The organism is Streptomyces sp. NPDC086766, from assembly GCF_044746005.1.
In the GTDB taxonomy this organism is placed as follows: Bacteria; Actinomycetota; Actinomycetes; order Streptomycetales; family Streptomycetaceae; genus Streptomyces.
The window spans coordinates 11,541-124,029 of record NZ_JBIVBI010000017.1 but is presented as its reverse complement, the minus strand read 5'-3'; the positions used below and the strand labels follow the sequence as shown (position 1 = coordinate 124,029).

Genomic DNA, 112,489 nt, shown 5'->3' with positions numbered 1-112,489 from the left:
GGAGCGGTTCAAGTCGCCTGAACGATTTTCGAACTCGTCTTTGCCAACTCATTGCTGGCCGGCGAAGCGGGGGATAGTTTCGCCTGGCACCACCCGTCATGTACCTGCCCGAGCACCACCTGTGTCTCGGGCGGTTCTGCTCCCGGATGATGTGGAGACCCCATGGCTCATCTGCGTTCCAGACGCCGGCTCGCCCTCGCCGTACCGGTCGTGCTGTCGCTGACCGCCTCGCTCGGCTTCCTTCCCTCGGCGGCGTCGGCGGCGCCCCGCGCGGAGTCCGCCGCGCAGACCGCGGACGCGCCCACCCTGGCGTACGTCGTCAACACCCGGCTCGACCACCGCACCATCGCCTCGGTGCAGAAGGCGATCGCCGAGGCCGGCGGCACCGTCGTCGTGACCTACGACCGGATCGGCGTCATCGTCGTCCACTCCGCGAACCCCGACTTCGGCCGGCAGATGCGCGCGGTGCCGGGGGTTCAGTCGGCGGGTGCCACGCGCACCGCGCCGCTGAGCCCGTCCGGTACGACGGACGAGGGCGCGGCGCAGTACCTCTCCCGGGCGGAGGCCGTGAAGGCCGAGCAGGCGTCGGCCGGCGACAGCGAGCCGCTCGAGGCCGACCAGTGGGACCTGCGGGCCATCGGCGCGGACCAGGCCGCGAAGATCAACCCGGGCAGCCGGAACGTGACCGTCGGCGTGATCGACACCGGCGTCGACGACACCCACCCCGACATCGCCCCGAACTTCTCCCCGTCGCAGTCCGCGAACTGCGTCAGCGGCAAGGCGGACACCACCTACGGCTCCTGGCGGCCGGTGGACGCCGACCACTACCACGGCACGCACGTCGCGGGCGAGATAGCCGCGGCCCGCAACGGCATCGGCGTCGCGGGTGTCGCGCCCGGCGTCAAGGTCGCCGGCATCACGGTCGCCCAGCCGGACGCGGGCCAGCTGTTCTACCCGGAGAGCGTCGTCTGCGCCTTCGTGTTCGCCGCCGACCACGGCGTGGAGATCACCAACAACAGCTACTACGTGGACCCGTGGCTCTACAACTGCCTCGACGACCCCGACCAGAGGGCCATCGTCGACGCGGTCAACCGGGCCCAGCTCTACGCGCAGGGCAAGGGCACCCTGAACGTGGCCGCGGCGGGCAACTCCAACGACGACCTGGACTCCGACGCGATCGTCGACGACTCCAGCCCCGACGACGGCACCGCGGTGACCCGGACGATCGACCCGCACAAGTGCTTCGACGTCCCGACCCAGTTGCCCGGCGTCGTCACGGTCAGCGCGGTCGGCGTCAAGGGCGCCAAGTCGTACTACTCCAGCTACGGCGACGGTGTCATCGACGTCGCCGCTCCGGGCGGCGACAAGTACCAGATCCCGGACACGCCGTCGAAGAACGGCCGCATCCTGTCCACGATGCCCAACAACCAGTACGCCTTCCTGCAGGGCACCTCGATGGCGACCCCGCACGTCGCGGCCGTGGCCGCGCTGCTGAAGTCCGCCCACCCGCAGGCGACCCCGGCCCAGCTGCAGGCGCTGCTCAAGGCCGAGGCGGACAACCCGGGCTGCCCGGCGGAGCCGTACGACGGCAACGGCGACGGCGTGGTGGACGCCACCTGCGCCGGCGGCAAGCGTGTCAACGGCTTCTACGGGTTCGGCGTCGTCAACGCGCTGCGCGCGGTCAAGTAGCCCGGCGCAGGCGGCCTTTCCGCACGGCACGCCCGCACTCGCGAACGAACTGGAGACACCATCACATGACAGCGCCTCACCCGCGCTTCCGGCGTGCCGTGGCCCTGCCTCTCGGCATGGCCATGGCGTCGGCACTCGCGTTCCTGCCGAACGTCACGGCGTCCGCGGCCCCCGCCGCGGACGCCGCGCCGGCGGCCGACGCGACCTCGCTCAGCTATGTCGTCAACGTCCGTCCCGGACACGGCGTGTCCGCCTCCGTGCGGGAGGCGATCGCACAGGCCGGCGGCACCGTCGTGACGTCGTACGACCGGATCGGCGTGATCGTCGTCCACTCCTCGAACCCGGACTTCGCCAAGGTCGTCCGCGCCGCGCGCGGGGTCGACTCGGCGGGTGCCACGCGCACCGCGCCGCTGCCCGCGCAGTCGGCCGCCGACGGCGGCACGCCCAAGGTGCTCAGCGCCGCGCAGATGGCGTCGGCCCGGGCCGGGGCGGCCGCCGGGCAGGACCCGCTGGAGCCGCTCCAGTGGGACCTGCCCGCCATCAAGGCGGACAAGGCGCACGAGAAGTCGCTCGGCAGTCCGGACGTCACCGTCGGCGTGATCGACACCGGCGTCGACGACACCCACCCCGACATCGCGCCGAACTTCGACCGGAACGCTTCGGTCGACTGTGTGTCGGGCAAGCCGGACACGGCCGACGGCGCCTGGCGTCCCAGCGCCTCGGAGAGCCCGCACGGCACCCATGTGGCCGGTGAGATCGCGGCCGCCAGGAACGGCGTCGGCGTCACCGGAGTGGCCCCGGGCGTGAAGGTGGCCGGCATCAAGGTCGGCAACCCGGACGGGTTCTTCTACACCGAGGCCGTGGTGTGCGGCTTCGTGTGGGCGGCCGAGCACGGCGTCGACGTGACCAACAACAGCTATTACACCGACCCCTGGTACTTCAACTGCACCGACGACCCGGACCAGAAGGCGCTGGTGGACGCCGTCACCCGGGCCTCGCGGTACGCGGAGAGGAAGGGCACGGTCAACGTCGCGGCGGCGGGCAACGAGAACTACGACCTCGCGTCCCGCTCGATCACCGACCCGGCCTCCCCGAACGACTCCACGCCCGGGGACCGGGTGATCGACCCGCACAAGTGCTTCGACATACCGACCCAGTTGCCGGGCGTCGTCACGGTCGCGGCGACCGGGGCCAAGGGCCTGAAGTCGTCGTTCTCCAACTACGGTCTCGGCGTCGTCGACATGGCGGCCCCGGGCGGCGACTCGACGGCGTACCAGCGGCCCGAGCCCCCGGCGACCAGCGGCCTGATCCTGGGCCCGCTGCCGGGCAACAGGTGGGGCTACATGGCCGGTACGTCGATGGCGTCCCCGCACGTCGCGGGTGTCGCCGCGCTGATCAAGTCGACGCACCCGCACGCGCCGGCCGCCGTCGTGAAGGCGCTGCTGTACGCGGAGGCGGACGCGGCGCCCTGCACGGACCCGTACGACATCAACGGCGACGGCAAGGTCGACGCGGTGTGCGAGGGCCCGAAGAACCGCAACGGCTTCTACGGCTGGGGCATCACGGACGCGCTGGCGGCGGTGACGAAGTAGGCGAGCGTCCGACGTCGTAGCGGTATGTGTGGACCCGGGTCGCAACGGCCCGGGTCCACATGTTGATTCAGTACCTACTGCATAGTACGGTCATGACTCACATCAAGTTCGCGTGGTCCGCGCTGGGCGGTGACCCCGCCCTCGCGTCCCGGGTGTCGACCGTCGAACGCCCGGGCGCGCTCGAAGCCCGACTTCCCGTACGGGAGTTGGCGCGTGCCTGCGTGGGAGTGTGCGCGCTGGCCGCCGCCGCGCTGGGCGCGCTGCGGGCCGGGCTCGCCGGGGTACCGGCGGTGCGGGTGGACGACGGGGCCGTGGCGACGGCGTTCGTCAGTGAGCGGCATCTGCTGATCGACGGGCGGGCCCCCGTCAATTTCGCGCCGCTGTCGCGGTTCTGGCGGACCGGCGACGGCTGGGTGCGCACCCACGCCAACTACCCGCACCACCGGGCGCGGCTGCTGGGCGCGCTGGGCCTGGGCGGGGACGCGTCGGTGGAGGACGTGGCGGCCCTCCTGGCCGAGCGGTCCGCACACGAGGTGGAGGACGTGGTGTACGGCGCGGGCGGCCTCGCGGTGGCGCTGCGCACGGCGCGGGAGTGGGCGGCGCACGCGCAGGGCGCGACGGTGGCCGCGCGGCCCCTCGTGGTGCGCGAGCGGCCGGACGCGGCACCGGCCCGTGTGCTCCCGCCGGTGCGGACGGCACGGACCGGGGCCGGGGCCGCGCCCATGCTGCCCGCCGCCGGACTGCGGGTGCTCGACCTGACGCGGGTCATCGCGGGGCCGGTCGCCACCCGCACGCTCGCCCTGCTCGGCGCGGAGGTACTGCGGGTGGACCCGCCGGGGCTGCCCGAACTCGCGGACCAGCACGCGGACACGGGCTTCGGGAAGCGGTCCGCCGCCGTGGACCTCGCGGCCGACCGGAAGACCTTCGAGGAACTGCTGGCCGCGGCGGACGTCGTCGTCACCGGGTACCGGCCGGGCGCCCTGGACCGGTTCGGCCTCTCCCCCGAGGCGCTGGCCGAGCGCCGGCCCGGTCTGGTCGTGGCGCAGTTGTCGGCGTGGGGCGGCGGGCCCTGGGGCGGGCGCCGGGGCTTCGACAGTCTGGTGCAGGTCGCCACCGGCATCGCCGCGATCGAGGGGTCGGACGAGCGGCCCGGCGCGCTGCCCGCGCAGGCCCTGGACCACGGCACGGGCTATCTGCTCGCGGCGGCGGTACTGCGGGCGCTGACCGAGCAGGCGCACGACGGCGGCTCCAGGGTCGTACGGCTGGCACTGGCCCGAACGGCCGCGTGGCTGACGGGCGTCGGCGCGGACGGGGCCGGAGGGGCCGGGGCGGTCACCGGCACGGGCGGCGCCGACGGGCCGGACGGAAGGGACGGGGCGGGTGCCGCGTACCGGCGTCCGGATGCCTGGCTCGGCGAGACGGACAGCGCGATCGGACGGCTCCGGTACGCCCGTTCCCCGGTCGCCTTCACCGGCGGCCCCACGGACTGGACGCGCCCACCGGGCCCCTGGGGCGCGGACGCGCCCCGCTGGCACCGGCCGAACGACTGACCACCGGAGACCGGCCCGGAGGGGCCCGGCGAGGCCCGGTCCGCCGGAGGCCTGCCCAGAGGGCCCCGGTCCGCCGGAGCCGGACCCGCCATCGGCTCCCGCCGGAGGCCGAACCCGCCAGAGCCGGCCCCCGCGGGGGCCGAGGGGGCTGACCGGCGGGAGCCAAGGCGGCGGAGGCCGAACGGCGGGAGCCGCCCTGACGGAAGCCGGCCGGGCGGAAAGCCCGATCCTCGTGGCCGCCGTCGCGCTGCTCGCCCTGTGGGCGCGCGTCCGGCTGGTCCGGTCGCCCGGCCCGCTGACCGCGTCCACCCCCGCGCGGGCGGAGGTCGCCGCCCTCGCGGCGGTGGCCGCGGTGTCGGGGCGGCCGACGGCGCTGCCGGTGCCGATCCACTGGTCCTGATCAGGCGCCGGGCACGGGCCGGTGGGCGCCGGGCGTGGACCGCTGGTGACTCAACCATGTTGAATCAACCGTTGGTCACTCAACCGGTGGTGAGCCGGCCGATGACGGCTCAGCCGTTGGTGACGAGCACCTTGAGCGCGGCGCGCTCGTCCATCGCCTTGTAGCCCTCCGGCACGCCGCCGAGGTCGACGGTCATGTCGAACACCGGCGACGGGTCGATCGTCCCGTCGAGGACGTCGGGCAGCAGCTCCGGGATGTAGGCGCGGACCGGCGCGACACCGCCGCGCAGCGCCACGTTCCGGTCGAACATGACGCCGAGGTCCACGCCGGTGCCGCTGCCGTGCGGCACGCCGACGAAGCCGACGGCGCCGCCGTCGCGGGCCACGCCGATGGCGGTGCGCATCGACTGCTCGGTGCCGACCGCCTCGACGACCGCGTGGGCGCCCTGGCCGCGGGTGAGCTCGCGGACGGCCGCCACGGCCTCGTCCCCGCGCGCGGCGACGACGTCGGTGGCGCCGAAGCGGCGCGCGATGTCGGTACGGGCCTGGTAGCGGCCGAGGGCGATGATCCGCTCGGCGCCCAGCCGCTTGGCGGCCAGCACCGCGCAGAGCCCGACGGCCCCGTCGCCGACGACGGCGACGGTGGCGCCCGGCCGGACGCCCGCGCCGAGGGCCGCGTGGTGGCCGGTGCCCAGGACGTCGGACAGCGTCAGCAGCGCCGACAGCAGGTGGTCGTCGGAGGCGGCCTCCTTCGGCAGCCGGACGAGGGTGCCGTCGGCGAAGGGCACGCGCACGGCCTCGCCCTGGCCGCCGTCGTAGCCGACGGAGCCCCAGAAGCCGCCGTGCTCGCAGGAGGTGGTCAGCCCGTCGCGGCAGTAGTCGCAGACGCCGTCGGACCACATGAAGGGCGCGACCACGAGGTCGCCGCGGCGGACGGTGCCGACGTCGCTGCCCGTGGCCTCCACCACGCCCAGGAACTCGTGCCCGATCCGCTGCCCCGGCTGCCGGGCCGCCTCGCCGCGGTACGCCCACAGGTCGCTGCCGCAGATGCAGGACCGCAGCACCCGCACCACGGCGTCGGTGGGCAGCTGCACCAGCGGCTCGGGCACCTCCTCCACCCGCATGTCGTAGGGGGCGTGGATGGTGGTGGCGCGCATGACGAAGGTCCTTCTGGTTCTCTGGCCGGGTCTCGGTCCGGGTCTCAGGCCGGGTCCCGGGCCGGGGGACTGCGCTCGGGGGATGGCCGAGCGCCCCCTCCACCGTACCTAGACCCCCGCAGCGCCCAGCAGAGCCCCCGCCGCGTACGTCACGCCCATCGCCAGGGCGCCGCCTCCCACGTTGCGCAGGACCGCGCGGCCCGGTCGCGCCGCGCCCATGCGGGCGCTGCTCCAGCCGGTGAGGACGAGGGCGGCGAGCACGGAGCCGACGGTGACGGCCAGCCGCCACGGCGCCGGGGGCAGGACGATCGCGAGCAGCGGGAGCAGGGCGCCGACGGTGAACGCCAGGAAGCTCGCCCCGGCCGCGTGCCAGGGGTTCGTCAGTTCGTCGGGGTCGATGCCGAGCTCCACGCGCGCGTGGGCGCGCAGCGCGTCCCGCGCGGTGAGCTGCTCGGCGGCCTCCGCGGCGACCTCGCGGGACAGTCCGCGCTCCTCCAACAGCCCGGTCAGCTCTTCCAGTTCCGCGTCGGGCCGCTCGCGCAGCTCGCGCTTCTCCATCGCCAGCGCGGCCCGCTCGGAGTCGCGTTGGGTCGACACCGAGACGTACTCCCCCGCGGCCATCGACATCGACCCGGCGAGCAGTCCGGCCAGACCGGCGGTCAGCAGGGCGGAGCGGGAGTCGGTCGCGCCCGCGACGCCGACCACGAGGCCCGCGGTGGACACGATGCCGTCGTTGGCGCCGAGGACCGCGGCCCGCAGCCAGTTGAGGCGGGAGCCGAGGGCGCCGTGCTCCTCTTCGTGCAGCGATTCCGTCACACGTACGAGCATCCCACCCCCGGCGTCACCGGGCCCGCACCGCCACCGGCTCGCAGCGCGAACTCTGCCCGTTTTCAGGTGATGTGCGGGCACCTGCGGGACGGGGCTGTCAGTCGGGGCCCTTATCCTCAGTGACCATGCTCGAAGACCGCACGACCGCAGCGTCCTCCCCCACATCGTGGCCGGCCGCGTATCCGCTGGGATACGCGGTCGTTGACGTGGAGACCACCGGCCTGGCCCGCGACGACCGCATCATCTCCGCGGCGGTGTACCGGCTGGACGCGCGCGGCGAGGTCGAGGACCACTGGTACACGCTGGTGAATCCGGAGCGCGACCCGGGCCCGGTGTGGATCCACGGTCTGACGAGCGAGGTGCTCGAGGGCGCGCCGCTCTTCGCGGACGTGGCCGAGGAGTTCGCCGCCCGGCTGGCGGGCCGGGTGCTCGTCGCGCACAACGCGGTCTTCGACTGGCAGATGATCGCCCGTGAGTACGCGCGGGCGCGGCGCGAGGCCCCGGTGCGGCAGCGGCTGTGCACGATCGCGCTGTCCAAGGAGCTCGGCCTGCCCCTGCCCAACCACAAGCTGGAGTCGCTGGCCGCGCACTTCGGCGTCGTACAGCAGCGTGCGCACCACGCGCTGGACGACGCGCGGGTGCTGGCGGAGGCGTTCCGGCCGAGTCTCAGGGCGGCGGCGGCAGGCGGCGTACGGCTGCCGCTGCTGGAGTGCCTGCCGCTGACGGAGTGGACGGACCGGCCCGTGCCGCGCCAGCAGACGGGCGGCTACGGCGGGTACCGGCCGGGCAGTTGGCGCGCCGCCCGCAGGAGGCCCGCCTGCCCCTACCCCAACCCGGGGCGGTACGAGGAGGGCGGGCGGCTCGTGCAGGGGATGCGGGTGGCGTTCTCCGGTGACACCTCGGTCGACCGCGAGCTGCTGGAGGACCGCGCGACCGAGGCCGGGCTGCACGTGGCGACCAGCCTGTCCCGGCTGACCAGCCTGCTCGTCACCAACGATCCGGACTCCGGGACGTCCAAGGCGGCCAGGGCCCGGCAGTACGGCACCCCGGTGGTGGACGAGGCGGCCTTCGGCCAGCTGCTGCGGGACGTCGAGCCCGCGGAGGGCGGCGGGGGCCGGCGAGGCGCGGACCGTACGGATGGGTGATTGCCGGGCGACTCGCCCGCCGCCCGCTCGCCCGCGCGGCGGTCGGCGCTCACGCTGTGCCCCATGGCGAGATGCGAAGTATGCGGCAATGACTACGGCATGACCTTCGAGGTGCACGCCCAGGGCGCGGTGCACGTCTTCGACTGCTTCTCCTGCGCGATCCACCGCATGGCACCGATCTGCGAGCACTGTCGTGTCCAGATCATCGGCCAGGGCGTCGAGGTCGAGGGCCACTTCTACTGCGGCGCCCACTGCGCCCGCGCCGAAGGGAGGGTCGGGATCGTCGACCACGCCTGAGCCCCCTCCGAGGGACACCCCTGCCGAAAACACCCCACGGCCCGAGAGGTACGGTCGTGGGGTGTACCGCTTCGTCCTGACCCGCCAGTGGGTGATCCTCACGATCGTCGCGATCGCGCTGATCCCGACGATGATCCGGCTGGGCTTCTGGCAGCTGCACCGCCACGAGCACAAGGTCGCGCTGAACCAGGTGATCGCCGACTCGCTGGCGTCCCGGCCCGTGCCGGCCGAGTCGCTGACCTCGCCCGGTGCCGAGGTGAAGCACTCGGACCTGTACCGCCGGGTCACCGCTAAGGGGCACTTCGACACCGCGGACGAAGAGGTCGTACGCCGTCGCACCAACGCGGACGGCGAGGTCGGCTACCACGTCCTGACCCCCTTCGTCCTCGACGACGGCCGGGTCCTCATGGTCAACCGGGGCTGGATCCCGGCGAACGGCGCACAGACCGCGTTCCCGAGCATCCCGGCGCCCGTGCGGGGCGAGACCACCGTCACCGGGCGTCTGATGCCGGACGAGACGACCGCGCAGAGCGGCATCAAGAACGTCAGGGGCCTGCCCGACCGCCAGGTGATGCTGATCAGCAGCGGGCAGCAGGCGCAGCGGCTCGGCAAGCAGGTCCTCGGCGGCTACGTCGAGCTGACCTCCCCCGCGCCCCGGAGCGGCGGCCCCGAACTGCTCCCCGACCCCGAGCACAACGACATCGGGCCGCACCTGGCCTACGCCATCCAGTGGTGGCTTTTCGCGGCGTGCGTCCCGGTCGGCTGGGTGATCCTGGCCCGGCGCGAGGCCAGGGAACGCGCGGAGGCGGCAGCGGAGGCCCAGCGGTCCGCCACGGACACGGAGGCGGCCGCGGTCTGACCGCCGCTTCCCCCGATCGCCACCGCGCTGATTGCCTTCTCCTCCGGCCGGGCATCCGGCATCCGTGCAGCCACGGATAGAGGACTACGCGATCGTCGGTGACGAGCAGACCGCCGCCCTGGTGGGCCGGGACGGTTCCGTCGACTGGCTCTGCCTGCCCCGCTTCGACTCCGGCGCCTGCTTCGCCAGGCTGCTCGGCGACGAGGACAACGGCCACTGGCGCATCGCCCCGAAGGGCGTCACCGGCCCCTGCACCCGCCGCGCCTACCGCGAGGACACGCTCGTCCTCGACACCGAGTGGGACACCCCGGAGGGGTCGGTCCGGGTCACCGACCTGATGCCGCAGCGCGACCGCGCCCCCGACCTGGTCCGCATCGTGGAGGGCCTCAGCGGCCGGGTGACCGTGCACAGCACGCTCCGGCTGCGCTTCGACTACGGCTCGATCGTGCCGTGGGTGCGCCGCACCGACGGCCACCGGGTCGCCGTCGCGGGACCGGACTCGGCGTGGCTGCGCAGCGAGCCGGAGGTGCCCACCTGGGGGGAGGGCTTCGGCACGCACGCGGAGTTCACCGTGGCCGCCGGGGAGAAGGTGGCGTTCGTGCTGACCTGGCACCCCTCGCACGAGCCGCGCCCGCCGCTGGTCGACCCCTTCGAGTCGCTCGCGCACAGCGTCGAGGACTGGCGGGCGTGGGCGGCCCACTGCCGCTACGACGGCCCGCACCGGGACCTGGTGGTCCGCTCCCTTATCACCCTCAAGGCCCTCACCTACAAGCCGACCGGCGGCGTGGTCGCCGCCGCCACCACCTCCCTGCCCGAGGAGGTGGGCGGGGTGCGCAACTGGGACTACCGCTACTGCTGGCTGCGCGACTCCACGCTCACGCTCGGCGCGCTGCTGTCGGCCGGATACCGGCAGGAGGCCGAGTCGTGGCGCGACTGGCTGCTGCGCGCGGTGGCGGGCGACCCGGCCGACCTCCAGATCATGTACGGGGTGGCGGGCGAGCGCCGGCTGCCGGAGTTCGAGCTGCCGTGGCTGTCCGGCTTCGCCGGGTCGACGCCCGTGCGGATCGGCAACGAGGCCGTGACCCAGCGCCAGCTCGACGTGTACGGCGAGGTCATGGACTCGCTGGCGCTGGCCCGGCACTCGGGCCTGTCCGCCAAGCCGGACGTGTGGTCCCTGCAGTGCGCGCTGCTCGAGTTCCTGCGCGAGGCGTGGCGGCAGCCCGACGAGGGGCTGTGGGAGGTGCGCGGCGGGCGGCGGCACTTCGTGCACTCGAAGGTCATGGTGTGGGTGGCCGCCGACCGCGCGGTGCGCGCGATGGAGGAGGACCCGGGGCTGCCGGGGGACCTGGACGGCTGGCGCGCCCTGCGGGACGAGGTGCACCGCGAGGTGTGCGCGAAGGGCTACGACCCCGACCGCAACACGTTCACCCAGTCCTACGGCTCCGCCGAGCTGGACGCCGCCCTGCTGCTGATCCCGCGGGTGGGCTTCCTGCCGCCGGACGACCCCCGGGTGATCGGCACCGTCGACGCGGTCCGCGCCGAGCTCGGCGAGAGGGACCTGGTGCGCCGCTACAGCGCCGACGCGACGGCCGTCGACGGGCTGCCGGGCGGTGAGGGCACCTTCCTGGTCTGCTCGTTCTGGCTGGCGGACGCGCTGCACCTGACCGGGCGCACGAAGGAGGCGCGGGAGCTGTTCGAACGGCTGACCGGCCTCGCCAACGACGTCGGCCTGCTGTCGGAGGAGTACGACCCCGTGGCCGGCCGTCAGCTCGGCAACTTCCCGCAGGCGTTCAGCCACATCGGCCTGGTGAACACCGCCCTCGCCCTGTACGGGAGTGAGGAGGCAGGATAGGAGCCATGGATCTTGGACTGAAGGACCGGGTGTACGTCGTCACCGGGGCCACGCGCGGACTGGGCAACGCGGCCGCCCGTGAGCTCGTCGCCGACGGGGCGAAGGTGGTCATCACGGGGCGGGACGAGCGGCGAGTCGCGGACGCGGCGGCCGAGCTGGGCGCGGGCGCCGTCGGAATGGCCGTGGACAACGCGGAACCGGAGGCCGCCGCCCGCCTGATCGCGGCGGCCCGGGAGCACTTCGGCGGCTTCGACGGCGTCCTCGTCAGCGTGGGCGGTCCGCCGCCCGGCTTCGTCGCCGACAACACCGACGAGCAGTGGCAGGCGGCGTTCGAGTCCGTGTTCCTGGGCGCGGTGCGGCTGGCCCGCGCGGCCGCCGCGGAGCTGGAGGCGGGCGGTGTCATCGGGTTCGTGCTGTCCGGTTCGGTGCACGAGCCGATCCCGGGGCTGACCATCTCCAACGGGCTGCGTCCCGGTCTCGCCGGGTTCGCCAAGTCGCTGGCGGACGAGCTGGGCCCGCGCGGCATCCGGGTCGTCGGCCTGCTTCCGGCCCGCATCGACACGGACCGGGTGCGCGAGCTGGACGGGCTGTCGGCGGACCCGGAGGCGACGCGGGCGGCGAACGAGGCGCGGATTCCGCTGCGCCGGTACGGGACGCCGGAGGAGTTCGGGCGGACGGCGGCGTTCCTGCTGTCCCCGGCCGCCTCGTATCTGACCGGCGTGATGCTCCCGGTGGACGGCGGGATGCGGCACGGGTTCTGAGCGCGGCGGGGACGCGTCCCACGGGCGGCCGCCTTCCCGGGGCGACGCTTCCCACGGGCGGCCACGTTCCCAGCGCGTTCCACGGCGGGGCGAGGGGTGCCGACGAGCGGCGGGCCCGGCACGGCGGGCCGTGAGAGGAAAACCGCGGGCAGGGGGAGGCAGAACGACGCGGGCGCGTGCCTCCCCGCCGCCGTCAGCTCACCCGCTCCGCGCGGTGCTTGACGCCCAGCAGCCGCACCTCGGCCGGCAGGGACGCGAGTTCCGCCGAGTCCCGCGCTCGGGCCAGCGCCCCGTCCGTCAGCTCGTACAGGGCCGTCCCCGGATCCACGTGGGGCTCCAGCAGGAGCCGTAGCCGGGCCGCGGGGGCGTCCCGGCGGCCGGTGAGGCGGACGTGGGCCCGTTCGACCCCGTCCATCGCCTCCGCGTCCGCGGCCAGGACGCCTTCCAGGGCCCGCCCCCGCAGCAGCGCGCCCTCGCCGTCGCCGGTGTCGACGAGGACCTCGGCGAGCCGGCGCCGGCGCAGCACCGCCGTCAGCCACCACAGGGCGAGCAGCACGAGCACGGCCAGCGCCGCGATGACGGTCGGCCACCACCAGCCGGTCTCCCGCCACCTGGTCCGTTCGGCGGTGCTCAGCAGCACGTCGTGCCGACCGCCGTGGATCCACCACGCGGGCGGACGCACTCCCAGCCCCACGGCGAGCACCGAGCCGCCGACCACGAGCAGCACCAGCCCGACGAGCCCGATCAGTACCCGGTTGACGACTCCGATCACGGTCCTCACCCCTTCCGTCCGGGCCGGGCGACGCGCACCGTCAGCGCCGGCGGCCGGGCCAGCCCCAGCCCCGCGACCGCCTCGGTGAGCACGGTGTCCAAATCGGCCCGTACGTCTTCGAGTTCGCGGAAGTGCGCGACCGCACGCACGTCGGCCCTGCGCCGGTGCAGCCGGACGCGGGCGGACTGCACGCCGGCGATCTCCATGGCCCGGTCGCGCAGCGCCATGGCGGCCGCCTGCCGGTGCAGCCCCGCGCGGACGTCGGCGTGCGTGCGCCGCATCGGCAGGAGCCGCCGCAGCCCCGGGGTGAGCGCCAGCACGATCAGCCACAGCCCGAGGACCGCGGCGACGCCGGCGCCGACCAGCACCCAGGTGTCGTCCAGGGGCCGCGCGGCGAGCTGCCGGGCCAGCTCGCGGCGCCAGCCCATGGCGGGACGGTGGGCGCGCACGGCGGCGATGTCGTACAGGGAAGCGGCGGCGACGATCAGCAGCAGCGCGGCGACGACGCCCGCGGGGATCCGGCGGGCCGACCAGAAGCGGCGGCCGCCTCCGTCCCGCCCGTCGAGGACCGGCCCGGGATCGTGCGCGTCCGGTGCCGCCGCCCCGCCCGGTCCGGCGTCCGCCGCCTTCTCCAGGACCGGCAGGGGCCTGGTGGTGTTCTCGGAGCCCCAGGGCTCGCTCATCGCGTCCTCCCCTGTACCGCGCCGTGCGCGGGCACCCGGTGCAGCCGCTCCACGCGGACGGCGACCTCCGGCACCCGCATTCCCACCAACGCGGCTACCCGCTCTTCCACTTGTCGACGCACCGCGCGGCACCGGCCGCCGACGTCGCACGGATAGGCGAGGTCGAGGTGGATGTGGATGTGCGCGGCGTCGTGGTGCACGGCCACCATGGCGTGCGGGGGCGCGACGTCCGGGGGCAGCGGGCCGAGCGCCTCGCGGGCGGCCTGCGCGGCGATCTTCGCGACGACCCGGTCGGCGATGCGGAGCGCGCCCCGCTCCCCCGGCGCGACGGAGCCCGGCGGCCCGGCGGCGGATCGGGGGGTGGGGGATCCGGCGGCCGGGGGTTCGCGCAGCTCACCCGCCCCGCCGCTCACGGAGTTCACCGCCGGCGGTTGTCACGGGAGCGGAAGAAGTCGCCGAGCTCCAGGTCCCCCTCCAGGAACCGGCCGACGACGAACCCGACGGCCCCCAGGGCCGCCACCAGCAGAAAGGCACCGAACCCGCCGAAGTACCCGGCGAAGCCCAATGCCAGGCCGGCGATCATGCCGACCACGGCCATGCTCATGGTGCGCTCCTCAGCTCCTCTGCCGTCGGGGGTCGTGCGTGCGTTCGGTGCGTTCCGGGGAGGCGTGCCTCCATCGGGGTGACACCGCAGCGGTCACCGGGGCCGTCACTGGATCCGCGGCTCCGGCTCCTCCTCCTCTTCCTCGGGAAGCTTCACATCGCTCACGGCGATGTTGACCTCGACCACCTCCAGGCCCGTCATGCGCTCCACGGCCGCGATCACGTTCTCCCGGACGTCGCGCGCCACGTCGGTGATCGACACGCCGTAGTCGACGACGATCTCCAGGTCGAGCGCGGTCTGCACCTCGCCGACCTCGGCCTTCACGCCCCGGGTCACCGACTTCGCGCCGCCCGGCACCCGGTCCCGCACGGCCCCGAAGGTCCGCGAGATACCGCTGCCCATGGCGTGCACGCCCAGCACGTCGCGCGCGGCGAGGCCGGCGATCTTCTCCACCACGCCGTCGGCGATGGTGGTGCGCCCCCGGCTGCCGGGGTCGCCCAAGCCGCGGCGCGTCGCCTGGCCCTTGCGGGCCGCACTCGTCTCCGGCACGTCCGTCCCGCCCTCGGCCGTGCGCGCCCGGTTCGGATCCGTCATATCGGTCATCGCCGTACGCCCCTTTCGGTCGTCCCCCCACCACCGTAAGTGGCCTTGCCGTGTCGCGCGCCCGCGATGCGGCAGGCTGGAGCAATGACGGCGGACGGATGGACGCGGACGGTTCGGCACCAGTTGGCGCTCGGCAGGATCCTGCCGCTGGGCGGCCCGAACGACGGCGCGTGGATCGTGGAGCGGGCGGCCGAGGCCGTACTGCGGCGGGCGGCCGGGCGCACACCGGGGGTACGCCTGGGAACCCTGCGCATCACCCTGGCCGACCCGGCGAGCGCCCGTGACCCGGCCGTCCCCGCTCCGCCGAGCGCGCTGCCCCCCGGCGACCTGCGCGTGTCCGCGGACTTCGCCGCGACGGCGGACGAGCCGCTGCCCACCACGGCGGCCCGCCTGCGGGAGACCCTGGCGACGGCCGCGGCACGGGCCCTGGGCCTGACGGTGACCGAGGTCGACCTGCGGGTGACGGCTCTGCTGACCGGGGACACCGGGGAGGCCGAGGGGACTGCGGGCTTCGAGGGGACCGAGCAGGTCCAGGGGGCCGGCGGCCCGGCCGCCACCGGCCGCGCGGCCGAGGGCGGCGGAGGGGCCGAAGGGATCCGCGGCGGCGGAGGTGCCGGAGAGGCGGGAGAGGCCGAAGGCACGGCAGAGGCCGGAGGTGCCGATAGCCCGGGGAGCGGCGAGGGTCCCGCGGGCACCGACGTGGCCCGGGTGTCCGGGGCCGTGCTGGCCGTCCCGGGTGTGTCGCGGCTGACCGGCGCGCTCGGCGGAACGGGCCGGCCGGTGCACATCGAGGAACGGCGGGCGGCGGCCGCGCTGCCGCACCGGCATGTGCGGGTGGAGGTGGCGCTCCGCGCCGATCAGCGGGCCGTGGAGGTGGCCCGGCAGGTCCGCGCGGCCGTCGCGGAGGCGCTGCCGGATCACCCGAGCGTGGCCGTACTGGTCACCGCGATCGACTGAGAAACCACCCGCGCGAGGGACACATGAGGGACACAGCTGACATGCCGGCCGGCAGCACGCCCGCGGTGGCCGTCGCCTCGCGCGGGCGGCGTTCAGCGCGAGGTCACTCGCCGGCGCCGGCCAGGTCCCGCAGCCTGCGGGCCTGGGAGGCGCGCTCGGCGGTGCGCTGTTCCTCGTACGTACGCTCCTGGGCGCCGCGCAGCAGCGTCTTGGTCTCGATCACCGCGTCCCGGGGCGCGGCGAGGAGCGCCGCGGCCAGGTCCCGTACCGTGCCGTCGAGCTGGTCGGCGGGCACGGCGAGGTTCGCCAGCCCGGTGTGCACCGCCTCCTCGGCGGTCACGAACCGGCCGGTCACGCAGATCTCCAGGGCACGGGCGTACCCGACGAGACCCACCAGCGGATGCGTGCCGGTGAGGTCCGGCACCAGCCCGAGGCTGGTCTCGCGCATGGCGAACTGCACGTCGTCGGCGACCACGCGCAGGTCACAGGCCAGCGCCAGCTGGAAGCCCGCGCCGATGGCGTGCCCCTGGACCGCCGCGACGGACACGATGTCGTTGCGCCGCCACCAGGTGAACGCCTCCTGGTACTCGGCGATGGTCGCGTCGAGCTCCGCGTCGCTGCCGCGCGCGAGGTCGATGAACGACGGCTCGCCGTCGAAGCCCTCCGGCGTGAACGCCTGCCGGTCCAGCCCGGCCGAGAACGACTTGCCCTCGGCCCGCAGCAGCACGACGCGGACGGAGCCCGGCAGCAGCCGCCCGGCCTCGGTGAGCGCCCGCCACAGAGCGGGGCTCTGCGCGTTGCGCTTGGCCGGGTTGGTCAGCGTCACCGTGGCGATCGCGTCGTCGACGGTGAGCCGTACGCCGTCCTTGTCGAGTACCGGATCGAGGTCGTGCTCGGGCGAAGCCATGGGGCGCCTCCGATGGGTGCGGTCAACGGGGATGCCGTGCGAGGCATCCTAAGTGACTGCACAGTAACCACCCGGCCGATCACGTGACCGACCGGGTGGCCACCATCGAAGCCGATGGGCCGCCCGAGGTCAGGCCGACGTGGCCTTCTTGCCCCGCGTCGCCCCGCCACGCCCACGGAGCGTGACGCCCGATTCGCTGAGCATCCGGTGGACGAAGCCATACGAGCGGCCGGTCTCCTCGGCCAACGCCCGAATGCTCGCACCGGCGTCGTACTTCTTCTTCAGGTCTGCCGCGAGCTTGTCGCGCGCGGCGCCGGTCACCCGGCTGCCCTTCTTCAGAGTCTCGGCCACCCGTGCCTCCTCATGGGAAGTGCGCTCTGGTCTCCTCATGATCACCCCTCCGGGGCGTGATGGCCACCCATTCGGCAAGGTCCGTGGGACAGGCTTGTGACGACGGGAGTGCGTCCCCACATACGGAATTGCCCATTCCGCACACGGCCGCGCGTACCGCCGAACGGGTTGTTCCGCGAAGTGCCAGGTCAGCGGCGCGCGGCGGCCGAACCCTTGGGAGATAAGGGCTCGGCCGGGAAATCGATGCAGGACACACCGCGGTACGAGGAGATCTCACACAGATGATGGATCACCGATGGGCCGAATGATCCACCGGCAGTGGATCAGCCCCGCGGGCGGGCTCAGGCGAGGGCCACGAGGTCCGCGTAGCCGGCGCCCCACAGGTCCTCGACGCCGTCGGGGAGCAGGATGATCCGCTCCGGCTGAAGCGCCTCCACGGCGCCCTCGTCGTGCGTGACGAGGACGACCGCGCCCTTGTAGGTGCGCAGCGCGCCGAGGATCTCCTCGCGGCTGGCGGGGTCGAGGTTGTTGGTGGGCTCGTCGAGCAGCAGCACGTTCGCCGAGGAGACGACGAGGGTGGCGAGGGCGAGGCGGGTCTTCTCGCCGCCGGAGAGGACGCCCGCCGGCTTGTCGACGTCGTCGCCGGAGAACAGGAAGGAGCCCAGCACCTTGCGGACCTCGACGAGGTCCATGTCGGGGGCGGCCGAGCGCATGTTCTCCAGGACCGTGCGCTCCGGGTCGAGGGTCTCGTGCTCCTGGGCGTAGTAGCCGAGCTTGAGGCCGTGGCCGGGGACGACCGCGCCGGTGTCGGGCTGCTCCACGCCGCCGAGCAGGCGCAGCAGGGTGGTCTTGCCGGCGCCGTTCAGACCGAGGATGACGACGCGGGAGCCCTTGTCGACGGCCAGGTCGACGTCGGTGAAGATCTCCAGGGAGCCGTACGACTTCGACAGGCCCTCGGCCATCAGCGGGGTCCGGCCGCAGGGCGCGGGCTCGGGGAAGCGGAGCTTGGCGACCTTGTCGCTCTGGCGCACGGCCTCCAGACCGGCGAGCAGCTTGTCCGCGCGGCGGGCCATGTTCTGCGCGGCGACCGTCTTGGTGGCCTTGGCGCGCATCTTGTCGGCCTGCGCGTTGAGCGCGGAGGCCTTCTTCTCGGCGTTGGCCCGCTCCCGCTTGCGGCGCTTCTCGTCGGCCTCGCGCTGCTGCTGGTAGAGCTTCCAGCCCATGTTGTAGACGTCGATCTGGGAGCGGTTGGCGTCCAGGTAGAACACCTTGTTGACGACCGTCTCGACCAGGTCGACGTCGTGGGAGATGACGATGAAGCCGCCGCGGTAGGTCTTCAGGTAGTCGCGCAGCCAGACGATCGAGTCCGCGTCGAGGTGGTTGGTCGGCTCGTCGAGCAGCAGGGTGTCCGCGTCGGAGAACAGGATTCGGGCCAGCTCGATACGGCGGCGCTGACCGCCGGAGAGGGTGTGCAGGGGCTGGCCGAGCACCCGGTCGGGCAGGTTGAGCGCGGCGGCGATGGTGGCGGCCTCGGCCTCGGCGGCGTATCCGCCCTTGGTGAGGAACTCCGTCTCCTGGCGCTCGTACTGCTTCATCGCCTTGTCGCGGGTGGCGCCCTTGCCGGTGGCGATGCGCTGCTCGTTGTCGCGCATCTTGCGGATCAGCACGTCGAGACCGCGCGCGGAGAGGATGCGGTCGCGGGCGAGCATGTCGAGGTCGCCGGTGCGCGGGTCCTGCGGGAGGTAGCCGACCTCGCCGGAGCGGGTGATCGTGCCGCCGGCCGGGAGGCCCTCGCCGGCCAGGCACTTGGTGAGGGTGGTCTTGCCGGCGCCGTTGCGGCCGACCAGGCCGATGCGGTCGCCCTTGGCGACGCGGAAGGTGGCGTTCTCGATGAGGATGCGGGCACCGGCGCGCAACTCGATACCGGAGGCGGTGATCACGGACATACTCCAGGGCGGACTGGGATTGGCGGGCGGTCGGCTGAGGGCGTTCCCGCCGTCTAATGCGCGAGGAGAATGGCCATGGGAAGCAGTCTAACGGGGCGGCGCAAGGGCTTTTCCGGGGTCTTCGGGTGCGCGCGTGCCCGTCCCGCGCGCCGGTGTCGGGGACGGGGCGGTGTCGGTGTCCGCTGCGAGACTGCGCCGTGGGCCGGAATTCCGCGGCCCGCACCGACGCACGAGGGAGTGATCGGCATGGCGGAAACGGTCGGCGGACGCCCGAGCATCTACCCGACGCTGCTCTACACGGATGCCGAGGCGGCCCTCAAGCAGCTCACGGACGCCTTCGGCTTCACGGCACTGACGGTGTACGAGGGCGAGGACGGCCTGATCCAGCACGCCGAGCTGGCGCTGGGCAACGGCGCGGTGACGCTCGGCTCGCGGGGCCGCGGAGGCCGCTTCGACGAGGCGATGCACGGCGCCGGACCGGCGGGGGTCTACATCGTCGTGGACGACGTGGACGCCCACCACCGGCGCGCGGTGGAGCACGGCGTGGAGATCCTCGTGCCCCCGACGGACCAGGACTACGGGTCGCGGGACTACATGGCCCGGGACGCCGAGGGCAACATCTGGAGCTTCGGCACGTACGCCCCGCGCCTGGGGGACTGAGCCGGGCCGGGTACCGGGCCCGGGAGCGTCCGGGCCCGGGACCCGCCGTGATGCCGGGCCCGGGTGCGCCGTCCCGGGGCGGAGTCCTCAGCTGCCCCAGGTGTGCACCTGGAAGGCGGCCCGGCGGACGGCCTTCGCCAGGGCCGGGTCCGGGTGGGCGGCGGCGAGGGCGACCAGCACCTGCACGGTGCGCGGATGGCCGACGGCGCGCACCTCGTCGAGCAGCGCGGGCACGGTGGGCTGGAGCGCGGACTCCAGGTGGCGGACCAGCATCGGGGCCTCGCCGTGGTCGGCGACGGCGGCGGCGGTGTCCACCCACAGCCAGGTGGCCTCCTCCCGGGTGAGCACCTCGTGGGCGTCCTCCGGGTCGACGCCGTCGTGCTCCGCCAGCCACAGCAGGGCGTACGGCCGCAGCGCCGGCTCGTCGAGCACGGCCCGGACGTCGGGCTCGGCCGGGCCGCCGACGACCCGCAGGGCCTCGAAGGCGAGGCCGCGCAGCAGGGCGTCCTCGCCGCGGGCGGCGTCGAGCAGTCCGGTGACGGCGCTGCCGACGGGGCGCGCGGCCAGCCAGGCGCGGTACTCCGCACGGGCCGCGTTCGGGCGCAGCTGGGCGCAGCCGCGCAGCATGTTCTCCGCGGACTGCTCGATGTTCCCGGCGGGGCTCTGGGCGGCGACGCAGATCTGCTCCAGCTTGACCCAGACGGCCCAGCTGCCGAGCGGGGTGAGCGTGGCCTGCCCGTCGCCGTAGGTGAGGGCGCCCACGGCGGCGAGGGCGCGCAGGGCCCAGTCCAGGAGCGGGGCGAGGAGGGCGTCCTCGGCCGGCTCCGCGGCGGCGGGCTCCGGGGCGTCCGGCGCCGCGGTGCCCACGGTCCCGGCGGGCACCGGCTGCGGTCCGAAGGGGATCTCGCAGCGCTCGGTGCGCAGTTCGGTGACCCGCTGCCGGAGCAGGTCCAGAAGCTGCTCGACGGGCACGGGCCCGGCGGAGAGCTGCAGGAGGGAGAGCACCTGCGGCATGGCCGAGACGACCTCCGCGACGGCGGCGGCCTCGTGGTCCCCGGGTTCCGGGCAGGCCAGCGACCAGGCGTCGAAGAAGGCCACCCAGCCGCGCAGGACGGCACTGTCGTCCCGGTCCCAGGCGCGCAGCCGCCAGCCGGGGCGGGCGCTGTCGCCGTGCACCTCGACCAGGCCGGCCAGGCGGGCGGTGTCCCACTCGGCGCGGACCTGAACCGCGGTCAGCCCCAGCTCGCGGGCCGCCCGTTCGGCGGTCGCGTCGGAGAGGGCGGCCCTGCCGTCCGTGGTGGCGCCGTCCCGGCCGGGGCCGAGGGCGGCGTCGGCCCAGCGGGCGACGCGGGCCGCTCCCGCCAGGCGGGAGCGTGCCATTCCGGCCAGCTCGGCGGGTGCCGGGGTGCCCTCCGGGGGGCGCGGTGCGGGGCGGCGCGTGCGCCGCTGGTTCACGGCTCGGGGGGCGGCGGCCAGGGGCCGCGGGCGGACGAGTCGAAGCCTTGAGTCGCGCGGGATACGGGACGTCACGGGTGCAGTCTTCCGGTTGACGGTCCGAAAACCCAAACGGAATGTCACCAGGGGCGACGGGGATGGCCAACGCACCCGGTCTCACCGGGCCCGACGAGGCGTGATCAAGCCAGCGGTACGCCCCGGAACGGAACCGCCGGGACCGCCGCGCGGACAGCCGCCGGGACGCCCCCGCGCGCCCCGCGTCCACACTCCGGGCACACCGTCCCCACTCGTCGTCCACGCCCGCGCAGCCGCCGGTGCACGGGCAGCGCGGCCCCCTGCGGGCGGGCGGGCCTCCGGCGGCCTCTCCCGCTCGCCGGCGCCTCTCCCGCTCGCCGAAGCCTCTCCCGTTCGCCGACCGCCTGCCCGTGCTCCTGACGCGTCCGCCGCTCCGCCGGACCGGGAACGCCCGGGCGGGAGTTGGTGGCCCATGTCACATGAGAAGAGGTCAGGACCTGTCACATGAGGGGCGTCAGGAAGCGCCGCAGCGCCTCCTCGTAGCCCTCCGGGTCGGCGTTCCACATGGCGCCGTGCGGGGCCTGGGAGACCGTCTGCAGGGTGACGAGGTCGGGGCGGCGGGCGGCGAGGCGGCGGGAGGGCTGCCAGGGGGCCACGGTGTCGTCCGGGCCGTGGAAGATCATCGTCGGCACCTCGAGCCGGGCCGGGTCGGTCACGTCGGCGCGGCGGTCGCCGGAGAGCCCGGTGCGCCCCTGGGCGGCGCGCACCGCGAGCGGCAGCAGCGCGGCCGGGGTGTGCCGCGCGGTGGCCAGGGCCCGCAGCGTCGCCTCCCAGTCGAGCACCGGCGAGTCCAGCACCAGCCCGGAGACGCGGTCGCGCAGGCCCGAGTGGGCCGCGGCGCGCAGGGCCATGGTGGCGCCGGTGGACCAGCCGTACAGGATGACGCGCTCGGCGCCGTACCGGACGGCGTAGCGGATCGCCGCGTCCAGGTCGCGCCACTCGGTCTCGCCGAGGTGGTTGAGGCCGTCCGGGGAGCGGGGCGCGCCGAGGTCGCCGCGGTAGGCGATGTCGAGCACCGGGAAGCGGCGGCGGTGCAGGAAGCCCATGAGGTTCATGGGGAGTTCGCGGGTGGCGCCCAGGCCGTGCACCGTGATGACCCAGGTGTCGCGGACGCCGGGCACGAACCACGCGGGGAGGGGGCCGAGTTCGCCGGGGACGTCGATGTCGGCGTGGTCGAGGCCGAGGGCGGAGTCCGGGTTGCCGACGTGCACGTTCGGGGTGAGCCAGACCTTGTCGTGGGTGCGCAGGGTGCCGTGGGTGACGCGTTCCAGGCGGCGCACGACGGCGTCGGCGCGGTGCGGTGCGGTCGGCAGCACCGGGCCGACGACGGCGTGCGAGCCGTCGCCGGACAGGCCGTAGATGCCGGGGCGCAGGGAGGCGAGGTCGCGGGTGAGGGTGATCCGGCCCGGCGCCGTGCCGTGCACGGTGAGCCGCGGCTCGGTGGGCAGCGGTCGGCCCGGGGGCGCCTTGAGCGCGGCGTCGCTGGCGAGCCGCCCGGCGGCGATGCCGGCCGCGCCGGCCGCCAGGGCCACGGTGACGGCCGCGGCCGTCGCTTTGACTGAGCGCACGGGTCCAGTGTCCTGGCGCGCCGGGCCACCGGCCAGCGGGAGGAAGGGTCGGGGTGACATGTCCTGCGGGTTCCAGGAAACAGCGGCTTTCATCCCTGCGAGGGCCTACCTCCGCTGTCCGTACCCCCGCAGCCGCTCCTGCGCCTGTGCCAGTTGCTCCGGTGACAGCAGGGAGGGGGCCAGTCCCGGCACGGAGGACGCGGTCAGCCACAGACGGCACATCCATTCCAGCTGGGCGGTGCGGTCGTAGGCCTGGTCGAGGGTGGCGCCGTGGGTGACGGTGCCGTGGTTCTGGAGCAGGCAGCCGGAACGGCCGTCGAGGGCGCGCAGCATGTTTTCGGCCAGTTCCTCGGTGCCGTAGGTCGCGTAGGGGGCGACCCGGACGGGGCCGCCGAGGGCGCCGGCCATGTAGTGGATCAGGGGCAGCTCGGTCACGAGCGTCGAGACGGCGGTGGCGTGCACGGCGTGGGTGTGGACGACCGCGCCCGCGTCGGTGGTGCGGTGGATCGCGAGGTGCAGGGGCAGTTCACTGGTCGGCACCAGGGTGCCGAGCACCTGCCGGCCGTCGAGGCCGACACCGGTCACGTCGTCCGGCGTGAGCCGGTCGTAGGGCACGCCCGACGGGGTGACCAGCACGGTGTCCCCGACGCGCACCGACACGTTGCCGGAGGTGCCGACGACCAGGCCCTCGGCCGCCGTGCGGCGGGCGGTGGCGACCAGCGCCTCCCAGGCGCGGGCCTCCTCGGCACGCACGCCCCTCCCCTTCCCCTGGTCCCGCTTCTGCTCAGCCATGACGCGATCCTGCCAGGCGGCGGCCCGCCCGGCCGGGATGGCCGGAATCCCCTCCCCGGCACGCGGCGTACGGTGGAGCGCGGACCCTCTTTTACGGACACCCTGAGGACCGTCTCAGTTCATCTTCCGTTCACCCTGGTTACGTACGTTCGACCAGCCAATGACCTCGAACGATTGCCTGGGTAAATGGAAAGCTTCTCGCTGATCCTCGCGATTGTGGTAATAACCGCACTCGCGTTCGATTTCACGAACGGTTTCCACGACACCGCCAACGCGATGGCCACGACCATCTCCACCGGTGCACTCAAGCCCAAGGTCGCGGTGGCTCTGTCCGCCGCGCTCAACCTGGTGGGCGCCTTCCTCTCCGTGGAGGTCGCGAACACGATCTCCAAGGGTCTCGTCGACGAGACCGGCATCCGTCCCGAGGTCATCTTCGCCGCCCTGGTCGGCGCGATCCTCTGGAACCTGGTGACCTGGCTCGTCGGTCTCCCGTCCAGTTCCTCGCACGCCCTGATGGGCGGCCTGATCGGCGCCGCCGTCGCCTCGGCCGGCCTCGGCGCGGTCCACGGCGACGTGCTCGTCACCAAGGTGCTGCTGCCCGCCGTCGCCGCCCCGGTGGTCGCCGGCCTCGCGGCGATGCTCTCGACCCGGCTGAGCTACGCGCTGGGCGGGAAGTCGAACGGCAAGGCCGCCGACAAGGGCCACCGCGCGGGCCAGATCGCCTCCGCGGGCCTGGTCTCGCTGGCCCACGGCACCAACGACGCGCAGAAGACGATGGGTGTCATCACCCTCGCCCTGATCGCCGGCGGTGCCATCGCCCCGGGTTCCAACCCTCCCACCTGGGTCATCCTGTCCGCGGGTCTCGCCATCGCGCTCGGCACCTACATCGGCGGCTGGCGCATCATCCGCACCATGGGCAAGGGCCTGACCGAGCTGGAGCCGCAGCAGGGCTTCGCCGCCCAGACCAGCGCGGCCACCGCCATCCTGGCCTCCTCCCACCTCGGCTTCTCCCTCTCCACCACCCACGTCGTCTCCGGCTCGGTGATGGGCGCGGGCCTCGGCCGCAAGGGCGGCGTCGTCCGCTGGTCGACCGCGACCCGGATGCTCGTGGCCTGGGTGCTGACCCTCCCGGCCGCGGCCCTCGTGGGCGCCGGCGCGGAGGCCGTCACCGGCCTCGGCGACTGGGGCACCGCCGTGGTGGCCGTCTTCCTGGTGGTCTCCAGCGCCGTGATCTGGAAGCTGTCGCGCCGTGAGGTCGTCGACCACACCAACGTCAACCACACCGACGAGCCGGCCGGCGTGGTGACCCAGGCGATGGCCGCCGTGACCCCGCCCCCGGTGGGCGCCGTGGCGACCGAGACCGGCGCCCTCGCGGCCTCCGTCCCGGCGCAGGCCTCCGCCTCCGCCGACCGGGCGAACCCGCCCGCCGCCGTCTGAGCCCCGAGCACCCGGTTACAGAAGGAACATCACCATGAAGATCGACTGGGCAGCCATCGGCTCCGTCATCGGCGTGAGCCTCTCGGTCACGGTGGGCCTGGTGGCCCTGTTCACCCTCGGCATCGCGGGCCTGTCCCGCCGCGAGCGGGCCGCCGCCGAGGGCAGCGGCGGCGGGGCGGTCGCCGCCACCGGCGCGTACGTCTGCTTCGCGGCGTGCGCCGCCGCCGTGGCCTACGGCATCTACCTGATCATGGCCAAGTCCTGACCCCAGGCCCGGCCATCGCCCGGCCTCGGGGCAGTTCGTCGCCCGCCCGGTCCGCACCGCCCTCCTCGGCGGCGCGGACCGGGCGGGCTTTTTCCGTGCCGCCGCAGGCCGATGTGGGCCTCATCTCAGTCCCCCGGTGCAGGTCAAAGGCGAGTTGACGGGTGTTCGCGGGGCGTGGTGGACTGCCCACGCCAAGTACGGCAGCAGGAGAGGAAGCCGGTGCGAATCCGGCGCGGTCCCGCCACTGTCACCGGGGAATGAACTTCCCGGAAGCCAGGAACTCTCGCCGCCGGTCTCGTCGAACCAGGGCGTGGACACCCTGAGTGAGGACATATCGCCATGCGCGGCTCCCATCCGAGGTTCACCAGCGACGTCCCGCCCGCCCCCGCGGTCGGCTGAGGCGATGGGTGCCGACCGCGTCTTCGCGTACGGCGCCGCCGCCGGCCTCCTCGGCGACCTGCTCCTCGGCGATCCGCGCCGCGGGCATCCGGTCGCCGCGTTCGGCCGCGCCGCCGCCGCCGTGGAATCCGTGCTGTGGCGTGACCACCGGGGCTGGGGGGCGCTGCACTCCGCCGTGTGCGTGGGCGGCACCGTGGCCTGCGCCGCGCTCGCCGCGTCCGCCGTACGCCGCTCCCCCACCGCCTCCACCGCCCTGACCGCCGCCGCCACCTGGTCCGTGCTCGGCGGGACCTCGCTCGCCCGGGAGGCGCGGGCCGTCGGGCGGGCCCTGGCGGCCGGGGACGTCGAGGCCGCCCGGACGCGGCTGCCCCATCTGTGCGGGCGGGACCCCGAGGCCCTGGACGCCGACGGGATCGCCCGCGCCGTCGTGGAGTCCGTCGCCGAGAACACCTCCGACGCCGTGGTGGGCGCCCTCACCTGGGGGGCTCTCGCCGGGGTGCCGGGGCTCCTCGGGTTCCGGGCCGTCAACACCCTGGACGCCATGGTCGGGCACAAGTCGCCGCGCCACGTGCGCTACGGCTGGGCCTCCGCGCGCCTGGACGACCTCGCCGGGTGGCCGGGGGCGCGGCTCACCGCCGTACTGGCGGCCGCGGCCGGGCCCGATCCGCGCGGCGCCGTCCGTGCCTGGCGGGCCGACGCCGGACGGCACCCGAGCCCCAACGCCGGCCCGGTCGAGGCCTCGTTCGCCGGGGCGCTCGGAGTGCGGCTCGGCGGCACCCTCGCGTACGGGGGGCGCGTTGAGCACCGGCCGGTGCTCAACGGACCGGGGCGCGCCGTCCGGGTGGGTGACATCGAACGGGCGGTACGGCTCTCCCGCCGGGTGGGCCTGCTCGCCCTGGGCGCCGGCGTGGCCGGACGGTTCGCGATGCGCGCCGTCCTCGCGAAGGGACGTGGGCGATGAACGGCGGGCTGCTCGTCGCCGGTACGACCTCCGACGCCGGGAAGAGCGTCGTCACCGCCGGGATCTGCCGGTGGCTGGTGCGGCAGGGGGTCAAGGTCGCGCCGTTCAAGGCGCAGAACATGTCCCTCAACTCGTTCGTGACGCGCGAGGGCGCCGAGATCGGGCGGGCGCAGGCCATGCAGGCCCAGGCGTGCCGGGTGGAGCCGACCGCGCTGATGAACCCCGTGCTGCTCAAGCCGGGCGGCGAGCAGAGCAGCCAGGTCGTGCTGCTCGGCAGGCCCGTCGGCGAGCTGAGCGCGCGCGGGTACCACGGCGGGCGGCAGCAGCGCCTGCTGGGCACGGTGCTGGACTGCCTCGCCGAACTGCGCGGCACGTACGACGCGGTGATCTGCGAGGGCGCCGGCAGCCCGGCCGAGATCAACCTGCGCCGCACCGACATCGTGAACATGGGCATCGCCCGCAACGCGCGGCTGCCCGTGCTCGTGGTCGGCGACATCGACCGCGGCGGCGTCTTCGCCTCCTTCTTCGGCACCGTCGCCCTGCTGTCGCCCGAGGACCAGGAGCTCGTCGCCGGGTTCCTGGTCAACAAGTTCCGCGGGGACGTCTCGCTGCTGGAGCCGGGCCTGGACATGCTGCACGGGCTGACCGGGCGGCGCAGTTACGGCGTGCTGCCGTTCCGGCACGGACTCGGCATCGACGAGGAGGACGGGATGGGGGTCCCCCCTGCTCGAACGCAGTTGAGAGCTTGGGGGAGGGTCTCCCTGCGGGGCGCGGTCCGGGAGTCCGCGGTGGCCCCTCCGCTCGGCGAGGACGTCCTGCGGGTCGCCGTCTGCGCCGTGCCGCTGATGTCCAACTTCACCGACGTGGACGCGCTGGCCGCCGAACCGGGCGTCGTGGTGCGGTTCGTGGACCGGCCCGAGGAACTCGCCGACGCGGACCTCGTCGTCGTCCCGGGCACCCGCGGCACGGTCCGCGCCCTGGAGTGGCTGCGCGAGCGGGGCCTGGCGGACGCGCTCGCCCGGCGCGCGGCCGAGGGCCGGCCGGTGCTCGGCGTCTGCGGCGGCTTCCAGCTCCTCGGCGAGCACATCGAGGACGAGGTCGAGAGCCGCCGCGGGCACGTCGACGGGCTCGGACTGCTGCCCGTGCGGGTGCGGTTCGCCCGCGAGAAGACCCTCGCCCGGCCCGTCGGCGAGGCGCTCGGCGAGCGGGTCGAGGGCTACGAGATCCACCACGGGGTCGCCGAGGTCACCGGCGGCGAACCCTTCCTGGACGGCTGCCGGGTGGGCGGCGTCTGGGGCACCCACTGGCACGGCTCGCTGGAGTCGGACGCCTTCCGGCGGGCCTTCCTGCGCGAGGTGGCGGCCGCCGCGGGCCGCCGCTTCGTCCCCGCCCCCGGCACCTCCTTCGCCGCGCTGCGCGAGGAGCAGCTCGACAAGCTCGGCGACCTGATCGAACAGCACGCGGACACGGACGCGCTGTGGCGGCTCATCGAGTCCGGCGCGCCGCAAGGACTGCCCTTCATCCCACCGGGAGCGCCCGCATGAGCACAGTGTTGTTGTTGTCGACCGCCGACACCGATCTGCTGGCGGCGCGGGCCTCCGGCGCCGCGTACCGGATCGGCAACCCGACCCGGGTCGACGTCGACACCGAACTGCCCGCCCTGCTCGACGGCGCGGACCTCGCCGTCGTACGCCTGCTCGGCGGCAGAAGGGCCTGGGAGGACGGACTCGACGCGCTGCGGGCGTCCGGCGTCCCGACCGTGCTGCTCGGCGGGGAGAGCGTGCCGGACGCGGAGCTGATGGCCGAGTCGTCGGCGCCGGCCGGAGTGGTCGCGGAAGCGCTGCGCTACCTCGTCGAGGGCGGGCCCGGCAACCTCGCCGAACTCGCCCGCTTCCTGTCCGACACGGTGCTGCTCACCGGGGAGGGCTTCGACGAGCCGCAGCGGATGCCCGAGTACGGCGTCCACGGCGACCGCCCCTCCGCCGCGGACCGCCCGACCGTGGGCGTGCTGTTCTACCGGGCCCACGAACTGAGCGGCAACACCGCCTTCGTGGACACCCTGTGCGACGCGATCGAGGCGCACGGCGCCAACGCCCTGCCGGTGTACTGCGGTTCGCTGCGCGGCGCTGACCCCGGGCTGTACGAGCTCCTCGGCCGCGCCGACGCCCTGGTCGCCACCGTGCTCGCCGCCGGCGGCACCCACGCCTCGCAGGCCTCCGCGGGCGGGGACGAGGAGTCCTGGGACGTCGGGGCACTGGCCGAGCTGGACGTGCCCGTGCTTCAGGGACTCTGCCTCACCTCCTCCCATGCCGCCTGGGAGGAGTCCGACGCCGCCCTGTCCCCCATGGACGCGGCGATGCAGGTCGCGATCCCCGAGTTCGACGGGCGCCTGATCACCGTGCCGTTCTCCTTCAAGGAGCAGGGCCCCGACGACGTCCCCGTGTACGTCGCCGACCCGGAGCGTGCCGCGCGCGTGGCCGGGATCGCCGTACGGCACGCGCGGCTGCGGCACAAGCCGAACGCGGAGAAGAGGCTCGCACTGGTCTTCACCGCCTACCCGACCAAGCACTCGCGCGTCGGCAACGCGGTCGGCCTCGACACCCCGGCCTCGGCGGTACGGGTCCTCGACGCCCTGCGGGACGCCGGGTACGCGCTCACCGACTACCCCGACAACGGCGACGAGCTGATCCACCGGCTCATCGAGGCGGGCGGCCACGACGTCGAGTGGCTGACGGAGGAGCAGCTCGCCGCCGCGCCCGCGCGCGTGCCGCTGGCCGGCTACCGCTCCTGGTTCGACGCGCTCGACCCGGAACTGCGGGCCGCGATGCTCGACGCGTGGGGCGAGCCGCCGGGCTCGCTGTACGTCGACGGCGACGACATCGTGCTCGCCTCCCTGCGGTTCGGGAACGTCGTCGTGATGATCCAGCCGCCCCGCGGCTTCGGGGAGAACCCCATCGCGATCTACCACGACCCCGACATGCCGCCGTCGCACCACTACATGGCGGCCTACCGCTGGCTGGAGAACTCCTTCGGCGCCGACGCGATCGTCCACATGGGCAAGCACGGCACGATGGAGTGGCTGCCGGGCAAGGGACTCGGGCTGAGCGGGGGCTGCGCGCCGGACGCCGTCCTCGGTGACCTGCCCCTGGTCTACCCCTTCATCGTCAACGACCCCGGCGAGGGCACCCAGGCCAAGCGGCGCGGCCACGCCACGGTCGTCGACCACCTCGTGCCGCCGATGGCCCGCGCGGACACCTACGGCGATCTCGCCAAGCTGGAGCAACTGCTCGACGAGTACGCGCTCGTGTCGGATCTGGACCCGGCGAAGGCCCCGGCCGTCCGGGCCCAGATCTGGACCCTGGTGAAGGCCGCCGAGCTGCACCACGACCTGCACGTCGACGAGCAGCCGGACGACGCGGCGTTCGACGAGTTCGTGATGCACATCGACGGCTACCTGTGCGAGATCAAGGACGTGCAGATCCGCGACGGACTGCACGTCCTGGGCGGCGGCCCGGTCGGCGAGGCGCGGGTGAACCTCGTGCTCGCCGTGCTGCGCGCCTCCCAGGTGTGGGGCGGGCGGGCGAACGCCCTGCCGGGCCTGCGGGCCTCGATCGCCGCCCACTTCGGGCTGGTGGAGAAGGAGCTGCTGGCCGAGCCCGGCGCCCCGGTGAAGGTGCCCGTGGAGCTGACGGACCTGGTCGACGGTCCCGGGCACACGGCCGCCGACGCGATCGACCTGCTGGAGCAGCTGTGCCGGCGGGTCGCGGAGGGGATGGAGGCCCGGGCGTGGGACGTCTCGGCGGCACCCGCCCTGGTCCGTGACGCCCTCGGCGCCGAAGTCCCGGACGCCGTGGCCGTGCTGGAGTTCGCCTGCACCGAGGTCGTCCCGCGGCTGGCGCGGACCACCGACGAGATCGGCCACATCCTCCGGGCGCTGAACGGCGGTTACGTTCCGGCGGGCCCGTCGGGCTCCCCCACGCGCGGTCTGGTCAACGTCCTGCCGACCGGCCGCAACTTCTACTCCGTCGACCCCAAGGCCATTCCCTCCAGGCTGAGTTGGGAGGTCGGGCAGTCGCTCGCCGACTCGCTGGTGCAGCGGTACCTGACCGACACCGGCGCGTACCCGACCTCGGTCGGCCTCACGGTCTGGGGCACGTCCGCGATGCGCACCCAGGGCGACGACATCGCCGAGATCCTCGCCCTGCTGGGCTGCCGCCCGGTGTGGGACGACGCCTCGCGCCGGGTGACCGGCTTCGAGGTCGTCCCGCTCGCGGAGCTGGGCCGGCCGCGCATCGACGTGACGGTCCGCATCTCCGGCTTCTTCCGGGACGCCTTCCCGCACGTGGTCGGGCTGATCGACGACGCGGTGCGGGCCGTGGCGGAGCTGGACGAGCCCGCCGAGTCCAACTTCGTACGGGCACACGTGGACGAGGACGCGGCGCGGCACGGCGACCGGCGGCGCGCCACGGCCCGGATCTTCGGCTCCAAGCCGGGGGCGTACGGCGCCGGGCTGCTGCCGCTGATCGACGCCCGCAACTGGCGCTCGGACGCCGACCTCGCCGAGGTGTACGCGGTGTGGGGCGGCTACGCGTACGGGCGGGGGCTCGACGGGCGGGCGGCGCGCGGGGACATGGAGACGGCGTTCCGGCGGATCGCGGTGGCGGCGAAGAACGTCGACACCCGCGAGCACGACCTCGTCGACGCCGACGACTACTTCCAGTACCACGGCGGCATGGTCGCCATGGTGCGCCATCTGACCGGCGCGAGCCCCGAGGCGTACGTCGGCGACTCCGCCGTGCCCGACCAGGTGAAGACGCGGACCCTGGGCGAGGAGACCCACCGCGTCTTCCGCGCCCGCGTGGTCAACCCGCGCTGGATGGCGGCGATGCGGCGGCACGGCTACAAGGGCGCCTTCGAGATGGCGGCGACCGTGGACTACCTCTTCGGGTACGACGCCACGGCCGGGGTGGTCGACGACTGGATGTACGAGAAGCTCAGCTCGGAGTACGTCTTCGACGCGGAGAACCGGGACTTCATGAAGAAGTCCAACCCGTGGGCGCTGCGCGGCATCACGGAACGGCTGCTGGAGGCCGCCGACCGCGGCCTGTGGGCCGAGCCGGACGCGGACACGCTGGAGCGGCTGCGCGCCACGTATCTGGAGCTGGAAGGCGACTTGGAGGGCGACGAGAAGTGAGTACCCCGTTCCCGTTCACGGCCGTCGTCGGCCAGGACGACCTGCGGCTCGCGCTGCTGCTGAACGCCGTGTCACCGGCGGTCGGCGGTGTGCTGGTGCGCGGCGAGAAGGGCACCGCCAAGTCCACGGCCGTGCGGGCGCTTTCGGCGCTGCTGCCGGAGGTGGACGTCGTCTCCGGGTGCCGGTTCTCCTGCGACCCCGCGGCGCCGGATCCGGCGTGCCCGGACGGGCCCCACGCGCCGGGGGCGTCCGCGTCCCGCCCGGCGCGGATGGTGGAGCTGCCGGTCGGCGCCTCCGAGGACCGGCTGGTGGGCGCCCTCGACATCGAGCGGGCGCTCGCCGAGGGCGTGAAGGCCTTCGAACCGGGCCTGCTCGCCGACGCGCACCGCGGCATCCTCTACGTCGACGAGGTCAACCTGCTCCACGACCATCTCGTGGACCTGCTGCTGGACGCGGCCGCGATGGGCGCCTCGTACGTCGAGCGCGAGGGCGTCTCCGTGCGGCACGCCGCGCGCTTCCTGCTGGTCGGCACCATGAACCCCGAGGAGGGCGAGCTGCGGCCGCAGCTGCTCGACCGGTTCGGGCTGACCGTGGAGGTCGCGGCCTCGCGCGAGCCCGACCAGCGGGTGGAGGTGGTGCGCCGGCGCCTCGCGTACGACGACGACCCGGCCGCCTTCACCGCGCGGTGGGCGGACGAGGAAGCCGCCGTACAGCAACGGATCGTGGCAGCACGCGAGTTGCTGCCGTCGGTGCGTCTCGGCGACGGGGCGCTGCGGCAGATCGCGGCGACCTGTGCCGCCTTCGAGGTGGACGGGATGCGCGCCGACATCGTGATGGCGCGTACGGCGACCGCGCTGGCCGCCTGGGCGGGCCGTACCGACGTGCTCGCCGAGGACGTACGGCAGGCCGCGCTGCTCGCGCTGCCGCACCGCAGGCGCCGGAACCCGTTCGACGCGCCGGGGCTGGACGAGGACAAGCTGGACGAGACGCTGGAGGAGTTCTCCGGCGAGGGCGGGGGCGAGCGCGAAGGCGGCGAGGGCGGGGGCGACGACGATCCCGGTCCGGACGGGCCGGGCGGGGGCGGCGGCCGGCCGGCGCCGGACGGCGGCCCGCAGGACGGTGACGCGTCGGCGCGGCCGGGGGCCGCGGAGGACCCGGAACCGCAGGCCTCCGGCGCGGGTTCCGGCGAGCAGGCACCGGCACGCGCCGCCGAGCCCTTCCGCGCGAAGGTGCTGAGCGTGCCCGGGATCGGCGAGGGCGCCGCCGGGCGGCGCTCGCGGGCGCGGACCGAGCACGGGAGGACGACCGGGGCCCGGCGGCCCCGGGGGGCGCTCTCGAAGCTGCACCTGGCGGCCACCGTCCTGGCCGCGGCCCCGCACCAGCGGGCGCGGGGCCGCTCCGGGCCGGGGCTGGTCGTGCGCCGGGACGATCTGCGGCAGGCGACCCGGGAGGGCCGCGAGGGCAACCTCGTGCTGTTCGTGGTGGACGCCTCCGGATCGATGGCGGCCCGGCAGCGGATGGGCGCCGTCAAGGGAGCGGTGCTGTCGCTGCTGCTGGACGCCTACCAGCGGCGGGACAAGGTGGGACTGGTGACCTTCCGCGGCACGGACGCGCAGGTCGCCCTGCCGCCCACGTCGTCCGTGGACGCGGCGGCGGCCCGGCTGGAGAAGCTGCCGACCGGGGGCCGTACGCCGCTGGCCGCCGGACTGCTCAAGGCGCACGAGGTGCTGCGGGTGGAACGGCTGCGGGACCCGGCGCGGCGGGCGCTCGTGGTGGTGGTGACCGACGGCCGGGCCACCGGCGGCCCGGAGCCGGTCGCCCTCGCGGGGCGCGCGGCCCGGTTGTTCGCGGCCGAGCGGGTCGCGTCGGTGGTCGTCGACTGCGAGTCGGGCCCGGTGCGGCTGGGCCTGGGCGGACAGCTCGCGGGAGAGCTGGGCGGTACGGCGGTGACGCTGGACGAGCTGCGGGCGGACAGCATCGCCGGCTTGGTGAGGGACGTGCAGGGGACCAGGAGGGCCGCGTAATGCCGCAGGGACAGCCGAGTACCGTGCCGGACGACGGCCTGACGACCCGTCAGCGCCGCAACCGGCCGCTGGTCGTCGTGCACACCGGGGTCGGAAAGGGCAAGTCGACGGCCGCCTTCGGGCTGGCGCTGCGCGCCTGGAACCAGGGCTGGCCGATCGGGGTGTTCCAGTTCGTCAAGTCGGCCAAGTGGAAGGTCGGCGAGGAGAACGCGCTCCGGGTGCTGGGCGCCTCCGGCGAGGGCGGCACGGTCGACTGGCACAAGATGGGCGAGGGCTGGTCGTGGGTCCAGCGGGACGCCCAGATGGACAACGAGCAGAAGGCCCGGGAGGGCTGGGAGCAGGTCAAGCGGGACCTGGCCGCCGAGACGTACCGGCTGTACGTGCTCGACGAGTTCGCGTACCCGATGCACTGGGGCTGGGTCGACACCGACGAGGTGGTCGAGGTGCTGCGCGGCCGGCCGGGCACCCAGCACGTGGTGATCACCGGGCGGAACGCGCCGGAGAAGCTGGTCGGTTTCGCGGACCTCGTCACCGACATGTCCAAGGTCAAGCACCCGATGGACGCGGGCCAGAAGGGCCAGAGAGGCATCGAGTGGTGAGGCCGTGCTGACGTCGTCCCCCTCGTCCGTGCCCCGGCTGGTCGTCGCCGCGCCCGCGTCGGGCAGCGGCAAGACCACCGTCGCCACGGGGCTGATGGCCGCGCTGACCGCGCGGGGGCTCGCCGTGTCCCCGCACAAGGTCGGGCCGGACTACATCGACCCCGGGTACCACGCGCTCGCCACCGGGCGGGTGGGGCGCAACCTCGACGCGTACCTGTGCGGGCCGGAACTCGTCGGGCCGCTGTTCGCGCACGGCGCGCGCGGGTGCGACGTGGCCGTCGTCGAAGGCGTGATGGGGCTGTACGACGGGGCCGCCGGGGAGGGCGAACTGGCGTCCACCGCCCAGGTGGCGAAGCTGCTGCGGGCGCCGGTGGTGCTGGTCGTGGACGCGTCGTCGCAGTCGCGGTCCGTGGCGGCGCTGGTGCACGGGTTCGCCTCCTTCGATCCGGAGGTGCGGGTCGCGGGCGTGATCCTGAACAAGGTCGCCTCGGACCGGCACGAGGAGCTGCTGCGGGAGGCGCTGGACTCCGTCGGGGTGCCGGTCTTCGGGGTGCTGCGGCGGGCGCCGCAGGTGGACACGCCGTCGCGGCATCTGGGGCTGGTGCCGGTCGCCGAGCGGCGGACGGACGCGGTGGCCGCGGTCGCGGCGATGGCGGCGCAGGTGTCCGGCGGATGCGACCTGGACGCCCTGATGGCGCTGGCGCGCGGGGCGGGGGCGTTGTCGTGTGCGGCGTGGGACGCGGCCGAGGCCCTGGCTTCCTCGCCCCCTCCGCCCCTTCCCGTCCCGTCCCCGGGGGCTGCCGCCCCCAGCCCCCCGCTTCGGCCCGAACGGCATCGTCCTCGAACTCCTTCGAGCTCCTCGGGCAGGGGGTACCCCCAGGACCTGAGGGTCGCTGTCGCCGGTGGTGCGGCCTTCACCTTCTCCTATGCCGAGCACACGGAACTCCTGACCGCCGCGGGCGCCGAGGTCGTCCCCTTCGACCCCCTGAGTGACGAGCAACTACCCGACGGGACGAGCGGGTTGGTCATCGGCGGCGGCTTCCCCGAGGTGTACGCGGCCGAGCTGTCCGCCAACGAGCCGCTGCGCGAGGCGGTCGCGGCCCTCGCCGAGTCCGGGGCTCCCGTGGCCGCCGAGTGCGCCGGGCTGCTCTACCTGTGCCGGGAGCTGGACGGGCTTCCGATGTGCGGGGTGCTCGACGCGTCCGCCCGGATGAGCGAGCGGCTCACCCTCGGCTACCGGGACGCCGTGGCCCTCGGCGACAGCGCGCTCGCCGCCGCCGGGGAGCGGATGCGGGGCCACGAGTTCCACCGGACCGTCGTCGAGCCCGGCTCGGGGGCGGACCCCGCCTGGGGCGTGCGCGCTCCTCGACGGCGGGTCGAAGGTTTCGTACAGCGCGGTGTGCACGCCAGTTATCTGCACACGCACTGGGCGTCCGCGCCCGGTGTCGCCCGTCGGTTCGTCGAGAGGTGCCGGACGTCATGAGCAGCAGGCTGATCGGGGTGGGGGTCGGGCCCGGCGACCCGGAGCTGGTGACCGTCAAGGGCGTGAACGCGCTGCGCGCGGCCGAGGTCGTCGTCGTCCCCGTGATGGACACCCTGGAGCGGGGGCGGGCCGAGGCGACCGTGCTGCACTACGTGCCCGCGGAGAAGGTGCTGCGGGTGGTGTTCGCGCTCAACGAGCGGACCGACCGGGCGCGGCGGGAGGCCGCCTGGGACGCCGCGGGCGAACGGGTCGCCGGGCTGCTGAGGGAGCGCGGCAGCGTCGCCTTCGCCACCATCGGCGATCCGAACGTGTACTCCACCTTCACCTATCTCGCGCACACCGTCGCCGCGCTGGTGCCGGGCACCGTGGTGGAGACCGTGCCCGGCATCACCGCGATGCAGGATCTTGCGGCGCGTTCGGGGGCCGTGCTGACCGAGGGCACCGAGCCGCTCACGCTCGTGCCCGTCACCGCCGGGTCCGCGGTGCTGAAGGACGCCCTCGCGGGGCCGGGCACGGTGGTCGCCTACAAATTCGGGCGGCAGGCGGGCGAGGTCGCCGAGGCGCTGCGGGAGACCGGGCGGATCGGCGACGCGGTGTGGGGGTCGGCGCTCGGGCTGCCGGAGGAGTCGATCCGGCCGGCCTCGGACCTCGACGGGGAGACGCTGCCGTATCTGTCGACGCTGATTGCGCCCGCGCGGCGCGACGGCGGGCGGGGCGGGAAGCTGTGAGCCGTCTCCGGGCCGGCTCAGCCCGCCAGGCCCACCACCAACCAGATGAAGGCCGCGCCCGCGATCGTGCACAACAGGGTCGAGCGTGCCGGGTGCTCGTGGTGCGCCTCGGGCAGGATCTCCGCCGCGGCGAGGTAGAGCAGGGCCCCGCCGAACAGGCCGAGATACCCGCCGAGCACCTTCTCGGGGATGGTGAGGAAGACGGCCAGGGCCGCGCCCACCACGGGTGCCACCGCGTCCGCGACGAGCATCCCGATCGCCTTGCGGCGTTCGTTGCCGTAGACGGTGGTGAGGGTGAAGGTGTTGAAGCCGTCCGCGAAGTCGTGGGCGATGACGGCCACCGCGACGGCGAGACCCATGCCGCCGCCCACGTGGAAGGCCGCGCCGATCGCCAGGCCGTCCATGGCGCTGTGCCCGACCATCGCCGCCGCCGCGGTCAGGCCCACCTCGGGCGCGCGGTGGACGTGCTCCTCGGCGCCGTGCGCCGCCCGGCGGCCGGCCAGCAGGCGCTCCACCAGGTGGGCGACGAGAAAGCCCGCCACGAACAGCAGCAGGGCCGCCGGTACGCCGAACACCTCGGCGTCCGCGGCACGCAAGGCCTCCGGCAGCAGGTCCAGGCCGACCACGCCCAGCATCAGCCCGCCGGCCAGCCCCAGGACCAGATGACGGCGGTCGGTCACCCGCTGCGCCGTCCAGCCCCCGGCCAGCGTCATCAGGAACGCGCCCAGCGCGACGAAGACCGCCATGTGCCCTTGCTATCGGATCAGGCCCCGGTTGCGCACATCCGGCCCCGCCCGACCCCGTACACACCATGACATTCCGCACGAGAGGACCCGATCCCATGGCCGATGCCCCCACCGGCAAGGTGACCTTCGTCGGTGCCGGCCCCGGCGCCGCCGACCTGCTGACGTTCCGCGCCGCCCGCGCGATCGCCGAGGCCGACATCGTGATCTGGGCGGCCAGCCTGGTGCAGGCGGAGGTGCTCGACCACGCGCGCGCGGACGCGGAGGTGCTGGACTCGGCGGCCCTGTCGCTGGAGGACGTCGTCGCGGTGTACGAGCGGGCGCACGCGGAGGGGCTGCGGGTCGCCCGTATCCACTCCGGCGACCCGGCGCTGTGGGGCGGCACCCAGGAGCAGCTCGACCGGTGCGCGGCGATCGGCCTGGCCACCGAGGTCGTGCCCGGGGTCTCCGCGTTCTCGGCCGTCGCCGCCCTCGCGCAGCGGGAGCTGACCGTTCCCGAGGTCGCGCAGTCGGTGGTCCTCACCCGGCTGGGCGGCGGCAAGACGCCGATGCCGCCCGGCGAGGAGGTGCGCGAGTTCGCCCGGCACGGGACCACCATGGCGATCTTCCTGTCGGCGGCCCGCAGCGGCCAGCTCGTGCGGGAGCTGCTGGAGGGCGGGTATCCCACGTCCACGCCGGTCGTCGTCGCGTACCAGGCGACCTGGCCGGAGGAGCTGGTCGTGCGGTGCACGGTCGGCACGCTGGAGGAGACCGTCAAGGAGCACCGGCTCTGGAAGCACACCCTGTTCCTGGTCGGTCCGGCGCTCGACGCCCACGGCACGCGCTCGCACCTGTACCACCCGGGCCACTTCCACGGCTTCCGCAAGGCCGACCCGGAGGCCCGCCGGGCCCTGCGCGCGCGGGGTGCGAGCACGTGATCACGGTCGTCGGCGCGGGCACCGGCGCGCTCCCGGACGGCGGGGTGCTGGCCGGGGCGGAGCTCGTGGTGGGCGGCCGGCGGCACCTGGACGCCGTACCGCTGCCGGAGACGGCCGAGCGGATCGTGCTGGGCCCGCTGGCCCCCGCCCTGGACACGATCGGGGAGTACGTCGCGAAGGACCGGCCCGTGGTGGTGCTGGCCTCCGGCGATCCCGGGTTCTTCGGGATCGTGCGGGCGCTGGCGGAGCGGTTCGGGGCCGGGCGGCTCGACGTGCGGCCCGGCGTCTCCTCCGTCGCCACCGCCTTCGCCCGGCTCGGGCTGCCGTGGGACGACGCGGTGGTGGTGAGCGCGCACGGACGGGATCTGCGGACGGCCGTCAACGCCTGCCGGGCGCACCCGAAGGTGGCCGTGCTGACCGGGCCCGGCGCCGGGCCGGCCGAGCTGGGCGCCGCGCTGGCCCCGGACCACGGCGACCGGGTGCTCGTCGTCGCCGCCGCGCTCGGCGACCCGGACGGCGAGCGGGTGCGCCGGGTCACGCCCGCCGAGGCCGCGGCCCACGACTGGGGTACGGCGGTGAGCGTGGTGCTGTGCCTGGACGAGACGCGTGTGCTCGGGGCCGCGCGGACGGTCGCCGGACCGCCCGCGGCACCGGCCGGCTGGGCGCTGGCGGAGGACGCGTTCGTGCACCGCGACTCGATGATCACCAAGTTCGAGGTGCGGGCGCTGGCCCTGGCCCGGCTCGGGCCGCGCCTGGGTGACCTGGTGTGGGACGTCGGCGCCGGGTCGGGCTCCGTCGCCGTGGAGTGCGCGCGGCTCGGCGCCGCCGTGGTCGCCCTGGAGAGGACGGCGGACGGGGTGGAGCGGATCCGCGCCAACGCCGCCGCGCACGGCGTCGGTGTGGCCGTGGTGCACGGCGCGGCGCCGGACGCGCTCTCCGGGCTGGGCGACGATCCCGACGCCGTGTTCGTCGGCGGCGGGGGCCGCGAACTGCCCGCCGTCGTCACCGCGTGCGCCCGCCGGGCCCGGCGCACCGTCGTGGTCGCGATGGCCGCGCTCGACCGGGTGCCCGCGGCCCGCGAGGCGCTCACCGCCGCCGGGTTCACCTGCGACGGCGTGCTGCTGCAGTCGTCGCGGCTCGCGCCGCTGCCGGGGGACGTGACCCGGCTGGCGGCGACCAATCCCGTGTTCCTGCTGTGGGGCGTGCGGCCCCCGGCGCATACCGGCGCCGGTACCGACCTCGGTACCGGCGCCGGCGTCGACATCGAAGGAGTTGCCCAGTGATCGGCCTCATTTCCGCCACCGCGGCGGGCACGGCCGCCCGTGACCGGCTGGCGGCCGCCTGGCCGGACCGTACCCGGGTGTACGACGGGCCCGTCGGGGACGCCGTACGGGCCGCCTTCGCCGAGTGCGAGCGGCTCGTGTGCTTCCTGGCCACGGGCGCGGTGGTCCGGCTGGTCGCGCCGCTGCTGGACGGCAAGACGTCCGACCCCGGTGTGGTGTGCGTCGACGAGGGCGGGCGGTTCGCCGTGTCGCTGATCGGCGGGCACGCCGGCGGGGCCAACGACCTCGCCCGGGAGGTGGGCGAGGTGCTGGGCGCCGCACCGGTGGTGACGACGGCGACGGACTCCGTCGGACTGCCCGGCCTCGACACCCTGGGGCTGCCGGTGGAGGGCGACGTCGCGGCCGTGTCGCGGGCGCTGCTGGACGGCGAGCCGGTGGCGCTGGCGGCCGAGGTGGCCTGGCCGCTGCCCCCGCTGCCGCTGGCCCGGGAGGGGGCGTACACGGTCCGGCTGACCGACCGGGCCGTCGCGCCCGGCGAGCGGGAGGTGCTGCTGCGCCCGCCGTCCCTCGTCGTCGGCGTCGGCGCCTCCCGGGGCGCCCCCGTCGAGGAGGTGCTCGGGCTGGTCGAGGACGCCCTGCGGGACGCCGGGCTCTGCGTCCGCTCCCTCGCCGAACTCGCCACCGTCGACGCCAAGGCCGGCGAGCCCGGCATCGTCCAGGCGGCCGAACGGCTCGGGGTGCCCCTGGTGACGTACACCGCCGGGGAGCTGGCGGCGGTCGAGGTGCCGAACCCGTCCGACGCGCCGCTCGCCGCGGTCGGCACCCCGTCGGTCGCGGAGGCCGCCGCCCTCGCCCGCGGCGGTGAACTCCTCGTCCCCAAACGGAAGTCGGAGCGCGCCGACGGGCAACCGGCGCGGGCGACCTGCGCCGTCGTGCGGCGGCCCGGACGCGGCCGGCTCGCCGTCGTCGGGCTGGGGCCCGGCGCACGGGACCTGCTGACCCCGCGGGCCAGGGCCGAACTCCGGCGCGCGCGTGTGCTGGTCGGGCTGGACCAGTACGTCGACCAGATCCGCGACCTGCTGCTTCCCGGCACCCGGATCCTTGAGTCGGGGCTCGGCGCGGAGGAGGAGCGGGCGCGCACCGCGGTCGCCGAGGCCCGTGCCGGGCACGCGGTCGCCCTCATCGGCAGCGGGGACGCCGGCGTCTACGCCATGGCCTCCCCCGCCCTCGCGGAGGCGTCCGACGACATCGACGTGGTCGGTGTGCCGGGCGTGACGGCGGCCCTCGCGGCCGGGGCGCTGCTCGGCGCGCCGCTCGGCCACGACCACGTCTCGATCAGCCTGTCCGACCTGCACACGCCGTGGGAGGTCATCGAGAGGCGGGTGCGGGCGGCGGCCGAGGCGGACCTCGTCGTGACCTTCTACAACCCGCGCTCGCGGGGCCGCGACTGGCAGTTGCCGAAGGCCCTCGCGATCCTCGCCGCCCACCGGGAGCCGGCGACCCCCGTCGGGGTCGTCCGCAACGCCTCGCGGCCGGACGAGTCCAGCCGGCTGACCAGCCTGGCCGAACTGGACCCGGCGTGGGTCGACATGATGACGGTCGTGACGGTGGGCAACACCGCGACCCGTGAGATCGCCGGCCGCATGGTCACCCCGCGCGGCTACCGCTGGCAGGACACCCGGCCCGGCGGCCGGCAGGAGGAGGCCCGGTGAACCGTGTGGTCCATCCCATCGAGCAGGAGTCGTTCCGGCGGCTGCGCGCCCGCCTGGACACCTCGCACCTCGCGCCCCTGACGCGGGCGGTGGTGGAGCGGGTGATCCACTCCAGCGCCGACCTCGCCTACGCCGACGACCTCGTCCTCGACGAGGAGGAGCTGGTCACGGCGCACGCCGCGCTGCACGCCGGGGCGCCCGTGGTCGTGGACGTGGAGATGGTGGCCGCGGGGATCACCCGGCGCGACACCGTCTGCCGGCTGAGGGACGCCCGCTCCGGCCCCGGGCTGACCCGCTCGGCGCACGCGATCCGGCTCGCCTACGAGGACGTCGGCCCCGGAGCGCTGTGGGTGATCGGCTGCGCGCCGACCGCCCTGGAGGAGCTGCTCACGCTGGACGCCGCGCCGGCGCTCGTCGTCGGGCTGCCCGTCGGTTTCGTCGGGGCGGCCGAGTCCAAGGCCGCGCTGCGGGAGAGCGGACTGCCCGCCGTGAGCAACGTGTCCGAGAAGGGCGGTTCGGCGGTCGCCGCCGCCGCGCTCAACGCCCTGCTGTACCACCCCACCGCGAAGGAGACCCCGTGACCACCCCGCCGCCCGCCCTGCTCATCGCCGGTCACGGCACCCGGGACGAAGCCGGAGCCGAGGCGTTCCGCGCCTTCGTGCGGGAGCTGGGCCGCCGCCACCCCGAACTGCCCGTCGCGGGCGGCTTCATCGAGCTGTCCCCGCCGCCGCTGGGCGAGGCGGTCACCGAACTCGTGGAGCGGGGCGTACGCCGGTTCGCCGCCGTGCCGCTGATGCTGGTGGCCGCCGGGCACGCCAAGGGCGACATCCCCGCGGCGCTGGCCCGGGAGCAGGAGCGGCACCCCGGGATCTCGTACACCTACGGCCGTCCGCTGGGCCCGCACCCCGCGCTGCTGAGCGTGCTGGAGCGGCGGCTGGACGAGGCGCTCGGCGGCCCCGCGCCCGAGGAGCGGGCGGAGGTGACGGTGCTGCTGGTCGGCCGCGGCTCGACGGACCCGGACGCCAACGCCGAGGTGTGCAAGGCGGCGCGGCTGCTGTGGGAGGGGCGCGGATACGCGGGCGTGGAGACGGCGTTCGTGTCGCTGGCGGCGCCGGACGTGCCGAGCGGGCTGGACCGGTGCGCCCGGCTCGGCGCCCGGCGGATCGTCGTGCTGCCGTACTTCCTGTTCACCGGCATCCTTCCCGACCGGGTGCGCAGGCAGGCCGAGGACTGGGCGGCGGCGCACCCGGAGGTGGAGGTGCGGTCGGCGGACGTCATCGGCCCGGAGCCGGAGCTGCTGGACCTGGTGATGGAGCGCTACCGGGAGGCCGTCGGGGGCGATCTGCGGATGAACTGCGACTCGTGCGTGTACCGGATCGCGCTGCCGGGCTTCGAGGACAAGGTGGGCATGCCCCAGCAGCCGCACTTCCACCCGGCCGACGACGGCCACCACCACGGACACGGGCACGGGCACCACCACGGCGGGCACTCCCCCTCCCATGCGCACTGAGGACACCGTAGGGGCGGCCGCCGGGGAGGGCCCCGACCTGCGGCACCACGGGGACGCCGAGGTGCGCGACGACGGCAAGGCACTGGTCGATCTCGCCGTGAACGTCCGCGCGGACACCCCGCCGGGGTGGCTGCGGGAGCGGATCGCCGCCTGTCTGGACGGCCTGGCCGCCTATCCGGACGGGCGGGCCGCGCGGGCCGCGGTGGCGGCACGGCACGGGCTGCCCGCGGAGCGGGTGCTGCTGACGGCGGGAGCCGCGGAGGCCTTCGTGCTGCTGGCCCGGGCCCTGAAGGTGCGTCAGCCGGTGGTGGTGCACCCGCAGTTCACGGAGCCGGAGGCGGCGCTGCGGGACGCGGGGCAGAGTGTCGGGCGGGTGCTGCTGCGGGCGGAGGACGGCTTCCGGCTCGACCCCGCGGTGGTGCCCGAGGGCGCGGATCTGGTGGTGGTCGGCAACCCGACCAACCCCACGTCGGTGCTGCACCCGGCGGCGGCCGTCGCCGCGCTGGCCCGCCCGGGGCGGACGCTCGTGGTGGACGAGGCCTTCATGGACGCGGTGCCGGGTGAGCGGGAGGCGCTGGCCGGGCGGACGGACGTGCCAGGCCTGGTGGTGCTGCGCAGCCTGACCAAGACGTGGGGCCTGGCCGGCCTGCGGATCGGGTACGTGCTGGCGGCCCCGGAGACCATCGCGGAGCTGGAGCGGGCGCAGCCGCTGTGGCCGGTGTCCACGCCGGCGCTCACGGCGGCGCAGGCGTGCGTGGAACCGCGCGCCCTCGCGGAGGCGGCCCGGGCGGCCGACCGCGTCGCCGCCGACCGGGCCCACCTGGTGGCGGGCCTGGGCGCGTTCGCGTCCCGCGGGGTGCGGGTGGCCGGACCGGCCGAGGGCCCCTTCGTCCTGGTCCGCGTACCGCAGGCGGCGACCGTACGACGGCGGCTGCGCGCCCTCGGGTACGCGGTGCGCCGCGGGGACACCTTCCCGGGCCTGGGCGAGGACTGGCTCCGCCTGGCGGTACGGGACCGGGCCACGGTGGACGGCTTCCTGCGCGCACTGGAGCGGGCGCTCGGCGCCACGACGGGGGCGTAGACCGGGCCCCGGGCGGCACCCCGGAACGCCGGCGGCGCCGGCCAGCCCCGCCCAACGACCCCGGCGGCCCCGGCGCGTCGCCCCGGCCGGTCCACCCGACCCGCCGGAGTCCCATCCGCCCCGGCACGCGGACCGCACCAGCCAGCCCCGCCCAACAGCCCCCGCCGCCCCCGCGCATCAGCCGCGCCCGGCGCCCCCGCGCGTCACCCCCGGCGGCGGCGGGCCAGGGCGAACGCTCCTCCGCCCGCCGTGAGGAGGGCGACGGAGCCGGCCGCCAGGTAGGGCGTCAGGGTGCTGCCGCCGGTCTCCGCCAGGTCCGACTTCGCGGGTGCCCCCTGGGTCCTGATGTCGGGCGCGGGGGACGCGGGCGCGGCCTGGGCCCCGGTGCCGGAGGCGGGGGGCGCGGACTGCGCGGGCGGCTCGGTCGGGGTGGATCCGGCCGGTGCCGACGGGGTGCGGCAGGTGGCCTCGGCGAGGGTCACGGTCCCCTCGACCTCGGCGACGTTCAGCTTCAACGGGTCGACCGAGACGCGGAGTCGCAGTGCCGTGGCCGCGGCCGTACGGGACGTGGTCTGCCGCTTCGACAGGTCCAGGCGCACCTCGCCGACGCCCGGCACCCGTACGTCGGTCGTGCCGCCCGCCGTGAGCGTCACCTTCTTTCCGAGCACGGTGACCGAGCCGAGCGCGTTCGCCGCGGCGACCGGTGCCTTCCCGGGGGCGCAGGTCGCCCTGGCGGTGACGTCCTCGACCTCGATGAGCGCCAGCAGGGGCAGTCCGGGGAGGTGGAGGCGGGCATGGGTGAGACGGACCGCGCCCTCGGCCCCGCTCCCGTCCGCGGTCGCCCTGGCCGAGGCCACGTCCGCGCGGAGCACGCTGAACGGCCTTCCGCCGTCGACGCCGTCCAGCCGGGCGGTCAGCGCGGTCCTGTCGGCGCTTTGCGGCGCCCGGACCTCGTTGAGCGAGACGGAGAGCGGGACGTTCACCGTCTTGTCGAGCAGGGAGACGTCGAGTCCGGTGCGCAGGACGACGGCGGTCGCGCGGCCATGGTCGGTGGCCGCGTGCGCGGCGCCCGCGCCGGTCAGCGTCAGCGGGCCCGCGGCCAGGGCGGTGACCGCGGCGACGGTGGCGCAACGGCGCGCGGGCAGGCGGAAGGTGGTGCCGTTCAAGGTGTGGGACCCCCAGTGAGACGTGCTTGGGACCCGGCAAGAATTACGCACTGAGAGTGAACAGGCGGAGATCCTGCGTGACTTCACCCCATCGTGGCGATTTCGGGAGTCTTTTCGAATCTCTGGGCACCTGTGTTCGCCGGCGTCACCCTCACATCCCGATCCCCGCGGAGGTGCGGGGCGACGACCGGCGCACACGACGGAGTGCACAACGCCCCGGCCGGGCCCCGGTCACGTCCCGTCAACCCGACACGGCCGGGCGGCCCCGGGACCGCACCGGCGTCCTAGCCGACGATCCGGCCGTTCAGCACCACGCGGCGGGGCGCCGCCAGGACCCGTACGTCCGCGCGCGGGTCCTCGGGGTACACCACCAGGTCCGCGGGCGCGCCCTCGTCCAGGCCGGGCCGCCCGAGCCAGCGGCGGGCGCCCCACGTGGTCGCCGAGAGGGCCTCGACGGGCGGGATGCCGGCCGTCACCAGCTCGGCGACCTCGCCCGCCACCAGTCCGTGCGGCAGCGTGCCCCCGGCGTCCGTGCCGACGTACACCGGGATTCCGGCGTCGTGGGCGGCGCGGACGGTGTCGTAGCGGCGGTCGTACAGCCGGCGCATGTGCGCCGACCAGCGCGGGAACCTCGACTCGCCGCCGTCGGCGAGCTTGGGGAAGAGGGCGATGTTCACCAGGGTCGGGACGATGGCGACGCCGCGCTCGGCGAACAGCGGGATCAGGTCCTCGGTCAGGCCCGTGGCGTGCTCGACGCAGTCGATCCCGGCCTCCACCAGGTCCCGCAGCGAGTCCTCGGCGAAGCAGTGCGCGGTGACGCGCGCGCCCAGGCGGTGGGCCTCCGCGATCGCCGCCTCGGCCGCCTCGCGCGGCCAGCAGGCCGACAGGTCGCCGAGGTCCCGGTCGATCCAGTCGCCGACCAGCTTGACCCAGCCGTCACCGCGCCGGGCCTCCCGGGCGACGTAGGCGACGAGGTCCTCGGGCTCCACCTCGTGGGCGTAGTTGCGGATGTAGCGGCGGGTGCGGGCGATGTGGCGGCCCGCCCGGATGATCTTCGGCAGGTCCTCGCGGTCGTCGATCCAGCGGGTGTCCGAGGGCGAACCGGCGTCCCGGATCAGGAGGGTGCCGGCGTCCCGGTCCGTCAGCGCCTGCTTCTCGGAGACGTCGTCGGCGACCGGGCCGTGCGCGTCGAGGCCGACGTGGCAGTGCGCGTCGACGAGACCGGGCAGCGCCCAGCCCTCGACGGTAGGGACGTCACGGGCGGCGGCGGGCCGCTCGTACGAGATCCGGCCGCCGACGACCCACACCTCGTCGCGGACCTCGTCCGGGCCGACCAGGACCCGTCCCCTCACCTGCAGCACGGCGTCATCGCTCATGCCCGCACCCTAGTCAGTCACGGCCGCTTCCCGCCCACCCGGTCGGAGGTCTCCTCCCCCACCTCGGCCATCGCCGGGTCGAGCAGGCGGGAGAGGAAGTGGCGGGTGCGCTCGTGGGCGGGGTTCCGGATCACCTGGTCCGGGGCGCCGTCCTCGACGACCACTCCGCCGTCCATGAAGACGACCCGGTCCGCGACCTCGCGGGCGAAGGTCATCTCGTGGGTGACCACCATCATGGTCATGCCCTCGTCGGCGAGCATCCGCATCACGGCGAGGACGTCCCCGACCAGTTCGGGGTCGAGCGCCGAGGTCGGCTCGTCGAAGAGCATCACCTCCGGGCCCATGGCGAGCGCGCGGGCGATGGCGACGCGCTGCTGCTGGCCGCCGGAGAGGGAGGAAGGGCAGGCGCCGGCCTTCTCCGACAGCCCGACGCGCTCCAGGTTCTCGGCGGCCACCCGGGCCGCCGTCGCCCGGTCCCGCCGCAGCACCCGGCGCTGCGGCAGCGTGAGGTTCTCGGTCACCGTCAGGTGCGGGAAGAGGTTGAACTGCTGGAAGACCATGCCGATCCGGCGGCGGGCCGCGTCGATGTCCACGTCGGGGTCGGTCAGTTCGGTGCCGCCGACGACGACCTGGCCCCGGGTGGGCTCCTCCAGCAGGTTCACGCAGCGCAGCAGGGTCGACTTGCCGGAGCCGGAGGGGCCGATGACGCAGACGACCTCGCCCCGGCCGATCTCCAGGTCGATGCCGCGCAGCACCTCGTTGCCGCCGAAGGACTTGTGCAGGTCGCGGATGAGGATCTCGGGGGTGCTCACTTGACGGCCTCCTGGGCCTTGGCCTCCATACGGCGGGCGACGAAGCCGAGCGGGATCGTGACCAGCAGGTAGCACAGGCCGGCGACCAGGATCGGCGTGGAGTTGGCGGTCGTGCTGGCCAGGTCGCGCCCGAACTTCGACAGTTCGCGCTCCTCCAGGGTGACACCGAGGAACAGCACCAGCGAGGAGTCCTTGAAGAGCTGGACGAGTTCGTTGGTGAGCGGCGGGAGGATGATCCGGAAGGCCTGCGGGACGACGATGGAGACCATGGCCCGCGCGGGCGAGAAGCCCAGCGAGCGCGCCGCCTCCGTCTGCCCCTTGGGGACGGCCTGGAGCCCGGCCCGGATCGTCTCCGCCATGTACGCGGCGGAGACCAGGCCGAGCGCCAGGGCGACCTTGCCGTACGTCCCGCCGACGACCTCCGTGCCGGGGAAGGCCAGCGGCACGGCCACGCCGACGAAGATGAAGATCAGCAGGGCGGGCAGGCCGCGGAAGACCTCGATGTAGAGGCCCGCGAGCCAGCGGTAGGGGCCGACGGACGACAGCCGCATCAGCGCGATCACCATGCCGAGCACCAGCCCGACGGCGAAGCCGGACAGGGTGTAGAGCACGGTGTTCTTCAGCGCCAGGGTGATGACGTCCGGGAACATCTGCTCGGCGATGCCGGGCTGCGCGAACTGGTTCCGCAGCCGTCCCCAGTCCGCCGTGACCGCGAGGGCGAGCACGGCGGCGACGAAGACGGCGTACTGGACCCCGCGGGACAGCCTGCGCCTCCGGCGCCGGGTGAGGCCCTTCCCGCGCGGGCGGACGGGGGACACGGGGGTGCCGGTGGCGTTCGTCATGAGGCGGAGGGCGAGGCCGCGGCGGCGTCGTACGGGCCGATCCACCGCTCGTACAGCTTCTTGTACGTGCCGTCGGCCTTGGCGTCCGCGATCGCCTTGTTGATCGCGGCGCGGAGCTTGGTGTTGCCCTTCTTCACCGTGAAGCCGTACTGCTCGCCGGTGTCGAGGTTGTCGACGACCTTGAAGGCGCCCGCGTTGGCCTTGTCCTTGAGCCAGCCCTGGACGACCGGGTAGTCGATGACGACGCCCTGGACCTGGCCGGTCCGCAGGCCGTTGAGGAGGGCGTCGGAGGACTCGAAGGAGATCGGGTCGAAGCCCCGCTTCTTCGCGTAGTCCTCGCCGGTGGTCTGCGCCTGCGCGCCGAGCTTCCTGCCCTTGGCCTTGAGGTCGGCGAAGGAGGCGGCGCCGCTCTTGCGGTCGACGAGGACGGCCTGGGTGGCGTTGAAGTACGGGTCGGAGAAGTCGACGTTCTTCTTGCGCTCGGGGGTGATCGTCATGCCGGCCGCGGCGAGGTCGCACCGGCCGGAGTTGAGGAAGGCGCCGGTCTTGAAGTTCTCGAAGGGGGTGTCGAGGATCTGCTGCTTCACCCCGAGGTCCTTGGCGACCAGGTCGACGAGTGCGACGTCGAAGCCCTGGACCCTGCCGTCGATCTCCGACTGGAAGGGCGGGTAGGGCAGGTGGGTGCAGGTGGTCAGCCGCCCCGCCTTGACGACGTCGACCCCGCCGGCGGACGTCTTGCCGCCGCTGCCGCTCGAGGTGCAGCCGGCCACGAGCACCAGCCCGGCCGTAGCGGTGGTGGCGGCCAGGATGCGGGCCCGGCGCCCGGAGAGCGTGATCACGGGGGCGACCTCTCTGTGGGGGGTGGAGGGGGGAAGGTGTGCCGCAGGGAAACTGCGGGTTCCAATAATAAGGAGATCTTGGGGTTTCTCAAACCAATCCCATGGTTACGGGGCCCCGTGACCTACGAAGTCGCCCATGGGAGCCGGGTGACGGCCGCCGGTTACGCTCGCTCTCGTCGACCTCGCGACCGAGAAGAGAGCATCGCCGTGACCCACCCCTTCCTGGACCTCGCCCCGCTGAGCGCCGCCCGCTTCGCCTCGATCGAGGACCGGGTGGCCCGGTTGCTCTCCACCGAGCAGGACGTCGTGATCATGCAGGGCGAGGCGCTGCTGCCGCTGGAGGGCGCGATCCGCGCCGCGGCCGGCCCCGGGACGACGGCACTGAACGTCGTGACCGGCCCGTACGGGCAGACCTTCGGCGACTGGCTCCGGGACTGCGGGGCGACGGTGGTCGACCTGGCGGTGCCTTTCCACACTGCGGTCACGGCGGCGCAGGTCCGGCAGGCCTTCGCCGAGCACCCGGAGATCGACTTCGTGTCGCTGGTGCACGCGGAGGCGGCGACCGGCAACACCAACCCGGTCGCGGAGATCGGCGCGGCGGTGCGGGAGCAGGGGGCGCTGTTCTATCTGGACGCCGTCGCCTCGGTCGCCGCGGAGCCGGTGCTGCCGGACGCCTGGGGCGTGGACCTGTGCGTGATCGGGGCGCAGAAGGCGATGGGCGGGCCGGCCGGGGTGTCGGCGGTGTCGGTGAGCGAGCGGGCGTGGGCGCGGATGGCGGCGAACCCGCGGGCGCCGCGCCGCTCGTACCTGTCGCTGCTCGACTGGAAGGAGCGCTGGGTCGACGGCGGCCGCACCGCGCTGCCGCACGCACCCGCACAACTGGAGATGCTCGCCCTGGAGGCGTGCGTGGAGCGCATCGAGACGGCCGGCCTGGACACCGTGACGGCCCGCCACCGCTGCGCCGCCGCGGCGACCCGGGCGGGCGCGCTCGCGCTGGGCGGGGGGCTGGAGCCGTACGTCCACGCGGCGGCCGAGGCGGCCCCGGTCGCCACGACGCTGCGCGCGCCCGCCGGTGTGACGGCGTCCGAGCTGGTCGCGGACGCCCTGGCGGCGGACCCGGCGCTCCCTCTGGCCGCGGGCGGCGGCGCCCTGGCCAAGGAGATGATCCGCGTCAACCACTACGGCGCCGACGCCACCCGCGCCTCGGTCGAGGCCTGCCTCGCGGCGCTGGGCGGGGCGCTGGCCCGCAAGGGCGCGTCGGTCGACGTGGGGGCGGCGCGCCTCGCGGCGGCCGAGGCCTGGCGCTAGGTCACACGGAACCCCTATATTCCTGGAATTAGAATTCAGCTGATTAGCCATTCTTCTCCTGCCCCGTCATTCGCTCCTCAAACGCGAAGATTCTGCGAACGTCGACACAGGTAATTCAGTGAGATCTCGTGCACATTACGTCACTGTGACACACTCCACAGACGCGCCCTTTTGTCCGGGAATCTCCAGGCAAACCGCCACATAAGGCGGCCCTCCGCGCGGACAGGCGCTCGCGCGATAACACAGGTGGCGGAGTTATGTAACCCCGAAAGGCGATGCATTTTTCAATTGCCCTCGGTAAGTTCAATTTGCATGACTGCCGCACAAGCAGACCTGCACGCCCCCCACACCGAATTGCCGGAGACCCCCCGCATCGAGCGTCCCGCCGTCGCGGACGGCGCCGCGCTCTGGCGGCTCGCGAAGGACTCCGGGACGCTGGACCTGAACTCCTCGTACAGCTATCTGCTGTGGTGCCGCGACTTCGCCGCCACATCGGCGGTGGCGCGCGGGGCCGACGGCGAGCCCGTCGGCTTCGTCACCGGGTACGTGCGGCCGGACCGCCCGGAGACCCTGCTCGTGTGGCAGGTGGCCGTCGACTCCGCGTACCGCGGGCAGGGCCTGGCCGCCCGGCTGCTGGACGCGCTCACCGCGCGGGTCGCGGCCGAGCGCGGGCTCACCTCCGTGGAGACCACGATCACCCCGGGCAACACCGCCTCCGAGCGGCTGTTCACCTCGTACGCCGCCCGCCACGGCGCCACCGTCGAGCGCGAGGTCCTGTTCGCGGCCGATCAGTTCCCCGACGGGCCGCACGACCCCGAGGTCCTCTACCGCATCGGCCCGCTCTCCTTCTGACCTGGCCGGCCCCCAGCATCTCCCCACCCCACCCCTCACGCACCGAGGAGCGATTCGCCGTGACCATCACCCAGCCCGACCTGAGCGTCTTCGAGACCGTGGAGTCCGAGGTGCGCAGCTACTGCCGCGGCTGGCCCACCGTCTTCGACCGCGCGCGCGGCAGCCGCATGTACGACGAGGACGGCCACGAGTACCTCGACTTCTTCGCGGGCGCCGGCTCCCTGAACTACGGCCACAACAACCCCGTCCTGAAACGGGCGCTGATCGACTACCTGGAGCGCGACGGCGTCACCCACGGGCTCGACATGTCGACCACCGCCAAGCGCACGTTCCTGCAGACCTTCCAGGACCTTGTGCTGCGGCCGCGGGACCTGCCGTACAAGGTGATGTTCCCGGGCCCGACCGGCACCAACGCGGTGGAGTCCGCGCTGAAGCTGGCGCGGAAGGTGAAGGGGCGCGAGGCGATCGTGTCGTTCACCAACGCGTTCCACGGCATGTCCCTGGGCTCGCTCGCCGTCACCGGCAACGCCTTCAAGCGGGCCGGCGCCGGCATACCGCTGGTGCACGGCACGCCGATGCCGTTCGACAACTACTTCGACGGCCAGGTGCCGGACTTCCTGTGGTTCGAGCGGCTGCTGGAGGACCAGGGCTCCGGTCTCAACAAGCCCGCCGCGGTGATCGTGGAGACCGTGCAGGGAGAGGGCGGCATCAACGTCGCCCGGCCCGAGTGGCTGCGCGCCCTCAAGGACCTCTGCGAGCGGCAGGACATGCTGCTGATCGTCGACGACATCCAGATGGGGTGCGGCCGCACCGGGGCCTTCTTCTCCTTCGAGGAGTCCGGGATCGTCCCCGACATCGTCACGGTCTCGAAGTCGATCAGCGGCTACGGCCTGCCGATGTCGCTGTGCCTGTTCAAGCCCGAGCTGGACGTCTGGGAGCCGGGCGAGCACAACGGCACCTTCCGCGGCAACAACCCCGCGTTCGTCACCGCCGCGGCGACCCTGGAGGCGTACTGGACCGACGGGGCCGCGATGGAGAAGCAGACCCGCGCGCGGGGCGAGCAGGTCGAGCAGTGGCTCATCGCGATCACCGAGGAGAACCTCGCCGACGTCAAGGAGTACCGCGGCCGCGGCCTGGTGTGGGGCCTGGAGTTCCACGACAAGGGCCGCGCGGAGCGGGTCGCGCGACGCGCCTTCGACCTCGGGCTGCTGGTCGAGACCTCCGGTCCGGAGAGCGAGGTCCTCAAGATGCTCCCCGCCCTCACCATCACCCCCGAGGAGCTGGACGAGGGCCTGAAGATCCTCGCCCGCGCCGTCCGCGAGACCGCGTGAGCCGCTGAGCAGGCCCACGCGGGTCCACGCACACACACCCCGATCAAGGAGGCACGCAACACCGTGATCGTCCGTTCGTTCAAGGACATCGAAGGCACCGACCGGCACGTGAAGGCGGCGTCCGGCACCTGGGAGAGCAAGCGCATCGTCCTGGCCAAGGAGAAAGTCGGTTTCTCCGTCCACGAGACGATCCTGTACGCGGGTACGGAGACGTCGATGTGGTACGCCAACCACATCGAGGCCGTGGTCTGCGTCGAGGGCGAGGCCGAACTGACCGACCGCGAGACCGGGAAGACGTACACGATCACCCCCGGGACCATGTACCTCCTGAACGGGCACGAGCGGCACACGCTGCGTGTCAAGGAGGACTTCCGCTGCATCTGCGTGTTCAACCCGCCTGTCACCGGACGGGAGGACCACGACGAGAACGGTGTCTACCCGCTGCTGACCGAGGAGGTGTGAGTTCACCGTGACCACCGCGACGACACAGACGAACCCGACCGCCGTCACCGACCTCTACCCCACCCGGGGCACCAAGGAGGTGGCCGTCCCCCGCCAGGACCCGGTCCTGTGGGGCTCGCCCGACACACCCGGCCCGATCTCGGCCGCCGACCTCCAGGGGTTCGAGCGCGACGGCTTCCTCGCCGTCGACCAGCTGATCACCCCCGACGAGGTCGACGTCTACCGGCGCGAGCTGGACCGGCTGGTCGCCGACCCGGCGGTGCGCGCCGACGAGCGCTCGATCGTCGAGCCGAAGTCGCAGGAGATCCGCTCGGTCTTCGAGGTGCACCGGCTCAGCGAGCTGTTCGAGGCCCTGGTGCGCGACGAGCGGGTCGTCGGCCGGGCCCGGCAGATCCTCGGCTCGGACGTCTACGTCCACCAGTCCCGGATCAACGTCAAGCCGGGCTTCGGGGCCAGTGGCTTCTACTGGCACTCGGACTTCGAGACCTGGCACGCGGAGGACGGTCTGCCCAACATGCGGACGGTGTCCGTCTCGATCGCGCTGACCGAGAACCTCGACACCAACGGCGGCCTGATGATCATGCCGGGGTCGCACAAGACGTTCCTCGGCTGCGCGGGTGAGACGCCGAAGGACAACTACAAGAAGTCGCTGCAGATGCAGGACGCGGGCACGCCGTCGGACGAGGCGCTGACCGCGCTGGCCGGCGAGCACGGCATCCGGCTGTTCACCGGCAAGGCCGGTTCCGCGACCTGGTTCGACTGCAACGCCATGCACGGCTCCGGCGACAACATCACGCCGTTCCCGCGCAGCAACGTCTTCATCGTGTTCAACAGCGTGGAGAACACGGCGGTGGAGCCGTTCGCGGCGCCGATCCGGCGACCGGAGTTCATCGGGGCGCGGGACTTCACGCCGATCCGGTGAGAGTCTGCCGGGGGTGCGGGGGTCGCCCCCCGGTGGACACAGCATCGGGGCGCGGGACTTCACGCCGATCCGGTGATCCGAGACGGCCCGGGACTTCACTCCGGTGAAGCGACCGCGGGCCGACAGACCGGCCGGGGCCTCCTCGTGTGGGACGGGAGGCCCCGGCCGGTCTGTGTTCACCCGGCCAGCACGTCCAGCAGCCGGTCCACGTCGGCGGGCGTGTTGTACAGGTGGAAGGCGGCCCGCAGACAGCCCGCGCGGTCGGACACCTCGATGCCCGCCGCGCTCAACCCGCCCTGCCGGTGGCCGAGTCCGGGCACGGAGACGATCGGCGAGCACGGCGCGGGCACGGGCTCGTGGCCGAGGGCCGTGAGACCGGCGCGGAACCGGTCGGCCAGGGCCAGGTCGTGGGCGCGTACGGCGTCCGGGCCCAGTTCCTCCAGGAGTTCCAGGGAGTGGCGGGCGCCGGCGTAGGAGAAGAGGGCGGGGCTCTCGTCGAACCGACGTGCCGAGTGGGCGAGTTCCTCGACCGGGCCGTAGCAGCTGTCCCAGGGGCGCTCGCCCGCGACCCAGCCGGCGAACAGCGGGCGCAGATCGCCGAGGTCGTCCGGGACGGTCAGGAAGGCCACGCCCCGCGGGCAGAGGAGCCACTTGAAGCCGACGGCGGAGACGTAGTCGTACGCGTCCGCGTCGAGGTCCAGCCAGCCCGCGGCCTGGGAGGCGTCGACGTACGTGCGCGCCCCGTGCTCGCGCGCGGCGGCGGTGATCGCGGGCAGGTCGGCGACGCGGCCGTCCGCGGACTGCGCGGCGCTCACCGCGACCAGCGCCGTGCCGGGCCGCACCGCTTCGGCGACCCGCTCCAGGGGCACCCCGCGCACCTTGAGGTCGCCGCGGACGTGGAAGGGGTTCACCACGGAGCTGAAGTCGCCCTCGGCGGTGACGACTTCGGCGCCCTCGGGCAGCGAGGCGGCGATCAGCCCGCTGTGGACGGCGACCGAGGCGCCGGCCGCCACCCGGCGGGCGGGGACCCCGGTCAGCCGGGCGAAGGAGGCGCGGGCCGCCTCGACGTCGGCGAACATGTCGGTCGGCTGCCCGGCGGCCGCCGCCTCCACGGCGGTGCGCAGGGCGGCGACGGTCCGCCGCGGCGGCAGCCCGGTGCTCGCGGTGTTCAGGTAGGTGTTCTTCGGGGCGAACTCGGCACGGACGAGGCTCTCGAAGGTCTCCATGGGACCACTGTGGGGCCGGTGGACGTCGTAGTCCATTGCCGATATGTGCGCGGTTCTGCCAAGGGCTGCTTATACGTCGGCCTTCACCTGCGGGTTCCGCACCGCGCCCGCGGCGTTCGGACGTGCGCGGACAGCGCCGAGCCGCGTCCCCCACCTCGTCGGCGCGGATGTCACTCCACAGCCACGGTGCGGCGCAGGACCAGATGGTGGTCGCCCGGGTCGGCCGGGACGTCCTGGTCCGGGGTCCAGCCCAGGGCGGCGTAGAACGCCTGGGCGCGCCGGTTGCCGACGTGCACCTCCAGCACCGCCGTCCGTCTGCCGTCGGCCCTCCACCGCTCCATGCAGGCGGTGTGCAGTGCGGTGCCGACACCCGTGCGCCAGTGGCCGGGGTCCACGTGGAACTGGAACAGCTTGACCGTTTCCGCCGGGGCGCCCTCGGGGGTTCGGAAGGATGCCACGCCGATCAGCCGGCCGTCACGCACCGCGCACAGCACCCGGCTGCCGGGGCGCTCGATGGCCTCGCGCCATCTGGCCGGCCAGTCGGCGTCGGCGTCCGGCATGCCGTCCGGGTAGTACGTGGACCGGGCGCGCACCATCAGCGCGGCCACGTCCTCCGCTTCGGCCGGCAGGGCAGTCCTGATCACCAGAGGCTCGCCGACACGAGGAGCATCGATCATGCCGCGTAAGACGTGCCGGGCGCCGCGGCGGTTCCGGGACGCCGGCTCAGCTGCCGTCCCGCAGGTCGGAGGGCCAGGCCGGGCGGAACTCGATGTGGTCGTAGGTGACCACGCAGCCCTCCCCCAGCGGCGACTGGGTCATGAAGCCGACCAGGGCCGCGCCCGACTCCTCCTCCCCGCCCAGGGTGAACAGGCGGACGAAGGTCCAGCGCGCGCCGTCGCGGGAGGCGTGGAAGGCGAAGGCGCGGCCGGTGCGGCTCACCCGCAGCCAGACCGAACTGCCCTCGACCGTGAAGGCGTTGGCGTCGTCGGAGTGCCCCCGGGTGACCACCGTGCAGACGGCGGCCACGTCCGGGGAGTACTCCAGGCACAGCTTGGCCCAGGCCCGCTCACCCACGTGGACGTAGAGGACACCGGCGTCGAAGGACGCGTTGAAGCCGACGGTGACCCGGGCGATCAGCTGGAAGTCGCCCTCCGGCGCCCCGAGCAGCCGGGGCGCGTCGGCGGCGGGGTCCAGGGCGTCGCCGGTGGGCGGCACGAACCGGTCCTGCCGGGGTCCGGCCCACCCGCTGAGGATCCCGTCCTCGAAGGACCAGTGGCCGTCGGGGCCGTAGGTGCGCAGGGGGAAGGGGAGTACGGGCAGCTCTACGTCCATGCGCAGAGTTTCCCAGCCTCCCCCGCGCCCCGCGGCCCCGGGGTGTTCAGTGCTCGCGGCGGCCGTTGAACCGGCGCGGCAGACCCAGCGGGTTGTCGTCCCGCAGCTCCGCCGGCAGCAGCGCCTCGGGCGCGTTCTGGTAGGCGACGGGGCGCAGCCAGCGCTCGACGGCCGTGCCGCCCACGGAGGTGGAGGTGGACGTCGTCGCCGGGTACGGGCCGCCGTGGTGCTGGGCCGGGGCGACGGCGACGCCCGTCGGCCAGCCGTTCACCACCACGCGTCCGGCGAGCGGCGTCAGCTCGGCGAGCAGTGCGGGACCCCGCCCCTCGCCCGCCGCCTCCTCGGCCGACAGCTGCACCGTCGCGGTGAGGTTGCCGGGCAGCCGGGACAGCACGGCCGCCGCCTCGCTCTCGTCCTCGTACCGGGCGAGGACGGTCACCGGTCCGAAGCACTCCTCCAGGAGCAGGTCGTGGGCGCCCTCGGCGGCCAGCCTGCTCGCCGGGACCGTCAGGAAGCCCGCACTGACCGAGTGCTCCCCGCCCGCGCTCGGGGTCACCGGCGACTCCACCTCGGGCAGCCCGGCCCGCTCGGCGGTCCCGGCGAGGAAGTTGTCGCGCATCCGGTGGTCGAGCAGGACCCCGGCCTCGGTGTCGCTGACGGCGTCCGTCAGGGACTTCAGCAGCCGGTCGCCCGCCGCGCCCGCCGGGGCCAGCACGAGCCCCGGCTTCACGCAGAACTGCCCGACACCCAGCGTCATCGACCCGGCCAGCCCGGCGCCGATGGCCTCCGCCCGCTCGGCGGCGGCGGCCTCGGTGACCAGGACCGGGTTCAGCGACCCCAGCTCACCGTGGAAGGGGATCGGCACCGGGCGTGCGGCGGCCGCGTCGAACAGGGCCCGCCCGCCCCGGACCGACCCCGTGAAGCCCGCGGCGGCGACCAGCGGATGCCGGATCAGCTCGAGGCCCGCCTCGAAGCCTTGCACGAGACCGAGGACTCCCGCCGGGAGTCCGTGCCGCGCCGCCGCGTCCCGCAGCACCCGGGCGACCAGCTCGGACAGCGCCGGGTGGTCGGGGTGCGCCTTGACGACGACCGGGCAGCCGGCGGCCAGCGCGCTCGCGGTGTCGCCGCCGGCGACCGAGAAGGCGAAGGGGAAGTTGGAGGCCGAGTAGACGGCGACGACGCCCAGCGGCACCTTGTAGCGGCGCAGGTCCGGGACTGGCGGGGTCGCGCTGTCGTCGGGGTGGTCGATGATCACGTCGAGGAAGGCGCCCTCCTCGACGAGGTCCGCGAAGGCGCGCAACTGGTAGCAGGTCCGGGCGAGTTCACCGGTGAGCCGGACCGGTCCGAGCGCCGTCTCGGCGTCGGCGGCCTCGACGAGGCGGTCCTTCGCGGCCTCGAGCCGGTCCGCGGCGGTGCGCAGGAAGGCCGAGCGGACGGCCCGGTCGGCGAGCGCGGCGCGCGCCTCGTGCGCGGCGCGGACGGCGGCGTCCACCTCCTGGGCCGTGGCCTCCACCGCAACCTGTTCACGCTGCTTCCCGGTACGGGGGTCGACACTCCAGACTGGGGCTGCTGCCACCGCGAGTCCCTCCACAAGTCGTGCCGCAGCACCCGGCCCGCAACTCCGGCCGCGTTCGGCGGTATTCGGGTCACCCACCAGAGGCGTTCGATATACTGAACGCCGTCTCTGATGATGAATACGTGGTCGGAGACTATTTCCCGTCGAACAAGGGGGTCAAGGTCGATGGCGGCAGCCGAGACAGGCGGCGGGGCGCAGGTCAAGTCCGCGGTGCGGACCGTGGAACTGCTCGAGTACTTCGCCGGCCGGCCCGGAATGCACTCCCTGGCGGCGGTCCAGCAGGCCGTCGGCTATCCCAAGTCCAGTCTCTACATGCTCCTTCGCACCCTGGTCGAACTGGGCTGGGTGGAGACCGACGCGACGGGCACGCGCTACGGCATCGGCGTCCGGGCGCTGCTGGTCGGCACCTCCTACATCGACGGGGACGAGGTGGTCGCGGCGGCCCGTCCGACGCTGGACCGGCTGTCGGACGACACCACCGAGACGATCCACCTGGCCCGCCTGGACGGCACCAACGTCGTCTACCTCGCCACCCGCCAGTCGCAGCACTACCTGCGCCCCTTCACCCGGGTCGGCCGGCGGCTGCCCGCGCACTCCACCTCGCTGGGCAAGGCGCTGCTGAGCACGTACACCGACGAGCAGGTCCGCGCGATGCTGCCGGAGACGCTGCCGGCGCTGACCGAGCACACGATCACCGACCGCGAGAGGCTCATCGAGGAGCTGCACCGGATCCGCGAGCAGGGCTTCGCCGTCGACCGCGAGGAGAACACCCTCGGGCTGCGCTGCTTCGGGGTGGCGGTCCCCTACCGCACCCCGGCCCGGGACGCGATCAGCTGCTCGATCCCGGTGGCGCGTCTGACCCCCGCGCACGAGCAGATGGTGAAGGATGCGCTCTTCGACGCCCGTGACCGCCTGACGCTCGCCACCCGGAGGCTCTGAGAGATGCAGATCGTGCTCCGCGAGGTCCACGACAGCGACCTGCCGGTGTTCTTCCGGCAGATGAACGACCCGGAGTCCGCCCGTATGGCCGCGTTCGGCCCGAAGGACCCGGCCGACCGGGACGCCTTCGACGCCCGCTGGAGGAGGATCCGCGCCTCGGCCGACGTGCCGCGCACGATCCTGGCCGACGGGGACGTGGTCGGCAGTGCGGCGGTGTACGGCGAGCCGGGCGAGCGCGAGGTCACCTACTGGGTGGACCGCGCGTACTGGGGCCGGGGCATCGCCACGGCCGCGCTGCGCGCCCTGCTGGCACAGGTCCCCGAACGCCCGCTGTACGCGCGGGCGGCCGCGGACAACGCCGGCTCGCTGCGGGTCCTGGAGAAGTGCGGGTTCCGCCGGGCCGCGCGGGCCAGGGGGTTCGCCCAGGCCCGCGGCGAGGAGATCGACGAGGTCGTGCTGGTCCTGAAGTAGGTGCGCGCGAGGGGCGGCCCGAAGGGACCGCCCCCCGGCTCGAAAGGGGCGCCCCACGGCCCGAAGGGACCGCCCCCACCACTCACTTCACGCCCAGCAACTGCTCCACCGGGTCGATCGCGAAGTACACCAGGAACAGCGCCGAGACGCCCCACAGCAGCCAGTTGACCTCCCTGGCCTTGCCGAGAACGGTCTTGATGACGACGTAGGACAGGAAGCCGGCGCCGATGCCGTCGGTGATGGAGTACGTGAACGGCATGGTGGCGATGGTGAGGAACGCCGGGATGGCGATCTCGTAGCGGTCCCACTCGATGTGCTTGACGTGGGTCATCATCAGGAACCCGACCGCGATCAGGGCGGGTGCGGCGGCCTGGAGCGGGACGATGGTCAGCAGCGGGGTGAGGAAGAGCGCGAGGCCGAACAGACCACCGGTGACCAGGTTGGCGAGACCGGTGCGGGCGCCCTCGCCGACGCCGGCCGCGGACTCGATGTAGGCGGTGTTCGAGGAGGCCGAGCCGACGCCGCCGGCGATCGCGGCCGCGCCGTCGATGAACAGCACACGGCCGATGCCCGGCACCTGCCCCTGCTCGTCGAGCAGGCCCGCCTCCGCGCTGATGCCGACGATGGTGCCCATCGCGTCGAAGAAGTCGGAGAGGATCAGGGTGAAGACCAGCAGGACGACGGTGAGCGCGCCGGTCTCGCCGAAGGCGCCGAACAGGCTGAAGTGACCGACGAGCCCGAAGTCGGGGCTGGCCACGATCGTGTCGGGCACCTTCGGGGTGGTCAGGCCCCAGCTCTTGACGTCCGCGAGGGCGTTGATGACGATCGCCACGACCGTCATCGTCACGATGCTGATCAGGATGGCGCCCTTCACCCTGCGGGCGACCAGCGCGATGGTCAGCAGCACGCCGAGACAGAAGACCAGCACGGGCCAGCCGGTGAGCCGGCCGACGGCGCCGAGCTGCACCGGGACGGTGGTGTTCGCCGCGTCGGGGATACGGCTGACGAACCCGGCGTCGACGAAGCCGATGAACGCGATGAACAGGCCGATGCCGACGCCGATGGCCTGCTTGAGCTGTTGCGGGATGGCGTTCATGATCGCCTCGCGCAGTCCGGTGAGCACCAGGACGCAGATGACGACGCCCTCGATGACGACGAGGCCCATCGCGTCGGCCCAGCTCATCAGCGGGGCCAGCTGGAAGGCGACGACCGCGTTCAGGCCGAGGCCGGCGGCGATGGCGAGCGGCAGATTGCCGCCGACGCCCATGATGACCGTCATCACGCAGGCCACCAGCGCGGTGGCGGTGACGAGTTGACCGGTGTCGAGCTGGTGGCCGAACTTGTCCTTGGCGCTGCCCAGGATGATCGGGTTCAGGACGAGGATGTAGGCCATGGTGAAGAACGTGGCGAGCCCGCCGCGTATCTCCCGGCCGAAACCGGACCCCCGTTCGGAGATTCTGAAATACCGGTCGAGGCCGCCAGCCGCGGGGGGCGTGGCACTTGGCCGGTCGGTCACCTTCTGTGTTTCAGACATGACGTTGCTCCTCGGTGCCTGAACGGTAGGTGTGCGGATGCTGGCTGGATTGTGCCCTCGCCAAACCTGTTTTCGGGCCTTCCGTGTGTTAACGAATCCAGCACACCCCGCCGGGCTCCCGGGGCCCCGGTGCCGCGTTACACGATCGCCCCCGCCGGTGACGACCGGCGGGGGCGATGGCGGAGTCGGCGGTCCCGGTGGGAACCGGCCGGCTAGCTGACGAAGTACGTCGGGTTGGGCAGCTTGTACGTCCGGTCGGCGTACCCGCCGTCGAGGTCCGAGTACTGGTCGCCGAAGTTGGCGACGATCTCGTAACCGAGGTCCTCGATGTGCTTGCGGGTGCCGGACTTGTACTGGACGGTGGTGCAGGTCCAGGTGCCCGGGGTGGCGCAGCCGCTCAGGTAGGCGGGCGGGTTGGCCTTGTCCTTGAGGAACATGTGGTCGGCGTCGAGGTTCACGTCGGCGCCGATCTTCTTCAGGTTCTCCACCGCGGCGGAGCGCTGCGCCTCGCTCAGGCCCGAGTTGTAGAAGACCTCGACGCCCTTCTTCTCGGCGTACTGCACGAGCTCGGGGCTGCCGAACACCGCGGGGCGGTCGGCCCTGTTCACGTAGTCGGCCCACGTGGTGGGGTTGTACGTGTAGTTGTACCGCTTCTCGTAGTCGAGGCTGAGGAGCAGCGTGTCGTCGATGTCGAACACGACGGCCGGCTTCTCGCCCCGGTGGTGGGCCCTGCGGGCCGCCTTGTCGATGTAGCTCCTGGCGTCGGCGTCGATGCGCGCGAGGTCCTGGGCGTACGGGCTGTCCGGGGACGCCTGGTACACGCCGTCGCTGTCGGCCGCCGTGCCGTAGTAGGTGTCGATGTCCTTGACCAGGAGCCCGATGTTGTAGGGCTCGTGGGTGGAGTTGGCCGTCGACTGACCGGCCGTGGCCGCACCGGCGCCGTAGAGGGCGGCACCGGCGACGGCACAACTGGCGGCGATCGCGGCCGCTCTGAGGGACTTCCGCATGGAATCTCCGGATCTGGATGATGAGTGATGCACCAGCTCACGCACTGTCTACGCGCATCACAAACCCAATGCGAGGGCAGTTATCCGATCGATACGCAAATCCGTCCGGTGTTCAACTGCCGTGCCCCTGACCAGGAACGGGCGTTCACGCCTCCCGCCGGCCGGCCCCGGCGGTCCGGCCCGCCGGGGCCGGCCCGGCCCGCGCAGCGGCCCGGCGCCCGGTTCACGGCTTCCAGCCCGGATCCCGCCCGCTGAGCCCCACAGTCCGGTCCAGCAGCGGGGCGTCCTCGGGAACGGCCACGACGGGACCGAACGGGCCGTCGCCGCGGTCCAGGCCGCCGGCCGCGGCACGCAGGAAGCCGTACGACGCCTCCACCGCGGCCGGGTCGGGCACGTACTCCTGGCCGGTGGCGCGGGCCAGGTCCCAGCCGTGGACCACCAGTTCGTCGGCGGCGACGGCACCGGCGACCGCGCCGGGGAGGTCGACGCCGCCCGCGCGGGTCGCGCCGGTCCAGGCCGCCGGGTCGCGCCAGGCCTCGGCGAGCGCGTCGAGCGCCTCGGGCAGTTCCTCCCGCCAGCCGGGCCCGACGTCCGGGACGGCGGCGTCCGGCCTGGTGTCCGTCGTCCCGCCCAGGTCCTTGCGGGCCGCGGCCCGGAAGGCGACCGCCAGTCCGAGCAGATGCCCCAGCAGATGGCGCACCGCGTAGTCCGGACACGGCGTCACGGCGGCGAGCTGCTCCTCACGCACCCCTTCCGCCAATCGGGCCACGATCCGTGCCTGCGGTCCGAGGTCGAGGACGGTGTCGGTCATGGGCTGTTCCTTGTCTCCCGGGTGACTGCCTTCCCGAAGTAGACCCACGGCCACGGCGGAACTCATCGGTGACGTGGCCGCGGGGGCACACCTGCGGCGTATTGCCGATCGGAGACGGCCGGCCGGTGCGGCGGCGGTGCGCGGAAATAGGGCATCCGGCCGATCCGCCGGGGCGGGACTCAGCACCACGGTCGTCGGGTATGACGACGTATTCCCGGTCCCTGGTGCGGGTGCTGCGCGATCGTGAGGCGGGACTGTGCCTGGCGGCGGTGGTGGTTTCCGGCTTCGGCACGTCGGCGCTGTCGCTGGCGTCGGCCGTGTGGGTCAAGGACCTCACCGGCTCCAACGCGCTCGCCGCGCTGTGCCCGCTCGCCCTGTGGGCCCCCGCGCTGGCCGGCCCGCCGCTCGGCACGCTCGCCGACCGCACCCGCCGCAGGCCCCTGCTGATCTCCGTGAACCTGCTGCCGGCGGTGCTCCTGCTCGTGCTGTGCGCCGCCGGCTCCCCGGGCCGCACCTGGCTGCTCCTCGCCGTCCTGTTCGGCTACGGCGCCGCCGGCACCGTGCACGACGCGGCGGAGTCGGCGCTGGTCGCCGCCGCGGTGGGACCCGCGCTGCTCGGCGACTTCAACGGGCTGCGGACGACCGCCACCGAGGGCATGAAACTGCTGGCCCCACTGGTCGGCGCGGGCCTGTACGCGGCGTACGGCGGGCCGGCCGTCGCCCTGGTGGACGCGGCCACGTTCGTGCTCGCCGCGGGCCTGTACGCGCTGCTGCGCGTCCACGAGGAGCGGCCCGGCGGACCCGCGTGCTCCTGGCGGGAGCGGACCGCCGAGGGCGCCCGCCGGCTGTGGGCCGCCCCGCGGCTGCGGCGGCTCGTCCTGGCCGGGGGCGCCACCATGTTCTGCGCCGGCCTGAACGGCGCGCTGCTCCAGGCCGTCGTGGACGGTCTCGGCCGGCCCGCGGCGTACGCCGGTGTGCTGTACGCGGTACAGGGGGCCGGGTCGGTCGCGGTCGGGCTCGTCTCCGGGGCCGCACTGCGCCGCCTGGGCGAGGTGGGGTTCGCGGTGTACGGCATCGCCCTGACCGGCGCCGGGGTGGCCGTGCGGGCGGTCCCGTACGACGCGGTGGCCCTGGCGGGCAGCGCGGCGGTCGGCGCGGGCCTGCCCTGCGCGCTGATCGCCGCGTTCACCGCCGTGCAGCGGGAGACGCCCGGCGAGCTGCTGGGCCGCGTGGCCGCCACGGCCCACACGATCGTCCTGGCGCCGACCGCGGCCGGGCTGGCGGTGGGGGCCGCGCTGGTCGAACACGTCGGCCGCGGAGCGCTGTTGCTCCTGACGGGTCTGGCGCTGCTGGTGACGGCGGCGGCGCTGCGTGAAAGTGCGGCGGCGCCCACGACTCCGCGGGACACTTGACGCGGTGCGGGGCCCCTTCACGGCGCGCCCGCGCACATGGATCTCGTTCATGCCCACGGCCCGAGGGCCGCCGACGACGCAAGGAGACCGAGGATGCCCGCTCCCCGCACCGTTCTGCTCACCGGAGCCGCCGGCGGGATCGGCACCCTGATGCGGGACTTGCTGCCCGACCACGGCCACGCGCTGCGCCTGCTGGACGTCCGGCCGATCGAGGACGAGCCGGACGCGATCAGCGCGGACCTCGCCGACCGGGACGCCCTGCGCGAGGCGGTCCGGGGCGTGGACGCGATCATCCACCTGGCGGGCATCCCCCTGGAAGCCCCGTTCGAGAAAATCCTCAGGGTCAACATCGAGGGCACCTACAACCTGTACGAGGCGGCCCGCGAGGAGGGGGTCCGGCGGATCGTGTTCGCCTCCTCCAACCACGCGGTGGGCTGCACCCCGCGCCCGGGGGACGGGGACCCGCTGATCCCGGTGGACACCCCGCACCGCCCGGACACCTTCTACGGTCTGTCGAAGTCCTTCGGCGAGGATCTCGCCCAGCTCTACTTGGACAAGCACGGCCTGGAGACCGTCTCGGTGCGGATCGGCTCCTGCTTCCCGGAGCCGACCGACGTCCGGATGCTCTCGATCTGGCTGAGCCCCGGCGACTGCGCCCGCCTCTTCCACGCGGCCCTGACGGCCGAGCACGTCGGCCACACCGTCGTCTACGGCTCCTCCGCCAACACCCGCCTGTGGTGGGACCTGTCGACCGCGCGGGCGCTGGGCTACGAGCCCCGGGACGACTCCGAACCGTACGCCGGGAAACTGGTCGCCGAGCAGGGCGAGCTGGACTCCGGGAACCCGGCCCACAACCGCCTCGGCGGCCATTTCGTGACCGACCCGCCGATGTGGCCGTACTGACGGCGCGGGAGGGCCGGCGCACGGGAAGCCCGGAGCGGCGCGCACGAGGCCCGGGCCGGCTCGCGAGGGGGCTCGGGGGGGGGCGGGCGCGGCGCGAAACGATCGTCCGCCGCGGCGGGCGGGCACCGAACGGGCCCGCCCGTCGCCGCATTCGGGCACCGCCGCTGCCCGATCCCACCCCGCGGGCGCACGGCCGCGCAGGTCCGAGACGGGCACGCCGCCCCGCGATCGGGCACGAACGGGCAGCATCGGGTCCGCAACAGGCCTGGTCCGTGCCGCACACCCGCTGTAGAACTTTCCCCCGAGGGCCCCACCGGGCCCGAACGGGCAGCACAGCAGGGAGAGCGGGTGTCGGCCGTGAGCGCGAGGACGGCGGAGGAGCGTCAGCGGGAGATCGTGCGGGTGGCCCGCGCCACCGGCGCGGTCGACGTCACCGCGCTCGCCGCCGCACTGGGCGTGGCCAAGGAGACCGTACGGCGCGACCTGCGCGCCCTGGAGGACCACGGACTGGTCCGCCGCACCCACGGCGGCGCCTATCCGGTGGAGAGCGCCGGCTTCGAGACGACGCTCGCCGTCCGCGCCACCAGCCACGTCCCCGAGAAGCGCCGGATCGCCGCCGCGGCGGCCGGGCTGCTCGGCGACGCGGAGACCGTCTTCGTCGACGAGGGCTTCACCCCGCGGCTGATCGCCGAGGCGCTGCCCAGGGACCGGCCGCTGACCGTGGTCACCGCGTCCCTGCCCGTCGCGGGCGCCCTCGCCGAGGCCGAGAACGTCTCGGTGCTGCTGCTCGGCGGCCGGGTCCGCGCGGGCACGCTGGCGACCGTCGACCACTGGACGACGAAGATGCTCGCCGGCTTCGTCCTCGACCTCGCCTACATCGGGGCCAACGGCATCTCCCGCGAGCACGGCCTGACCACGCCCGACCCCGCCGTCAGCGAGGTCAAGGCGCAGGCGATGCGCGCGGCGCGGCGGACCGTCTTCGCGGGGGTGCACACCAAGTTCGGCGCGGTCAGCTTCTGCCGGTTCGCGGAGGTCGGCGCGCTGGAGGCGATCGTGACGAGCACCCTGCTCCCGGCGGCCGAGGCCCATCGCCACACCCTGCTGGGCCCGCAGGTCATCCGGGTCTGACGTCTCGAACTCACCTGCCACGCAGGGGCCTTCCACGCCGAGGAGCGCCCCTTATCCACCTATTCGTCCAGGAGCGATCCATGCGAACCCAGAGCCGACGGCGGCCGCGAGCGACGCTCGCCCTGGCCGCCGCAGGGACGCTGCTCGCCCCGCTGCTCTCCGGCTGCTGGGCCGGAGCGGGCGGGACCGGGTCCGGCGGCGACTCGATCAACGTCCTGATGGTCAACAACCCGCAGATGCTGCAGTTGCAGAAGCTCACCGCCGCGCACTTCACCAGACAGACCGGCATCAGGGTGAACTTCACCGTGCTGCCGGAGAACGACGTCCGCGACAAGATCAGTCAGGACTTCGCCAACCAGGCCGGCCAGTACGACGTCGCCACCCTGTCCAACTACGAGATACCGATCTACGCCCGCAACGGCTGGCTGCACGAGCTGGACCCGTACGTGGCCCGGGACCCGGCCTTCGACCAGCAGGACATTCTGCAGCCGATGCGCGAGTCGCTCACCGCCGACGACGGCAGGCTCTACGGCGAGCCGTTCTACGGCGAGTCGTCGTTCCTCATGTACCGCAAGGACGTGTTCGCGGCGAAGGGCCTGCGGATGCCCGCCCGTCCCACCTGGCGCCAGGTGGCCGACCTCGCCGCGAAGGCGGACGGCGCCCGGCCCGGGATGCGGGGCATCTGCCTGCGCGGACTGCCCGGCTGGGGCGAGCTGGCGGCCCCGCTGACGACCGTGGTGAACACCTTCGGCGGCACCTGGTTCGACAAGGACTGGAAGGCGCGCCTGGACTCCCCCGGGTTCGAGAAGGCGACGAAGTTCTACGTCGGCCTGGTACGGGCGCACGGCGAGTCCGGCGCCGCCCAGTCCGGGTTCGCCGAGTGCCTCAACAACATGACCCAGGGCAAGGTCGCCATGTGGTACGACGCCACCTCGGCGGCCGGCTCCCTGGAGGCGGCGGGCTCCCCCGTCAAGGGCAGGATCGGCTACGCCCCCGCGCCGGTCGAGCGGACGTCGTCCTCGGGCTGGCTCTACACCTGGGCCTGGGGCATTCAGAAGGCGTCCCGCAACCCCGGCAACGCCTGGAAGTTCGTCTCCTGGGCCTCCGGCAAGGGCTACGAGCAGCTCGTCGGTGACCGCGTCGGCTGGTCCGACGTCCCGGCGGGCAAGCGCGCGTCGACGTACGCGAACCCCGCCTACCGCGAGGAGGCCGCCGCCTTCCAGGAGCGGACGAAGGACGCCATCGAGAGCGCCCGGCCCGGCGACCCGGGTGTGCAGCCGCGGCCCGCGCCCGGCATCCAGTTCGTCGGCATCCCCGAGTTCACCGATCTCGGCACCAAGGTCTCCCAGGAGATCAGCGCGGCCGTCGCCGGACGCCAGTCCGTCGAGGCGGCCCTGAGGAAGTCCCAGAAGCTCGCCGCGAAGATCTCCGAGGAGTACGAGGGACGATGACCGCCACGACCACCGCACCGGTAGCCGCCGCTGCCGCCCGCGCGCCGCGCCCGCCCTCGCCGCGGCTGCGTGCCTGGGCCACCCGGGCCCCGTTGCTGCCCGCGCTCGTCTTCATGATCGCCGTGACCCAACTCCCCTTCGTGGCCACGCTGGTGATCTCCTTCTTCGACTGGAACGCCCTCTATCCCAAAGCCCGCCGCTTCACCGGCGTCGGCAACTACCGCCAGGTGCTCACCGACCCCGGTCTGCGCCACTCGGTGTGGACGACCTTGCTGCTGACGGTCGCGGTGGTGCTGGCGAGCCTGGTGCTGGGGCTGCTGCTCGCCCTGCTCCTGGACCGGAGGTTCCCCGGCCGCGGGGCGGTCCGCACCCTGCTCATCGCGCCGTTCCTGGTGGTGCCGGTGGCCGCGGCGCTGCTGTGGAAGCACGTGCTCTACAACCCCGAATACGGCCTGCTCAACGGCCTGTTGCACTACGTCGGCGGGCCGCAGCCGGACTGGGTCTCGACCACCCCGCTGCTCGCCGTCGAGGCCTCGCTGGTGTGGCAGTGGACGCCGTTCATGATGCTGATCCTGCTGGCCGGGCTGCAGAGCCGGGACCAGCAGCAGACCGAGGCCGCGCGGGTGGACGGCGCGAGCGACTGGCAGATCTTCCGCCATCTGACGCTGCCGCACCTGCGCCGCTACCTCGAACTCGGTGCCCTGCTCGGCTCGATCTACATCGTGCAGAACTTCGACGCCGTCTTCACGCTCACCTCCGGCGGCCTGGGCACCGCCAACCTGCCCTACACCGTCTACCAGAGCTTCTACCAGGCCCACGAGAACGGCCTCGCGTCCGCCGCGGGCGTCCTGGTGGTCATCGGCTCGATCGTCATCGCGACCTTCGCCCTGCGCGTGGTGTCGTCCCTGTTCCGTGAGGAGGTGTCCCGCGCGTGAGTGCCCTCGCCCCACGTACCCGGAGCCGCCGTGGCCCGGTGCTCGGCCTGGCGGCGTGGCTGGCCGGCGTCGTCTTCTTCCTGCCCATCGCCTGGATGGCCCTGACCTCCTTCCACTCGGAGACCGACGCGGCGGCCAACCCGCCGTCCTTCGCGGCCGCGCTGACCCTGGACGGCTACCGCGAGTTCTTCGGCAGCGGCGGCGGGGCGAGCCCGTGGCCCGCGCTGGTCAACTCCACCGTGGCGTCCGTGGTGTCCACCGGCTGCGTCCTGCTGCTCGCCCTCCCGGCGGCGTACGCGCTGTCGATCCGGCCGGTGCGCAAGTGGACCGACGTGCTGTTCTTCTTCCTGTCCACCAAGATGATGCCGGCCGTGGCGGGCCTGCTGCCGATCTACCTCTTCGCCCGGAACGCCGGCATGCTGGACAACGTCTGGCTGCTGGTCGTGCTCCACACCGCGATGAACCTGCCGATCGCGGTGTGGATGATGCAGTCCTTCCTCGCCGAGGTGCCGGTGGCGGTGATCGAGGCCGCGCGGGTGGACGGAGCGCGCCTGCCGACCGTCCTGGCCCGCGTGGTCGCGCCCATCGCCCTGCCGGGCATCGCGGCGACCGCCCTGATCTGCTTCATCTTCAGCTGGAACGAACTGCTCTTCGCCCGGGTGCTCACCGGCGTGGTCGCCGAGACCGCGCCCGTCTTCCTGACCGGCTTCATCACCAGCCAGGGCCTGTTCCTGGCCAAGGTGTGCGCCGCGTCGCTGGTCATCTCCCTGCCGGTGCTCGCCGCGGGGTTCGCCGCCCAGGACAAACTGGTCCAGGGCCTGTCGTTGGGAGCCGTGAAATGAAGGCCGCCGTCATCGAGTCCGTGGGCCGCGCCGTCGTCACCGAGGTCCCGGACCCGGCGCCAGGGCCCCGCGAGGTGGTCGTGGAGGTGGCGGCCTGCGGACTGTGCGGCACGGATCTGCACATCCTGCAGGGCGAGTTCGCTCCCGAGCTGCCGATCGTGCCCGGCCACGAGTTCGCCGGCGAGGTGGTCGGCGTGGGCACCCGGGTCACGGAGGTGTCGGTCGGCGACCGGGTGGCGGTGGACCCCTCGCTGTACTGCTACGAGTGCCGGTACTGCCGGACCGGCCACAACAACCTGTGCGAGCGCTGGGCCGCGATCGGCGTGACCACCGCGGGCGGCGCCGCCCAGTACGCGGTGGCCCCCGTGGCGAACTGCGTGCGGCTGCCCGAGCACGTCCGCACCCAGGACGCGGCGCTGGTGGAACCGCTGTCCTGCGCGGTCCGCGGCTACGACGTGCTCCGCGCGCGCCTCGGCGCGCACGTCCTGATCTACGGCTCCGGGACCATGGGCCTGATGATGCTGGAGCTGGCCAAGCGGACGGGCGCGGCGAGCGTCGACGTCGTCGACGTGAACCCGGCGCGGCTGGAGACGGCCCGCCGGCTCGGCGTCTCGGCGTCCGCGGCGAACGCGGACGAGCTGGACCGGCCGCGCGGCTGGGACGTGGTGGTGGACGCGACCGGCAACGCGGCGGCGATCCAGGACGGACTGGACCGGGTCGCCAGGGCGGGCACGTTCCTCCAGTTCGGGGTGGCCGACTACGCGACCCGGGTGACGATCGACCCGTACCGGATCTACAACCAGGAGATCACGATCACCGGGTCGATGGCGGTGCTGCACAGCTTCGAACGGGCGGCCGAGCTGTTCGCGAACGGGGTGCTGGACCCGGAGGCCTTCATCAGCGACCGCGTTCCGCTGGAGCGGTACCCGCAGGCGCTGGAGCAGTTCGCGGCGGGGGTGGGCCGGAAGATCGTGGTCGTGCCGTAGGGGAGGCGGGGGACGCGGCCGGAGGGCGAGCCGCGCCGGACGGGCGCAGGGTAAGGGAACGGTAAAGGGGGTTCGTTCGTTCTCCCGGCATGACAGCTATGACCCCCGGCTCGAACATCCCTCTCTCCGCCGCCCGCGTGACGGTGGACGTCGCCGCCCCGGTGCGGCTCGACGTATCGGGCCTGCTGCTCACCGCCGACGGCAAGGTGCGCTCCGACGACGACTTCATCTTCTACAACCAGCCCACCGGGCCCGGTGTGACCTACCGCTCGGGCGGCGGCACGGCGCCCGACGCGATCACCGTGGACACCACCGCCGTCCCGCCGGGCATCGAGAAGATCGTCGTCACCGCCAGCCCGGACGCGGCGGGCCAGACCTTCCAGGGCATCGAGCCCACGGCCACCCTGCGCGACGCGGACGGCGGCGCCGTCCTGGCCACCTTCACGCCCCCGCGGCTCGGCACCGAGACGGCCCTGGTGGTCGTGGAGATCTACCTGCGGGGCGGCCAGTGGAAGGCCCGCGCCGTCGGCCAGGGGTACGCCGACGGGCTCGCCGGCATCGCGACCGACTTCGGCGTCACGGTGGAGGAACCGGCCGCGCCGGCCGCCCCCGCCGCCCAGGCGCCGACGCCCCCGCCGCCCGCCGCGCCGCCGCAGCCCGCCGCGCCGGTCACCGCTCCCCCGGCACCGGCCGCACCACCGGCCCCGCCCGCCGCCCCCGCTCCCGGCGCCGGGAAGGTCAACCTGGACAAGGGCCGGGTCAGCCTGCAGAAGAACCAGACAGTGTCCCTGGTCAAGGGCGGCCGCCCGCTGCTGTCCCAGGTCAAGATGGGCCTAGGCTGGGAGCCCGCGTTCCGCGGCGCGGACATCGACCTGGACGCCTCCGTCATCGCCTACGGCCCGCAGCGCGACCACCTCGACAGCTGCTACTTCGGCAAGCTGACCATCCTGAACGGCGCGGTCAAGCACTCCGGCGACAACCTCACCGGTGAGGGCGCGGGCGACGACGAGGTGATCGTGGTCGACCTAGGGCGCCTCCCGCAGGAGGTGACCGGCCTGGTCTTCACGGTGAACTCCTTCTCCGGGCAGAAGTTCACCGAGGTCGCCAAGGCGTACTGCCGTCTGATGGACGCGGCCACCGGCGAGGAGCTCGTCCGCTTCGACCTCACCCACGCCGAGGCGCAGACCGGGGTGATGATGGCCAAGCTCATCCGGCAGTTCTCCGGCGAGTGGGAGATGACCGCCCTGGGCGACTTCGTCAAGGCCCGCACCGTGCGCAACATGGTGAAGCCGGCGGCGCAGGCGCTGTAGGAGGGATACGCCGGCCCGGCGCGGCGGCGAGGGCGGCACGCACCCGAGGTGCGGGCACCGCCCTCGCCCGGCCGCCGATCAGCCGCGCTGCTGGCGCTTCCAGGGACCGGTGACGGCGACCATGATGCCCGGCTCCTGGATGTTGGCGAACAGCGTGCTCCCGTCGGGCGAGAAGGTGACGCCGGTGAACTCGCTGTACTCCGGCTCCTGTTCGGTGCCGATGTTCAGGTCGTTGCGGGCGATCGGGTAGGTACGCCCGCCGTCGGTGGCGCCGAACAGGTGCTGCACGCCCTCGCCGTCCTCCGCGATGACGAGACCGCCGTACGGGGAGACGGTGATGTTGTCCGGGCCGTCGAAGGCGCCGTCCTCGGCCGGGTCCGGGTTGACGCCGAAGAGGACCTTCAGGGTGAGCGTGCGGCGCTTGGGGTCGTAGAACCAGACCTGGCCGTCGTGCTGGACCGGGCTCTCCGCACGGGCGAAGGAGGAGACGATGTAGGCGCCGCCGTCGCCCCACCACATGCCCTCCAGCTTGCGGGCGCGGGTGATCTCGCCGTCGGTGAACTGCTTGCGCGTGGGGACCGTCCTCGCGTCGCGGTCGGGGACGTCGACCCAGTCGACCCCGTACACGGTGCCGGTCTTCGTGGCGCGGGAGAGGTCGTCGACGAACTTGCCGCCGGAGTCGAAGCACTTGAAGGCCTGGAGGCGGCCCGCGTCGTCGGCGAGGGTGCGCAGCTTGCCGCGGCCGTGCCGGAAGCCCTCCGGCGGGGTCCAGCGGTAGAGCAGGCCGTTGGGGCCGGAGGCGTCCTCGGTGAGGTAGAGGTGGCCCCGCTTGGGGTCCACCACCACGGCCTCGTGCGCGTACCGTCCCAGGGCCTTGACGGGCCGGGGGTCGCGGTTGGCGCGCCGGTCCTCGGGGTCCACCTCGAAGACGTACCCGTGGTCCTTGGTCATGCCGTTCTGGCCGGCCTTGTCCTCGGTTTCCTCGCAGGTCAGCCAGGTGCCCCAAGGCGTGCTGCCACCCGCGCAGTTGGTGGAGGTGCCGGCGATGCCGACCCACTCGGCGACCTGGTCGCGGCGCACCTCGACGACGGTGCAGCCGCCGGAGGCGGCCGGGTCGTAGACCAGGCCCTCGGTCAGCGGCACCGGGTACTTCCAGTTCGCGCGCGGGCCCTTGAGCTCGTGGTTGTTGACCAGGAGGGTCGCGCCGCGCGGGCCCTCGAAGGCGGCGGTGCCGTCGTGGTTGGAGGGCGTGGACTCGCCGGACTCCAGCTTGGTCTCGCCGGTCCGGGTGATGATCCGGTACGTGAAGCCGGCGGGCAGGGCCAGGATGCCCTTCGGGTCGGGGAGCAGCGGCCCGTAGCCGACGCCGCCGTGCGCCGCCGCCGTCTCCTCACCGGCGCCGCCCGTCTCGGCGGAGGCGAGGGCGTTCGGCGCGGTGGCGAGGGCGCCGACGCTGCCGGCCAGGGCGACTCCGGCGCCGGTGAGCGCGGAGTTCCTCGCGAAGTCCCTGCGGGTGAGCGACATGGTGTCTCCTGTGACGGTGTCAGTGCCGTGGAGGGGCGACGGCCTCGTTCCGGCGCAACCGTCCCGCCCGTCGCTGAACAGGAGTTGAACGCCACCCGACTTCACCGGGCTCCGTTCCATGAATCCGTATACAAGAACCCACGAGAGCCAAAAGCCCGGCCCCGGGCCAGGGTGCCGCGCCGACACGATCAGCGGCACGGGAGCCGCACCGTCGGGCGGGAGCCGGGCCGGCGGGGCGGGACCCGAGCCCCGCCGGGGCGGGGGCCGAGCCCGCCGGGGCGGGCGCCGGAACCCCGGCGCGGAAGCTGGGCCCGCCCGGGGCGGGAGTTGGAACCGCCGGGGAACCGGACCGCAGCGCGGGAGCTCGACCCGACGGCGCGGGAACCGGGTCGCCGGGGCCGGAAACAGGACCCGCCGAGGCGGGAACCGGACCGCTGGCGCACGCGGATACGCGCGCCCGCGCCGGACCTGCGCCGCGCCTGCGCCGGGCCCCCGCTGCGTCTTCGCCGCCCCCCTGTGCCGCGCTTTGCCGGGCCCAAGTCCTCGCCGGGCCTACACCTGCGCCGGTCCTGCGTCGCGCCCGCGCGGGGCCCGCGCGGGGCCCAAGCCGCGTCCTCGCCGGGCCCGCACCGCGCCCTCTCGCCGGAGAGGCCTCAACCCCCGTGCGCGGAGCGCGCCTTGAAGGCGGCCTTGCGGGCCTCCTTGGCCACCTTCTTGTCCGGGTGCAGCCGTCCCATCGCCTCCAGCACGTCCGCCGTGGCGGGATGGTTCACCCGCCAGGCCGCCGCGAAGAAGCCGCTGTGCTGCCGGGCCAGCCCCTCCACCAGCGCCTGGAGCTCGGCCGAGTTCCCCTCGGCCGCGAGCTGCGCGGCGAGCGTGTCGACGGTCAGCCAGAACACCATCTCCTCGGAGGGAGCCGGCACGTCGGCGGCGCCCTGCTCGGTCAGCCAGACCCGCGCCAGCCCGCCCAGCTCCGCGTCGCCGAGCACCTCCCGAAGCGCCGGCTCGGCCTGCGCTCCCACCAGGGACAGGGCCTGCTGGCAGCGCAGCCGCCGCAGCGGCGCCCCGGCGTCGCCACCGCGCGCCGCCGCGAGCAACTCCCGTGCCGCGCCCAGGGCTTCGCGGCGCGCGAGCCACTGCTCGGTCTCCGCCTGCGCGGCCGCGGGCGGGAAGTGGGCCGTGCCGTCGAGCAGCGCGTCGGCTCCCTTGTCCGCGAGGTCGCCGACCGCCGGGGCCTCGAACCCCGCCTCCAGGAGCCGGGACCGCAGCCCGTACCTCCCGAGGGGCGTCAGCCGCACCATGCCGTAGCGGGCGACGTCCATCTCGTCGTCCGGCGCCGAGGGCTCCTCCTCGGCGTCCGCCATGAGCTCCTCGTCCACCGGCCGGTACTCCACCAGGCCGACCGGTTCCAGCAGCCGGAACTGGTCGTCCAGCCGCATCATGGCGTCGGACACCTGCTCCAGTACGTCGTTCGTGGGCTCACCCATGTCGCTGGGCACGATCATGGAGGCGGCCAGCGCGGGAAGCGGCACCGGGCCGTCACCGGGCCCGTCCTCGCCGACCGTCAGCAAGTACAGGTTGCCGAGCACCCCGTCGAGGAACTCCGCCTCGCCCTCGGGGTCCCAGTCGAGTGACGAGAGGTCGACCGTGCCGCCCTCCTCCATGGCGTCGACGATGTCCTCCAGGTCCGGCACGCTCGCGTCGGCCAGCACCGTCTCCAGCGCCCCGCGCCAGACGGTGAGCACGTCGTGCGGCGAACCGGCGAGCAGGCCCAGCCCGTCCCCGGTGGTGACGGTGCCCGCCTCCTCGTCGGTGATCTCGACGAGGCCGGTGTCGAGGGCGACCCGCCATGCCTCGCTCGCCGAGGCCGCCGCGTCGTCCCCGCTCAGCCCGAGCGCCTCGGCCGCGGCGGGCAGCTGCTCGTCCACCAGCCCGCCGCCGGCGTCGACGCGGGTGGCGGGCCCTGCCCAGCGGGCGAGCTTCGCGGCCCGCGACAGCAGCGGGGTGGCGAGCGCGTCCCGGGCCAGCTCCGGTTCGGAACTCAGCCGCACCGGCGGCAACGGGGACCTGTCTGACATCGGCTGGTTCTCCTAGGGCGCCTTGAGGGCCGTACGACCGTCGGAACACCGTACGGCCACCCGCGGAGGGCGGCCTACGGCTCAACCGCTCAGCCTAGACGGATTTCCACCCATGCCGCCCGGTTCATCTCCCCGACGGCCTTCATACATGGCCGAAACCTTGACAACTACCGTGAACACACTGGAGATTGACGCGCGTAGAAATTCGGGGGACATCTGTTCACTGATCTCTGCGCGCGCCGCCTCCGCCCCACCGGTCGCGGCCCGCGGTCCCACGCTCCACCCTCGTCCCGGCGCTCACGAAACTCCCCGGAGGGATTCCGTTGCCGAGCAAGTCTTCCGCGCGCCTCGGCGCGCTGACCGTCGCCACCGTCTGTTCCGCGGCGGCCGCAGTTCAAATGATCGTCCTGCCCGTGGCGGCGCACGCCGACTCCGTGCGCATCCACGACATCCAGGGCACCACCCGGACCTCGCCGTACGCCGGCCAGAAGGTCACCGACGTGGCCGGAGTCGTCACCGGCGTGCGCACCTACGGCTCCTCCAAGGGCTTCTGGATGCAGGACCCGGCCGCGGACGACGACCCGGCCACCAGCGAGGGCGTCTTCGTCTTCACCGGTTCCGCCCCGAAGGTCGCCGTCGGCGACTCCGTGACGGTCACCGGCACGGTCTCGGAGTACGTGCCCGGCGGCACCTCCTCCGGCAACCAGTCGGTCACCGAGATCACCAAGCCCACCGTCACCGTCGTCTCCGGCGGCAACGCGGTCCCGGCCCCGGTCGTCGTCGGCGCCGACTCCGTGCCGGACGCGTACACCCCGGCCGGGGACCCCGCCGCGAACGGCTCGATCAACGGCCTGACGCTGCGACCCTCGACGTACGCCCTGGACTACTACGAGTCCCTGGAGGGCATGAACGTCCAGGTCGCCGACGCCCGCGTGGTCACCGCGACCGACCCGTACAGCGAGCTGTGGGTCACGGTGAAGCCGTACGAGCACCGCAACCGCCGCGGCGGCACGGTCTACGGCTCCTACGACTCCCAGAACACCGGCCGGATCCAGATACAGTCCCTGGGCCCGACCGCAGGCTTCCCCGTCGCGAACGTCGGCGACACCCTCGCCGGCACCACCACCGGCCCGCTGGACTTCAACCAGTACGGCGGCTACACCCTGGTCGCGAGCAGCCTCGGCACGCTCGAGCAGGGCGGCCTGGAGCGGGAGACGACCCGCAGGCAGTCCCACGGCGAGCTGGCGGTGGCCACGTACAACGTGGAGAACCTCGACCCGTCCGACGACACCTTCGCCGCCCACGCCTCCGCGATCGTGAACAACCTCCAGTCGCCGGACATCGTGTCCCTGGAGGAGATCCAGGACGACAACGGCGCCACCGACGACGGCACGGTCGACGCGTCCCAGACGGTCACCAAGCTGATCGACGCGATCGTCGCGGCGGGCGGCCCGAAGTACGACTGGCGCTCGATCGACCCGGTCAACGACCAGGACGGCGGCCAGCCGGGCGGCAACATCCGCCAGGTCTTCCTGTTCAACCCCGAGCGGGTGTCCTTCACCGACCGTCCGGGCGGCGACTCCACCACCGCCGTCGGCGTCACCGGTGAGCACGGACGGGCGGCTCTGACGGCCTCCCCCGGCCGGATCGACCCGGCGAGCGCCGCCTGGGAGGACAGCCGCAAGCCGCTGGCCGGCGAGTTCGTCTTCCGTGGCCGCACCGTCTTCGTGATCGCCAACCACTTCGCCTCCAAGGGCGGCGACCAGGGGCTGACCTCGCAGTACCAGCCGCCGGCGCGCAAGTCGGAGGTCCAGCGCCACCTGCAGGCCGCCGAGGTGAACGCTTTCGTCAAGGACATCCTGAAGGTGCAGCGGAACGCGGACGTCATCGCGCTCGGCGACATGAACGACTTCGAGTTCTCCGACACCGCCCGGATCCTCGAGGGTGACGGCGAGCTGTGGTCGGCGATCAAGTCGCTGCCCAAGAGCGAGCGGTACACCTACGACTACCAGGGCAACGAGCAGGTCCTGGACCAGATCCTGGTCAGCCCGTCGGTCAGGCGCGGCTGCGACTTCGAGTACGACAGCGTGCACATCAACTCGGAGTTCCACGACCAGATCAGCGACCACGACCCGCAGGTGCTGCGGTTCCACCCGTAGTCGCGGTCCCCGCGGCCCCGCGGCCCCTCCGGGGGTTCCCGCGGTCCCTCCGGGGGTTCCCGCGTTCCCGCGGAACGGCCGGAGGGGCCCCGCGCCCGAGCGCGGGGCCCCTCCGGCCACTGCGGCCACTCCTGCCGCTCATGCCGCTCCTGCGACCGGCCGCAACGGTGTGGAACCACCGTCGCCGCTGCCACCGACCCCTCTGCTCTGCCGCCGGGCGCGTACGGTGTCCGCCCGCGCCCTCAACGGCCGGCGTCAGTGGCGTCCGTGCCGCCGGGCCAGCACTCCGGCCGTGACGACGGCCGCGCCGACCGCACCGGCGATCATCACCGGGCGCGGATTGCGGCGGCAGGCCTCGACGGCGGCGCGCATCCGGCGCGGCACGGTCTGTCCTGCCGCGTGCCCGGTCTCCGCCGCCCTCTCCTGTGCCGCGTGCCCGACGTGGCTCGCCCTCTCCTGCACCCGGTGCCCGGCATGGCTCGCCTTCTCCTGCACCCGGTGCCCGGCCCGCGAGGCGGTGCTGCGCAGATGCACCGTCATCGCACCGGCCTTGTCCCGCAGATCGGCGGCACGGGCCTTGGCACGGCCCTTCACGTCGGCCTTGGCGGCCAACTCCTCCACGGTGTCGCCGAGCTGACTCCTCGTCTCCTCGATCTGCTGCCGCAGTTCGTCGGGGCCCTTCGCGCCGGCGGCCGGAGTGGATCCGCCGCCCGCCCCCTGCGTCCTGTCCGTCATCGGTGGTGCGCCCTTTCCTTTATCTCCTCGACGTCCGCCTTGACACTGCCGAGCGCCTCCTCGGGCGTGGGCGGCGTGGCCCGGCGCAACTGGGCGCGGCCCGTCGCGGCCAGCACGGCGGCCACCGCGAACAGCACGGCGGTCACGATGAGCGCCGCGGCCCACACGGGCAGCACCAGCGAGAGCGCGGCGGTACCCGTCCCGGCGAGCGCGATCAGGCCGACGTAGCCGACCGCGCCCGCGGCGCCGATCAGCCCGCCGCCGCGCCCGGCGCGCCGTCCCTTCTCGGTCAGCTCCTCCTTGGCGAGGGCCAGTTCCTGCCGCACGAGGCGGGAGACCTGTTCGGTGGCCTGCTGGACGAGTTCGCCCACCGAGTGCTCGCCCACCGGTTCTCCGCGCGCCGCGCGTTCACCGCCGGGGTGGGCACCCACGGCTTGCTCGGCCGTGGCGCGGTCGTCCGCCGGGCGGCGCTCGAAGAGCGCGGGCCTGGCGTTGGTGGTCCCGGTCACGGTGTTCCGCCTCCTCTCGGTCCGGAACACCCGGGTACCCCGGGTAGCCCCCGCTACCCCTGGCCCGCACCGCTGGAGCCGCGGTCGCCCGGCCGGGCGAGCGGGAGCTGGAACCGGTCCGGCCGGGCCCGCAACAGGGCCGCCTGCGCGAGGAGTTCGTGAAACCGGCCCGGGCGCCGCCCGGGACAGCTCCGGGCGGGCGACGGCGGTTTCGGGCATGGAGCCCCACACCGAGCATCGTGCAGCAGGGCTTATCGGTACCCGACAGCAGATTTAAGTGGAGCTTCACGATGGTCCCGCCGACACTACTCCCATGACGACTGCCACGCCGAGCGCGACGACGAGGACGAAGCCGGCCCCGACGTCCCGGACCCCGCCCTTCGGCCGCGCCCTCTGCGCGATGATCACGCCGTTCACCCCGTCGGGGGCGCTCGACACCGCCGGCGCCGGCCGGCTCGCCGACCGTCTGGTGTCCGAGGGCTGCGACGGCCTCGTCCTCAGCGGCACCACCGGGGAGTCACCGACCACCACGGACGCCGAGAAGGCCGCACTGGTCCGGGCCGTGCGCGAGGCGGTCGGGAACCGGGCCTCGATCGTCGCGGGCGTCGGCACCTCCGACACCCGGCACACCGTGGAACTGGCGCGCCAGGCCGAGAAGGCGGGCGCCGACGGGGTGCTGGTGGTCACGCCGTACTACAGCAGGCCCCCGCAGGACGCGGTGGAGGCGCACTTCCGCGAGATCGCGGACGCGAGCGGGCTGCCGGTGATGCTCTACGACATCCCGGGCCGCACCGGCACCCGCGTGGAGCCCGACACCCTGCTCCGCCTCGCCGAGCACCCTCGCGTCGTGGCGGTGAAGGACTGCTCCTACGACTTCCTCGGCGCCCAGCGGGTCCTGGCCAGGACCGACCTGGCGTACTACGCGGGCTGCGACGAGCACAACCTCGCCCTCTACGCGGTCGGCGGCGCGGGATACGTCAGCACGGTCGCGAACGCCGTCCCGCACCGGCTCCGCGCCGTACTGGACGCGTTCGACGCGGGCGACACGGCGGGGGCGGCCCGGCTCCAGCAGCAGGCCACCGGGCTCATCGCGCGGATGATGTCCGCCGACCTGCCCGGCGCGGTCACCGCCAAGGGGCTGCTCAACGCCCTGGGCCTGCCGGCCGGCCCGGTCCGCGCACCGCTGCGGCCCGCCGACCGGGAAACGACCGCCGGCCTCCTCGCCGAGTACGAACACCTCACGGCCCCCTGAGGCGGCCCGCCCGGCCGACTCGGCACGAAGCGTGGTCCGGATGTGTGCCGGCGGCCACAGCGGACGAGACACGTTCGGGCGCATACTGAGCCATGCCAAAGCCTGCTGCACCGAAGCGTCATCTGCCCACCAGCCCCTTCAAGGCCCCGGTCACGCCGACTCCCAAGCACTTCGCCCTGGGCGACCAGGTCACACATGACGTGTACGGCCTCGGCCGGGTGATCGGCATCGAGGACGGAATCGCGGCACTCGTTGATTTCGGCTCGGCGCAAAAGCGGATCTTGAGTCCCTATGCCAAGATGACCAAGCTGTAGGACCGCCGCGCCCGGTCACCGGCACACCAGGCCCCTTCAGGGACCTGCCACGAAAGAGAGACCTCTCATCGATCTGACCCCGCTGTTCTCCGCCCCGAGCGGGCGACTCCGCTGCTCCACCGCAGCAGCGCCGCGACCGACGGCGAACCCCTTCCAGACCCCTGACTTCGGGCAGGACGAGGCCCTGCCGCTCGATGACGCGCAGGAGCCCGCCTCGGGCATGCGTGCGGAGGGACCTTAGGCAGCCCGGCTCCCCGAAGGACGATCAGGCCGCGGGCCCACTTTCCCTACTTCATCAAGGCCCGCGCACGGCGCGGGCGCGCGCCGCCTCTGCGGCGTGGCCTGCCTCCTAATGGCGCGATAAGACGTCGGGCGGTGAGTCACGCCAGGCGCCTTGGCGGGCGGGCATGTGGTGATCCGTAGTCGCTCCTGAGGTCTGACCTCTCAAGACAGAGCCGACCCCACGTGCCTCCTTGCCCAGTGCAACATCGCGGGGGTGGCGGGGCCGGCCCGCGCTCCTGCCTTCGTCCCGCGCGGACCGGCCCCGCCACCCCCGCTCGCACATCCCCTACGACGAGCAGACCGCCTTCCCCAACACCGCTTGACTGATCAACCGCATCGGATGTCTGTCTTCGCCCCGGCTGGCCGCGCCCGGCGGCGCGCTGGCGGCAGCGGGCATTAGGTAAGGGACACCCTCTGTGGCTGGGGTGGTCGGCTCCACGGCTTTAGGCAGCCACCATGGGGCGAGCCTCGAAGATCATGGCCCCAACGTCGTGCTTTAACGGGCAGGTCCACACACTGCCCGACTCGCCATGAGCTTACGGGGCCATGATCACTCGCCCCATGGCAGCTCCCGCCCAAAGCCGCTACACCGACCACGTGGTTACACTGCCGCCGTCGCTCCCCGTTGGCCGTCGAGGACAAGCTTGTCGGCTCACTGCGGTGGGGTTTCCAGGACGAGTCGGATCTCCGTTATCTCATAGCCCGCGCGGTCGAAGGCGGCGGCCATCGGAACGTTGACGGTGTCCGTCGTAGCGGTAATGCGGTCAGCGCCCTCACTCGCGTGGAACCTGGTGATCTCGGCGAGGATTTCGTCGATCAGCCCCTGTCCGCGCTGCTCTGGGACGACACCCAGGTAGCCGACATTTCGGTGGTAGGGGGTCGCGGAGGGGATGGCCAGGCCCGCCAGAGTGCCGTCCGGGAGTTCGGCAAGGCGCCACCAGGAGCGCTCACCAGGACAGTCGCGGTAGAACTCGATGTCCTCGCGGGCCAATTGCTCGGCGTCCATCGAGCGGAGCTCGTTCTGCGTGTGCAGATCCAGGCTCCCAGCCGACAGCCGGATGAACGCGTCGAGGAACTCCTCGTCCGTACCCTCCCGGAAAACCAGCTTCCCCGCAGGCACAGGGACCTCGGCATCCGGTGTCCACTCGTACCGCAGACGCTCAAGCTCGCTGCTCAGCCCGGACCTGCGCGCCGCCTCCCTACGCCAGGCCACCGCATCGACCATCACCGGGCTGCTCCGCCAGTCGCGGGGCAGCGAGATGTTGTAAGCAGGAAGAGCCCCGAAGGCGGCATGGCCAGCGGTTAGCAGCCCGGAGGCGATGGCGACCGGGTCGACGACGCTGGAGCGTACCTGGAGGCAATCGAGCGCGATCGGCCGCGCGCTGTCAGCACGGCCCCACCACAGAGCACGAGCCAGGATCTCCCCGTTCTCGTCCTCAGCGAACCAGATCCACTCGGGGCGGAACTGGTTGCTCGCGAGCTCCTCTCGGATCCTTTCCGAGGTCAGGGCGGGGACGGGGCCATCGGCCGGATAGGCGGCCGCACGGTTGAGGTCTGCGGGGTCTGCGGTGGCAGCGCGAAAGAGCATCCGGTCATGATCACACCATGGGGCCAACGGGACCACGCCATTTTTCGACCAGAGCTACGGATCAAAAGGCGCCCGTGCCCCGGCCGCGCCCGATTGCCCTCCACCACTCGGCGTGTGCCATAGCTGTGCCACACCAGTCGGTCAACCACGGTCAACGACGGCTCGCGCAGTCAAGATCGTCGCCGACCTGGGTCGAACTCAGGTGCCAGTGACCTGCACGCCCTCGCCGCCTTCACTTCCGCCGTTACCAGGCAGCCGACGCCGACCGACAACGACAGACGCCCATGGCATCTGAGCTGGTCAGGGCCGTGGGCTTCTTCAGGCCCGCTGGTCAGCGGAACCGGTGATCAGTAGACCGGCTACTGATCACTCGACGGTGGGCTCACTCTCCAGCAGCGTGTAGACCGTCAGGGTTCCCGTCGACGTGCCGATCAGCCACTCCCCGAGAGTGATCCCCTGGGGCCAGAGCTCTCCTTGGTGGTTGCACCACATGGCGCCCCGAGGATCGCGGAAGTCGACCAGGGACCAGATGGTGCAGCCCCAGTCGTAGAGCAGCACCAGGCCGGCGGGGAAGCGGCCCGATGGGTCCGGGCCGTCCTGGTACAGCTCGGCGATGTCGTAGAAGTTGCCCTGCGGGTGGCCTCCGCGCACACCCAGGATGCCGTCCTCCGGGCCGAATCCTCCGTTGGCCACTTCGCCGTAGAGACGCCGCAGGAGTGGAGGCATCCGGAACCCGATGATCTGTTCGGCATCGGCGATGGCGTCCGGAGTCGCGGGTAGGGGCAAGATCCGTGCTCGGGCGGCATGGTGGACTGTCTCCACGACCTCGTCATCAGTCACAGGCTCATACTCTCGGCTCGGAGCGCTGGAGACCACGCCCTTGAGGCCGCGGGCCCGAGTGCTTCCTGGGCCGTCCCTGGGCCGTGCGAGGGCGCCCGAGGCCGACCAACGGCGACCGAGAGTGACAGTCGAGCCGTGGCGCCGAGCAGTGAAACCCCAGGTCACAGCCCCCCGGCCATACGGGTTTCCGCCTAGGGGTGGCGGTGCGGCAAGATGGGGTGTTTCTTCCGACGGCCCGGAACCGTGGTCCCTTCTACGCAGGTGACATGCTTGCCACGTGATCGATTCTCCGTGGACGGCGCTCACATCGGTTGAGCATGACCTGATGATCTGCGCGAGTGAAGCGTGGGGTGTTCTCGCCTACGCAACGAACGGCAAAGATGGGAACGGCCAACCCGTCGATCTTCCGCTGGTCGTCCTCGGCCTCGTTGAACGCGGCTGGGTACAGGTACACCGTCTGGAACCTTGGACGGCACCTGATGGGCAGGCGGGAGCGACATATGGCCCACCGATTCCCCGCTCAGAGATCCCCACGGTCCTAGGGGACCCGGCGACGTGGGACGACCCACAAGATCCGAGCTGGATCGGAGCTGTCACCCTGTCGGTCACCGAGGCATGGCGAGCGCTGAATCAGCGGACGAGCAAAGCTACCGAATAGGTCAACCGATGGTCGCACTTGGCGGCACTGACATCCATGAGTGACATCAACGACGCCGGACGATAGAGCCCTCAGGCGGTTTGGTACGAACGACCAGCGCGGCCAGGCGGCTCCCCACCAGCACCGAGCGTCGATCGAACTCCTAAAGCGAGTGTCGCAGGTTCGAATCCTGCCGGGGGCACAGAAGAAGGGGCCAGCTCAGGAGGGTTTGCCTCCCAGGCTGGCTTCGTCGTTCCAGGCGCCACCCAAAAGCCGCTACGACGACAAATCGATACAGTGCGGCACATATTTGGGGGGATCACGACACCTGAAAGGAAAGAGCGCGTCTGGCGCGAAGCCGTCGAAGCAGTGCGGAACGAAGATCTGGACAGGCTACGCGCGTGCGTCACCATGTGAGTCTTCCACACCAACCCGCTCGACCAGCGAGGCAGGCCACTCCTTCATCACGCCGGAAGCCGATATCGAAAGGGCTTGGTCCGAGCGCGACGGGCGAGCGCATGTGGACTGCACCGTGTACGAGGCGTGCATTGCCCGACTCGGTACGTGTTTCGTGTGGTGGCCTGCCGTTAGGGGGCGGGCTGGGTCGGGCGCGCCGGGTCGTCCTGGTTGCCGCGCTGCGATAGGAGCTGCTCAGCGAGCTCCCGCGCGGATAGGACTGGGTTGGTGTCGGGGCGGGTGGCTCCAGCTGCCAGGGCTCCGTCGATGAGCAGCAGGAGCTGGTCGGCGGCGTGGGCGGGTTGGGGGTGGCCGAGCCTGACGAGTTCGTCTGCAAAGAGCCGGCTCACGCGCTCACGGTATTGGCGGGTGATGGCGTGTCCCGGGTGGGCGGGGTCGGCCAGGGCCAGGTCGGCGGCGAGGTACCGACAGCCCCGGAAGTTGGGCTCGGTGACGACGGTGGCGAGCTTGTCGAAGATGGCCAGCAGGCGCTTGCGTGGATCGTCGCCGGCGGCCTGCATGGTCTGCTCGTAGCCGGCTTCGTCCTCGGCGGCGCTGCGGCGCAGAACCTCGGCGATCAGGCGGTCCTTTCCGCCGAAGTGTTCGTAGAGCGACCGGCGGGCCACATTCGCGCTCTTGAGCAGGGCGTCCACGCCGACGCCGACGCCATGGCGGTAGGTCAGCTCCTGCGCCGCCTCCAGGAGGCGCTCGCGTGGTCCTGGTTCCGTACGGATGCTCATGGGTGCCAGCCTGCCAGTGGTTGACCGGTAGATCAACCGTTCTATACAGTGATTTAGACCGACCGTTCTATCTATCCAGGGAGGGGCTATGCGGCCTCGTACGACTGCAGCTGTCATCGACCGCTTCAACTCCACATTCGTCCATCACGAGCCCGACGCGCTCGACGACCTGGTGGGCGAGGACTGCGTCATGGAGGCGATCCAGCCCGCGCCGGACGGTGATCGCTACGAAGGCCGGGAGGCGTGTCTCGCCTTCTGGCGGGTGCTCGCGGCCGACCTCACCACCCAGTTCCAGCCCGAGGACGTCGCCGTCGCGGGCGACCGGGCGACGATCCGCTGGCGCTACCGCTTCGGCGACGGGCCCACCGACTCCGTGCGCGGCGTCAACCTCATGCGCGTCGAGGACGGGCTGATCGTGGAGGCCCTCGGTTACAGCAAGACCGTCGGCGAAGTCCCGTTGGCCACCGACTCGGACGCCGACGAGTGAGCGGCAGCCGGGCAGGACACGAGAAAGGTGCACCGTTCCGTGCGTAGCTACCACGTCGACAGCGGCGCCGGGATCGACGGCCTGGCAATCCGTGAGCACGCAGACCCGGCTCCCGGCCCAGGACAGGTCCTGGTCGCCATACGCGCCGCCGCCTTGAGCTACCGCGACCTCATGGTGCTGCGCGGCGACTACGTACTCCCGGTGAAACCCGACGTGGTCCCGGTGGCCGACGGCGCCGGTGAAGTGGTGGCGGTCGGCCCCGATGTCACGGCGGTGCGGGTCGGAGAGCGGGTAGCCGGCACGGTCTTCCCAAGCTGGCAGGACGGCCCGTTCGGCATCCAGCACCTCCCGCAACTCGGCGGCTCGCTGGACGGCATGCTCACCGAACTCGCCGTGATCGACGAAACCGCCCTTGTGCCCGTGCCCGAGCACCTGTCCTTCGACGAGGCCGCGACACTGCCCTGCGCCGCGGTCACCGCCTGGAACGCCCTGACCGGTGACGGCGACGGCCTGCGGCCCGGGCAGACCCTGCTCACCCTCGGCTCCGGCGGAGTGTCCTTGTTCGCCCTCCAACTCGGCAAGGCCCTCGGGGCCCGCGTGATCGCCACCACCAGCAGCCCGGCCAAGGCGCGACGCCTGGCCGAACTCGGAGCGGACGAGGTGATCGACTACAGAACCATGCCCGACTGGCCGAGCAGAGTGCGCGAGCTGACAGACAACCAGCGCGCCGATCGCGTAGTCGACGTCGCAGGCCTGCTCGAACAATCACTCAAGGCGGTGAGGGTCGCGGGCCACGTCGCCTGTGTCGGCTTCCTCGCCGAGACCGCGCCGCCGATCGATCCCCGGGTGCTGTTCGGCTCCGGTGCCACCGTGCGCGCGCTCGCCGTCGGCAGCCGGACCCAGTTCCTGTCGATGAACCGGCTCGTCGAACAGAAGCGGATCCGTCCGGTGATCGACCGAGCCTTCCCGTTCGACAAGGCCCCGGAGGCATTCCACTACTACGCGTCAGGACCCTTCTTCGGCAAAGTGATCATCAGCAATCAGGTGTGACGCGGGCAGCCAGGCTTCAACCGCGATGACTGCAATACGGTGACGGCTTCTGTCCTCCAGGCCACGCAGCCAAGTGAACGGCGGCGTGGCCTGGGGGGCGGACCGCACAAGCGCCGCGGATCAGCGTCATCGGGCCGGAATCGGCTGGGTGAGGTTCACCGCGTTGCCGTCGGGGTCTTGGATGTGGGCGACGCGCTGTCCCCACGGCATGTCGTTGGGGCCGCTGCGGACCGAGCCGCCCAGCGCCTCCACCCGGCCGAGCGTTTCGTCGACGTCGTCGACGCCGATGCTGAGCAGGATCCGCGGTGCCGCCCCCGTCCCGGGGTTCGCCTTGGCCACCAGCCCGAGGTCGGTGTCGCCGATGCGCAAGCCGAGGTAGAAGGCCGGGCCGTCCGCTGGCACCCGGAAGATCTCCTCAGCGCCGAACAACTTCGTGTAGAAGCCGAGCAGGACGTCGTGGTCGGCAGTCAGGATCACGGGCTGGATGGTGGACATGGCACTCCTGTCGAGAATGGTCGTGTCGCTGGATAGACCGTTCGAGGACGGCGAACTCATCGGCTAAACCACCCCGCCGGACGGTCTACAACCCGGACTGCCGCCCACGACCAGCACGAGCACTCGAAACGAGGGCACACCAACCACTGCTCTCGTGTCGGGACCCGTCTCAGTTTCCGTCTCATTCAACGCCGTTCAGGGCCCTTCAGAGGGGACCGGACACCGTCCTCGTCTCACAGGCCAATCGTCCATGAACGCAGGTGAACGCCCTTACACATAGCCCCAGACGCCACCAACACAGTTGGAAAGCGTGCACCTGACCCGGCGTTCAGCGGTGGTTGAGGGGCGCGGCGATGAGTTTCGGTGCAGAGGGGAGTCTTCTTGGGCGGATGCGCTTGACACGGGGTGGCAGTGGGGCGCCACCCCGTCGCCGAATCGCGGGCGCGTACTCGACCAAGCCCGACGACCAGTAAGGAGACCCCCGGCGTGAGCGACGTTGTAGTCCACAAGATCGTTCGCCCTGAGCGCACACTATCGGGCTCGTGGCTGGAGGTGATCGCCTCGAATCTCGACTACCACCGGGCAACCTTCTTGTGGAAGTGCGAGGGCCTCTCGGACGTACAACTGTGGCAACAGCCTGTGGCCACTTCGAGGTTGACCCTGCTGGGGCTCATGCGCCATCTACAGGGGGTCGAGCGTCACTGGTTCCAGCGGACGCTGGCGGGCACAACGCCTCGATTCCCCCCTTACAGGACCTACGTCACCGCTGCCGGTGACGAGTGGTACGACGAGTCGGACCCCACGCCGGCCAGGGACGTCTGCGAGGACTACGTGAAGGCGTGCGAAGAGTCGCGGCAGGTGTTCGCGCGGGTGACCGACGACATCGCGCGCGCTGTGTCGAGCTCGGAGTTCGGCGACACCGATGTGCGGTTCGTCCTTGAGCACGTGATCGAGGAGTACGCCCGCCACATCGGGCACGCGGATCTCCTCCGCGAAGCCATCGACGGCGCCACGGGCGAGTAGTCCGCCCTCTCTGCCGGAAGTATCTCCGAGTCCGCAGCGCGGCTCCTGCGACCGTCCCTGACCACATGTCGAGGTCACACCACCGTGGTCAGACCGTTGTGGCCGGGTAGCCGGTCACGACTACCCGACCACAGCCGTCGGCAGCCGCGGCTGGCCGTCAGCCCTGCGGATGGGCTGTGGTGTTGCAGTACAGCAGCCAAGTACAGCAACCACCGCGACCGCAGCCGACCACTAATGGCCTTCACCCGGCTCATGACCAGCGTCCTGGACTTCAATGGCCTTGCAGCCAGTAGTTCGGGACGAAGAGGTCGTGCCAGAACCGTGCCAGATCGTGCAGGGAATCACGGGGAACGGCGGGGACCAGGGCGTCGGCCAGCCCAAGCCCTGCAGCCACTCCGCTGGCACTTCGAGCAGTCGCCTCACCCGGACCTAGACGCCGGGCGCCTGCTCTACGTCGGCATAGCCCCGCGGTACATGGCGAGCCGGCCCAGCACGCAGAATCTGCGCAAACGGGTGCGCAACCACTATCGGGGCAACGCGGCCGGCTCGACGCTGCGGTTCACCCTCGGTTGCCTGCTCGGACTTGAGCTGCGTCGCGTGGGCAGCGGTAAGAAGATGAACTTCGGCAAGGCTGGCGAAGTCGCGCTGAGCCAGTGGATGGCGGACAACGCGCGGGTGTGCTGGATCGAGCAGGACGAACCGTGGGCCCTGGAGTCACAGCTCATCTCCCAACTCGACCTCCCGCTGAACCTCGACCAGAACCGACACAACGCGTTCCACAGTCGACTGAAAGAGCTTAGGGCCGAAGCCCGCCAGCGGGCCCGTGAGTTGCCCATCAGCGCGTAGGCCCTGACGGCAGGTGCTGACGGCAACAAGGGCGTACGACGGGGCACGACGGCAGCAGTCAACGGACTGGACTCGCCCATGGGAGGGGCCTTACGGCAGGGCCTGTACCTGCGGGGAAGAACTCCTTTAAAGCGGATGTCGCTGCCCCACCCGGCCCGGCTCGTACGGGCTGGTCGCCGCTAGCAAGAAGGGCAGACTGGGCACATGCAGCTCCCCACCGCGGCCGTTGCGGCCACCGTGCTGATTGAGGTCGTGAGGGTCTCCGCCCTGCCGCCCAAGAAGGGTGCCCCCTACCCCGGCAGGGTGGTCGCCCACTGGACCGGGAGCGAGGCCGCCGAAGCCCTGACTTTGATCGAGAATCTGCCCGGCAGCGAACAGCACCGTTGCGGCTTCTCGCCAGGCTGGAGTGTCCGGGCGTACGAGGACTCTCTCGACCTGGCACTGTTCGAGGCGGCGTTCTGCTTTAGGTGCCACGAGGTCCGCATGCACGGAACGGCAGTGCCGGCCGCGCTGGCCACACAGTTCTTCGACGCGGCCACCCCCCCCAGCCCGGGCCCTCCTGGGCCTCTTCCGCGCGGCAACCACAAACCAGCTGGACGGATGAGCGAGCTACGCCGTGCACTCAGGGCGTGTAGCACCGAGCGCGCCGCACGGCAGCCACGGCTGACGGCCGCGCACGGCCAACCATGGAACGAGGAGCCAAGCAGTAGGGCGTGCCACACCCCTGCCAGAACAGGCGGGGACTCACGGGGAATCGGGATGCACGGGGGTACCTACCACCAACTTGGCACAAGGTAGCGACTCCACTGGTCACGCCAGCGGTGGCCCAACCTCGCTCCTAACGCGGCGGTTACACGGCAAGCAGGCCGATGGCCGTGACGGCAGCGCTGACGGCAACGACGGCGGACGACACCGGGACTCGGCGGTCCGGAACGGAAGCATCAAGGTGCCATCGGACCGCCCCGCCAGGGCTTGCCCGCATCTTCTAAGCGCCGGGCCATGGTGCAGTGACCCGTGGGCGCCCACGCCAGAAACGCGCCAGATCGAGTGGGGAACCACGGGGAATGACGGACCCAGCGGCGCCAGTTAACCAGCCCCCGCGCCCACTTGCAGGTGAGCAAGGCGTCCGGCAAGGGAGTGCCCGAACCTCCCAAGCTGATGGCTTCGAGAAGGCGGACTCTGAGGCCAGTCGGCGCAGCTTGCTCTGGTCAACGGCATGTCAGCGTGGCCGGGACCGGCGGGGGTGCAGCGAGGCACACGCGCGCCTGATCGGTCGACGCACCCGCCGCCGTGGCTGACTGTCGTCACCTGAGGCACAGACACCCCACCGAAGTGTCAGCTCACCTGACCGGCTCGACCGAGACCGCCGCCCCACGGCGCATCGTTGCTGCTGTGAGAGGGCCCGGATCATGCACCTAGACGCACCCTTGACAACTCAGCTATTAATTGAGTTATCTAATGCCTTATGGACTTCACTGTGATTGCGAACGCGGTAGAGGTGGACCACGGCATCAAGCGCCTCTCGATGCGCTTCATCAAGAAGTACGCCGCACCGGAGAGAGATCGGCTCAGCGCAGCGCTGCGCGAGCAGATCAGCAAGGAGCTTGACAGGCACGGCTTGATGACGCTACCGAAGACGCTTCCACCGTCCGAGAATGACTTCGTCTTCGTCATCCAGAAGGACAGCCCTCTAGGGCAGGTCGTGTCCCTGGCTGCCACGGTGGCAGGCATGGAGAAGCTCGGCATGACGTCGTTCCCCCCGGGCATGTTCGACAGCATCCCCGGGACCTTGAAGGACCTCACGTGACATCAACGCTGACGAACGCCGGCAGCCGCCGCCTATGGCCCTTGACAGCCAGTGAGTCCGTGCGGATCCACGGCATAGTTGGGCAGTGATCGAACTCCTAAAGCGGTGCTCACGCACGAGCGCCCTCCCGGGCCGTCCTGGGGCCGTGGAAGGGCGCTCAATGGAGACCAACGTCGACAGGTGCCGACGGCTCGGCAGCAGGTCAGAGCGTTGATCGGTTAGGCGGCCGCAGGTCACGGCCGCCGGTGGTCAGTTGTGGCTGTGCAGGATCTCGTTCAGGCCGCCCCAGACCGCGTTGTTCGGGCGGGCCTCGACCGTGCCGGTGACCGAGTTGCGGCGGAAGAGGATGTTGGAGGCGCCGGAGAGCTCGCGGGCCTTGACGATCTGGCCGTCGGGCATGGTGACGCGGGTGCCCGCGGTGATGTAGAGGCCGGCCTCGACGACGCACTCGTCGCCGAGCGCGATGCCGACGCCCGCCTCGGCGCCGATCAGGCAGCGCTCGCCGATGGAGATGATGACGTTGCCGCCGCCGGACAGGGTGCCCATGGTGGAGGCGCCGCCGCCGATGTCCGAGCCGTCGCCGACGACCACACCGGCCGAGACGCGGCCCTCGACCATGGACGTGCCGAGCGTGCCCGCGTTGAAGTTCACGAAGCCCTCGTGCATGACCGTGGTGCCCTCGGCGAGGTGCGCGCCGAGGCGGACGCGGTCGGCGTCGGCGATGCGGACGCCCTTGGGGGCGACGTAGTCCGTCATGCGCGGGAACTTGTCGATGGACGTGACCTGGAGGTGCAGGCCCTCGGCGCGGGCGTTCAGGCGCACCTTCTCGACGTCGTCGACGGCGACCGGGCCGAGCGAGGTCCAGGCGACGTTGGCGAGATGGCCGAACATGCCGTCCAGGCTCTGGCCGTGCGGCTTGACCAGACGGTGGGAGAGCAGGTGCAGGCGCAGGTAGACGTCGTGCGCGTCGGTCGGCTTCTCGTCGAGCGAGGCGATGACCGTGCGGACCGCGACCACCTCGACGCCCCGGCGGGCGTCCGGGCCGATCGCCGCGGTGGCGCCGCCGCCCAGCAGCTCCGCCGCCTGCTCGGCGGTCAGCCGCTCGGTGCCGGCGGGGCCCGGCTGCTCGACCAGTTCGGGTGCGGGGAACCAGGTGTCGAGAACGGTGCCGTCGGAGGCGATCGTGGCGAGGCCGGCGGCCACGGCGCCGGTGGTGCGAGGAGCAGTCGTGTCGGTCATGAGGGCAACCTAACCGGCCGGGGGGCGTGGAGGCGAACCCGCCCGGCACCGTCTCAGGTGACGGGCGGCCCGGACTCCGGCCGGTCACGGGGACGCGGCGGGACGATCCGGGCGAGCACCTCGCGCGCGTACCGCTCGTCGTACGCCGCGCCGGTCAGCAGCACCTGCAGACAGATGCCGTCCATCAGCGCCACCAGCGCCCTCGCCGTCACGGGGTCGGTGCGGCGGGCGAGGAGGGACGCCAGGCCGTCGGCCCACTCGGCGGCCACGGGACGCAGGGCGGGGCGGCGCAGGGCGGCGAGGTAGAGCTCGTACTCCAGCTCGACCCCGGTCCGGTCGCCCGCGAGCCACTCCCCCATCAGGGCCGCCAGTTCCCCGGCCAGGTCGTTCCGCGCGTCCTCCAGGCCGCCGCGTGCGGCGATCGCCTTGGCGAAGCCCTCGCTGGCCTGCCGCAGCGCGGCGACCAGCAGCTCGTCGAGGGTGCGGAAGTGGTATGTGGTGGAGCCGAGCGGCACATCGGCCTCCGCGGCGGCGGAGCGGTGACTCAGGCCCGCGATGCCCTTGGCGCCGACCACCCGGATCGCCGCGTCGATGATCCGCTGCCGCCGCTCGGGGTCGTGCCGCCGGGCCATCAGTGGGCCCCGCCCAGGTTCAGCACCACCACTCCGCCGATGATCAGCACGATCCCGGCGACCTTGGCGGTGCTCAGCCCCTCGCCGAAGAGCACCAGCCCGAGCGCCGCGACGGTCGCGGTGCCGACCCCCGACCAGATGGCGTAGGCCGTGCCGATGGACAGGGACTCGAGGGTCCGGGCGAGCAGCAGGAAGGAGACCACGTACCCGAGGACGGTCACCAGCGAGGGACCGAGCCTGCTGAAGCCGTCGCTGTACTTCATCGCGGTGGTGGCGGCGACTTCGGCGGCGATGGCGCCGGCGAGCATCACGTATCCCATACGGGAAGCGTAACGCTCGATGTGTACGGCCGTACACATCGAGGCCGCACAGCGGTGACGGGCAGGAAAAGGCACCGGTCGGGAAAACGAGAGCGGCGACGCCGATCGGCGTCGCCGCTTCGCCGGCCGCTAACGGGCCGGGGGGAACTCAGACGTTGAAGCCGAGCGCGCGCAGCTGCTCGCGCCCGTCGTCCGTGATCTTGTCGGGGCCCCACGGCGGCATCCAGACCCAGTTGATGCGCAGCTCGTTCACGAGGCCGTCCGTGGCGGACTTGGCCTGGTCCTCGATGACGTCCGTCAGCGGGCACGCCGCCGACGTCAGGGTCATGTCGACGGTGGCGATGTTCGCGTCGTCGACGTGGATGCCGTAGATCAGGCCGAGGTTGACGACGTCGATGCCCAGTTCGGGGTCGACGACGTCCATCAGGGCCTCACGGAGCTCCTCCTCCGAGGCCGGCTTCATCTCCGCGGTCTCGCTCATGCCGTCTTCCTTTCGGCGTCGGCTCCGTCCAGCGCCTGGGCCGTCGCGTCCTTCCACGCCATCCAGCTCAGGAGGGCGCACTTCACTCGTGCGGGGTACTTGGAGACACCGGCGAACGCGACGGCGTCCTCCAGGACCTCCTCCATCGCGTCGTCCGGCTCGATCCGGCCCTTGGACTGCATCAGCTCCAGGAAGGTCTCCTGGATCTGCTGCGCCTGGGCCAGCTCCTTGCCGACGAGCAGCTCGTTCAGCACGGAGGCCGAGGCCTGGCTGATGGAGCAGCCCTGACCCTCGTACGAGACGTCCGCGATGGTGGTGCCGTCGTACTTCACGCGCAGCGTGATCTCGTCGCCGCAGGTCGGGTTGACGTGGTGCACCTCGGCGTCGCCATCCCGCAAGCCCCGCCCGTGCGGGTTCTTGTAGTGGTCCAGGATGACTTCCTGGTACATCGAGTCCAGCTTCACGGTCTCAGCTCACGCCCTTCAGCCGAAGAAGTTCCGTACGTGCTCCAGGCCGTCGACCAGTGCGTCGATCTCGGCCGGCGTGGAGTACAGATAGAACGACGCTCGCGTGGTCGCGGGAATTCCGTACCGCAGGCAGACGGGCCGCGCGCAGTGGTGGCCCACGCGCACCGCGATGCCCTGCTCGTCGAGGACCTGGCCCACGTCGTGCGGGTGGATGTCACCGAGCGTGAAGGAGATCGCGGCGCCCCGGTCCTCGGCCGTGGTCGGGCCGATGATCCTCAGGTCGGGCACCTCGGCCAGCCGCCGCACCGCGTAGTCGGTGAGCGCGTGCTCGTGGGCGAGGATCTTGTCCATCCCGATCGAGTTCAGGTAGTCGATCGCCGCGCCGAGCCCGACCGCCTGAGCGATCGGGGGCGTGCCCGCCTCGAACTTGTGCGGGGCGGGAGCGTACGTCGACGAGTGCATCGACACCGTCTCGATCATCTCGCCGCCGCCGAGGAACGGAGGCAGGTCCTCGAGGAGCTCCTGGCGGCCCCAGAGCACGCCGATGCCGGTCGGGCCGCACATCTTGTGGCCGGTGAAGGCCACGAAGTCGGCCTGCAGGGCCTGCACGTCCAGCGGCATGTGCGGGGCGGCCTGCGAGGCGTCGATGCAGACGAGCGCACCGACCTCCTGGGCGCGGCGGACTATCGCCTCGACCGGGTTCAGGGTGCCGAGGATGTTGGACACCAGCACGAAGGAGACGATCTTCGTCTTCTCCGTGATGATCTCGTCGATGTTGGAGAGGTCGAGGCGGCCGTCGTCGGTCAGCCCGAACCACTTCAGCTTCGCGCCCGTGCGCTGCGCGAGCAGCTGCCACGGGACGATGTTGGAGTGGTGCTCCATCTCCGTGATGACGATCTCGGTCTCGTGGTCCACCCGGTAGGGCTCGTCGGCCCAGCCGAGCATGTTCGCCACGAGGTTGAGCGACTCGGAGGCGTTCTTGGTGAAGATCACCTCGTCGCGGCTCGGCGCGTTGACGAACGCGGCGACCTTGTCGCGCGCTCCCTCGTACAGCGCCGTGGCCTCCTCGGCGAGCACATGCACACCGCGGTGGACGTTGGCGTTGTAGCGCTCGTAGTACTCGCTCACGGCGTCCAGCACCTGGCGCGGCTTCTGCGAGGTCGCCGCGTTGTCCAGGTACACGAGCTTCCTGCCGTCGTGGACCACGCGGTCCAGGATGGGGAAGTCCTTGCGGATCGCCTCGGTGTCGAGGAGGCCCGGCAGCTGTGTCACTCGGATGCGCCACCCTTCACGTAAGCCTCGTAGCCCTCGTTCTCCAGCTTGTCGGCGAGCTCGGCGCCGCCGGACTCGACGATGCGGCCGCCCGAGAAGACGTGGACGTAGTCGGGCTTGATGTAGCGCAGGATGCGCGTGTAGTGCGTGATCAGCAGGGTGCCGACCTCGCCGGACTCGCGGACGCGGTTGACGCCCTCGGACACCACGCGCAGCGCGTCGACGTCCAGGCCGGAGTCGGTCTCGTCGAGGATCGCGACCTTCGGCTTGAGCAGTTCCAGCTGGAGGATCTCGTGGCGCTTCTTCTCACCGCCGGAGAAGCCCTCGTTGACGTTGCGCTCGGCGAAGGAGGGGTCCATGTGGAGACGCTCCATGGCCTCCTTGACCTCCTTCACCCAGGTGCGCAGCTTGGGCGCCTCGCCGCGGACGGCGGTGGCGGAGGTGCGCAGGAAGTTGGAGACCGAGACGCCGGGGACCTCGACCGGGTACTGCATCGCCAGGAACAGGCCGGCGCGGGCGCGCTCGTCGACGGACATCTCCAGGACGTCCTCGCCGTCGAGGGTGACGGTGCCGCTGGTGATCGTGTACTTCGGGTGACCCGCGAGGGAGTAGGCGAGGGTCGACTTGCCCGAGCCGTTGGGGCCCATGATGGCGTGCGTCTCGCCCTGCTTCACGGTGAGGTCGACGCCCTTGAGGATCTCCTTCGTGGCGTTGTCTGCCTCGACGGTGACGTGCAGGTCTCGGATTTCAAGCGTTGCCATGGGTGCCTCAGGACTCCTGGGTGAGGGAGACGAGCACGTCGTCCCCTTCGATCTTTACGGGGTATACGGGGACGGGGCGCGTCGCGGGAAGGCCGGACGGCTTGCCGGTGCGGAGGTCGAAGCTGGAGCCGTGCAGCCAGCACTCGATCTGGCAGTCCTCCACCTCGCCCTCGGAGAGCGAGACGTTCGCGTGCGAGCAGATGTCGTGGATCGCGAACACCTCGCCCTCGGTCTTGACGACCGAGACGGGGGTGCCGTCGAGTTCCACCCGCTTCGGGGTGCCGTCCTCCAGCTCGCTCAGCGCACAGGCGCGGACGAAGGCGCTCATGCGACCGATGCCTCCAGCTCTTCCTCGATCTTGGCGAGCAGACGCTCCTCGATGTCCTCGAGGCCGATCTGCTGGACCAGCTCGGCGAAGAATCCGCGGACCACCAGGCGGCGGGCCTCGTGCTCCGGGATGCCGCGGGCCATCAGGTAGAAGAGCTGCTCGTCGTCGAAGCGGCCGGTGGCCGAGGCGTGACCGGCGCCGACGATCTCGCCGGTCTCGATCTCCAGGTTCGGCACCGAGTCGACCCGCGCGCCGTCCGTGAGGACGAGGTTGCGGTTCATCTCGTAGGTGTCGGTGCCCTCGGCCTTCGCCTCGATGAGCACGTCGCCGATCCACACCGCGTGGGCGCTGTCGCCCTGGAGCGCGCCCTTGTAGACGACGTTGGACTTGCAGTGCGGGGTGTTGTGGTCGACCAGGAGGCGGTGCTCCTGGTGCTGGCCCTGGTCGGTGAAGTACAGGCCGAACAGCTCGGCCTCGCCGCCGGGGCCGGCGTACGTCACGCGCGGGTGCAGCCGGACCACGTCGCCGCCGAAGGTGACGACCACGGACTTGAAGGAGGCGTCCCGGCCGACGAGGGCGTTGTGCTGGGCCACGTGGACGGCCTTGTCGTCCCAGTCCTGCACCGAGACGACGGTCAGCTTGGCGCCGTCGCCCAGGAGGTAGTCGACGTTGGCGGCGAGCACCGCGTCACCGGTGTGGTCGATGACGACGACGGCCTCGGCGAAGGCGCCGAGCTCCACGATCTGGTGGCCGAAGGCCGTGCCGCCCTGGCCGTGCACCGCGATGCGGATCGGCTCGGTGAGGACGGTCTCCTTCGGCACGGTCACGACCGAGGCCTTCTCGAAGGCGGAGTAGGCCTGCGCGGCGACGCGGTCCACCGGGGTGCCCGCCCTGCCGAGCCGGGCGTCGTCACGGCCGACGGCCTCGACGGTGACGCCCTCGGGGGCCTGCACCTCGACCTTCACGCCCTCGCCGGTGGCGGCCGCGGTGCCGTCGTGCAGGCCGCGCAGCCGCTCCAGCGGGGTGAAGCGCCACTCCTCCTCACGGCCGTGCGGGACCGGGAAGTCCGCCACGTCGAAGGAGGGCGGGGCACTCATGCGCGTGGCGACGGTCGACTCGGCGGCGACCGCGATCGAGCCGGCGGTGGTCGAACCCACCGGGATGTTCTGGGCCTCAGCCATGGCTGTCGTAATGCTCGCTTTCTTGCGGTAAGTGGCTTGACGGGGACGGCGGGCCGGCGGAGGCCGGCCCGGGCCGGTGACTAACCGACCGCGCCCTCCATCTGCAGCTCGATCAGCCGGTTGAGCTCCAGCGCGTACTCCATGGGCAGCTCCTTGGCGATCGGCTCGACGAAGCCGCGCACGATCATCGCCATCGCCTCGTCCTCGGACAGACCGCGGCTCATCAGGTAGAAGAGCTGGTCCTCGGAGACCTTGGAGACGGTGGCCTCGTGGCCCATGGACACGTCGTCCTCGCGGACGTCGACGTAGGGGTAGGTGTCCGAGCGGGAGATGGTGTCGACCAGCAGCGCGTCGCACAGCACGTTCGACTTGGCGCCCGGGGCGCCCTCGCCGATCTCGATCAGCCCGCGGTAGGAGGTACGGCCGCCACCGCGCGCCACCGACTTGGAGACGATGTTGGACGAGGTGTTCGGGGCCATGTGGACCATCTTGGCGCCCGCGTCCTGGTGCTGGCCCTCGCCCGCGAAGGCGATGGACAGAGTCTCGCCCTTGGCGTGCTCGCCCATCAGGTAGACGGCCGGGTACTTCATCGTCACCTTGGAGCCGATGTTGCCGTCGACCCACTCCATGGTCGCGCCCTCGTAGGCCACGGCGCGCTTGGTGACCAGGTTGTAGACGTTGTTCGACCAGTTCTGGATGGTCGTGTAGCGGCAGCGGGCGTTCTTCTTGACGATGATCTCGACGACCGCGGAGTGCAGCGAGTCCGACTTGTAGATCGGGGCGGTGCAGCCCTCGACGTAGTGCACGTAGGCACCCTCGTCGACGATGATCAGGGTCCGCTCGAACTGGCCCATGTTCTCCGTGTTGATGCGGAAGTAGGCCTGGAGCGGGATCTCCACGTGCACGCCCTTCGGCACGTAGATGAAGGAGCCGCCGGACCACACGGCGGTGTTCAGCGCGGCGAACTTGTTGTCACCGGCCGGGATGACGGTGCCGAAGTACTCCTTGAAGAGCTCCGGGTGCTCCTTCAGCGCGGTGTCGGTGTCCAGGAAGATGACGCCCTGCTCCTCCAGGTCCTCGCGGATCTGGTGGTAGACGACCTCCGACTCGTACTGGGCCGCGACACCGGCGACGAGGCGCTGCTTCTCCGCCTCGGGGATGCCGAGCTTGTCGTACGTGTTCTTGATGTCCTCGGGCAGGTCCTCCCAGGACTCCGCCTGCTTCTCCGTGGAGCGCACGAAGTACTTGATGTTGTCGAAGTCGATCCCCGACAGGTCCGAGCCCCAGTTCGGCATGGGCTTCTTCTCGAAGAGCCTCAGGCCCTTCAGACGCAGCTTGGTCATCCACTCCGGCTCGGACTTCTTGTCCGAGATGTCGCGGACGACCTCCTCGTTCAGGCCGCGCCTGGCGGAGGCGCCGGCCGTGTCGGAGTCGGCCCAGCCGTATTCGTACTTGCCCAGGCCCTCGAGTTCGGGGTGAGCAGTCTCCGTGGGGAGAGTCATGCGGGGTTCCTCCCGGCCGTGCTAGCGGATGCGTCGTGTGATGCGTCGTCGGAAATCTTGGGGATGAACGTCGTGCAGACGCCGTCGCCGTGGGCGATGGTGGCCAGTCGCTGGACGTGCGTTCCGAGCAGCTCGGCGAAGATCTCCGTCTCCGCCTCGCACAGCTGGGGGAACTGTTCCGCGACGTGGGCCACCGGGCAGTGGTGCTGGCAGAGCTGCTCGCCGACCGGTGCGCTGCGCGCCGTAGCAGCGTAGCCGTCCGCGCTCAGCGCCTTCGCCAGCGCCTCGGCGCGCCGGTCGGGGGCCACGCTCTCGATCGCCCTGCGGTAGGCGCGGGCCTGGGCGGCGATCCGGGCCCGGGCGAAGGCGGCGACCGCCTCCTGCCCGCCCTCGCGCTCGGCGATCCAGCGCAGCGCGTCCGCGGCCAGCTTGTCGTACGACTGGTCGAAGGCGTCCCGGCCGCAGTCGGTGAGCGCGAACACCTTGGCGGGGCGGCCGCGCGTGCGCGCTCCGTACACGCGCTGCTCACGCGCCTCCACGACGTCGTCGGCGACCAGCGCGTCCAGGTGCCGCCGTACGGCCGCGGGGGTGAGCCCCAGACGTCCGGCCAGCTCGGTGACGGTCGACGGGCCGTGGTCCAGGATGGACCGCGCGACGCGGTTGCGCGTCGAGCGCTCACCGGTCGCGAGCTCCTCGTGAGGGGCCCCCGTGGGGGTCTCCCGGGCCTCGCCGACGTTTTTCACAACGCCATTGTTGCGTAATTCCTCGGAGACTGACAAGCGCCGCCCGAACGACCCGGCGGTGCCCTGCATCACTTAGGTGAACCTAATCCCACCTGCGCAAACGATCTTTGATCATGCGCCGAACGCCCCGTACGGAGGGTTTCCGCACCCGCCCGCCCGCAGCGCCGGGCGCCTACCTAGACTCTGGACCCATGCGAAGTGAGCCCGTGGTCCAGGTACAGGGCCTGGTGAAGCGGTACGGCACGAAGACCGCCGTGGACGGCCTCGACCTGGTGGCCCGGCCGGGCGTGACCGCCGTACTCGGCCCCAACGGTGCGGGCAAGACGACGACCGTCGAGACCTGCGAGGGGTACCGGAAGCCGGACTCCGGCACGGTGCGCGTCCTGGGCCTCGACCCGGTGACGCAGTCCGCGCGGCTGCGTCCCCGGATCGGCGTGATGCTCCAGTCGGGGGGCGTCTACTCCGGCGCCCGCGCGGACGAGATGCTGCGCCACGTCGCCCGGCTGCACGCGCACCCCCTGGACGTGGACGCCCTGATCGAGCGGCTCGGGCTCGGCGGCTGCGGGCGGACGGCGTACCGCCGCCTCTCCGGCGGCCAGCAGCAGCGGCTCGCGCTGGCGATGGCCGTGGTGGGCCGCCCGGAGCTGGTGTTCCTGGACGAGCCGACCGCCGGACTGGACCCGCAGGCCCGCCGGGCCACCTGGGACCTCGTGCGCGACCTGCGCGCCGACGGGGTGTCGGTCATCCTCACCACGCACCACATGGACGAGGCCGAGCAGCTCGCCGACGACGTCGCGATCATCGACGCGGGCCGGGTCATAGCCCAGGGCACCCCCGAGGAGCTGTGCCGCGGCGGCGCCGAGAACACCCTGCGCTTCACCGGCCGTCCGGGCCTCGACGTCGGCTCGCTGCTCAAGGCGCTGCCCGCCGACTGCACCGCGGCCGAGCTGACGCCGGGGGGCTACCGGGTCGTCGCCGGCAAGGTGGACCCGCAACTGCTCGCCACGGTCACGTCGTGGTGCGCGCAGCACGGGGTGATGCCGGACCGCATCTCGGTCGAGCGGCACACCCTGGAGGACGTTTTTCTCGAGATGACGGGCAAGGAGTTGCGCTCATGACGCGGGTTCGCCGACGCCTCGGCCGGGGGTCCGGGGGTTGCCCCCCGGAGAAGCACAGCCTCGAGATGACCGGCAAGGAGCTGCGCTCGTGACCACCGCCACCGGCACCTACACCCCCAAGCCCGGGCCGGCCCCGCTCCCCCGCATGATCGCGGCGCAGGCGGTGCTGGAGACCCGGATGCTGCTGCGCAACGGCGAGCAGCTGCTGCTGACCGTGGTGATCCCGACGCTGCTCCTGGCGCTCTTCAGCTCGGTGGACATCGTGGACACCGGCGCCGGCAGGGCCGTCGACTTCCTCACCCCGGGCGTCCTCGCGCTGGCGGTGATGTCGACGGCGTTCACCGGCCAGGCCATCGCCACCGGCTTCGAGCGCCGGTACGGGGTGCTGAAGCGGCTGGCCTCCTCGCCGCTGCCCCGCTGGGGCCTGATGACGGCCAAGACGGCGTCGGTGCTGGTCACCGAGGTCCTGCAGATCGTCCTGCTGACGGTCGTCGCCTTCGCCCTGGGCTGGTCCCCGCACGGCGACCCGCTCGCCGTCCTCCTGCTGCTGGTCCTCGGCACGGCGGCCTTCTCGGGCCTCGGCCTGCTGATGGCCGGCACCCTCAAGGCCGAGGCCACCCTCGCGGCCGCCAACCTGGTCTTCCTGCTGCTGCTCGTCGGCGGCGGAGTGATCGTCCCGCTGGACAAGTTCCCTTCCGGCGTCCAGGAGGTCCTGGGGCTGCTGCCCGTCTCCGCGCTGTCGGACGGGCTGCGGGCGGTGCTGCAGCACGGCGCCGCGACGCCCTGGGGCGACCTCGGCATCCTCGCGGTGTGGGCGGTCGTGGGGCTGGCGGCCGCCGGGAAGTTCTTCCGCTGGGAGTAGGGCCGCGGGTCCTCCGACCGACCCTCGTGAAAGCGTGCACAAGCAGCCGCCTACCATGGGACGCGTGCCAAAGCTGACCCGCGCCGACGCCGTAGCGGCCGTGCGCAACCCGCTCGCCTTCGTCGCCGCCCGCTGGACCCCGCGTCCGAGGACCGTCCAGCGCGCGGCACTCGCCGCGCTCGTCATGGCGGTCGTCATCGTCGTCACCGGCGGCGCGGTGCGCCTGACCGGCTCCGGTCTGGGCTGCCCGACCTGGCCCACCTGCACCGAGGACTCGCTGACCACGACCCGGGCGATGGGTCTGCACGGCGTGATCGAGTTCGGCAACCGCATGCTGACGTACGTGCTGTGCGCGGCCGTCGGCTGGGCGATCGTCGCGGCGCGCGCGCAGAAGCCCTGGCGGCGTGGCCTCACCCGGCTGGGGTGGGCGCAGTTCTGGGTCGTCATGGGCAACGCGGTGCTCGGCGGCATCGTGGTGCTCGTCGGCCTGAACCCGTACACGGTCGCGGCGCACTTCCTGCTGTCCACGGCGCTCATCACGGTCGCCACGGTGATGTGGCAGCGCACCCGCGAGGGTGACACGGCGCCGCGCCCGCTGGTCGGCGCGGCGGTGCGGCAGCTGGTGTGGTTCCTGGTGGCCGCGAGCGTGCTGCTGATCGCGGTCGGCACGGTGGTGACCGGGGCGGGGCCGCACGCGGGCGACTCCAAGGAGGTCGCGCGCATCCCGCTGGACTGGGAGACGGTCACCAAGCTGCACGCCGTGCTGGCCTGGATCGTGGTGACACTGACGTTCGCCCTGTGGTTCGTCCTGAAGGCGGTCGAGGCCCCCACCGGCCCGCTGCACCGCACCCGGGACCTGTTCCTGGTCCTGCTCGGTCAGGGCGTCATCGGCTACGTGCAGTACTTCACGCATCTGCCCGAGGTACTGGTCGGCCTGCACATGCTGGGTTCCTGCCTGGTGTGGATCGGGGTGCTGCGCGTGCTGCTGGCGCTGCGCGAGCGGCCCGCGGCGACGGCGGACCTGCCGGGCCCGGCGGCCGGGGCCGCGCTGACGAAGGCGTCGTAGCAGCGGCGGCGGCACCCGCCCACGGCGGAACGCGGGAGGCCCGCACCCGCAGGCGGCCGATCGCGGCGACCAGCACCCCTCCCACGGCCGATCGCGGCGGCCCACGCCCCACCCACGGCCGGTCGCAGCGATCCGCACCCGCACGTCGCACGCCGCAGGCCGCACGCCGCACGCCGCAGGCCCCGGCGGGACACCCCCGGCACGCCCGCCCCACCGGCTCGGTACACACCGTCCAGGCGACCGGCGGGGCAGGTCACTCCAATCGGTACACCCGCCGCGCGTTCCCCGCGGCGATCAGGCCCGCCACCCGCTGGGCGTCGGCCGGCGACCAGGCTCCCTCGGCGACCCAGGCGCCGAGCACCCCGCCGAGCGCCTCGCGGAACACCCCCGCCCCCCCGACGTGCAGCTCGGGCAGGCCGTGCGCCCCGCTCGAGAAGAGGATCTTGCCGAAGGGGGCCGGCTCCAGGATCTCGGCGAGGACCGCCGCCGCCCGGGCCCCGGTGCGTACCAGCGCGGCGCCCGAGTCGGCGTACACGTGCGGGAAGACGCCCGCGAGGTGGGCGGCGTGCCGGTGGTGCGGACAGCCGTGCAGCAGCACGATGTCCGTGCCGAGGCCCGCGGTCGCCCGTACGAAGTCGGTGAGCGGCGCCGGACCCGTGGGGCCGGTGCGCGGGCCGGGCTCGCCGGGCCCCGCGCGCAGTTGCAGCGGGATGCCCGCGGCGACGGCGATCCACAGCAGGTGGCTCAGCAGCACCGGGTCGCCGAGTTCTTCGCCGGCCCGGCGTCCGGCCAGCCAGCGGCTCGCCGCCCTCCGCACCTCCCCCGGCCCCGGTGGCTCGGGCGCGATGGCCAGGCCGTGCCGTGCGCCCGCGGCGGAGGTGAAGGCGACGGCGTGCGCCGCGGCGCCGTGCACGGACTCGGCGAGGTTGGCGAGGAAGGACTCGACGGTGCCGGACGTGTCGGCGACCTGCTAGGCGAGGAGTTCCAGGCGCACGATCTCGCGGGCTTCGGCGGCACCCGCCGAGGCCATCTCGGCGGGGCCGGTGAGGTCGCCGGGAAGGCCGGTGTCGACGAGGTAGGTGGTGATGCCGCTGCCGCGCAGGAGTCTGCGGCCGGTCTCCAGGACGCCCAGCTCGCGGCGCCGGGCCAGATACCGGGCGGGCGGGCAGTGCGGTTCGAGGCCGAGCAGCGGCGGGCACCAGCGGCGCACGGCGAAGCCGGTCTGGGTGTCGAAGAGGGTGGTGCCCGGTGCGGGCGGCCCCTCGGTGCGGGCGAGCCGGGCCTCGAAGGTGCCGAGGCCCAGCTCCGTCCTCAGTACGCCGTGGCAGTACTGGTCCACCAGGGACGGCGTTTCGATCATCCGGGCTCTCCCGTGACTGGACCTGGTCCTCTCTCAGGTCCTAACGGGTGAACCGGGCGTCAGGTGTTGCTCCGCCGCGACCCGTAGGAAGATCCGACGACTGTCAGCCGTTGCTCGGGCCGCCGACCTGGATGCCCGCCATACGGGTCCACTCGTACGGGCCCGTCCTCACCTTCGCGGCGAAGTCGCCGTCGAACGCCTCGTGGACGGTGATCCCGGCCTTCTCCACCGCCTGCTCGGCGATCGCCCGGCTGGGCGCCACCAGGTCGCCCCAGCCCCCGTCCGCGCCGACGAGCACGATCCGGGCGCCGCGCTCGCCGATGTAGGCCACCTGGCCCTCGGCGCCGCCGTGCGCCTTGGAGAAGGCGCTGATCTGCCGGGCGAGCGTGGTCGCCCGGCGCTCGGCCCTGGCGAGCTGCTTGGGGTCCGTGCCCTCGTCAACCTGCTTGGTGTCTGCCATGGTCAGGATGCTACCGACGGGTAGACGACGCTGCGACAGGCGGGGCGAGTGGCCTTGACCACCCGGGAGGCGTCGTCGCACGACCGGCCGGCCGCCGCTCGTCCGCGGCCGCCCGCGCCGCCGGCGGGGCGCTCAGCGCAGGAAGGGATCCACCGCCACCGCCACGAACAGCAGCGACACATAGGTGATGGACCAGTGGAACAGGCGCATCTCCTTGAGCTTGCCGCCCGTCGCCTCGGCCTTGGCCCGGTTCTGCAGGGCGTGCGCCTCCCACAGCCACCAGCCGCCCGCCGCCAGGGCGACCGCGGTGTAGAACCAGCCGGTGTAGCCGAGCGGCGTCAGCAGCAGGGAGACGCCGACCATCACCCAGCTGTAGATCACGATCTGCCGCGCGACGACCTTGTTGGAGGCGATGACCGGCAGCATCGGCACGCCCACGCGCGCGTAGTCGTCCTTGACCTTCATGGACAGCGGCCAGTAGTGCGGCGGGGTCCAGAAGAACATGACGAGGAAGAGGATGACGGGCGCCCAGGACATGGAGTTCGTGACCGAGGACCAGCCGATCAGCACTGGCATGCAGCCGGCGATGCCGCCCCAGACGATGTTCTGCGAGGTACGCCGTTTGAGGATCATCGTGTAGACGACGACGTAGAAGAGGAGCGCTCCGAGTGACAGCCACGCCGACAGCCAGTTGACGGTGAGGCCGAACAGCAGCGTCGAGACGACGGCCAGCGTGATGCCGAAGGCGAGGCACTCGCGCGGGCTGACCATGCCGGTCACCAGCGGCCGCTGCGAGGTGCGGTCCATCAGGGCGTCGATGTCGCGGTCGATGTACATGTTCAGCGCGTTGGCGCCGCCCGCGGACAGATAGCCGCCGACGCAGGTGAGCAGCACCAGCGTCAGGTCGGGCACGCCCCGCTGGGCCAGGAACATCACCGGAACGGTGGTGATCAGCAGCAGCTCGATGATCCGCGGCTTGGTCAGCGCCACGAACGCCTTGACACGGGCCCCGAACGGCCGGTGACTCGGGCTCTGGCTCGCACCGAGTACCCCCGCTGGACGGGATTCGACGGCCGTCACGCACACCCCTGACAGAGACATCCCAGCGAGCCCCCACCCGGTGAACCGACGGTGAAGGCTCGCGCGTACCACGCCACTGTAGACGTTGCCCAGACCCGGACATTCGCGGGGGTGGGGTCGTGTTGGCCGCGCGGCCCGGGCACCGGCGTCCGTACCGGCCGGGCGGTCGTCCAACGGGCGTGCGCGAGCTCGATTGAGCGATCGGATGAGCGGCTGCGTATTCAGTTGCCGAACGCGGTCCGGGCCGGTGGACGGGCGGATGCCCGACAGGCCCGGCAGTCTGTAATGACTCGAAAAAACGCACGTCCCTCCGGGGGTAGGCTCGACAGCGGCCGGCCGACGCCGAGAACGCCGGCAGCCGGTGTACGTCCAGTGCACCGGCAACCGACATGTGGAGAGGAGCCCTGACCCAGGGTGAGCACCAAGCCGACCACCACAGACCTCCAGTGGACCGAGCTGGACGACCGCGCGGTCGACACGGCGCGCGTCCTGGCCGCCGACGCCGTACAGAAGGTCGGCAACGGCCATCCCGGTACGGCGATGAGCCTGGCTCCCGCCGCCTACACCCTCTTCCAGAAGGTGATGCGGCACGACCCGGCCGACCCGCAGTGGGTGGGGCGCGACCGCTTCGTGCTGTCCGCCGGCCACTCCTCCCTGACCCTCTACACCCAGCTGTACCTGGCCGGCTTCGGCCTGGAGCTGGACGACCTGAAGTCCTTCCGCACCTGGGGCTCGAAGACCCCCGGTCACCCGGAGTACGGGCACACCAAGGGCGTCGAGACCACCACGGGCCCGCTGGGCCAGGGCGTGGCCAACGCGGTGGGCATGGCGATGGCCGCCCGCTACGAGCGCGGTCTGTTCGACCCGGAGGCTCCGCAGGGCGAGTCCCCGTTCGACCACTTCGTCTACTGCGTCGCCGGTGACGGCTGCCTCCAGGAGGGCATCTCCGCCGAGGCGTCCTCGCTGGCCGGCCACCAGAAGCTCGGCAACCTGGTCCTGTTCTGGGACGACAACCACATCTCGATCGAGGGCGACACGGAGACGGCCGTCTCCGAGGACACCGTCAAGCGGTACGAGGCCTACGGCTGGCACGTGCAGCGCGTGGCGCCGAAGGAGAACGGCGACCTCGACCCGCAGGCGCTCTTCGCCGCGATCCAGGAGGCCAAGGCGGTCACCGACCGGCCGTCCTTCATCGCGATGCGCTCGATCATCGCCTGGCCGGCCCCGCACGCGCAGAACACCGAGGCCGCGCACGGCTCGGCGCTCGGCGAGGACGAGGTCGCGGCCACCAAGCGGGTCCTCGGCTTCGACCCGGAGAAGCACTTCGAGGTCTCCGACGAGGTGCTCGCGCACACCCGCGAGGCCCTCGACCGCGGCCGTCAGGCCCGGGACGCCTGGGAGAAGTCCCTGCAGGAGTGGCGCGACGGCAACGCCGAGCGCGCCGCGGAGTTCGACCGGATCGCCGGTGCCGAGCTGCCCGCCGGCTGGGAGGAGAAGATCCCGGTCTTCGAGGCGGGCAAGGGCGTCGCCACGCGCGCCGCGTCCGGCAAGGTGCTCCAGGCGCTGGGCGAGGTCGTGCCCGAGCTGTGGGGCGGCTCCGCCGACCTGGCCGGCTCGAACAACACCACCATCGACAAGACGTCGTCCTTCCTCCCGGCGGGCAACCCGCTGCCGGAGGCGGACCCGTACGGCCGCACCGTCCACTTCGGCATCCGCGAGCACGCGATGGCCGCGGTGATGAACGGCATCACGCTGCACGGCAACACCCGTGTCTACGGCGGCACCTTCCTGGTCTTCTCCGACTACATGCGCAACGCGGTGCGCCTGTCGTCCCTGATGCACCTGCCGGTGACGTACGTGTGGACGCACGATTCCATCGGCCTCGGCGAGGACGGCCCCACCCACCAGCCGGTCGAGCACCTGGCCTCGCTGCGCGCGATCCCGGGCCTCAACATCGTCCGCCCGGCGGACGCGAACGAGACCGCGATCGCCTGGCGCGAGATCCTGCGGCGCTGGACGAAGGAGTTCGGCAAGGGCGCCCCGCACGGCCTCGCGCTGACCCGCCAGGGCGTGCCGACCTACGAGCCCAACGACGAGGCCGCGCGCGGCGGTTACGTCATGTTCGAGGCGGAGGGCGGTGAGCCGCAGGTCATCCTCATCGCCACCGGTTCCGAGGTGCATGTGGCCGTCGAGGCGCGTGAGCGGCTCCAGGCCGAGGGCGTCCCCACGCGTGTGGTGTCCATGCCGTCCGTGGAGTGGTTCGAGGAGCAGGACCCGGGGTACCGGGAGACCGTTCTGCCGGCGAACGTCCGGGCCCGCGTCGCGGTCGAGGCGGGGGTCGGTCTCACCTGGCACAAGTACGTGGGGGACGCCGGGCGCATCGTCTCCCTGGAGCACTTCGGTGCCTCCGCCGACGCCAAGGTCCTCTTCCGCGAGTTCGGCTTCACCGCCGAGAACGTGGCCGCCAAGGCCCGGGAATCCCTCGCCGCCGCCCAGCGCTGACGCTCATATACGACACGTAGGAGATGACACATTCCATGACAGACGCACTGAAGCGCCTCTCCGAGGAGCGCGTCGCGATCTGGCTGGACGACCTGTCGCGCAAGCGGATCACGTCCGGCAACCTCGCCGAACTGATCGACCAGCAGCACGTCGTGGGCGTCACCACCAACCCGACGATCTTCCAGAAGGCGATCTCGCAGGGCGACGGCTACGAGCAGCAGCTGTCCGACCTCGCCGCCCGCCGGGTGACCGTCGAAGAGGCGATCCGCATGATCACCACGGCGGACGTCCGGGACGCCGCCGACATCCTGCGCCCGGTCTTCGACGCGACCGGCGGCACGGACGGCCGGGTCTCCATCGAGGTGGACCCGCGGCTGGCGCACAACGCCAAGGCGACCGTGGCCGAGGCCCGCCAGCTCGCCTGGCTGGTCGACCGCCCGAACACCCTGATCAAGATCCCGGCGACCCAGGCGGGCCTGCCGGCGATCACCGAGACGATCGGCAACGGCATCAGCGTCAACGTCACGCTGATCTTCTCGCTGGAGCGCTACCGCAAGGTCATGGACGCCTACCTCACGGGCCTGGAGAAGGCGCGCGAGAAGGGGTTGGACCTGTCGAAGATCCACTCCGTGGCGTCCTTCTTCGTGTCCCGCGTGGACACCGAGATCGACCGGCGGATCGACGAGCTGGGCACCCCCGAGGCCAAGGCCCTGCGCGGCAGGGCGGGCGTCGCCAACGCGCGCCTCGCCTACCAGGCCTACGAGGAGGTCTTCGCCTCGGACCGCTGGAGCGCGCTGGAGAACGCGGGCGCGAACAGGCAGCGCCCGCTGTGGGCCTCCACCGGCGTGAAGGACCCGGCGTACAAGGACACCATGTACGTCGAGGAACTGGTCGCGCCGAACACGGTCAACACCATGCCGGAGGCCACGCTGGAGGCGAGCGAGGACCACGGGGAGATCCGCGGCGACGCCGTCAGCGGCACCTACGAGCAGGCCCGCGCCGACATCGACGCGCTCGAGCGGCTCGGCATCGCGTACGACGACGTGGTCCGGGTCCTGGAGGAGGAGGGCGTCGAGAAGTTCGAGGCGTCCTGGAACGACCTGCTGAAGTCGACCGAGGCGGAGCTGGAGCGCCTCGCCCCCGCGGAGGGCTGAGACCTTGGCGCCCCTTCCGGCCACCGGAGCGAACCCGCTCCGTGACCCCGCCGACCGACGGCTCCCGCGCATCGCGGGGCCGTCGGGCCTGGTCATCTTCGGCGTGACGGGCGACCTGTCCCGCAAGAAGCTCATGCCCGCGGTGTACGACCTCGCCAACCGGGGTCTGCTCCCGCCGGGCTTCTCACTCGTCGGCTTCGCCCGCCGCGACTGGGAGCACGAGGACTTCGCGCAGGTCGTGCACGACGCGGTCAAGGAGCACGCCCGGACCCCGTTCCGCGAGGAGGTCTGGCAGCAGCTCATCCAGGGGATGCGCTTCGTCCAGGGCACCTTCGACGACGACGACGCCTTCGAGCGGCTGCGCGGCACGATCGAGGAACTGGACAAGGCGCAGGGCACGGGCGGCAACTTCGCCTTCTACCTCTCCGTTCCCCCGAAGTCCTTCCCCGTCGTCATCCAGCAGCTCAAGAAGCACCAGCTGGCCGACCAGACGGGCGGCTCCTGGCGGCGCGCGGTCATCGAGAAGCCCTTCGGCCACGACCTCGCGTCGGCCGAGGAGCTCAACGCGATCGTGCACGAGGTCTTCGCCCCGGACCAGGTCTTCCGCATCGACCACTACCTGGGCAAGGAGACCGTCCAGAACATCCTGGCGCTGCGCTTCGCCAACACGATGTTCGAGCCGATCTGGAACCGGTCCTTCGTGGACCATGTGCAGATCACCATGGCCGAGGACATCGGCATCGGCGGCCGGGCCGGCTACTACGACGGCATCGGCGCCGCCCGCGACGTCATCCAGAACCACCTCCTGCAGCTGCTCGCGCTGACCGCGATGGAGGAGCCCGCCTCCTTCGACGCGGACGCGCTCGCCGCGGAGAAGACCAAGGTGCTCGGCGCGGTGCGGCTGCCGAAGGACCTGGGCCGGTCGACCGTGCGCGGCCAGTACGCGGCCGGCTGGCAGGGCGGCGAGAAGGTCATCGGCTACCTCGAGGAAGAGGGCATCGACAAGAAGTCGAAGACCGACACGTACGCCGCGGTGAAGCTGGGGATCGACAACCGCCGCTGGGCGGGCGTCCCCTTCTACCTGCGCACCGGCAAGCGCCTCGGCCGCCGCGTGACGGAGATCGCGGTGGTCTTCCAGCGGGCCCCGCACTCCCCCTTCGACACGACCGCCACCGAGGAGCTCGGCCAGAACGCGATCGTCGTCCGCGTCCAGCCGGACGAGGGCGTCACCGTCCGCTTCGGCTCCAAGGTGCCGGGCACCTCGATGGAGATCCGGGACGTGTCGATGGACTTCGCCTACGGCGAGTCGTTCACCGAGTCCAGCCCGGAGGCGTACGAGCGCCTGATCCTGGACGTCCTGCTCGGCGACTCCAACCTCTTCCCGCGCACGGAGGAGGTCGAACTGTCCTGGAAGATCCTCGACCCGATCGAGGAGTACTGGGACGCGAACGGCAGGCCCGCCCAGTACCCCTCCGGGACGTGGGGCCCCGCGGAGGCGGACGAGATGCTCGCACGAGACGGACGGAGCTGGCGCCGGCCATGAAGATAGACCTGACCGACACCACGTCCAGCAAGATCAACAAGGCGCTGGTGCAGGGCCGCCGGGCGATCGGCACCCCGGCCGTCGGCATGGTGCTCACCCTCGTCATCGTGACCGACGAGGAGAACGCCTACGACGCGCTGAAGGCGGCCAACGACGCCTCGCACGAGCACCCCTCGCGCACTCTGGTCGTCATCAGGCGCGTCTCGCGCACGCCCCGGGACCGCACCTCCTCGCGCCTGGACGCCGAGGTGCGGGTGGGCGCGGACGCGGGCACCGGCGAGACGGTGGTGCTGCGCCTGTACGGCGAGGTGGTGGACCACGCGCAGTCGGTGGTCCTCCCGCTGCTCCTGCCGGACGCCCCGGTCGTCGTCTGGTGGCCGGTGAACGCACCGCTCGACCCGGCGAAGGACCCGCTCGGCGCCCTGGCCCAGCGCCGGGTCACCGACACGTACACGGCCGAGCAGCCGGTACAGGACCTGGCGGCGCGGGCCGAGGCGTACACGCCGGGCGACACGGACCTGGCGTGGACCCGGATCACGCCGTGGCGCTCGATGCTGGCCGCCGCCCTGGACCAGGTCACCTGCGAGGTCAAGGGCGTCGAGGTGGAGGGTGAGGAGTTCAACCCGAGCTGCGAGCTGCTGGCGATGTGGCTCGCGGACCGGCTGGACGTGCCGGTGAAGCGCTCGCTGTCCTCCGGTCCGGGGCTGACGGCGGTCCGGATGGACACCAGCTGCGGCCCGGTCACCCTGGACCGGGCGGACGGCAGGCTGGCCTCCCTGTCCGTCCAGGGGCAGCCGGACCGTGCGGTGGCCCTGAAGCGGCGGGACACCGCCGAGCTGATCGGGGAGGAGCTGCGGCGGCTCGACCCGGACGACACGTACGCCTCGGCGCTGCGCTTCGGCGTGGACCGGCTGAACGGCGCGTCGGCCTCCGCCGGTGACGCGGGCGAGCCGGCCGCGGAGTCCGAGGAGGACGCGGCGAAGGCCCCGGCCCCGCGCGCGGCCGGCAAGGCCGCCAAGAAGGCCCCGGCGAGGAAGGCGGCCGCGAAGTGAGCGCTCCCCAGCTGGTCGTCCACCGCGACAAGGAGCTGATGGCGCAGGCCGCCGCGGCCCGGCTGATCACGAGGATCGTCGACGCGCAGACCTCGACGGGGTCGGCGTCCGTGGTCCTCACCGGCGGCCGCAACGGCAACGGCGTGCTGGCCGCCCTGGCGGCCGCGCCCGCCCGTGACGCGGTCGACTGGGGCCGGCTGGACCTGTGGTGGGGCGACGAGCGGTTCCTGCCGGAGGGCGATCCGGAGCGCAACGTCACGCAGGCCCGCGAGGCCCTGCTGGACTCCGTGCCCCTGGATCCGAAGCGGGTGCACGCCATGCCCGCCTCGGACGGCCCGCACGGCGCGGACGTCGAGGCGGCCGCTGAGGCGTACGCCGAGGAGCTGGCCCGCGCCGCGGGACCCGGCAACCACGGCGACGTGCCCACCTTCGACGTGCTGATGCTGGGCGTCGGCCCGGACACGCATGTGGCGTCGCTGTTCCCCGAGCACCCGGCGGTGCGGGAGACGGAACGCACGGTGGTGGGCGTCCACGGCTCCCCCAAGCCCCCGCCGACCCGCGTCTCCCTCACCCTGCCCGCGATCCGCGCGGCCCGCGAGGTGTGGCTGCTGGCGGCGGGCGCGGACAAGGCGAACGCGGTGGCGATGGCGCTGTCCGGCACGGGCGAGATCCAGGCCCCGGCGGCGGGCGCCCGCGGCCGGGCCCGCACCCTGTGGCTCCTGGACACGACGGCGGCCGCGCAGCTGCCGAGATCGCTGTATCCGCCGGCGTCGGCGTGACACGACGGGGCGGTGGGGGGGGGGGGGGCGGCCCCCCCCCCCCCCCCCCCCCCCCCCCCCCCCCCACCACCCCCCCCCCCCCCCCCCCCCCCCAACAAAAAAAAAACCCACAAACAAAAACACCACACAAAAAAAAACCCCCCCCCCCCCCCCC

105 protein-coding genes, 1 pseudogene and 1 riboswitch are annotated in these 112,489 nt (G+C 72.7%); of the genes and pseudogenes, 57 read left to right on the top strand and 49 right to left on the bottom strand.

The annotated features are described in order from the left end of the window. Positions 1–162 precede the first annotated feature (162 nt). The 4 genes from ACIPM1_RS27410 (at position 163) to ACIPM1_RS27395 (ending at position 5,231) form a co-directional block, all read left to right on the top strand. Positions 163–1,689, top strand: coding sequence for a S8 family serine peptidase (locus ACIPM1_RS27410; RefSeq protein WP_402439050.1), 1,527 nt, complete (start codon positions 163–165; stop codon positions 1,687–1,689). A 65-nt stretch (positions 1,690–1,754) separates the two neighbouring features. Further along, positions 1,755–3,281 carry a S8 family serine peptidase gene (locus tag ACIPM1_RS27405; protein WP_402439048.1) on the top strand — a complete coding sequence of 509 codons (1,527 nt, stop codon included), beginning with the start codon at positions 1,755–1,757 and terminating at the stop codon, positions 3,279–3,281. 92 nt (positions 3,282–3,373) lie between these two features. Continuing rightward, positions 3,374–4,831, top strand: coding sequence for a CoA transferase (locus tag ACIPM1_RS27400; protein WP_402439046.1), 1,458 nt, complete (start codon positions 3,374–3,376; stop codon positions 4,829–4,831). Positions 4,832–5,063: 232 nt separating this feature from the next. Next, a complete protein-coding gene (locus ACIPM1_RS27395) occupies positions 5,064–5,231 on the top strand; it encodes a hypothetical protein (protein ID WP_402439044.1) in 168 nt (55 codons plus the stop codon). Between the two features lie 109 nt (positions 5,232–5,340). Here ACIPM1_RS27395 and ACIPM1_RS27390 read toward each other — a convergent pair whose 3' ends face one another. Together ACIPM1_RS27390 and ACIPM1_RS27385 are read right to left on the bottom strand one after the other, a co-directional pair. Next, positions 5,341–6,387 carry a zinc-dependent alcohol dehydrogenase family protein gene (locus ACIPM1_RS27390; protein ID WP_402439042.1) on the bottom strand — a complete coding sequence of 349 codons (1,047 nt, stop codon included), beginning with the start codon at positions 6,385–6,387 and terminating at the stop codon, positions 5,341–5,343. A 108-nt stretch (positions 6,388–6,495) separates the two neighbouring features. After that, positions 6,496–7,203 (bottom strand): VIT family protein, encoded by a 708-nt coding sequence (locus ACIPM1_RS27385; RefSeq protein ID WP_356186652.1) that lies wholly within the window; start codon positions 7,201–7,203, stop codon positions 6,496–6,498. Positions 7,204–7,340: 137 nt separating this feature from the next. Here ACIPM1_RS27385 and ACIPM1_RS27380 point away from each other — a divergent pair, with 137 nt between their 5' ends. The 5 genes from ACIPM1_RS27380 (at position 7,341) to ACIPM1_RS27360 (ending at position 12,129) form a co-directional block, all read left to right on the top strand. After that, the gene (locus ACIPM1_RS27380; protein ID WP_402439040.1) at positions 7,341–8,360 is read left to right on the top strand and encodes a DEDDh family exonuclease; all 1,020 of its coding nucleotides are present in this window, start codon (positions 7,341–7,343) and stop codon (positions 8,358–8,360) included. A 63-nt stretch (positions 8,361–8,423) separates the two neighbouring features. Further along, positions 8,424–8,657 carry a hypothetical protein gene (locus tag ACIPM1_RS27375; protein ID WP_356186658.1) on the top strand — a complete coding sequence of 78 codons (234 nt, stop codon included), beginning with the start codon at positions 8,424–8,426 and terminating at the stop codon, positions 8,655–8,657. Between the two features lie 61 nt (positions 8,658–8,718). After that, positions 8,719–9,516, top strand: coding sequence for an SURF1 family protein (locus ACIPM1_RS27370; RefSeq protein ID WP_402439038.1), 798 nt, complete (start codon positions 8,719–8,721; stop codon positions 9,514–9,516). Between the two features lie 64 nt (positions 9,517–9,580). Further along, complete coding sequence (locus ACIPM1_RS27365; RefSeq protein WP_402439036.1) at positions 9,581–11,368, top strand: glycoside hydrolase family 15 protein; 1,788 nt, start codon at positions 9,581–9,583, stop codon at positions 11,366–11,368. 5 nt (positions 11,369–11,373) lie between these two features. After that, positions 11,374–12,129: an SDR family oxidoreductase gene (locus tag ACIPM1_RS27360; protein WP_356186665.1), complete on the top strand. Its 756-nt coding sequence runs from the start codon at positions 11,374–11,376 to the stop codon at positions 12,127–12,129. A 193-nt stretch (positions 12,130–12,322) separates the two neighbouring features. Here ACIPM1_RS27360 and amaP read toward each other — a convergent pair whose 3' ends face one another. From amaP to ACIPM1_RS27335, 5 genes are all read right to left on the bottom strand, one after another. Continuing rightward, positions 12,323–12,901, bottom strand: coding sequence for an alkaline shock response membrane anchor protein AmaP (gene amaP / locus ACIPM1_RS27355; RefSeq protein ID WP_402439034.1), 579 nt, complete (start codon positions 12,899–12,901; stop codon positions 12,323–12,325). A gap of 5 nt (positions 12,902–12,906) precedes the next feature. Beyond that, the gene (locus ACIPM1_RS27350; protein ID WP_402439032.1) at positions 12,907–13,584 is read right to left on the bottom strand and encodes a DUF6286 domain-containing protein; all 678 of its coding nucleotides are present in this window, start codon (positions 13,582–13,584) and stop codon (positions 12,907–12,909) included. Next, positions 13,581–14,006, bottom strand: coding sequence for a hypothetical protein (locus tag ACIPM1_RS27345; RefSeq protein ID WP_402439030.1), 426 nt, complete (start codon positions 14,004–14,006; stop codon positions 13,581–13,583). Before ACIPM1_RS27345 ends, ACIPM1_RS27350 begins: the two co-directional genes overlap by 4 nt. After that, positions 14,003–14,188 carry a hypothetical protein gene (locus tag ACIPM1_RS27340; protein ID WP_356186672.1) on the bottom strand — a complete coding sequence of 62 codons (186 nt, stop codon included), beginning with the start codon at positions 14,186–14,188 and terminating at the stop codon, positions 14,003–14,005. Before ACIPM1_RS27340 ends, ACIPM1_RS27345 begins: the two co-directional genes overlap by 4 nt. A 105-nt stretch (positions 14,189–14,293) precedes the next feature. Then, on the bottom strand, positions 14,294–14,791 hold the full coding sequence (locus ACIPM1_RS27335; RefSeq protein WP_356186675.1) for an Asp23/Gls24 family envelope stress response protein: 498 nt from the start codon (positions 14,789–14,791) through the stop codon (positions 14,294–14,296). Positions 14,792–14,875: 84 nt separating this feature from the next. Here ACIPM1_RS27335 and ACIPM1_RS27330 point away from each other — a divergent pair, with 84 nt between their 5' ends. Then, positions 14,876–15,748, top strand: a complete 873-nt coding sequence (locus tag ACIPM1_RS27330; protein WP_402439027.1) for a nucleopolyhedrovirus P10 family protein — start codon at positions 14,876–14,878, stop codon at positions 15,746–15,748. Between the two features lie 103 nt (positions 15,749–15,851). Here ACIPM1_RS27330 and ACIPM1_RS27325 read toward each other — a convergent pair whose 3' ends face one another. The 3 genes from ACIPM1_RS27325 to ACIPM1_RS27315 form a co-directional block, all read right to left on the bottom strand. Beyond that, positions 15,852–16,655: an enoyl-CoA hydratase/isomerase family protein gene (locus ACIPM1_RS27325; protein ID WP_402439026.1), complete on the bottom strand. Its 804-nt coding sequence runs from the start codon at positions 16,653–16,655 to the stop codon at positions 15,852–15,854. 129 nt (positions 16,656–16,784) lie between these two features. After that, positions 16,785–17,006, bottom strand: a complete 222-nt coding sequence (locus ACIPM1_RS27320) for a helix-turn-helix domain-containing protein (protein WP_003976983.1) — start codon at positions 17,004–17,006, stop codon at positions 16,785–16,787. Between the two features lie 341 nt (positions 17,007–17,347). Beyond that, the gene (locus ACIPM1_RS27315) at positions 17,348–18,946 is read right to left on the bottom strand and encodes an ABC-F family ATP-binding cassette domain-containing protein (RefSeq protein WP_356186891.1); all 1,599 of its coding nucleotides are present in this window, start codon (positions 18,944–18,946) and stop codon (positions 17,348–17,350) included. Positions 18,947–19,198: 252 nt separating this feature from the next. On the opposite strand from ACIPM1_RS27315, the gene ACIPM1_RS27310 reads away from it, so the two are divergent. After that, complete coding sequence (locus ACIPM1_RS27310; protein ID WP_402439024.1) at positions 19,199–19,612, top strand: VOC family protein; 414 nt, start codon at positions 19,199–19,201, stop codon at positions 19,610–19,612. Between the two features lie 87 nt (positions 19,613–19,699). Here ACIPM1_RS27310 and ACIPM1_RS27305 read toward each other — a convergent pair whose 3' ends face one another. The 3 genes from ACIPM1_RS27305 to ACIPM1_RS27295 all read right to left on the bottom strand — a co-directional run bounded on the left by ACIPM1_RS27305 (position 19,700) and on the right by ACIPM1_RS27295 (position 23,502). After that, on the bottom strand, positions 19,700–20,992 hold the full coding sequence (locus tag ACIPM1_RS27305; protein ID WP_402439022.1) for a hypothetical protein: 1,293 nt from the start codon (positions 20,990–20,992) through the stop codon (positions 19,700–19,702). Between the two features lie 590 nt (positions 20,993–21,582). Next, entirely contained in the window at positions 21,583–22,710 is a 1,128-nt protein-coding gene (locus tag ACIPM1_RS27300) for an alpha/beta hydrolase family protein (protein ID WP_402439020.1), read from the bottom strand. 105 nt (positions 22,711–22,815) lie between these two features. Continuing rightward, entirely contained in the window at positions 22,816–23,502 is a 687-nt protein-coding gene (locus tag ACIPM1_RS27295; RefSeq protein ID WP_402439018.1) for a class II aldolase/adducin family protein, read from the bottom strand. A gap of 186 nt (positions 23,503–23,688) precedes the next feature. Here ACIPM1_RS27295 and ACIPM1_RS27290 point away from each other — a divergent pair, with 186 nt between their 5' ends. From ACIPM1_RS27290 to cobI, 9 genes are all read left to right on the top strand, one after another. After that, the gene (locus tag ACIPM1_RS27290; RefSeq protein WP_402439016.1) at positions 23,689–24,939 is read left to right on the top strand and encodes an anion permease; all 1,251 of its coding nucleotides are present in this window, start codon (positions 23,689–23,691) and stop codon (positions 24,937–24,939) included. A 34-nt stretch (positions 24,940–24,973) separates the two neighbouring features. Continuing rightward, positions 24,974–25,204, top strand: a complete 231-nt coding sequence (locus tag ACIPM1_RS27285; RefSeq protein ID WP_356186695.1) for a hypothetical protein — start codon at positions 24,974–24,976, stop codon at positions 25,202–25,204. Between the two features lie 160 nt (positions 25,205–25,364). Continuing rightward, positions 25,365–25,508: riboswitch (cobalamin riboswitch) on the top strand. Positions 25,509–25,607: 99 nt separating this feature from the next. Then, on the top strand, positions 25,608–26,564 hold the full coding sequence (locus tag ACIPM1_RS27280; protein ID WP_402439014.1) for a cobalamin biosynthesis protein: 957 nt from the start codon (positions 25,608–25,610) through the stop codon (positions 26,562–26,564). Beyond that, positions 26,561–28,108 (top strand): cobyric acid synthase, encoded by a 1,548-nt coding sequence (locus ACIPM1_RS27275; protein WP_402439012.1) that lies wholly within the window; start codon positions 26,561–26,563, stop codon positions 28,106–28,108. The genes ACIPM1_RS27280 and ACIPM1_RS27275 overlap by 4 nt, the downstream gene beginning before the upstream one ends. Continuing rightward, on the top strand, positions 28,105–31,758 hold the full coding sequence (cobN, locus tag ACIPM1_RS27270; RefSeq protein ID WP_402439010.1) for a cobaltochelatase subunit CobN: 3,654 nt from the start codon (positions 28,105–28,107) through the stop codon (positions 31,756–31,758). Before ACIPM1_RS27275 ends, cobN begins: the two co-directional genes overlap by 4 nt. Beyond that, positions 31,755–33,782 (top strand): putative cobaltochelatase, encoded by a 2,028-nt coding sequence (locus ACIPM1_RS27265; protein WP_402439008.1) that lies wholly within the window; start codon positions 31,755–31,757, stop codon positions 33,780–33,782. Before cobN ends, ACIPM1_RS27265 begins: the two co-directional genes overlap by 4 nt. Beyond that, positions 33,782–34,381: a cob(I)yrinic acid a,c-diamide adenosyltransferase gene (gene cobO / locus ACIPM1_RS27260; RefSeq protein ID WP_356186707.1), complete on the top strand. Its 600-nt coding sequence runs from the start codon at positions 33,782–33,784 to the stop codon at positions 34,379–34,381. Before ACIPM1_RS27265 ends, cobO begins: the two co-directional genes overlap by 1 nt. 4 nt (positions 34,382–34,385) lie before the next feature. Then, entirely contained in the window at positions 34,386–35,864 is a 1,479-nt protein-coding gene (locus ACIPM1_RS27255; protein ID WP_402439006.1) for a cobyrinate a,c-diamide synthase, read from the top strand. Continuing rightward, positions 35,861–36,592 (top strand): precorrin-2 C(20)-methyltransferase, encoded by a 732-nt coding sequence (gene cobI / locus ACIPM1_RS27250; RefSeq protein WP_356186709.1) that lies wholly within the window; start codon positions 35,861–35,863, stop codon positions 36,590–36,592. Before ACIPM1_RS27255 ends, cobI begins: the two co-directional genes overlap by 4 nt. Before the next feature lie 17 nt (positions 36,593–36,609). On the opposite strand, the gene ACIPM1_RS27245 is transcribed toward cobI, so the two are convergent. Then, positions 36,610–37,338, bottom strand: coding sequence for a ZIP family metal transporter (locus ACIPM1_RS27245; protein ID WP_402439004.1), 729 nt, complete (start codon positions 37,336–37,338; stop codon positions 36,610–36,612). Between the two features lie 95 nt (positions 37,339–37,433). On the opposite strand from ACIPM1_RS27245, the gene cobM reads away from it, so the two are divergent. The 6 genes from cobM to cobC are packed head-to-tail and all read left to right on the top strand — an operon-like array spanning position 37,434 to position 43,838. Continuing rightward, entirely contained in the window at positions 37,434–38,252 is an 819-nt protein-coding gene (gene cobM / locus ACIPM1_RS27240; protein ID WP_356186714.1) for a precorrin-4 C(11)-methyltransferase, read from the top strand. Continuing rightward, complete coding sequence (cbiE, locus tag ACIPM1_RS27235; RefSeq protein WP_402439002.1) at positions 38,249–39,535, top strand: precorrin-6y C5,15-methyltransferase (decarboxylating) subunit CbiE; 1,287 nt, start codon at positions 38,249–38,251, stop codon at positions 39,533–39,535. Before cobM ends, cbiE begins: the two co-directional genes overlap by 4 nt. Beyond that, positions 39,532–41,247: a precorrin-3B C(17)-methyltransferase gene (gene cobJ / locus ACIPM1_RS27230; protein WP_402439000.1), complete on the top strand. Its 1,716-nt coding sequence runs from the start codon at positions 39,532–39,534 to the stop codon at positions 41,245–41,247. Before cbiE ends, cobJ begins: the two co-directional genes overlap by 4 nt. Then, a complete protein-coding gene (locus tag ACIPM1_RS27225) occupies positions 41,244–41,828 on the top strand; it encodes a precorrin-8X methylmutase (protein WP_402438998.1) in 585 nt (194 codons plus the stop codon). Before cobJ ends, ACIPM1_RS27225 begins: the two co-directional genes overlap by 4 nt. Further along, positions 41,825–42,757, top strand: coding sequence for a sirohydrochlorin chelatase (locus ACIPM1_RS27220; RefSeq protein ID WP_402438996.1), 933 nt, complete (start codon positions 41,825–41,827; stop codon positions 42,755–42,757). Before ACIPM1_RS27225 ends, ACIPM1_RS27220 begins: the two co-directional genes overlap by 4 nt. Beyond that, a complete protein-coding gene (cobC, locus tag ACIPM1_RS27215) occupies positions 42,747–43,838 on the top strand; it encodes an Rv2231c family pyridoxal phosphate-dependent protein CobC (RefSeq protein WP_402438994.1) in 1,092 nt (363 codons plus the stop codon). Before ACIPM1_RS27220 ends, cobC begins: the two co-directional genes overlap by 11 nt. Positions 43,839–44,041: 203 nt before the next feature. On the opposite strand, the gene ACIPM1_RS27210 is transcribed toward cobC, so the two are convergent. The 5 genes from ACIPM1_RS27210 to ACIPM1_RS27190 all read right to left on the bottom strand — a co-directional run bounded on the left by ACIPM1_RS27210 (position 44,042) and on the right by ACIPM1_RS27190 (position 48,873). Next, complete coding sequence (locus tag ACIPM1_RS27210) at positions 44,042–45,004, bottom strand: SCO1860 family LAETG-anchored protein (protein WP_402438992.1); 963 nt, start codon at positions 45,002–45,004, stop codon at positions 44,042–44,044. 284 nt (positions 45,005–45,288) lie between these two features. Then, entirely contained in the window at positions 45,289–46,380 is a 1,092-nt protein-coding gene (locus ACIPM1_RS27205; RefSeq protein ID WP_402438990.1) for an amidohydrolase family protein, read from the bottom strand. Positions 46,381–46,397: 17 nt separating this feature from the next. Continuing rightward, positions 46,398–47,192 carry an amino acid ABC transporter ATP-binding protein gene (locus ACIPM1_RS27200; RefSeq protein ID WP_402438989.1) on the bottom strand — a complete coding sequence of 265 codons (795 nt, stop codon included), beginning with the start codon at positions 47,190–47,192 and terminating at the stop codon, positions 46,398–46,400. Beyond that, a complete protein-coding gene (locus ACIPM1_RS27195; protein ID WP_402438988.1) occupies positions 47,189–48,034 on the bottom strand; it encodes an amino acid ABC transporter permease in 846 nt (281 codons plus the stop codon). The genes ACIPM1_RS27200 and ACIPM1_RS27195 overlap by 4 nt, the downstream gene beginning before the upstream one ends. After that, the gene (locus ACIPM1_RS27190) at positions 48,031–48,873 is read right to left on the bottom strand and encodes an ABC transporter substrate-binding protein (protein ID WP_402438986.1); all 843 of its coding nucleotides are present in this window, start codon (positions 48,871–48,873) and stop codon (positions 48,031–48,033) included. Before ACIPM1_RS27190 ends, ACIPM1_RS27195 begins: the two co-directional genes overlap by 4 nt. A gap of 207 nt (positions 48,874–49,080) precedes the next feature. Between ACIPM1_RS27190 and ACIPM1_RS27185 the strand changes: the two genes are divergently transcribed. The 5 genes from ACIPM1_RS27185 (at position 49,081) to thpD (ending at position 53,748) form a co-directional block, all read left to right on the top strand. Next, a complete protein-coding gene (locus ACIPM1_RS27185; protein ID WP_402438984.1) occupies positions 49,081–50,181 on the top strand; it encodes a pyridoxal-phosphate-dependent aminotransferase family protein in 1,101 nt (366 codons plus the stop codon). A 312-nt stretch (positions 50,182–50,493) separates the two neighbouring features. Then, on the top strand, positions 50,494–51,033 hold the full coding sequence (ectA, locus tag ACIPM1_RS27180) for a diaminobutyrate acetyltransferase (protein WP_356186745.1): 540 nt from the start codon (positions 50,494–50,496) through the stop codon (positions 51,031–51,033). A 59-nt stretch (positions 51,034–51,092) separates the two neighbouring features. Further along, positions 51,093–52,364 carry a diaminobutyrate--2-oxoglutarate transaminase gene (ectB, locus tag ACIPM1_RS27175; protein WP_356186748.1) on the top strand — a complete coding sequence of 424 codons (1,272 nt, stop codon included), beginning with the start codon at positions 51,093–51,095 and terminating at the stop codon, positions 52,362–52,364. A gap of 63 nt (positions 52,365–52,427) precedes the next feature. After that, positions 52,428–52,826: an ectoine synthase gene (locus ACIPM1_RS27170; RefSeq protein ID WP_356186756.1), complete on the top strand. Its 399-nt coding sequence runs from the start codon at positions 52,428–52,430 to the stop codon at positions 52,824–52,826. Positions 52,827–52,833: 7 nt separating this feature from the next. Next, entirely contained in the window at positions 52,834–53,748 is a 915-nt protein-coding gene (gene thpD / locus ACIPM1_RS27165) for an ectoine hydroxylase (RefSeq protein ID WP_356186759.1), read from the top strand. A gap of 176 nt (positions 53,749–53,924) precedes the next feature. Here thpD and ACIPM1_RS27160 read toward each other — a convergent pair whose 3' ends face one another. From ACIPM1_RS27160 to ACIPM1_RS27145, 4 genes are all read right to left on the bottom strand, one after another. Then, positions 53,925–54,974 carry an aminotransferase class V-fold PLP-dependent enzyme gene (locus ACIPM1_RS27160; RefSeq protein ID WP_402438981.1) on the bottom strand — a complete coding sequence of 350 codons (1,050 nt, stop codon included), beginning with the start codon at positions 54,972–54,974 and terminating at the stop codon, positions 53,925–53,927. 170 nt (positions 54,975–55,144) lie between these two features. After that, positions 55,145–55,651, bottom strand: a complete 507-nt coding sequence (locus ACIPM1_RS27155; RefSeq protein ID WP_402438979.1) for a GNAT family N-acetyltransferase — start codon at positions 55,649–55,651, stop codon at positions 55,145–55,147. Positions 55,652–55,697: 46 nt separating this feature from the next. Continuing rightward, positions 55,698–56,306, bottom strand: a complete 609-nt coding sequence (locus ACIPM1_RS27150) for a DUF1349 domain-containing protein (protein ID WP_356186767.1) — start codon at positions 56,304–56,306, stop codon at positions 55,698–55,700. A gap of 46 nt (positions 56,307–56,352) precedes the next feature. Further along, a complete protein-coding gene (locus ACIPM1_RS27145) occupies positions 56,353–57,882 on the bottom strand; it encodes an aldehyde dehydrogenase (NADP(+)) (protein ID WP_402438977.1) in 1,530 nt (509 codons plus the stop codon). A 165-nt stretch (positions 57,883–58,047) separates the two neighbouring features. Here ACIPM1_RS27145 and ACIPM1_RS27140 point away from each other — a divergent pair, with 165 nt between their 5' ends. Both ACIPM1_RS27140 and ACIPM1_RS27135 read left to right on the top strand, forming a co-directional pair. Further along, positions 58,048–58,821 carry an IclR family transcriptional regulator gene (locus tag ACIPM1_RS27140; protein WP_402438975.1) on the top strand — a complete coding sequence of 258 codons (774 nt, stop codon included), beginning with the start codon at positions 58,048–58,050 and terminating at the stop codon, positions 58,819–58,821. A 3-nt stretch (positions 58,822–58,824) separates the two neighbouring features. After that, positions 58,825–59,292: a GNAT family N-acetyltransferase gene (locus tag ACIPM1_RS27135; protein ID WP_356186777.1), complete on the top strand. Its 468-nt coding sequence runs from the start codon at positions 58,825–58,827 to the stop codon at positions 59,290–59,292. Positions 59,293–59,374: 82 nt separating this feature from the next. Here the strand turns inward: ACIPM1_RS27135 and ACIPM1_RS27130 are convergent, their stop codons facing one another. From ACIPM1_RS27130 to ACIPM1_RS27120, 3 genes are all read right to left on the bottom strand, one after another. After that, the gene (locus ACIPM1_RS27130; RefSeq protein ID WP_402438973.1) at positions 59,375–60,826 is read right to left on the bottom strand and encodes an NCS2 family permease; all 1,452 of its coding nucleotides are present in this window, start codon (positions 60,824–60,826) and stop codon (positions 59,375–59,377) included. A 212-nt stretch (positions 60,827–61,038) separates the two neighbouring features. After that, positions 61,039–61,833 (bottom strand): HAD family acid phosphatase, encoded by a 795-nt coding sequence (locus tag ACIPM1_RS27125; RefSeq protein WP_356186783.1) that lies wholly within the window; start codon positions 61,831–61,833, stop codon positions 61,039–61,041. A 223-nt stretch (positions 61,834–62,056) separates the two neighbouring features. Next, positions 62,057–62,644, bottom strand: a complete 588-nt coding sequence (locus ACIPM1_RS27120; protein WP_402438971.1) for a TIGR03086 family metal-binding protein — start codon at positions 62,642–62,644, stop codon at positions 62,057–62,059. A 200-nt stretch (positions 62,645–62,844) separates the two neighbouring features. On the opposite strand from ACIPM1_RS27120, the gene ACIPM1_RS27115 reads away from it, so the two are divergent. The 8 genes from ACIPM1_RS27115 (at position 62,845) to ACIPM1_RS27080 (ending at position 71,611) form a co-directional block, all read left to right on the top strand. Next, positions 62,845–64,056, top strand: coding sequence for an MFS transporter (locus ACIPM1_RS27115; protein WP_402438970.1), 1,212 nt, complete (start codon positions 62,845–62,847; stop codon positions 64,054–64,056). Positions 64,057–64,149: 93 nt separating this feature from the next. Continuing rightward, a complete protein-coding gene (locus tag ACIPM1_RS27110; protein ID WP_402438968.1) occupies positions 64,150–64,959 on the top strand; it encodes an NAD-dependent epimerase/dehydratase family protein in 810 nt (269 codons plus the stop codon). Between the two features lie 357 nt (positions 64,960–65,316). Continuing rightward, complete coding sequence (locus tag ACIPM1_RS27105) at positions 65,317–66,087, top strand: DeoR/GlpR family DNA-binding transcription regulator (protein WP_402438966.1); 771 nt, start codon at positions 65,317–65,319, stop codon at positions 66,085–66,087. Positions 66,088–66,167: 80 nt separating this feature from the next. Then, complete coding sequence (locus ACIPM1_RS27100) at positions 66,168–67,538, top strand: ABC transporter substrate-binding protein (protein WP_402438964.1); 1,371 nt, start codon at positions 66,168–66,170, stop codon at positions 67,536–67,538. After that, on the top strand, positions 67,535–68,473 hold the full coding sequence (locus ACIPM1_RS27095; protein WP_402438962.1) for a carbohydrate ABC transporter permease: 939 nt from the start codon (positions 67,535–67,537) through the stop codon (positions 68,471–68,473). Before ACIPM1_RS27100 ends, ACIPM1_RS27095 begins: the two co-directional genes overlap by 4 nt. Then, entirely contained in the window at positions 68,470–69,315 is an 846-nt protein-coding gene (locus tag ACIPM1_RS27090) for a carbohydrate ABC transporter permease (RefSeq protein ID WP_402438960.1), read from the top strand. Before ACIPM1_RS27095 ends, ACIPM1_RS27090 begins: the two co-directional genes overlap by 4 nt. Continuing rightward, positions 69,312–70,301 (top strand): zinc-dependent alcohol dehydrogenase family protein, encoded by a 990-nt coding sequence (locus ACIPM1_RS27085; RefSeq protein WP_402438959.1) that lies wholly within the window; start codon positions 69,312–69,314, stop codon positions 70,299–70,301. The genes ACIPM1_RS27090 and ACIPM1_RS27085 overlap by 4 nt, the downstream gene beginning before the upstream one ends. 98 nt (positions 70,302–70,399) lie before the next feature. Further along, positions 70,400–71,611, top strand: a complete 1,212-nt coding sequence (locus ACIPM1_RS27080) for a TerD family protein (protein WP_402439097.1) — start codon at positions 70,400–70,402, stop codon at positions 71,609–71,611. A gap of 78 nt (positions 71,612–71,689) precedes the next feature. On the opposite strand, the gene ACIPM1_RS27075 is transcribed toward ACIPM1_RS27080, so the two are convergent. Both ACIPM1_RS27075 and ACIPM1_RS27070 read right to left on the bottom strand, forming a co-directional pair. Continuing rightward, positions 71,690–73,135 (bottom strand): alkaline phosphatase PhoX, encoded by a 1,446-nt coding sequence (locus ACIPM1_RS27075; RefSeq protein ID WP_402438957.1) that lies wholly within the window; start codon positions 73,133–73,135, stop codon positions 71,690–71,692. 653 nt (positions 73,136–73,788) lie between these two features. Further along, entirely contained in the window at positions 73,789–75,213 is a 1,425-nt protein-coding gene (locus tag ACIPM1_RS27070) for a hypothetical protein (RefSeq protein ID WP_402438955.1), read from the bottom strand. 323 nt (positions 75,214–75,536) lie between these two features. On the opposite strand from ACIPM1_RS27070, the gene ACIPM1_RS27065 reads away from it, so the two are divergent. After that, the gene (locus ACIPM1_RS27065; protein ID WP_402438953.1) at positions 75,537–77,372 is read left to right on the top strand and encodes an endonuclease/exonuclease/phosphatase family protein; all 1,836 of its coding nucleotides are present in this window, start codon (positions 75,537–75,539) and stop codon (positions 77,370–77,372) included. A 255-nt stretch (positions 77,373–77,627) separates the two neighbouring features. Here ACIPM1_RS27065 and ACIPM1_RS27060 read toward each other — a convergent pair whose 3' ends face one another. Further along, positions 77,628–78,107, bottom strand: a complete 480-nt coding sequence (locus ACIPM1_RS27060; RefSeq protein ID WP_402438951.1) for a DUF3618 domain-containing protein — start codon at positions 78,105–78,107, stop codon at positions 77,628–77,630. Further along, a complete protein-coding gene (locus ACIPM1_RS27055; RefSeq protein WP_402439095.1) occupies positions 78,104–78,538 on the bottom strand; it encodes a phage holin family protein in 435 nt (144 codons plus the stop codon). Before ACIPM1_RS27055 ends, ACIPM1_RS27060 begins: the two co-directional genes overlap by 4 nt. Positions 78,539–78,929: 391 nt before the next feature. Between ACIPM1_RS27055 and dapA the strand changes: the two genes are divergently transcribed. Then, positions 78,930–79,868: a 4-hydroxy-tetrahydrodipicolinate synthase gene (dapA, locus tag ACIPM1_RS27050; RefSeq protein WP_402438949.1), complete on the top strand. Its 939-nt coding sequence runs from the start codon at positions 78,930–78,932 to the stop codon at positions 79,866–79,868. A gap of 92 nt (positions 79,869–79,960) precedes the next feature. After that, the gene (locus tag ACIPM1_RS27045) at positions 79,961–80,182 is read left to right on the top strand and encodes a hypothetical protein (protein ID WP_356186822.1); all 222 of its coding nucleotides are present in this window, start codon (positions 79,961–79,963) and stop codon (positions 80,180–80,182) included. Between the two features lie 934 nt (positions 80,183–81,116). Here the strand turns inward: ACIPM1_RS27045 and ACIPM1_RS27040 are convergent. The 3 genes from ACIPM1_RS27040 to ACIPM1_RS27030 all read right to left on the bottom strand — a co-directional run bounded on the left by ACIPM1_RS27040 (position 81,117) and on the right by ACIPM1_RS27030 (position 84,725). Beyond that, a complete protein-coding gene (locus tag ACIPM1_RS27040; protein ID WP_402438947.1) occupies positions 81,117–82,052 on the bottom strand; it encodes a GNAT family N-acetyltransferase in 936 nt (311 codons plus the stop codon). Positions 82,053–82,418: 366 nt separating this feature from the next. Then, positions 82,419–82,778 carry a hypothetical protein gene (locus ACIPM1_RS27035; RefSeq protein WP_402438945.1) on the bottom strand — a complete coding sequence of 120 codons (360 nt, stop codon included), beginning with the start codon at positions 82,776–82,778 and terminating at the stop codon, positions 82,419–82,421. Between the two features lie 1,338 nt (positions 82,779–84,116). Continuing rightward, positions 84,117–84,725 (bottom strand): TetR/AcrR family transcriptional regulator, encoded by a 609-nt coding sequence (locus ACIPM1_RS27030; protein WP_402438943.1) that lies wholly within the window; start codon positions 84,723–84,725, stop codon positions 84,117–84,119. Between the two features lie 88 nt (positions 84,726–84,813). Here ACIPM1_RS27030 and ACIPM1_RS27025 point away from each other — a divergent pair, with 88 nt between their 5' ends. Then, the gene (locus ACIPM1_RS27025) at positions 84,814–85,212 is read left to right on the top strand and encodes a nuclear transport factor 2 family protein (protein ID WP_402438941.1); all 399 of its coding nucleotides are present in this window, start codon (positions 84,814–84,816) and stop codon (positions 85,210–85,212) included. A gap of 39 nt (positions 85,213–85,251) precedes the next feature. Further along, positions 85,252–86,262: an NAD(P)-dependent alcohol dehydrogenase gene (locus ACIPM1_RS27020; protein WP_402438939.1), complete on the top strand. Its 1,011-nt coding sequence runs from the start codon at positions 85,252–85,254 to the stop codon at positions 86,260–86,262. Between the two features lie 126 nt (positions 86,263–86,388). Here ACIPM1_RS27020 and ACIPM1_RS27015 read toward each other — a convergent pair whose 3' ends face one another. Next, complete coding sequence (locus ACIPM1_RS27015; protein ID WP_402438937.1) at positions 86,389–86,757, bottom strand: VOC family protein; 369 nt, start codon at positions 86,755–86,757, stop codon at positions 86,389–86,391. Between the two features lie 486 nt (positions 86,758–87,243). On the opposite strand from ACIPM1_RS27015, the gene ACIPM1_RS27010 reads away from it, so the two are divergent. Then, positions 87,244–87,780, top strand: a complete 537-nt coding sequence (locus tag ACIPM1_RS27010) for a DinB family protein (RefSeq protein ID WP_402438935.1) — start codon at positions 87,244–87,246, stop codon at positions 87,778–87,780. A gap of 271 nt (positions 87,781–88,051) precedes the next feature. Here the strand turns inward: ACIPM1_RS27010 and ACIPM1_RS27005 are convergent, their stop codons facing one another. Then, a complete protein-coding gene (locus tag ACIPM1_RS27005) occupies positions 88,052–88,174 on the bottom strand; it encodes a hypothetical protein (RefSeq protein ID WP_402439099.1) in 123 nt (40 codons plus the stop codon). Here ACIPM1_RS27005 and ACIPM1_RS27000 point away from each other — a divergent pair. Together ACIPM1_RS27000 and ACIPM1_RS26995 are read left to right on the top strand one after the other, a co-directional pair. Further along, positions 88,165–88,626: a GIY-YIG nuclease family protein gene (locus tag ACIPM1_RS27000; RefSeq protein ID WP_402439093.1), complete on the top strand. Its 462-nt coding sequence runs from the start codon at positions 88,165–88,167 to the stop codon at positions 88,624–88,626. The two genes, ACIPM1_RS27005 and ACIPM1_RS27000, sit on opposite strands and share 10 nt — an antisense overlap. Positions 88,627–90,091: 1,465 nt before the next feature. After that, positions 90,092–90,433, top strand: coding sequence for a hypothetical protein (locus ACIPM1_RS26995; RefSeq protein ID WP_402438933.1), 342 nt, complete (start codon positions 90,092–90,094; stop codon positions 90,431–90,433). Positions 90,434–90,682: 249 nt separating this feature from the next. Here ACIPM1_RS26995 and dapD read toward each other — a convergent pair whose 3' ends face one another. The 11 genes from dapD to ACIPM1_RS26940 all read right to left on the bottom strand — a co-directional run bounded on the left by dapD (position 90,683) and on the right by ACIPM1_RS26940 (position 99,359). Beyond that, positions 90,683–91,672, bottom strand: a complete 990-nt coding sequence (gene dapD / locus ACIPM1_RS26990) for a 2,3,4,5-tetrahydropyridine-2,6-dicarboxylate N-succinyltransferase (RefSeq protein ID WP_356186825.1) — start codon at positions 91,670–91,672, stop codon at positions 90,683–90,685. Positions 91,673–91,725: 53 nt separating this feature from the next. Further along, positions 91,726–92,304 carry a TetR/AcrR family transcriptional regulator gene (locus tag ACIPM1_RS26985; protein ID WP_402438931.1) on the bottom strand — a complete coding sequence of 193 codons (579 nt, stop codon included), beginning with the start codon at positions 92,302–92,304 and terminating at the stop codon, positions 91,726–91,728. Then, the gene (locus ACIPM1_RS26980; protein WP_356186830.1) at positions 92,304–92,624 is read right to left on the bottom strand and encodes a multidrug efflux SMR transporter; all 321 of its coding nucleotides are present in this window, start codon (positions 92,622–92,624) and stop codon (positions 92,304–92,306) included. Before ACIPM1_RS26980 ends, ACIPM1_RS26985 begins: the two co-directional genes overlap by 1 nt. 148 nt (positions 92,625–92,772) lie before the next feature. Continuing rightward, positions 92,773–93,105, bottom strand: a complete 333-nt coding sequence (locus tag ACIPM1_RS26975; RefSeq protein ID WP_356186833.1) for a metal-sulfur cluster assembly factor — start codon at positions 93,103–93,105, stop codon at positions 92,773–92,775. Continuing rightward, positions 93,102–93,569 (bottom strand): Fe-S cluster assembly sulfur transfer protein SufU, encoded by a 468-nt coding sequence (gene sufU, locus ACIPM1_RS26970; RefSeq protein ID WP_356186836.1) that lies wholly within the window; start codon positions 93,567–93,569, stop codon positions 93,102–93,104. Before sufU ends, ACIPM1_RS26975 begins: the two co-directional genes overlap by 4 nt. 18 nt (positions 93,570–93,587) lie before the next feature. Continuing rightward, positions 93,588–94,844 carry a cysteine desulfurase gene (locus ACIPM1_RS26965; RefSeq protein ID WP_356186839.1) on the bottom strand — a complete coding sequence of 419 codons (1,257 nt, stop codon included), beginning with the start codon at positions 94,842–94,844 and terminating at the stop codon, positions 93,588–93,590. Beyond that, a complete protein-coding gene (sufC, locus tag ACIPM1_RS26960) occupies positions 94,841–95,605 on the bottom strand; it encodes a Fe-S cluster assembly ATPase SufC (protein ID WP_356186842.1) in 765 nt (254 codons plus the stop codon). The genes ACIPM1_RS26965 and sufC overlap by 4 nt, the downstream gene beginning before the upstream one ends. Positions 95,606–95,612: 7 nt before the next feature. Continuing rightward, entirely contained in the window at positions 95,613–95,933 is a 321-nt protein-coding gene (locus ACIPM1_RS26955; RefSeq protein WP_402438927.1) for a bifunctional 3-phenylpropionate/cinnamic acid dioxygenase ferredoxin subunit, read from the bottom strand. Then, entirely contained in the window at positions 95,930–97,114 is a 1,185-nt protein-coding gene (gene sufD, locus ACIPM1_RS26950; RefSeq protein ID WP_402438925.1) for a Fe-S cluster assembly protein SufD, read from the bottom strand. Before sufD ends, ACIPM1_RS26955 begins: the two co-directional genes overlap by 4 nt. Positions 97,115–97,194: 80 nt before the next feature. Further along, entirely contained in the window at positions 97,195–98,616 is a 1,422-nt protein-coding gene (sufB, locus tag ACIPM1_RS26945; protein ID WP_402438923.1) for a Fe-S cluster assembly protein SufB, read from the bottom strand. Next, positions 98,613–99,359, bottom strand: a complete 747-nt coding sequence (locus ACIPM1_RS26940; protein ID WP_356186854.1) for a winged helix-turn-helix transcriptional regulator — start codon at positions 99,357–99,359, stop codon at positions 98,613–98,615. Before ACIPM1_RS26940 ends, sufB begins: the two co-directional genes overlap by 4 nt. A gap of 191 nt (positions 99,360–99,550) precedes the next feature. Between ACIPM1_RS26940 and ACIPM1_RS26935 the strand changes: the two genes are divergently transcribed. The 3 genes from ACIPM1_RS26935 (at position 99,551) to ACIPM1_RS26925 (ending at position 102,405) form a co-directional block, all read left to right on the top strand. After that, positions 99,551–100,477: an ABC transporter ATP-binding protein gene (locus tag ACIPM1_RS26935; RefSeq protein ID WP_402438921.1), complete on the top strand. Its 927-nt coding sequence runs from the start codon at positions 99,551–99,553 to the stop codon at positions 100,475–100,477. Positions 100,478–100,622: 145 nt separating this feature from the next. After that, complete coding sequence (locus ACIPM1_RS26930) at positions 100,623–101,339, top strand: ABC transporter permease (protein ID WP_402439091.1); 717 nt, start codon at positions 100,623–100,625, stop codon at positions 101,337–101,339. A gap of 55 nt (positions 101,340–101,394) precedes the next feature. Beyond that, positions 101,395–102,405: a COX15/CtaA family protein gene (locus ACIPM1_RS26925; RefSeq protein ID WP_356186863.1), complete on the top strand. Its 1,011-nt coding sequence runs from the start codon at positions 101,395–101,397 to the stop codon at positions 102,403–102,405. Positions 102,406–102,658: 253 nt separating this feature from the next. On the opposite strand, the pseudogene ACIPM1_RS26920 reads toward ACIPM1_RS26925, so the two are convergent. From ACIPM1_RS26920 to ACIPM1_RS26910, 3 genes and pseudogenes are all read right to left on the bottom strand, one after another. After that, a pseudogene (locus tag ACIPM1_RS26920) lies at positions 102,659–103,765 on the bottom strand (amidohydrolase family protein). 103 nt (positions 103,766–103,868) lie between these two features. Next, positions 103,869–104,225 carry a hypothetical protein gene (locus tag ACIPM1_RS26915; RefSeq protein WP_402438919.1) on the bottom strand — a complete coding sequence of 119 codons (357 nt, stop codon included), beginning with the start codon at positions 104,223–104,225 and terminating at the stop codon, positions 103,869–103,871. A gap of 132 nt (positions 104,226–104,357) precedes the next feature. Continuing rightward, positions 104,358–105,326, bottom strand: coding sequence for a heme o synthase (locus tag ACIPM1_RS26910; RefSeq protein WP_402438917.1), 969 nt, complete (start codon positions 105,324–105,326; stop codon positions 104,358–104,360). A gap of 393 nt (positions 105,327–105,719) precedes the next feature. Between ACIPM1_RS26910 and tkt the strand changes: the two genes are divergently transcribed. Genes tkt through pgl form a run of 5 tightly spaced genes read left to right on the top strand, consistent with a single transcriptional unit; the run spans position 105,720 to position 112,335 of the window. Beyond that, complete coding sequence (gene tkt / locus ACIPM1_RS26905; protein ID WP_402438915.1) at positions 105,720–107,807, top strand: transketolase; 2,088 nt, start codon at positions 105,720–105,722, stop codon at positions 107,805–107,807. A 35-nt stretch (positions 107,808–107,842) separates the two neighbouring features. Continuing rightward, entirely contained in the window at positions 107,843–108,961 is a 1,119-nt protein-coding gene (gene tal, locus ACIPM1_RS26900) for a transaldolase (protein ID WP_402438913.1), read from the top strand. A 4-nt stretch (positions 108,962–108,965) separates the two neighbouring features. Continuing rightward, positions 108,966–110,504, top strand: coding sequence for a glucose-6-phosphate dehydrogenase (gene zwf, locus ACIPM1_RS26895; protein WP_402438911.1), 1,539 nt, complete (start codon positions 108,966–108,968; stop codon positions 110,502–110,504). Next, on the top strand, positions 110,501–111,556 hold the full coding sequence (gene opcA, locus ACIPM1_RS26890) for a glucose-6-phosphate dehydrogenase assembly protein OpcA (protein ID WP_402438909.1): 1,056 nt from the start codon (positions 110,501–110,503) through the stop codon (positions 111,554–111,556). Before zwf ends, opcA begins: the two co-directional genes overlap by 4 nt. Beyond that, positions 111,553–112,335 (top strand): 6-phosphogluconolactonase, encoded by a 783-nt coding sequence (gene pgl / locus ACIPM1_RS26885; RefSeq protein ID WP_402438907.1) that lies wholly within the window; start codon positions 111,553–111,555, stop codon positions 112,333–112,335. Before opcA ends, pgl begins: the two co-directional genes overlap by 4 nt. Positions 112,336–112,489: the final 154 nt, after the last annotated feature.

Excerpts from the sequence above, each read along its gene's own strand:
- ACIPM1_RS27410 (WP_402439050.1), top strand. The coding sequence starts at position 163 with ATGGCTCATCTGCGTTCCAGACGCCGGCTCGCCCTCGCCGTACCGGTC.
- ACIPM1_RS27405 (WP_402439048.1), top strand. The coding sequence starts at position 1,755 with ATGACAGCGCCTCACCCGCGCTTCCGGCGTGCCGTGGCCCTGCCTCTC.
- ACIPM1_RS27400 (WP_402439046.1), top strand. The coding sequence starts at position 3,374 with ATGACTCACATCAAGTTCGCGTGGTCCGCGCTGGGCGGTGACCCCGCC.
- ACIPM1_RS27390 (WP_402439042.1), bottom strand. The coding sequence starts at position 6,387 with ATGCGCGCCACCACCATCCACGCCCCCTACGACATGCGGGTGGAGGAG.
- ACIPM1_RS27380 (WP_402439040.1), top strand. The coding sequence starts at position 7,341 with ATGCTCGAAGACCGCACGACCGCAGCGTCCTCCCCCACATCGTGGCCG.
- ACIPM1_RS27375 (WP_356186658.1), top strand. The coding sequence starts at position 8,424 with ATGGCGAGATGCGAAGTATGCGGCAATGACTACGGCATGACCTTCGAG.
- ACIPM1_RS27360 (WP_356186665.1), top strand. The coding sequence starts at position 11,374 with ATGGATCTTGGACTGAAGGACCGGGTGTACGTCGTCACCGGGGCCACG.
- ACIPM1_RS27350 (WP_402439032.1), bottom strand. The coding sequence starts at position 13,584 with ATGAGCGAGCCCTGGGGCTCCGAGAACACCACCAGGCCCCTGCCGGTC.
- ACIPM1_RS27340 (WP_356186672.1), bottom strand. The coding sequence starts at position 14,188 with ATGAGCATGGCCGTGGTCGGCATGATCGCCGGCCTGGCATTGGGCTTC.
- ACIPM1_RS27335 (WP_356186675.1), bottom strand. The coding sequence starts at position 14,791 with ATGACCGATATGACGGATCCGAACCGGGCGCGCACGGCCGAGGGCGGG.
- ACIPM1_RS27330 (WP_402439027.1), top strand. The coding sequence starts at position 14,876 with ATGACGGCGGACGGATGGACGCGGACGGTTCGGCACCAGTTGGCGCTC.
- ACIPM1_RS27325 (WP_402439026.1), bottom strand. The coding sequence starts at position 16,655 with ATGGCTTCGCCCGAGCACGACCTCGATCCGGTACTCGACAAGGACGGC.
- ACIPM1_RS27310 (WP_402439024.1), top strand. The coding sequence starts at position 19,199 with ATGGCGGAAACGGTCGGCGGACGCCCGAGCATCTACCCGACGCTGCTC.
- ACIPM1_RS27305 (WP_402439022.1), bottom strand. The coding sequence starts at position 20,992 with ATGGCACGCTCCCGCCTGGCGGGAGCGGCCCGCGTCGCCCGCTGGGCC.
- ACIPM1_RS27295 (WP_402439018.1), bottom strand. The coding sequence starts at position 23,502 with ATGGCTGAGCAGAAGCGGGACCAGGGGAAGGGGAGGGGCGTGCGTGCC.
- ACIPM1_RS27290 (WP_402439016.1), top strand. The coding sequence starts at position 23,689 with ATGGAAAGCTTCTCGCTGATCCTCGCGATTGTGGTAATAACCGCACTC.
- ACIPM1_RS27285 (WP_356186695.1), top strand. The coding sequence starts at position 24,974 with ATGAAGATCGACTGGGCAGCCATCGGCTCCGTCATCGGCGTGAGCCTC.
- ACIPM1_RS27280 (WP_402439014.1), top strand. The coding sequence starts at position 25,608 with ATGGGTGCCGACCGCGTCTTCGCGTACGGCGCCGCCGCCGGCCTCCTC.
- ACIPM1_RS27275 (WP_402439012.1), top strand. The coding sequence starts at position 26,561 with ATGAACGGCGGGCTGCTCGTCGCCGGTACGACCTCCGACGCCGGGAAG.
- cobN (WP_402439010.1), top strand. The coding sequence starts at position 28,105 with ATGAGCACAGTGTTGTTGTTGTCGACCGCCGACACCGATCTGCTGGCG.
- cobO (WP_356186707.1), top strand. The coding sequence starts at position 33,782 with ATGCCGCAGGGACAGCCGAGTACCGTGCCGGACGACGGCCTGACGACC.
- cobI (WP_356186709.1), top strand. The coding sequence starts at position 35,861 with ATGAGCAGCAGGCTGATCGGGGTGGGGGTCGGGCCCGGCGACCCGGAG.
- ACIPM1_RS27245 (WP_402439004.1), bottom strand. The coding sequence starts at position 37,338 with ATGGCGGTCTTCGTCGCGCTGGGCGCGTTCCTGATGACGCTGGCCGGG.
- cobM (WP_356186714.1), top strand. The coding sequence starts at position 37,434 with ATGGCCGATGCCCCCACCGGCAAGGTGACCTTCGTCGGTGCCGGCCCC.
- cobC (WP_402438994.1), top strand. The coding sequence starts at position 42,747 with ATGCGCACTGAGGACACCGTAGGGGCGGCCGCCGGGGAGGGCCCCGAC.
- ACIPM1_RS27205 (WP_402438990.1), bottom strand. The coding sequence starts at position 46,380 with ATGAGCGATGACGCCGTGCTGCAGGTGAGGGGACGGGTCCTGGTCGGC.
- ACIPM1_RS27195 (WP_402438988.1), bottom strand. The coding sequence starts at position 48,034 with ATGACGAACGCCACCGGCACCCCCGTGTCCCCCGTCCGCCCGCGCGGG.
- ectA (WP_356186745.1), top strand. The coding sequence starts at position 50,494 with ATGACTGCCGCACAAGCAGACCTGCACGCCCCCCACACCGAATTGCCG.
- ACIPM1_RS27160 (WP_402438981.1), bottom strand. The coding sequence starts at position 54,974 with ATGGAGACCTTCGAGAGCCTCGTCCGTGCCGAGTTCGCCCCGAAGAAC.
- ACIPM1_RS27155 (WP_402438979.1), bottom strand. The coding sequence starts at position 55,651 with ATGATCGATGCTCCTCGTGTCGGCGAGCCTCTGGTGATCAGGACTGCC.
- ACIPM1_RS27150 (WP_356186767.1), bottom strand. The coding sequence starts at position 56,306 with ATGGACGTAGAGCTGCCCGTACTCCCCTTCCCCCTGCGCACCTACGGC.
- ACIPM1_RS27140 (WP_402438975.1), top strand. The coding sequence starts at position 58,048 with ATGGCGGCAGCCGAGACAGGCGGCGGGGCGCAGGTCAAGTCCGCGGTG.
- ACIPM1_RS27135 (WP_356186777.1), top strand. The coding sequence starts at position 58,825 with ATGCAGATCGTGCTCCGCGAGGTCCACGACAGCGACCTGCCGGTGTTC.
- ACIPM1_RS27130 (WP_402438973.1), bottom strand. The coding sequence starts at position 60,826 with ATGTCTGAAACACAGAAGGTGACCGACCGGCCAAGTGCCACGCCCCCC.
- ACIPM1_RS27125 (WP_356186783.1), bottom strand. The coding sequence starts at position 61,833 with ATGCGGAAGTCCCTCAGAGCGGCCGCGATCGCCGCCAGTTGTGCCGTC.
- ACIPM1_RS27120 (WP_402438971.1), bottom strand. The coding sequence starts at position 62,644 with ATGACCGACACCGTCCTCGACCTCGGACCGCAGGCACGGATCGTGGCC.
- ACIPM1_RS27115 (WP_402438970.1), top strand. The coding sequence starts at position 62,845 with ATGACGACGTATTCCCGGTCCCTGGTGCGGGTGCTGCGCGATCGTGAG.
- ACIPM1_RS27110 (WP_402438968.1), top strand. The coding sequence starts at position 64,150 with ATGCCCGCTCCCCGCACCGTTCTGCTCACCGGAGCCGCCGGCGGGATC.
- ACIPM1_RS27100 (WP_402438964.1), top strand. The coding sequence starts at position 66,168 with ATGCGAACCCAGAGCCGACGGCGGCCGCGAGCGACGCTCGCCCTGGCC.
- ACIPM1_RS27095 (WP_402438962.1), top strand. The coding sequence starts at position 67,535 with ATGACCGCCACGACCACCGCACCGGTAGCCGCCGCTGCCGCCCGCGCG.
- ACIPM1_RS27085 (WP_402438959.1), top strand. The coding sequence starts at position 69,312 with ATGAAGGCCGCCGTCATCGAGTCCGTGGGCCGCGCCGTCGTCACCGAG.
- ACIPM1_RS27080 (WP_402439097.1), top strand. The coding sequence starts at position 70,400 with ATGACCCCCGGCTCGAACATCCCTCTCTCCGCCGCCCGCGTGACGGTG.
- ACIPM1_RS27075 (WP_402438957.1), bottom strand. The coding sequence starts at position 73,135 with ATGTCGCTCACCCGCAGGGACTTCGCGAGGAACTCCGCGCTCACCGGC.
- ACIPM1_RS27070 (WP_402438955.1), bottom strand. The coding sequence starts at position 75,213 with ATGTCAGACAGGTCCCCGTTGCCGCCGGTGCGGCTGAGTTCCGAACCG.
- ACIPM1_RS27060 (WP_402438951.1), bottom strand. The coding sequence starts at position 78,107 with ATGACGGACAGGACGCAGGGGGCGGGCGGCGGATCCACTCCGGCCGCC.
- dapA (WP_402438949.1), top strand. The coding sequence starts at position 78,930 with ATGACGACTGCCACGCCGAGCGCGACGACGAGGACGAAGCCGGCCCCG.
- ACIPM1_RS27045 (WP_356186822.1), top strand. The coding sequence starts at position 79,961 with ATGCCAAAGCCTGCTGCACCGAAGCGTCATCTGCCCACCAGCCCCTTC.
- ACIPM1_RS27040 (WP_402438947.1), bottom strand. The coding sequence starts at position 82,052 with ATGCTCTTTCGCGCTGCCACCGCAGACCCCGCAGACCTCAACCGTGCG.
- ACIPM1_RS27035 (WP_402438945.1), bottom strand. The coding sequence starts at position 82,778 with ATGCCTCCACTCCTGCGGCGTCTCTACGGCGAAGTGGCCAACGGAGGA.
- ACIPM1_RS27030 (WP_402438943.1), bottom strand. The coding sequence starts at position 84,725 with ATGAGCATCCGTACGGAACCAGGACCACGCGAGCGCCTCCTGGAGGCG.
- ACIPM1_RS27025 (WP_402438941.1), top strand. The coding sequence starts at position 84,814 with ATGCGGCCTCGTACGACTGCAGCTGTCATCGACCGCTTCAACTCCACA.
- ACIPM1_RS27015 (WP_402438937.1), bottom strand. The coding sequence starts at position 86,757 with ATGTCCACCATCCAGCCCGTGATCCTGACTGCCGACCACGACGTCCTG.
- ACIPM1_RS26995 (WP_402438933.1), top strand. The coding sequence starts at position 90,092 with ATGGACTTCACTGTGATTGCGAACGCGGTAGAGGTGGACCACGGCATC.
- dapD (WP_356186825.1), bottom strand. The coding sequence starts at position 91,672 with ATGACCGACACGACTGCTCCTCGCACCACCGGCGCCGTGGCCGCCGGC.
- ACIPM1_RS26985 (WP_402438931.1), bottom strand. The coding sequence starts at position 92,304 with ATGGCCCGGCGGCACGACCCCGAGCGGCGGCAGCGGATCATCGACGCG.
- ACIPM1_RS26980 (WP_356186830.1), bottom strand. The coding sequence starts at position 92,624 with ATGGGATACGTGATGCTCGCCGGCGCCATCGCCGCCGAAGTCGCCGCC.
- ACIPM1_RS26975 (WP_356186833.1), bottom strand. The coding sequence starts at position 93,105 with ATGAGCGAGACCGCGGAGATGAAGCCGGCCTCGGAGGAGGAGCTCCGT.
- sufC (WP_356186842.1), bottom strand. The coding sequence starts at position 95,605 with ATGGCAACGCTTGAAATCCGAGACCTGCACGTCACCGTCGAGGCAGAC.
- ACIPM1_RS26955 (WP_402438927.1), bottom strand. The coding sequence starts at position 95,933 with ATGAGCGCCTTCGTCCGCGCCTGTGCGCTGAGCGAGCTGGAGGACGGC.
- sufD (WP_402438925.1), bottom strand. The coding sequence starts at position 97,114 with ATGGCTGAGGCCCAGAACATCCCGGTGGGTTCGACCACCGCCGGCTCG.
- sufB (WP_402438923.1), bottom strand. The coding sequence starts at position 98,616 with ATGACTCTCCCCACGGAGACTGCTCACCCCGAACTCGAGGGCCTGGGC.
- ACIPM1_RS26935 (WP_402438921.1), top strand. The coding sequence starts at position 99,551 with ATGCGAAGTGAGCCCGTGGTCCAGGTACAGGGCCTGGTGAAGCGGTAC.
- ACIPM1_RS26930 (WP_402439091.1), top strand. The coding sequence starts at position 100,623 with ATGATCGCGGCGCAGGCGGTGCTGGAGACCCGGATGCTGCTGCGCAAC.
- ACIPM1_RS26925 (WP_356186863.1), top strand. The coding sequence starts at position 101,395 with ATGGGACGCGTGCCAAAGCTGACCCGCGCCGACGCCGTAGCGGCCGTG.
- ACIPM1_RS26915 (WP_402438919.1), bottom strand. The coding sequence starts at position 104,225 with ATGGCAGACACCAAGCAGGTTGACGAGGGCACGGACCCCAAGCAGCTC.
- ACIPM1_RS26910 (WP_402438917.1), bottom strand. The coding sequence starts at position 105,326 with ATGTCTCTGTCAGGGGTGTGCGTGACGGCCGTCGAATCCCGTCCAGCG.
- tal (WP_402438913.1), top strand. The coding sequence starts at position 107,843 with ATGACAGACGCACTGAAGCGCCTCTCCGAGGAGCGCGTCGCGATCTGG.
- opcA (WP_402438909.1), top strand. The coding sequence starts at position 110,501 with ATGAAGATAGACCTGACCGACACCACGTCCAGCAAGATCAACAAGGCG.